114 protein-coding genes and 3 pseudogenes (2 of these 117 running past the window's edge) are annotated in these 115,343 nt (G+C 45.9%); 31 read left to right on the top strand and 86 right to left on the bottom strand.

Going from position 1 to position 115,343, the window contains the following annotated elements; genetic code table 11:
- A protein-coding gene (locus NZD81_RS16275; protein ID WP_014665193.1) for a YuzC family spore coat inner layer protein crosses the window boundary here: on the top strand, positions 1-278 show its 3' portion. Its footprint begins 91 nt before the window's first position; 278 of the gene's 369 nt are visible here — the last part of the coding sequence; its start codon lies beyond the left edge, outside the window; the stop codon is at positions 276-278.
- On the opposite strand, the gene pdeH is transcribed toward NZD81_RS16275, so the two are convergent.
- From pdeH to NZD81_RS16240, 7 genes are all read right to left on the bottom strand, one after another.
- A complete protein-coding gene (gene pdeH, locus NZD81_RS16270) occupies positions 254-1,483 on the bottom strand; it encodes a cyclic di-GMP phosphodiesterase (protein ID WP_014665194.1) in 1,230 nt (409 codons plus the stop codon). The genes NZD81_RS16275 and pdeH overlap by 25 nt on opposite strands.
- 135 nt (positions 1,484-1,618) lie before the next feature.
- Entirely contained in the window at positions 1,619-3,091 is a 1,473-nt protein-coding gene (locus tag NZD81_RS16265) for a nicotinate phosphoribosyltransferase (protein ID WP_014665195.1), read from the bottom strand.
- 15 nt (positions 3,092-3,106) lie between these two features.
- Entirely contained in the window at positions 3,107-3,658 is a 552-nt protein-coding gene (locus tag NZD81_RS16260) for a cysteine hydrolase family protein (protein WP_014665196.1), read from the bottom strand.
- Positions 3,659-3,754: 96 nt separating this feature from the next.
- A complete protein-coding gene (locus NZD81_RS16255; protein WP_071580796.1) occupies positions 3,755-4,153 on the bottom strand; it encodes a YueI family protein in 399 nt (132 codons plus the stop codon).
- Positions 4,154-4,224: 71 nt separating this feature from the next.
- A complete protein-coding gene (locus tag NZD81_RS16250; protein WP_014665198.1) occupies positions 4,225-4,473 on the bottom strand; it encodes a YueH family protein in 249 nt (82 codons plus the stop codon).
- 72 nt (positions 4,474-4,545) lie between these two features.
- On the bottom strand, positions 4,546-4,767 hold the full coding sequence (locus tag NZD81_RS16245) for a spore germination protein (RefSeq protein ID WP_014665199.1): 222 nt from the start codon (positions 4,765-4,767) through the stop codon (positions 4,546-4,548).
- A 59-nt stretch (positions 4,768-4,826) separates the two neighbouring features.
- A complete protein-coding gene (locus tag NZD81_RS16240; RefSeq protein WP_128422374.1) occupies positions 4,827-5,936 on the bottom strand; it encodes an AI-2E family transporter in 1,110 nt (369 codons plus the stop codon).
- A 114-nt stretch (positions 5,937-6,050) separates the two neighbouring features.
- Here NZD81_RS16240 and NZD81_RS16235 point away from each other — a divergent pair.
- Positions 6,051-6,442, top strand: a pseudogene (locus NZD81_RS16235) (DUF2283 domain-containing protein).
- Positions 6,443-6,482: 40 nt separating this feature from the next.
- On the opposite strand, the gene NZD81_RS16230 reads toward NZD81_RS16235, so the two are convergent.
- The 9 genes from NZD81_RS16230 to NZD81_RS16190 all read right to left on the bottom strand — a co-directional run bounded on the left by NZD81_RS16230 (position 6,483) and on the right by NZD81_RS16190 (position 18,638).
- Positions 6,483-6,719 (bottom strand): YuzF family protein, encoded by a 237-nt coding sequence (locus NZD81_RS16230; protein ID WP_003220677.1) that lies wholly within the window; start codon positions 6,717-6,719, stop codon positions 6,483-6,485.
- 177 nt (positions 6,720-6,896) lie between these two features.
- On the bottom strand, positions 6,897-7,427 hold the full coding sequence (locus NZD81_RS16225; protein WP_003244444.1) for an HD domain-containing protein: 531 nt from the start codon (positions 7,425-7,427) through the stop codon (positions 6,897-6,899).
- 197 nt (positions 7,428-7,624) lie between these two features.
- Positions 7,625-8,356, bottom strand: a complete 732-nt coding sequence (locus NZD81_RS16220; protein WP_148343132.1) for a (S)-benzoin forming benzil reductase — start codon at positions 8,354-8,356, stop codon at positions 7,625-7,627.
- 62 nt (positions 8,357-8,418) lie between these two features.
- Positions 8,419-8,874 carry a type VII secretion protein EssA gene (gene essA, locus NZD81_RS16215; protein ID WP_095432020.1) on the bottom strand — a complete coding sequence of 152 codons (456 nt, stop codon included), beginning with the start codon at positions 8,872-8,874 and terminating at the stop codon, positions 8,419-8,421.
- A 31-nt stretch (positions 8,875-8,905) separates the two neighbouring features.
- Positions 8,906-12,130, bottom strand: coding sequence for a type VII secretion protein EsaA (esaA, locus tag NZD81_RS16210; RefSeq protein WP_282373291.1), 3,225 nt, complete (start codon positions 12,128-12,130; stop codon positions 8,906-8,908).
- Positions 12,127-16,614 (bottom strand): type VII secretion protein EssC, encoded by a 4,488-nt coding sequence (gene essC / locus NZD81_RS16205; RefSeq protein WP_289860983.1) that lies wholly within the window; start codon positions 16,612-16,614, stop codon positions 12,127-12,129. Before essC ends, esaA begins: the two co-directional genes overlap by 4 nt.
- 60 nt (positions 16,615-16,674) lie before the next feature.
- On the bottom strand, positions 16,675-18,021 hold the full coding sequence (gene essB, locus NZD81_RS16200) for a type VII secretion protein EssB (protein WP_289860982.1): 1,347 nt from the start codon (positions 18,019-18,021) through the stop codon (positions 16,675-16,677).
- A 14-nt stretch (positions 18,022-18,035) separates the two neighbouring features.
- On the bottom strand, positions 18,036-18,275 hold the full coding sequence (gene yukD / locus NZD81_RS16195) for an ESX secretion system protein YukD (RefSeq protein ID WP_003228763.1): 240 nt from the start codon (positions 18,273-18,275) through the stop codon (positions 18,036-18,038).
- 69 nt (positions 18,276-18,344) lie between these two features.
- Positions 18,345-18,638, bottom strand: a complete 294-nt coding sequence (locus NZD81_RS16190) for a WXG100 family type VII secretion target (protein WP_003220661.1) — start codon at positions 18,636-18,638, stop codon at positions 18,345-18,347.
- 509 nt (positions 18,639-19,147) lie between these two features.
- Between NZD81_RS16190 and adeR the strand changes: the two are divergent.
- The 3 genes and pseudogenes from adeR to NZD81_RS16175 all read left to right on the top strand — a co-directional run bounded on the left by adeR (position 19,148) and on the right by NZD81_RS16175 (position 22,450).
- Positions 19,148-20,417, top strand: a pseudogene (gene adeR, locus NZD81_RS16185) (sporulation transcriptional activator AdeR).
- A gap of 101 nt (positions 20,418-20,518) precedes the next feature.
- Positions 20,519-21,655, top strand: a complete 1,137-nt coding sequence (gene ald / locus NZD81_RS16180; protein ID WP_014477847.1) for an alanine dehydrogenase — start codon at positions 20,519-20,521, stop codon at positions 21,653-21,655.
- Positions 21,656-21,766: 111 nt separating this feature from the next.
- A complete protein-coding gene (locus NZD81_RS16175) occupies positions 21,767-22,450 on the top strand; it encodes a YukJ family protein (protein ID WP_282373294.1) in 684 nt (227 codons plus the stop codon).
- Between the two features lie 37 nt (positions 22,451-22,487).
- Here NZD81_RS16175 and NZD81_RS16170 read toward each other — a convergent pair whose 3' ends face one another.
- The 8 genes from NZD81_RS16170 to NZD81_RS16135 all read right to left on the bottom strand — a co-directional run bounded on the left by NZD81_RS16170 (position 22,488) and on the right by NZD81_RS16135 (position 36,360).
- Entirely contained in the window at positions 22,488-22,697 is a 210-nt protein-coding gene (locus tag NZD81_RS16170) for an MbtH family protein (protein ID WP_014665214.1), read from the bottom strand.
- A gap of 14 nt (positions 22,698-22,711) precedes the next feature.
- Positions 22,712-29,848, bottom strand: a complete 7,137-nt coding sequence (dhbF, locus tag NZD81_RS16165; RefSeq protein WP_289860981.1) for a non-ribosomal peptide synthetase DhbF — start codon at positions 29,846-29,848, stop codon at positions 22,712-22,714.
- Between the two features lie 19 nt (positions 29,849-29,867).
- A complete protein-coding gene (locus NZD81_RS16160; RefSeq protein ID WP_069840253.1) occupies positions 29,868-30,806 on the bottom strand; it encodes an isochorismatase in 939 nt (312 codons plus the stop codon).
- Between the two features lie 27 nt (positions 30,807-30,833).
- On the bottom strand, positions 30,834-32,453 hold the full coding sequence (locus NZD81_RS16155) for a (2,3-dihydroxybenzoyl)adenylate synthase (protein ID WP_282373299.1): 1,620 nt from the start codon (positions 32,451-32,453) through the stop codon (positions 30,834-30,836).
- 28 nt (positions 32,454-32,481) lie between these two features.
- A complete protein-coding gene (gene dhbC, locus NZD81_RS16150) occupies positions 32,482-33,678 on the bottom strand; it encodes an isochorismate synthase DhbC (RefSeq protein WP_136653701.1) in 1,197 nt (398 codons plus the stop codon).
- Between the two features lie 25 nt (positions 33,679-33,703).
- The gene (locus NZD81_RS16145; RefSeq protein ID WP_041521529.1) at positions 33,704-34,489 is read right to left on the bottom strand and encodes a 2,3-dihydro-2,3-dihydroxybenzoate dehydrogenase; all 786 of its coding nucleotides are present in this window, start codon (positions 34,487-34,489) and stop codon (positions 33,704-33,706) included.
- A gap of 192 nt (positions 34,490-34,681) precedes the next feature.
- Positions 34,682-35,551: a ferri-bacillibactin esterase BesA gene (gene besA / locus NZD81_RS16140; RefSeq protein ID WP_282373303.1), complete on the bottom strand. Its 870-nt coding sequence runs from the start codon at positions 35,549-35,551 to the stop codon at positions 34,682-34,684.
- Positions 35,552-35,763: 212 nt separating this feature from the next.
- Positions 35,764-36,360 (bottom strand): sulfite oxidase-like oxidoreductase, encoded by a 597-nt coding sequence (locus tag NZD81_RS16135; RefSeq protein WP_282373305.1) that lies wholly within the window; start codon positions 36,358-36,360, stop codon positions 35,764-35,766.
- Positions 36,361-36,461: 101 nt separating this feature from the next.
- Here NZD81_RS16135 and NZD81_RS16130 point away from each other — a divergent pair, with 101 nt between their 5' ends.
- Positions 36,462-37,064 (top strand): biotin transporter BioY, encoded by a 603-nt coding sequence (locus NZD81_RS16130; RefSeq protein WP_040081953.1) that lies wholly within the window; start codon positions 36,462-36,464, stop codon positions 37,062-37,064.
- 71 nt (positions 37,065-37,135) lie between these two features.
- Here NZD81_RS16130 and NZD81_RS16125 read toward each other — a convergent pair whose 3' ends face one another.
- Both NZD81_RS16125 and NZD81_RS16120 read right to left on the bottom strand, forming a co-directional pair.
- On the bottom strand, positions 37,136-38,464 hold the full coding sequence (locus NZD81_RS16125; protein WP_136653705.1) for a Na+/H+ antiporter family protein: 1,329 nt from the start codon (positions 38,462-38,464) through the stop codon (positions 37,136-37,138).
- Positions 38,465-38,607: 143 nt separating this feature from the next.
- A complete protein-coding gene (locus tag NZD81_RS16120; RefSeq protein WP_136653706.1) occupies positions 38,608-40,110 on the bottom strand; it encodes a leucyl aminopeptidase in 1,503 nt (500 codons plus the stop codon).
- A 157-nt stretch (positions 40,111-40,267) separates the two neighbouring features.
- Here NZD81_RS16120 and NZD81_RS16115 point away from each other — a divergent pair, with 157 nt between their 5' ends.
- Positions 40,268-40,744, top strand: coding sequence for a divergent PAP2 family protein (locus NZD81_RS16115; protein ID WP_014665224.1), 477 nt, complete (start codon positions 40,268-40,270; stop codon positions 40,742-40,744).
- Positions 40,745-40,773: 29 nt separating this feature from the next.
- On the opposite strand, the gene spsC is transcribed toward NZD81_RS16115, so the two are convergent.
- From spsC to NZD81_RS16095, 4 genes are all read right to left on the bottom strand, one after another.
- Complete coding sequence (gene spsC, locus NZD81_RS16110) at positions 40,774-41,430, bottom strand: stationary phase survival protein SpsC (protein WP_289860980.1); 657 nt, start codon at positions 41,428-41,430, stop codon at positions 40,774-40,776.
- Between the two features lie 102 nt (positions 41,431-41,532).
- Entirely contained in the window at positions 41,533-41,853 is a 321-nt protein-coding gene (locus NZD81_RS16105; protein WP_282373312.1) for a YuiB family protein, read from the bottom strand.
- 53 nt (positions 41,854-41,906) lie between these two features.
- Positions 41,907-42,050, bottom strand: a complete 144-nt coding sequence (locus NZD81_RS16100; RefSeq protein ID WP_015714640.1) for a YuiA family protein — start codon at positions 42,048-42,050, stop codon at positions 41,907-41,909.
- A 172-nt stretch (positions 42,051-42,222) separates the two neighbouring features.
- The gene (locus tag NZD81_RS16095; RefSeq protein WP_282373313.1) at positions 42,223-43,443 is read right to left on the bottom strand and encodes an NAD(P)/FAD-dependent oxidoreductase; all 1,221 of its coding nucleotides are present in this window, start codon (positions 43,441-43,443) and stop codon (positions 42,223-42,225) included.
- A 330-nt stretch (positions 43,444-43,773) separates the two neighbouring features.
- On the opposite strand from NZD81_RS16095, the gene yumC reads away from it, so the two are divergent.
- Positions 43,774-44,772, top strand: coding sequence for a ferredoxin--NADP reductase 2 (yumC, locus tag NZD81_RS16090; RefSeq protein WP_003220618.1), 999 nt, complete (start codon positions 43,774-43,776; stop codon positions 44,770-44,772).
- A 39-nt stretch (positions 44,773-44,811) separates the two neighbouring features.
- Here the strand turns inward: yumC and NZD81_RS16085 are convergent, their stop codons facing one another.
- Positions 44,812-44,952 (bottom strand): hypothetical protein, encoded by a 141-nt coding sequence (locus tag NZD81_RS16085; protein ID WP_014665230.1) that lies wholly within the window; start codon positions 44,950-44,952, stop codon positions 44,812-44,814.
- Between the two features lie 278 nt (positions 44,953-45,230).
- On the opposite strand from NZD81_RS16085, the gene guaC reads away from it, so the two are divergent.
- Positions 45,231-46,211 (top strand): GMP reductase, encoded by a 981-nt coding sequence (guaC, locus tag NZD81_RS16080; RefSeq protein WP_069840260.1) that lies wholly within the window; start codon positions 45,231-45,233, stop codon positions 46,209-46,211.
- A 71-nt stretch (positions 46,212-46,282) separates the two neighbouring features.
- Here the strand turns inward: guaC and NZD81_RS16075 are convergent, their stop codons facing one another.
- The 6 genes from NZD81_RS16075 to NZD81_RS16050 all read right to left on the bottom strand — a co-directional run bounded on the left by NZD81_RS16075 (position 46,283) and on the right by NZD81_RS16050 (position 50,768).
- The gene (locus tag NZD81_RS16075; protein ID WP_128422384.1) at positions 46,283-46,906 is read right to left on the bottom strand and encodes an FMN-binding negative transcriptional regulator; all 624 of its coding nucleotides are present in this window, start codon (positions 46,904-46,906) and stop codon (positions 46,283-46,285) included.
- Positions 46,906-47,448: a spermidine/spermine N(1)-acetyltransferase gene (gene paiA, locus NZD81_RS16070; protein ID WP_069150236.1), complete on the bottom strand. Its 543-nt coding sequence runs from the start codon at positions 47,446-47,448 to the stop codon at positions 46,906-46,908. The genes NZD81_RS16075 and paiA overlap by 1 nt, the downstream gene beginning before the upstream one ends.
- A gap of 317 nt (positions 47,449-47,765) precedes the next feature.
- A complete protein-coding gene (locus tag NZD81_RS16065; protein ID WP_003244166.1) occupies positions 47,766-48,128 on the bottom strand; it encodes a HesB/IscA family protein in 363 nt (120 codons plus the stop codon).
- Positions 48,129-48,205: 77 nt separating this feature from the next.
- Positions 48,206-49,060 (bottom strand): diaminopimelate epimerase, encoded by an 855-nt coding sequence (gene dapF, locus NZD81_RS16060; protein ID WP_014665235.1) that lies wholly within the window; start codon positions 49,058-49,060, stop codon positions 48,206-48,208.
- Positions 49,061-49,181: 121 nt separating this feature from the next.
- Positions 49,182-50,396, bottom strand: a complete 1,215-nt coding sequence (locus NZD81_RS16055; protein ID WP_014665236.1) for a NupC/NupG family nucleoside CNT transporter — start codon at positions 50,394-50,396, stop codon at positions 49,182-49,184.
- A 135-nt stretch (positions 50,397-50,531) separates the two neighbouring features.
- Positions 50,532-50,768 carry a YuzB family protein gene (locus NZD81_RS16050; protein WP_003222913.1) on the bottom strand — a complete coding sequence of 79 codons (237 nt, stop codon included), beginning with the start codon at positions 50,766-50,768 and terminating at the stop codon, positions 50,532-50,534.
- 262 nt (positions 50,769-51,030) lie between these two features.
- Between NZD81_RS16050 and NZD81_RS16045 the strand changes: the two genes are divergently transcribed.
- On the top strand, positions 51,031-52,098 hold the full coding sequence (locus tag NZD81_RS16045; protein ID WP_014665237.1) for an NAD(P)/FAD-dependent oxidoreductase: 1,068 nt from the start codon (positions 51,031-51,033) through the stop codon (positions 52,096-52,098).
- Between the two features lie 223 nt (positions 52,099-52,321).
- Here NZD81_RS16045 and NZD81_RS16040 read toward each other — a convergent pair whose 3' ends face one another.
- Positions 52,322-52,648 (bottom strand): YuzD family protein, encoded by a 327-nt coding sequence (locus tag NZD81_RS16040; protein WP_040081940.1) that lies wholly within the window; start codon positions 52,646-52,648, stop codon positions 52,322-52,324.
- Positions 52,649-52,745: 97 nt separating this feature from the next.
- On the opposite strand from NZD81_RS16040, the gene NZD81_RS16035 reads away from it, so the two are divergent.
- Positions 52,746-53,081 (top strand): NifU family protein, encoded by a 336-nt coding sequence (locus NZD81_RS16035; protein ID WP_010886606.1) that lies wholly within the window; start codon positions 52,746-52,748, stop codon positions 53,079-53,081.
- Positions 53,082-53,122: 41 nt separating this feature from the next.
- On the opposite strand, the gene NZD81_RS16030 is transcribed toward NZD81_RS16035, so the two are convergent.
- The 5 genes from NZD81_RS16030 to cotNH all read right to left on the bottom strand — a co-directional run bounded on the left by NZD81_RS16030 (position 53,123) and on the right by cotNH (position 59,710).
- Entirely contained in the window at positions 53,123-55,096 is a 1,974-nt protein-coding gene (locus NZD81_RS16030) for a S9 family peptidase (protein WP_282373321.1), read from the bottom strand.
- A gap of 108 nt (positions 55,097-55,204) precedes the next feature.
- Entirely contained in the window at positions 55,205-56,134 is a 930-nt protein-coding gene (thrB, locus tag NZD81_RS16025; RefSeq protein WP_103030941.1) for a homoserine kinase, read from the bottom strand.
- On the bottom strand, positions 56,131-57,189 hold the full coding sequence (thrC, locus tag NZD81_RS16020) for a threonine synthase (RefSeq protein WP_040082516.1): 1,059 nt from the start codon (positions 57,187-57,189) through the stop codon (positions 56,131-56,133). Before thrC ends, thrB begins: the two co-directional genes overlap by 4 nt.
- Positions 57,189-58,490 (bottom strand): homoserine dehydrogenase, encoded by a 1,302-nt coding sequence (locus NZD81_RS16015; RefSeq protein ID WP_282373324.1) that lies wholly within the window; start codon positions 58,488-58,490, stop codon positions 57,189-57,191. The genes thrC and NZD81_RS16015 overlap by 1 nt, the downstream gene beginning before the upstream one ends.
- A 200-nt stretch (positions 58,491-58,690) precedes the next feature.
- Positions 58,691-59,710 (bottom strand): spore coat-associated protein CotNH, encoded by a 1,020-nt coding sequence (gene cotNH, locus NZD81_RS16010; protein ID WP_103030942.1) that lies wholly within the window; start codon positions 59,708-59,710, stop codon positions 58,691-58,693.
- A gap of 152 nt (positions 59,711-59,862) precedes the next feature.
- Here cotNH and NZD81_RS16005 point away from each other — a divergent pair, with 152 nt between their 5' ends.
- Positions 59,863-60,363 carry a phosphatidylglycerophosphatase A family protein gene (locus NZD81_RS16005; RefSeq protein ID WP_003243814.1) on the top strand — a complete coding sequence of 167 codons (501 nt, stop codon included), beginning with the start codon at positions 59,863-59,865 and terminating at the stop codon, positions 60,361-60,363.
- A gap of 26 nt (positions 60,364-60,389) precedes the next feature.
- Here NZD81_RS16005 and nucF read toward each other — a convergent pair whose 3' ends face one another.
- The 3 genes from nucF to NZD81_RS15990 are packed head-to-tail and all read right to left on the bottom strand — an operon-like array spanning position 60,390 to position 61,922.
- Positions 60,390-61,160 (bottom strand): 5' nucleotidase NucF, encoded by a 771-nt coding sequence (nucF, locus tag NZD81_RS16000; RefSeq protein WP_134975163.1) that lies wholly within the window; start codon positions 61,158-61,160, stop codon positions 60,390-60,392.
- 28 nt (positions 61,161-61,188) lie between these two features.
- Positions 61,189-61,623 carry a DUF86 domain-containing protein gene (locus tag NZD81_RS15995; protein ID WP_040081932.1) on the bottom strand — a complete coding sequence of 145 codons (435 nt, stop codon included), beginning with the start codon at positions 61,621-61,623 and terminating at the stop codon, positions 61,189-61,191.
- Positions 61,624-61,646: 23 nt separating this feature from the next.
- The gene (locus NZD81_RS15990) at positions 61,647-61,922 is read right to left on the bottom strand and encodes a YutD family protein (RefSeq protein ID WP_003228682.1); all 276 of its coding nucleotides are present in this window, start codon (positions 61,920-61,922) and stop codon (positions 61,647-61,649) included.
- A gap of 113 nt (positions 61,923-62,035) precedes the next feature.
- On the opposite strand from NZD81_RS15990, the gene NZD81_RS15985 reads away from it, so the two are divergent.
- Positions 62,036-62,668 carry a YhcN/YlaJ family sporulation lipoprotein gene (locus tag NZD81_RS15985; RefSeq protein ID WP_282373329.1) on the top strand — a complete coding sequence of 211 codons (633 nt, stop codon included), beginning with the start codon at positions 62,036-62,038 and terminating at the stop codon, positions 62,666-62,668.
- A 15-nt stretch (positions 62,669-62,683) separates the two neighbouring features.
- On the opposite strand, the gene lipA is transcribed toward NZD81_RS15985, so the two are convergent.
- Positions 62,684-63,580 (bottom strand): lipoyl synthase, encoded by an 897-nt coding sequence (gene lipA, locus NZD81_RS15980; RefSeq protein WP_003222888.1) that lies wholly within the window; start codon positions 63,578-63,580, stop codon positions 62,684-62,686.
- A 234-nt stretch (positions 63,581-63,814) separates the two neighbouring features.
- Between lipA and lytH the strand changes: the two genes are divergently transcribed.
- Positions 63,815-64,795: an L-Ala--D-Glu endopeptidase gene (gene lytH, locus NZD81_RS15975; protein ID WP_014665248.1), complete on the top strand. Its 981-nt coding sequence runs from the start codon at positions 63,815-63,817 to the stop codon at positions 64,793-64,795.
- Positions 64,796-64,822: 27 nt separating this feature from the next.
- On the opposite strand, the gene yunB is transcribed toward lytH, so the two are convergent.
- The 7 genes from yunB to NZD81_RS15940 form a co-directional block, all read right to left on the bottom strand.
- The gene (gene yunB, locus NZD81_RS15970) at positions 64,823-65,590 is read right to left on the bottom strand and encodes a sporulation protein YunB (RefSeq protein ID WP_040081930.1); all 768 of its coding nucleotides are present in this window, start codon (positions 65,588-65,590) and stop codon (positions 64,823-64,825) included.
- Positions 65,591-65,662: 72 nt separating this feature from the next.
- Positions 65,663-65,968, bottom strand: coding sequence for a YunC family protein (locus NZD81_RS15965; RefSeq protein WP_014665249.1), 306 nt, complete (start codon positions 65,966-65,968; stop codon positions 65,663-65,665).
- A 64-nt stretch (positions 65,969-66,032) separates the two neighbouring features.
- Positions 66,033-67,421: a bifunctional metallophosphatase/5'-nucleotidase gene (locus NZD81_RS15960; RefSeq protein ID WP_282373332.1), complete on the bottom strand. Its 1,389-nt coding sequence runs from the start codon at positions 67,419-67,421 to the stop codon at positions 66,033-66,035.
- A gap of 19 nt (positions 67,422-67,440) precedes the next feature.
- Positions 67,441-68,262 (bottom strand): sulfite exporter TauE/SafE family protein, encoded by an 822-nt coding sequence (locus NZD81_RS15955; protein WP_014665251.1) that lies wholly within the window; start codon positions 68,260-68,262, stop codon positions 67,441-67,443.
- Between the two features lie 17 nt (positions 68,263-68,279).
- On the bottom strand, positions 68,280-69,128 hold the full coding sequence (locus NZD81_RS15950) for a DUF72 domain-containing protein (protein WP_003243895.1): 849 nt from the start codon (positions 69,126-69,128) through the stop codon (positions 68,280-68,282).
- A gap of 37 nt (positions 69,129-69,165) precedes the next feature.
- A complete protein-coding gene (locus NZD81_RS15945; protein WP_040081928.1) occupies positions 69,166-69,513 on the bottom strand; it encodes a YunG family protein in 348 nt (115 codons plus the stop codon).
- Positions 69,514-69,608: 95 nt separating this feature from the next.
- The gene (locus tag NZD81_RS15940; RefSeq protein WP_282373338.1) at positions 69,609-70,949 is read right to left on the bottom strand and encodes an allantoinase; all 1,341 of its coding nucleotides are present in this window, start codon (positions 70,947-70,949) and stop codon (positions 69,609-69,611) included.
- A 174-nt stretch (positions 70,950-71,123) separates the two neighbouring features.
- On the opposite strand from NZD81_RS15940, the gene pucR reads away from it, so the two are divergent.
- The 8 genes from pucR (at position 71,124) to NZD81_RS15900 (ending at position 79,003) form a co-directional block, all read left to right on the top strand.
- On the top strand, positions 71,124-72,719 hold the full coding sequence (gene pucR / locus NZD81_RS15935; RefSeq protein WP_282373340.1) for a purine catabolism transcriptional regulator PucR: 1,596 nt from the start codon (positions 71,124-71,126) through the stop codon (positions 72,717-72,719).
- Positions 72,720-72,863: 144 nt separating this feature from the next.
- Positions 72,864-74,213 (top strand): uric acid permease PucJ, encoded by a 1,350-nt coding sequence (pucJ, locus tag NZD81_RS15930; RefSeq protein WP_282373363.1) that lies wholly within the window; start codon positions 72,864-72,866, stop codon positions 74,211-74,213.
- Between the two features lie 5 nt (positions 74,214-74,218).
- The gene (pucK, locus tag NZD81_RS15925; RefSeq protein WP_136653718.1) at positions 74,219-75,511 is read left to right on the top strand and encodes a uric acid permease PucK; all 1,293 of its coding nucleotides are present in this window, start codon (positions 74,219-74,221) and stop codon (positions 75,509-75,511) included.
- A 12-nt stretch (positions 75,512-75,523) separates the two neighbouring features.
- Positions 75,524-77,008: a factor-independent urate hydroxylase gene (pucL, locus tag NZD81_RS15920; RefSeq protein WP_282373366.1), complete on the top strand. Its 1,485-nt coding sequence runs from the start codon at positions 75,524-75,526 to the stop codon at positions 77,006-77,008.
- Entirely contained in the window at positions 77,008-77,352 is a 345-nt protein-coding gene (gene uraH / locus NZD81_RS15915) for a hydroxyisourate hydrolase (RefSeq protein ID WP_103030952.1), read from the top strand. Before pucL ends, uraH begins: the two co-directional genes overlap by 1 nt.
- Before the next feature lie 175 nt (positions 77,353-77,527).
- Entirely contained in the window at positions 77,528-78,076 is a 549-nt protein-coding gene (locus NZD81_RS15910) for an RNA polymerase sigma factor (protein ID WP_040081921.1), read from the top strand.
- Positions 78,073-78,363: a hypothetical protein gene (locus NZD81_RS15905; RefSeq protein WP_282373370.1), complete on the top strand. Its 291-nt coding sequence runs from the start codon at positions 78,073-78,075 to the stop codon at positions 78,361-78,363. The genes NZD81_RS15910 and NZD81_RS15905 overlap by 4 nt, the downstream gene beginning before the upstream one ends.
- A gap of 4 nt (positions 78,364-78,367) precedes the next feature.
- On the top strand, positions 78,368-79,003 hold the full coding sequence (locus NZD81_RS15900; protein WP_014665263.1) for a hypothetical protein: 636 nt from the start codon (positions 78,368-78,370) through the stop codon (positions 79,001-79,003).
- A 34-nt stretch (positions 79,004-79,037) separates the two neighbouring features.
- Here the strand turns inward: NZD81_RS15900 and NZD81_RS15895 are convergent, their stop codons facing one another.
- The 12 genes from NZD81_RS15895 to NZD81_RS15840 form a co-directional block, all read right to left on the bottom strand.
- Complete coding sequence (locus NZD81_RS15895) at positions 79,038-79,922, bottom strand: thiopeptide-type bacteriocin biosynthesis protein (RefSeq protein ID WP_014665264.1); 885 nt, start codon at positions 79,920-79,922, stop codon at positions 79,038-79,040.
- Complete coding sequence (locus NZD81_RS15890) at positions 79,919-82,459, bottom strand: lantibiotic dehydratase (RefSeq protein WP_136653721.1); 2,541 nt, start codon at positions 82,457-82,459, stop codon at positions 79,919-79,921. The genes NZD81_RS15895 and NZD81_RS15890 overlap by 4 nt, the downstream gene beginning before the upstream one ends.
- Positions 82,460-82,465: 6 nt before the next feature.
- Entirely contained in the window at positions 82,466-83,590 is a 1,125-nt protein-coding gene (locus NZD81_RS15885) for a PqqD family peptide modification chaperone (protein ID WP_014665266.1), read from the bottom strand.
- 114 nt (positions 83,591-83,704) lie between these two features.
- Positions 83,705-83,878, bottom strand: coding sequence for a thiocillin family RiPP (locus NZD81_RS15880; protein ID WP_014665267.1), 174 nt, complete (start codon positions 83,876-83,878; stop codon positions 83,705-83,707).
- A 37-nt stretch (positions 83,879-83,915) separates the two neighbouring features.
- The gene (locus NZD81_RS15875) at positions 83,916-84,083 is read right to left on the bottom strand and encodes a thiocillin family RiPP (protein ID WP_014665268.1); all 168 of its coding nucleotides are present in this window, start codon (positions 84,081-84,083) and stop codon (positions 83,916-83,918) included.
- A gap of 18 nt (positions 84,084-84,101) precedes the next feature.
- The gene (locus NZD81_RS15870) at positions 84,102-84,269 is read right to left on the bottom strand and encodes a thiocillin family RiPP (RefSeq protein WP_014665269.1); all 168 of its coding nucleotides are present in this window, start codon (positions 84,267-84,269) and stop codon (positions 84,102-84,104) included.
- Positions 84,270-84,285: 16 nt separating this feature from the next.
- Positions 84,286-84,444: a thiocillin family RiPP gene (locus NZD81_RS15865; RefSeq protein WP_014665270.1), complete on the bottom strand. Its 159-nt coding sequence runs from the start codon at positions 84,442-84,444 to the stop codon at positions 84,286-84,288.
- Positions 84,445-84,486: 42 nt separating this feature from the next.
- Positions 84,487-84,657, bottom strand: coding sequence for a thiocillin family RiPP (locus NZD81_RS15860; protein WP_014665271.1), 171 nt, complete (start codon positions 84,655-84,657; stop codon positions 84,487-84,489).
- A gap of 40 nt (positions 84,658-84,697) precedes the next feature.
- The gene (locus tag NZD81_RS15855; protein WP_282373375.1) at positions 84,698-85,423 is read right to left on the bottom strand and encodes a nitroreductase family protein; all 726 of its coding nucleotides are present in this window, start codon (positions 85,421-85,423) and stop codon (positions 84,698-84,700) included.
- Positions 85,424-85,428: 5 nt separating this feature from the next.
- Positions 85,429-87,153 carry a nitroreductase family protein gene (locus tag NZD81_RS15850; RefSeq protein WP_289860970.1) on the bottom strand — a complete coding sequence of 575 codons (1,725 nt, stop codon included), beginning with the start codon at positions 87,151-87,153 and terminating at the stop codon, positions 85,429-85,431.
- The gene (locus tag NZD81_RS15845; RefSeq protein WP_282373381.1) at positions 87,150-87,815 is read right to left on the bottom strand and encodes a TOMM precursor leader peptide-binding protein; all 666 of its coding nucleotides are present in this window, start codon (positions 87,813-87,815) and stop codon (positions 87,150-87,152) included. Before NZD81_RS15845 ends, NZD81_RS15850 begins: the two co-directional genes overlap by 4 nt.
- Positions 87,816-87,835: 20 nt before the next feature.
- The gene (locus tag NZD81_RS15840; RefSeq protein ID WP_014665275.1) at positions 87,836-89,146 is read right to left on the bottom strand and encodes a YcaO-like family protein; all 1,311 of its coding nucleotides are present in this window, start codon (positions 89,144-89,146) and stop codon (positions 87,836-87,838) included.
- 252 nt (positions 89,147-89,398) lie between these two features.
- On the opposite strand from NZD81_RS15840, the gene NZD81_RS15835 reads away from it, so the two are divergent.
- The 4 genes from NZD81_RS15835 (at position 89,399) to NZD81_RS15820 (ending at position 91,840) form a co-directional block, all read left to right on the top strand.
- The gene (locus NZD81_RS15835; RefSeq protein ID WP_040081914.1) at positions 89,399-89,701 is read left to right on the top strand and encodes a winged helix-turn-helix domain-containing protein; all 303 of its coding nucleotides are present in this window, start codon (positions 89,399-89,401) and stop codon (positions 89,699-89,701) included.
- Positions 89,659-90,660, top strand: a complete 1,002-nt coding sequence (locus NZD81_RS15830; protein WP_237711709.1) for an ABC transporter ATP-binding protein — start codon at positions 89,659-89,661, stop codon at positions 90,658-90,660. The genes NZD81_RS15835 and NZD81_RS15830 overlap by 43 nt, the downstream gene beginning before the upstream one ends.
- Positions 90,657-91,409 carry an ABC transporter permease gene (locus NZD81_RS15825; RefSeq protein ID WP_014665278.1) on the top strand — a complete coding sequence of 251 codons (753 nt, stop codon included), beginning with the start codon at positions 90,657-90,659 and terminating at the stop codon, positions 91,407-91,409. The genes NZD81_RS15830 and NZD81_RS15825 overlap by 4 nt, the downstream gene beginning before the upstream one ends.
- Positions 91,410-91,702: 293 nt before the next feature.
- Positions 91,703-91,840 (top strand): YjcZ family sporulation protein, encoded by a 138-nt coding sequence (locus tag NZD81_RS15820; RefSeq protein ID WP_069150253.1) that lies wholly within the window; start codon positions 91,703-91,705, stop codon positions 91,838-91,840.
- Between the two features lie 185 nt (positions 91,841-92,025).
- Here NZD81_RS15820 and pucE read toward each other — a convergent pair whose 3' ends face one another.
- The 7 genes from pucE to allC all read right to left on the bottom strand — a co-directional run bounded on the left by pucE (position 92,026) and on the right by allC (position 99,952).
- On the bottom strand, positions 92,026-92,547 hold the full coding sequence (gene pucE, locus NZD81_RS15815) for a xanthine dehydrogenase subunit E (RefSeq protein ID WP_069150254.1): 522 nt from the start codon (positions 92,545-92,547) through the stop codon (positions 92,026-92,028).
- Positions 92,538-94,781 (bottom strand): xanthine dehydrogenase subunit D, encoded by a 2,244-nt coding sequence (gene pucD / locus NZD81_RS15810; RefSeq protein WP_282373389.1) that lies wholly within the window; start codon positions 94,779-94,781, stop codon positions 92,538-92,540. The genes pucE and pucD overlap by 10 nt, the downstream gene beginning before the upstream one ends.
- Positions 94,782-95,615, bottom strand: a complete 834-nt coding sequence (pucC, locus tag NZD81_RS15805; protein WP_282373391.1) for a xanthine dehydrogenase subunit C — start codon at positions 95,613-95,615, stop codon at positions 94,782-94,784.
- Positions 95,612-96,229 carry a xanthine dehydrogenase accessory protein PucB gene (gene pucB, locus NZD81_RS15800; protein ID WP_282373393.1) on the bottom strand — a complete coding sequence of 206 codons (618 nt, stop codon included), beginning with the start codon at positions 96,227-96,229 and terminating at the stop codon, positions 95,612-95,614. The genes pucC and pucB overlap by 4 nt, the downstream gene beginning before the upstream one ends.
- Entirely contained in the window at positions 96,226-97,218 is a 993-nt protein-coding gene (locus tag NZD81_RS15795) for an XdhC family protein (protein ID WP_134975150.1), read from the bottom strand. The genes pucB and NZD81_RS15795 overlap by 4 nt, the downstream gene beginning before the upstream one ends.
- Positions 97,219-97,446: 228 nt before the next feature.
- Positions 97,447-98,697 (bottom strand): (S)-ureidoglycine--glyoxylate transaminase, encoded by a 1,251-nt coding sequence (gene pucG, locus NZD81_RS15790; RefSeq protein ID WP_134975149.1) that lies wholly within the window; start codon positions 98,695-98,697, stop codon positions 97,447-97,449.
- Positions 98,698-98,713: 16 nt separating this feature from the next.
- On the bottom strand, positions 98,714-99,952 hold the full coding sequence (gene allC, locus NZD81_RS15785) for an allantoate deiminase (RefSeq protein WP_172640855.1): 1,239 nt from the start codon (positions 99,950-99,952) through the stop codon (positions 98,714-98,716).
- 233 nt (positions 99,953-100,185) lie between these two features.
- On the opposite strand from allC, the pseudogene NZD81_RS15780 reads away from it, so the two are divergent.
- Together NZD81_RS15780 and NZD81_RS15775 are read left to right on the top strand one after the other, a co-directional pair.
- Positions 100,186-100,281: pseudogene (locus NZD81_RS15780) on the top strand (hypothetical protein); the annotation flags it as partial.
- Positions 100,282-100,362: 81 nt separating this feature from the next.
- Complete coding sequence (locus NZD81_RS15775) at positions 100,363-101,229, top strand: endonuclease I family protein (protein WP_282373403.1); 867 nt, start codon at positions 100,363-100,365, stop codon at positions 101,227-101,229.
- Between the two features lie 32 nt (positions 101,230-101,261).
- On the opposite strand, the gene NZD81_RS15770 is transcribed toward NZD81_RS15775, so the two are convergent.
- Positions 101,262-102,365, bottom strand: coding sequence for an ABC transporter ATP-binding protein (locus NZD81_RS15770; protein ID WP_282373405.1), 1,104 nt, complete (start codon positions 102,363-102,365; stop codon positions 101,262-101,264).
- 180 nt (positions 102,366-102,545) lie between these two features.
- On the opposite strand from NZD81_RS15770, the gene frlR reads away from it, so the two are divergent.
- Positions 102,546-103,274: a transcriptional regulator FrlR gene (gene frlR, locus NZD81_RS15765; protein WP_040081902.1), complete on the top strand. Its 729-nt coding sequence runs from the start codon at positions 102,546-102,548 to the stop codon at positions 103,272-103,274.
- 24 nt (positions 103,275-103,298) lie between these two features.
- Here frlR and frlD read toward each other — a convergent pair whose 3' ends face one another.
- The 7 genes from frlD to NZD81_RS15730 all read right to left on the bottom strand — a co-directional run bounded on the left by frlD (position 103,299) and on the right by NZD81_RS15730 (position 110,145).
- On the bottom strand, positions 103,299-104,153 hold the full coding sequence (gene frlD / locus NZD81_RS15760) for a fructosamine kinase FrlD (RefSeq protein WP_103030964.1): 855 nt from the start codon (positions 104,151-104,153) through the stop codon (positions 103,299-103,301).
- 13 nt (positions 104,154-104,166) lie between these two features.
- A complete protein-coding gene (locus NZD81_RS15755) occupies positions 104,167-105,069 on the bottom strand; it encodes a carbohydrate ABC transporter permease (protein ID WP_069150263.1) in 903 nt (300 codons plus the stop codon).
- Between the two features lie 3 nt (positions 105,070-105,072).
- Positions 105,073-105,951 (bottom strand): carbohydrate ABC transporter permease, encoded by an 879-nt coding sequence (locus NZD81_RS15750; protein ID WP_289860962.1) that lies wholly within the window; start codon positions 105,949-105,951, stop codon positions 105,073-105,075.
- Positions 105,952-106,008: 57 nt separating this feature from the next.
- Positions 106,009-107,277, bottom strand: coding sequence for an ABC transporter substrate-binding protein (locus NZD81_RS15745; RefSeq protein ID WP_172640856.1), 1,269 nt, complete (start codon positions 107,275-107,277; stop codon positions 106,009-106,011).
- An 80-nt stretch (positions 107,278-107,357) separates the two neighbouring features.
- Complete coding sequence (frlB, locus tag NZD81_RS15740) at positions 107,358-108,344, bottom strand: fructosamine deglycase FrlB (RefSeq protein WP_014665296.1); 987 nt, start codon at positions 108,342-108,344, stop codon at positions 107,358-107,360.
- Positions 108,345-108,549: 205 nt separating this feature from the next.
- Positions 108,550-108,924 (bottom strand): nucleotide excision repair endonuclease, encoded by a 375-nt coding sequence (locus NZD81_RS15735; RefSeq protein WP_069840299.1) that lies wholly within the window; start codon positions 108,922-108,924, stop codon positions 108,550-108,552.
- Between the two features lie 102 nt (positions 108,925-109,026).
- Complete coding sequence (locus NZD81_RS15730) at positions 109,027-110,145, bottom strand: NAD(P)/FAD-dependent oxidoreductase (RefSeq protein WP_282373409.1); 1,119 nt, start codon at positions 110,143-110,145, stop codon at positions 109,027-109,029.
- 158 nt (positions 110,146-110,303) lie between these two features.
- Between NZD81_RS15730 and sspG the strand changes: the two genes are divergently transcribed.
- Together sspG and NZD81_RS15720 are read left to right on the top strand one after the other, a co-directional pair.
- Positions 110,304-110,450: an acid-soluble spore protein SspG gene (gene sspG, locus NZD81_RS15725; protein WP_014665300.1), complete on the top strand. Its 147-nt coding sequence runs from the start codon at positions 110,304-110,306 to the stop codon at positions 110,448-110,450.
- Positions 110,450-110,725, top strand: a complete 276-nt coding sequence (locus tag NZD81_RS15720) for a hypothetical protein (protein ID WP_014665301.1) — start codon at positions 110,450-110,452, stop codon at positions 110,723-110,725. The genes sspG and NZD81_RS15720 overlap by 1 nt, the downstream gene beginning before the upstream one ends.
- Before the next feature lie 89 nt (positions 110,726-110,814).
- On the opposite strand, the gene sufB is transcribed toward NZD81_RS15720, so the two are convergent.
- The 5 genes in view from sufB to sufC are tightly spaced (at most 20 nt apart) and all read right to left on the bottom strand, a layout consistent with a single transcriptional unit that may run on beyond the window.
- The gene (gene sufB / locus NZD81_RS15715) at positions 110,815-112,212 is read right to left on the bottom strand and encodes a Fe-S cluster assembly protein SufB (RefSeq protein ID WP_003240854.1); all 1,398 of its coding nucleotides are present in this window, start codon (positions 112,210-112,212) and stop codon (positions 110,815-110,817) included.
- Positions 112,213-112,232: 20 nt separating this feature from the next.
- Positions 112,233-112,676: a Fe-S cluster assembly sulfur transfer protein SufU gene (gene sufU / locus NZD81_RS15710; RefSeq protein ID WP_003222809.1), complete on the bottom strand. Its 444-nt coding sequence runs from the start codon at positions 112,674-112,676 to the stop codon at positions 112,233-112,235.
- A complete protein-coding gene (gene sufS, locus NZD81_RS15705; RefSeq protein ID WP_282373416.1) occupies positions 112,666-113,886 on the bottom strand; it encodes a cysteine desulfurase SufS in 1,221 nt (406 codons plus the stop codon). The genes sufU and sufS overlap by 11 nt, the downstream gene beginning before the upstream one ends.
- Entirely contained in the window at positions 113,886-115,199 is a 1,314-nt protein-coding gene (gene sufD, locus NZD81_RS15700) for a Fe-S cluster assembly protein SufD (protein WP_014665303.1), read from the bottom strand. Before sufD ends, sufS begins: the two co-directional genes overlap by 1 nt.
- Positions 115,200-115,216: 17 nt before the next feature.
- Positions 115,217-115,343 carry the final stretch of a Fe-S cluster assembly ATPase SufC gene (sufC, locus tag NZD81_RS15695; RefSeq protein WP_282373421.1) on the bottom strand. It continues 659 nt past the right edge of the window, so only the last 127 of its 786 coding nucleotides appear in the window; its start codon lies off the right edge, out of view; the stop codon is at positions 115,217-115,219.

The raw sequence follows: 115,343 nt of genomic DNA, 5'->3' as shown, positions 1-115,343 counted from the left end.
CAGCGAAGCAGGCCGCAGGGATTTTTGCGGATGCTCAGCTGGTGCTCAGCCGCATTGCGGGCTCGCGGGAGCTCTCGCGCCGCATTCTGACCGCAGCCGAGCAGTCCGATAAACAAACCATAAAGCGCCTGATTAAACAAATGGGCGTCCGGCATGAAGTGGATACGGTCTTTAATCCCGACGGCATCTATATCAGCCTTATCGGCACGCAAAGCCGAATGATTCTTGCTTTGCGGTGGTCAGAGGACCGCAATCATTTTGCGTCCATAAGATTATGACACCATTCCAGAGCCTCAAGATAACATTCATACGCTTCTTCTTTGTCCAGTTGATTGCCTAATTCCGAGCAAGTGTCCCAGTTGTTGCTTTCAATTAATTTCACAAGCTCAAGCATTTGGTAGTAGTCGTTTTGATGGCCTAATAACGCTTGCCCGACTTCATCTTTCAAAGGCAATTCTTGTACAATTTCCTCTATTTCTCTATGCAGGAGCGTGTCTATGAGAGAAAACATTCCGATCAGCATATAAGAAGCAGGCTGCGGCCGGGATGCCTTCCTCGCCAGCAGCTCACAAAGCTTTGCTCTTATCAAAGAAATCTTAATGATTTCGTGCTTGCTGGAATGCCCTTTTCTGCTTAAATCCTTAAAGGAAAGAATATAGATCCACCGTTTGATTTCATTAAATCCAAGCAGCATAATGGCCTGCTGAATGCTTTCAATTTTCTGGCTCAAACGGCTGTGGGATGAGTTTAAAAATTTTAAAATTTGATAGGACAGTGATAAATCCCGCTCTATGTACTCTGTTACACGCTTTATGTTAGGCTGCTCTTTGCTCAGTTCGTTAAGCAGTTCATAGTAAGAATAAAAATGAGTCGACAGGTCATGCCCGCTGATGATGCGCGGCTCGCTGAAAAAGTAGCCTTGGAATAATTGAAAGCCATCTTGAACTGCCTGTTTATATTCTTTTCGGGTCTCTACCTTTTCTGCTAAAAAAATTAAGCCGCTGCAGCTGTAGGTTTGCAAAATTTTTCTGCGTTCCATTCGTGTTGTTTTGAGAAAATCAATTTTCAATATATCAATATAGCTCATGAGCTTTTCCAATAAGTCCTCATTTTGCGGGTTTATTGCATAAAAATCATCGAGCGCCAGCATATACCCCATTTTTTTCAATTCTTTGCATCTAGAAATGAGGGCCGGCGTGATCGGTATATCTTCAAGGATTTCAATGACAAGCTGTTTCGGATTGAAGGAGGTGGGAAGATTCGAAAACATCAGGCTTTCCGTAAAATTAACAAAACAGCGTTTTCCTTCCGTCAGCTTCTCAATTCCGATGTTTAAAAAGCTGTTGATCACCAAATCTGTTGTTGCCTGATCGCCGTCTTTAGCGCTATATACGTTCTCTTCGCTTTCTCTATACAGCAGTTCATAAGCAACAACCTGTTCTTTTCTATTAAAAATAGGCTGTCTTGCAACAAACACCCTCATTGATTAATCCCCCTTACAATACGCGCGGCTTTCACCCCTAAGTATATCAAATATTTTGACGAAAATTGTCTAAACATGAAAAATAATATATTCATAAAAAAACTGGCCCTTCGCGAACGAAAGGCCAGTTTTTATTTATTCTTCCTCAAGCTCTTCTTCAATTCTGCTTTTTACTTCGTGGATCCGCTGCATTTTATTGCTCCAGCAGTCCTCGCTTAAATCAACCGGGTATTCCTCCGGCTTGCTGATTCTTTTATATTCCTCCCAAAGCAGGCTGAGGTTATCCTGCACATACTGCTGTATGTCTGAAATCTCAGGGTTTTGGTAGCAAAGAATACCCTTTTCAAAAATCAGCTCATGAAGATCCTTCGCATAAAAATTCGTGACAAATTTGCTGATGAATGTATGAACCGGATGGAACATTCTGAGCCGCTTCTGATCATTCACCTGCTCATCATAAAGCGCGATATAATCGCCTTCAGAATGATGGTTGGACTGATTGATAATTCGGTAGACTTTCTTTCTGCCCGGTGTCGTCACTTTTTCAGGATTGGATGAAATTTTGATCGTGTCGACCATTTTCCCGTCTTCCTCAATGGCAACGAGTTTATAAACTGCGCCGAGAGCCGGCTGGTCATAGGCAGTGATCAGCTTCGTACCGACACCCCAGACATCAATGCGCGCTCCCTGAGCCTTTAAATTCATAATGGTGTGCTCATCCAAATCGCTTGAAGCAATCACCTTCGCATCTGTAAATCCTGCTTCATCAAGCATTTTACGGGCTTTTTTTGACAGGTACGCCAAATCGCCGCTGTCCAGGCGGATGCCAATGAAATTAATGCGGTCGCCAAATTCCTTGGCAACCCTAATCGCATTCGGCATGCCTGAACGAAGCGTATCATACGTGTCGACTAAAAAGACGCAATCCTTATGCGTTTCCGCGTATTTTTTGAAGGCTGTATATTCATCGCGGTAAGCCTGCACAAGCGCATGCGCATGTGTGCCGGAAACCGGGATATTAAAGCGCTTTCCGGCTCTTACATTGCTTGTCGCGCTAAAGCCGCCGATTAAGGCTGCTCTCGCTCCCCACATGGCCGCATCCATTTCATGTGCCCGCCTTGTTCCAAATTCAAGCGCAACTTCATCACCGATGACGCCTTTAATCCGGGCAGCCTTTGTTGCTATTAATGTTTGATAGTTCACAATGTTGAGCAGAGCCGTTTCAATCAGCTGCGCTTCAACCAAGGGCGCCTCCACCCTCATAATCGGCTCATTATTAAAAACAAGCTCTCCTTCTTTCATGGAGTAAAGTGAACCTGTAAAAGTCAAGCCGCGCAAATATTCGATAAAATCTTCTTGGTACCCCAGTTCATCTTGTAAATAACTCAAATCGCTATCCGTAAACTTGAAATTTTCCAGATACTCTATGGCTTTTTCCAAGCCCGCAAATACGGCATAGCCATTTTCAAACGGAAGCCTTCTGAAAAACAGCTCAAAAATCGCTTTCTTTTCATGAATGCCGTCTCTCCAGTACGTTTCCGCCATATTGATCTGATAAAGGTCTGTATGCAATGACAGGCTGTCATCTTTAAATCCGTACTCTAACACTGTTTTTCCCCTTCCTTACTCTGCCACTTGCGCTCCGATGCTATTTGCAAAATGGGAAAGAGCCCATGCGTGCCCCTCCTGATTAAAGCTGGCAACAGCCTGTTGATGCACAACAATCTGAAAACCTTTGTTGTATGCGTCAACGGCCGTATGTAACACACAAATATCTGTGCAGACACCGGCAAGATGCAGTTCGCCAATCTGCCGCTCTCTGAGTTTGAGCTCTAAATCAGTTCCCGCAAAAGCAGAATATCTCGTTTTTTCCATGTAGTAAACATTAGGTTTATGTTCATGTTTCTGATATAGAGGCAAAAGCTTTCCGTACAGATCTTTTCCTTCCGTGCCTTTTATATTATGCGGAGGAAAAAGACGGGTTTCGGGGTGATATTGATCCCCTTCATCATGAGAATCTACTGCTAATACGACATAATCACCGTTTGTGATGAATTCTTCGGTTAAATTGACGATCGCCTCTTCAATCATTCTGCCGGGCTCCCCGCAGGTCAATTTTCCGTCACTCGCCACAAAATCATTCGTATAATCAATACAAATAAGTGCTTTTTTCATAGCCGGCCTCCCCGCCATCAGTATGAGAACATTATATCTTATCTCCAGTTGTAAGTGAATTGCCATGAATAAAAAGACAAACGGCCCGTTTGTCTCTTAAGATTTCAGCACTGACCGATTATAAATGTCGTCCTGAATATATATCAATTCACGATTCACAGCGATGTCAGCCGCAATGACGAGGCCTAAAGGCGTATGAAACTGAAGATCAGATACAATCTTGAAGGGCACTCTGTATCGATTCGCCATTTGGATATAAGGAGAATAAGACTGGTACTGAAGCTCTCCATTAATCAAAAGGGTGACGTTATGGCTGTTTTTCAGCTCGTGTTCCGCTTCTTTATACGGTTTGCTTCTAAGCACTTGTCCTTTCGTCAATGCCAAAACGACTCTTTCTCTTAAAGAGCCTAAAAACAAATGGCGCTCGTCAGGCTTTGTCTCCAAAGGTCCATACATTCCTTGCTGCAAATAGAGATCCATTTTATCTTCACCCAAAAGCCTGTCCTCCCGTCTTGTTTGTTTTCATTATCACCTGATCAGGCAGGAGCTAAACTTTCAAACGCGGTTTACATTTCTGTTACCCAATGAATGATTTTTTTGGCCAGCTCACCAGCAGGGGCTTCCTCTGTATGCCGGCGCAACGAAGCTTCCAGCCGTTCAGGCAGAGTTGCTTTATCTTCTTCATAGGAAATGATCGTGCTCCACTCCAGCTGCGGGACCGCTACAAGCGTGCGCAGTTCTTTTCTGTTTTCATGCAGATACACGTCCGTGATCATTTCGGTTTGCGTATTGATATTTGCTTTTCTGATTTTCATAACATGACCTCTCTATTCAAAGACTACCCATATTATACAATAAAAAAGCAACAGCCTTTTATGAAAAGGCTGTTACCCGTTAAACGAAACTGTTTCATCAATGATATCGGCATCTTTGAAGAGAGTTTTACTCGTTTGGTTGTTAATCTTCACAAAATCACCAAGCTGAAATGCGCCTGACCCCGCCCCTGAATGAGCGACGCTTTTAGGCGAAATCGCAAATACGTCTCCAAAGCTTGCCGCAGCATTACCCGAAACTGACATGATATAAATCGGCCCCACAATCGCAGGCATTTCCCCACCTCCGCATTGATTTACAGCATCATATGCAAAGAGCCGCAAATGGTGCCCGCCTATTCAGCGGACTTTGCGTTTTCTTCGAGGCGTGACCGCTGGCGCAGTTTGATCAAGCGGACAATATTCAGGAAGAACGCCTTCACTACCGCATAAACCGGCACCGCTAAAATCATGCCGAGAATTCCGCCGAAGCTTCCCGCACCGATTAACAGCAAAATAATCGTAAGCGGATGCGTATTCAGCCGTTTTCCGATTACAAGAGGGGACAGCAGGTTTCCGTCCAGCTGCTGAACGATGACAACCACAATAATCGCAAACAGCGCTTTAGCCGGCGAGTCCATAAAACCGACAATAACAGCCGGCGCGGCACCGAGAAAAGGCCCGACATAAGGAATGATATTAGTAATCGCCATAACAATCCCAAGAATCAGGGCATACGGCAGTCCGGCAATTAAATAGCCGATAAAGCACGCTGTTCCGACAAAAAGACAGATTAACAGCTGTCCCTGGAAATAAGCCGCAAGCGTATCTGATAAATCTTTAAAAATCTTTAAGCCTTCTGTCCGATAAGAAGCCGGAAGAATTTTTACCGCCAAATGCGGAAAGCGGTGTCCGTCTTTCAGCATGTAAAAAAGGATAAATGGAACAGTAATAATAACAAGCGTGATGTTTGTCACGACGCCAAACACCGCAGATAAACTGGACGTGATATTTTGCGGCAGGTTTTGGAGAAAGCTTGTCAATGACTGTTCAATTTTTGATATTGATACATAATCCTGATTCATCATCCAGGTAAACCATTGGGAATGAGACAAGTCCTTTGTCAGCGCCTGAATCTGTTTTATGTAATCAGGAAGGTTGTTGAACAGCCCGGTCACCTGGGATGTGATGACAGGCCCGACTGACGCTGAAACGAAGGCAAGCAAACCGATAAACAGTAAATAGATCAATAGAATGGATAATGTCCGCGGAATTTTTTTCTCAAGCAGGCGGACGACCGGATTAAATATGAAATACAAAATTCCCGCAATCAGCATCGGGAAAAACAATGTCGAGATAAAAACAATGAACGGCTGAAATACAAATGAAACTTTTGTTGCTACATAAATAATCAGCAAAACAAATAAAATCTGCAATGTCCAAAAATGGACTTTTGATTTCAACAAGCTTTGTTCCTCCTAGTTTTTCTTTGTCTGTCAGATAAAAGAACTTATACCCCATCATTGTAACAAAAATGAACTCATATCAGAACTCTTAATATAATGAGAGGAGTGTTGGTGATGAAGGCCGTGACATACGATACAGATTCAGAACTGGCTTATATCTATGTTCTTCCTTTGAAAAAAGAACAGGAATGTACGGACTGCGGAGCTCAGAGTCAATGATTGTCTCCTGCTGGATATCAGCCAAGACGGCAAAATCGCCAGATTCGAATGTTTTGGTGAGGCAGCACGCCTCTGTGCCCCATTTGCCGGGAAATCCCGGCTGTATGTAAAAGATTCAGACGGTTATCAATTTCGGGTCTGCCAGCATGCTTCAGTCTGTTCCTGCTATACGGTGTACGGCGTCACTTTCTGTTTTTTAGATGGTGACTATCAGGAATTTGCCGGTTTTGACCTTGACGGAACAATGTATTCCAGTGGCGTTTTTACAGCGCTTAACTGAAAAATAGGACGTCCCGGTGTACGCCTATTTTTCATGCGCAAGCACTGTTAGACCCGCTCACTGTAATCTGGCGTGACGGAAATCATGTGCTGGATTCTGATCAAACAAACAGAATTTCGGGCTCCTTCAATTGTGATATGGTCAGGTTTTACATCGATCAGTCTGCCTCTGACCGTATCTCGTACTGTCTGTATAACGAACCTTGAGCCGATGAGCTTTTTAATGGTCTGATAGACATAAGGATCGACTAAAGAGACCAGTTGCGGACTACCTTGGTTGACCATACTTTTATCCCCTTTGTGTGTTTTATCTCAGCTTATGCCGCGCTTATGGATAATGACACAGGCTTCCCTGATAAAACAAAGGGGTGCGGAGATTTTAGGAGAATACGTTTGGAAGCGGGTGTAAAGGAAGTGTCGATGAAGCGGAGACAGCGAAGAAAGCTGGCCGCTGTTCCGTACTTATACAGGCTTTATCACGGATGCCTGGGCTTGGTCGATTAATTGGTCCAGCTTTTCTATTTTTTTTCGTGCGGTTGAAGGATCAATTTGGCGGTAATGATGGTGGCCACCCGGTTCTTCATCCAGTTCGTCCGCTTTTTTGACAATCTGCTGCAGCGTGTTTTTATCTAATTCGCCTTCAGGCAAATAGGAATCTGTATGAAGCAAAATGGCTAGGGCAATCTCTTTTGCCGCTTTCGGTTCCTCGCCAAGCCGAATCAGAAGCTTATGCGCCCGTTCTGCCCCTTTAATGGCATGGATGTCATTTCTTTTGTATTTCTCATAATCCCACTTTCCGTCTGTATACCATTCATAATGGCCGATATCATGAAGCAGTGCTGCTTTTGCTGCTAAATCAGGATTGATGTCAGCCTTCACAGACAGCCTGTATGCATGATAAGCGCAGGCAATCGCATGTGCCACGCCGGAACGCTGAAGATATTTTTGTGCAATTGGATGGGTGAAAACATCCATTAATGTAACCTTTCTCATGGAAACCCCTCCTTTAGATATTTTTAGAATCCTAACATAATTTGCAGAGAAACTCAATTCTTATGTCACATCATTTTGATCTTCTTATCATCATTGTTATACCCTAAAAGCAGCGTTTCAGTCAGTATATGCCGCTGTTCAATAAATGCTCTGGCTGCAGCCTTTTTTTATAAAAAAAAGAGCAGAAAATATCTGCTCTACAAAAACTCTTTCATATCATAAATTCTTCCGTTTTCCGTCCCTTTTTCTAATAAAGAAAGCAGCGTGCCGGCAATAAAGTCCGGACTGCGAAGGCTTCCTGTTTCATTTAATTTCCGGAACCGTTCAATGTGGTGGAAATCCTTTTTCGATGAAGAACGGATGACGGCCTGCATCTCAGTGTCCATCACACCTGGTGAAAACGAAATCATGTGCACTGGCAGCTCTTCATCCTCCTGTTCAAATCCGAATGTTCTCGTAAACATATCGAGTCCGGCTTTTGAACTGCAATACGCGCTCCATCCCTTATATGGATTTTTGGCGGCTCCTGATGTAATGTTGACAACCGTCTTTTTGCCGCTGTATGAAGCAAACCGTTTTGTAAACAGCTGACTCAAAAGCACGGGTGCAGTCAGGTTCAGCTGATAATGCCGCTGAAGCTCGTCAAGAGACGCTTCGCCGGCGCGTTTGATCGGCGTTACCATTCCAGCGTTATTGATCAGGGTAATACCAGAATAACGATCTGGATCGATGGATGAGAGCAATGTTTCAAATTGCTGTTCAGCTTCTTCAAGATTGATGAGGTCTATTTGATGCTGCGTCAGTTTTTCGTGAGACACATCCGCTTTCGTTCTGGATAAGGCATGGACTTCATGGCCCTTCTCTAAAGCATGTGATGCAATTGCTTGACCCAGCCCTTTTGACGCTCCGGTGATGATATAAAGTTCCATTGGAAACCTCCTTTTCCGTTATTATTGTACGGCACCGCTTTTACACAACACAAGCACGCGGCCTATGCTTTCTTGTTTTCCTGCGCTGTGACTTTTGGGATGAGGAACACGATACCTGCAATTCCGAGCAGGATCAGTACGACATAGATCATCGGCAGCAGCAATGATGATGTTTCTTGTTCATTCTCTGTTTCCGTTGATGACGCCTTTGTCATTGGCTTTTCAGCAAATGTAATTCCAAGCTGTTTGGACTGGGCCGCAATCGTGTTGGAATCCTGGGCATTTGTTGATGTAAACAAACCTTTTATCAGCTCGGCGTCCTTGTCCTTCGGTTTATCAAAAGAGATATCCTTCTGTTCCTCAGGCAGTTCTGTTTTCTCTTCATAGTAGGTATCTTCATGTAAATAATTCGTATCAATTTCGATGTCTTTTTTCTGATACTGGTTTGGGGCGACATCTGTATTTTCTTCGGTTTGGGCAGCGGCGGCAGAGGGTATGAAAAGGGAAAAGGAGAGCATACAAATCATGATCCCCTTTTCCATGCTGCGATTACGCTTCATACTTTTCATCGCTTTCTGCTGTGTGTTCAGCCATCAGCCGAATAATCAGCGGCAGAGCCGCGGCAATCACCGTAATGATTAGCAGAACTGTTATTCCCATTGTAAACAAGTGCCCAGTACCGTACTGGATGTCGATATATACTTTCGAAACCGGATCTTCAAATGTAAAGTTCGGCATGATCAAATCAATAAGCGGTGCAACATAGAATAGAATCATTGCCGCTGAAGCAACCCATCCAGGGATCGATCCGAATCTGAACGCCGTCCGGATGAAGGCAGAGCTTGCGACCAGCAATAGAATCGTAAACACTGACCACTTAATCGTCTGATCGTCCGGCAGTGAATAAATATTCAAACCGAACAAGCTGATCATGAGTCCGACAAGGATATTCAGAATTCCAAATAGCGCTCCTTTGACGAGAAGCGGCGCGTTTTGGTAATACGAGCTAAAATAGCCGATTAACAGACTGCTGATCATCACAATGACAAGGATGACAACCGGCGGTACCGTCTGAGTTTTCTCTTCCGGAACCTCTCCGCTGATTTTAAGCGGATTCGCCAAGTAATCATACACATAGCCATTGTTTTGCCCGTCTACTAATGTATTTCCGAGTATGCCGTATACGTCATTGCGCACGAGTTTCGTGGAGGCGACATTTTTCCCCCAGTTGTTGTTTAAGGTGTCGGCTTTTGCTTGAACATCATTGACGCTTTGCTGCATATTGGTTGTGTAATCAATGATGCCTGACTGGCGATCAGACAATGAACCCATCATGTCTGACATTTGCAGCACTTCCTGACCGACCGTATCTTGGACATTCAGTGCCATTGTGCCAGACAGTCCATCGTTGCTGAACGTCGCAGATTCCTGCGTTGCGCCCGTTACCAGCTGTTCTGTCGCTTTTGCGGCACTTTCAGAGATGTTCGTCAGTTCGTCGAGAACACCTGCTTGAGAGTCGCGGATATAGCCGCTGTAGTCGTCCGCAAATTTGGTCATTCCGTCGATGAAGCTGTTAATGTCTTCATCAGTTTGCATCGTGTTGTTTTTGAGAGCTTCCCAGCTGGCTGATTCTTCAGGTGAGAGAGCGAGTACGGAATTGACGTTGCTCTGTTGGCCGTTAATAGCGCCGGCTTTTGCAGCACTGTCTATCGTACCGGATAATACAGAATCATAAACAGACAAATATTTATAGTATCTCATTAAAGCGGAGATGCTTTCTGTATTGATTTCTCCTGAGAATTGAAGCTGATCTTTATTTTCAAGCTCACGAATCGCACTGTAAATCCCTTCAAACTCCCGTTTCCGTTTCGCTTCGAGATTTTCAAGCTTACCTTCGAGCTTTTTCACTTTGTCCTTCAGGTCATCAATTTCATCATTGAGACCGTCCATTTGCTCTTTTAGTTCCTCTAACTTCTTTTTCAGCTCTTCATTATGGGCAGTTTCTTTTTCCTTGAGCTCTTCTTCAATTTGCTTGATTCGCTCAGACGCTTTGCTGAGCTGTTCTTTTGCTTTGGCGATATCAGAAATGTCGCCGTTTCCTGGTTGATCTTGGTCCCCAGGCTCCGTCGTATCTCCGCCGCTACCGGTATCTCCTGAATCTCCGGTTCCGTCTTCATTTGCCAGCTTGATCAATTGAAGGGCTGAATCAGATGATGCAGTCTGTTCGGCAGAAGCGCCTGTTTCAGTTTTTCCGCTGTCTGATGCACCGCCGGTCTGCTCCTGACCGTCTGTTCCCTGCTGCTGCTCTTGATCCTGAGTACCGCCGTCCGTTTGTCCGTCATTACCGGCATCACTGCTGTTATTATCGTTCCCTGTGTCGCCCTGTGTATCATCAGGCTTTGTACTGCCCCCGTCATCAGGTTTTTCTGGATTATCAGTAGGCGGATCGTCTGGTTCAGTACCCGGGTCCTCCGGTGTTGGATCCTCTTTTTCAGGCTCCTTTAGGTTATCTGAAATATCCTGAATATCAGCAGCGATATTTTTCAATTCTTCACGCTGTTTTTCAAGATCGATTTTCAGTTCTTCAGGATCTTCTTCTTTCGGGTCTTTATCTTTATCATTGTTGTCAGAACCATCGTCTATGACTGGGTCGTCCCCTTTCGCAACTGTCAATGCCTGACGTGCCGGGACAAGCAATTCATAAACCTGATTTAGTGCTGCCTGTCTTGATGCGGCCTGATATTGATCGATTAAATCGCTTTGGATCTTCGCCATGCCAAGTTCCTGCTGAGGCACTTGGCCCTCCCTGATTTGCTGGGCGTTTGCCAGCACATTGCTGGTTTGTCCGAGCTGTGTCTTCGCTTGGCTGATCCCAGTTGCCAATCCGCTCATGCGTTCGCTGAACTGATTCGCCTTTTGCTGAGCTTGGATGGCGTCCAGGCCTGTCCGGATTTGCTGCTGTGTTGAATCCTGGGCTGCCAAAAGCAGCTTTTTCTGATTCTCTTGATATTCTTTGTATCTTTCAACTGTATCAATGAATTCTTTCAGCGTGTTTTTTGCTTCCTCCGCTGTAGAAGCTTTTTCTTTTGTCGTGCCTTGCGCTTCATTCATTGATTTCTTCAGCTCATCGATTAAGTCTTTTTGCTGTTTGATTTCACCTGCTAAATCATTAGAGCTTGGTTTGTAAAAGTTGTACATGACATTCTGGAATTCAGATTCTTTATTGACGATTTTGTCAAATTCTCCTCTGATGTTGTCCACTTTTTGCGACACAAAGTTCCAGTATAAGGCCGACATTTTTTTGTTCATTGTCTTTTGGGCATCCTCAAGCTCACGCTGAACTTTTTCTTTGTTGACCGCATTCAGATTATCTTGAATGCTGAATTCCAGCGTTGCTTTTTGTGGATGGTCTTTGTCATAGCTCAAAATGTTTTTTGAGAAGTCTGAGGGAATATAGACGATCGCATCGTATTTCTTTGAAGCGAGACCGGTCTCAGCCGCGCTTCGGTTTACGACCGTCCACGAATAATCAGGACGTTCCCCCAGAACAGCCGCTACTTCCTTGCCGAACTGGGCGGATTTGTCCTCTTCATCAGACTTTACCTCATCACTCAATACGCCAGTGTCTTCATTCACCACCGCGATTTGCCGGGTGGAATTGACTGCTTTTTTCGTCGGATCGTCTCCGATAAATCGGAAAAACAAAACCGGCAGCAGCAAAATGATGATGACGGCGGATATTAACTTGATCAAGCTTTTTCGTTGTTCTGTCATCTAGCACTCTCCCTTTCAGCAGAACATAAAGGAATTTGAACTTTTTGCTCCTTCCCGTTTTCCACAACATATCCGAAGCCCGGCTGAATCTCAGGCTCCTGTCTTTGGTACGGGAGAGGAATGACATTTTGCTCAGATTTTTTCATCAGCAGAATCGCGTGGCGGATTTGCTTCATCTCAGTCGTCAAGGAGTCATAGCCTTTTGAGAATTCGCTGTGGTTACCACCCGGGATAAAACTGAAGCCAAGATGAGCGTATGATTTCATGAAGTTAGCGAGACGGTCTTGTATTCTCGTATCAATCGTCTGCTGGAATCTCGTTATCCCGTCAATCATCAGCACCACTTGTGAGAATCGCAGATTGTGCGCGTCTCCTTGGCGGACGGCTTCTACATACATGGCTTCTCTTGTTTTGAAAATGTCTTCTGCTGTTTCAATCCACTGTTCAATATCTTCTTTCGTTTCCAAATATGAAACATCTGATTCCTTCGCATAATGAGATAAGCCGCGGTCAATCGAGTCAAACAGGCCGATCATTTCGGTTTCATCATCAATCAGATGTTCGAGCATGACTTTTAGGACGTTTGTTTTCCCGCGCTGAGTCTGGCCTAAAATCAGGCAGTGCTTATGCTTGCCCAAATCAAAATAGACTGGGCTGACTGTTTCTTCATGAAGCCCGATCGGTACAGATAAAGGCTTGCGTTCCAGCTTGAAGCGGAGAGAAAATTCTCTCGTCGACAAGCTCTCAGGCAGCATCGGAATCGGTGCCGGCTGCTCCATTGAAGCAAAGCGCTCTTGAAGTTTCTGAACGTCTGATTTCAGCCCATTGAACATGCCGATATCATCATCAGCGTCAACAGGCAGGAACATTTGCGCGAAATAAAGCTCTTCTTTTTGAATGATGACGCGCCCCGGGATCGGCTCAAGATTGAACTTCGGACGGCCATAAATGGAATATCCCTCAGATTGATCCATGAGATAATGGACAACCTTTGTTTTCAAGTTATTTAACAATGACTGGCGGACAGCATTAACACGCGTTGCCGTCAGCATGAAGTAGATCCCTAAGCTCTGTCCGTCTCTGGAAAGCTGGACAAATTCCGATTCAAGCTCATGCATCTCATCCTTGACGATGTCAAAGTTGTCAATGGTGATGAAAATGAATGGAAGCTCTTCTTCGCTAAGCGCATTGTACATTTTGATGTGGCTGATTTCTTTTTCCCTGAACAGACGTTTACGTCGGTCAATTTCTTCTTTGATTCGAATCATGAACTTTTCAATTTTTCTTGACTGGTCCATCAGGAAGTAATCCGCGGTATGCGGGAGCTTCGCTAATGGCAGAAGCGTTCCGTTACCGAAATCAAAGATATAGACATGAAGCTCTTCAGGTGTGTACACGTCCGCAAAGCTCATCAGGAACGTCGCGGCTGCAATTGATTTTCCGTAGCCCGAAGAGCCGAATATGCCGATATTTCCGTCTTCCATCATCTTATAAGCAATCGGCGCCTGTCTTTGCAAATCAGGTTCATCGACATATGCAAAGTGGAAATGGTCTTTTTCGTCTGAAGGGAAAAGAGTGCGCGGAATACGTTCCGCAAGCGGCGGCAGCCAAGGGCTTGGCAGCTTCTCGATTCCCATTTCATCTTGGATGCGTTCAATTTCGTCAACGACAGCTTCAATTTCAGTATGTACGTCTTTTTTCGCAATATCTTCGGTATCAACCTCAGAAAGCGGAATCAGACCCGTATCTGTGACGATCGCGATTTCATCCTCAGTACCGTAGACTTCCTCTAAGTAAGGCGCCCCGCTCCATGCAGATTGGAACAGCTCATACACTTCATTGTTTCCGACCTGCATATAGCCGCGGCCTGTTACGGTTATGTTTGCAGCATCGCTGTTTTTCAAAATTTCTTTACTGTCGGTGGCATCCTGGACCTTGAGCGCTACTTTAAAGCGCGAGTTACTCCAGATCTGGTCGTCGATGATGCCGCCTGGCTTCTGTGTCGCCAAAATCAAGTGAACGCCGAGGCTTCGCCCGATACGTGCGGCGCTGACAAGCTCCCTGATAAAATCTGGCTCCTCGCTTTTCAGCTCGGCAAACTCATCAGAGATTAAGAACAAGTGAGGCATCGCCACTTCTGCTTTCCCCTGCTTGTACAGCTTTGTATAGTCATTGATGTGATTGACTTGATACTGGTCAAACAGACGCTGCCTTTTTTTCAGCTCGCTTTTAATGGAAGCAAGCGCACGCATACTGAAGTTTTTGCTTCCTTCAATATTAGTGATCGTGCCTAGGAGGTGGGGAATGTTGCGGAACGGCTGCGCCATTCCTCCGCCCTTATAGTCAATTAATAAGAAAGCCGCTTCGTGCGGATGAAAATGCACTGCAAGTGACAGAATGTAGGTCTGGAGAAATTCACTTTTCCCAGATCCCGTTGTCCCGGCAAGCAAGCCGTGCGGACCGTGTGCTTTTTCGTGAAGGTTCAGATACACAATGTCATCTTTCCCTTTATAGCCGATCGGCACTGACAGCGACTTCGACGATTCGCTCGTCAGCCATCTTTGCTGAATGCCGATTTCTTTTACTTCCTTCGCATGAAAAAGCTCCAGGAACGATACCGTTTCCGGAATGGAATTTGTGATGCCGACCTGGTGGTTCAGCGTCCGCAGCGTGCGTGAGAACCGTTCGTTGTCCTCACGCTGATGATGATCGAGACGGAACGGGATTCTTACCGCTTTTTTCTTTTGAATTAAAATGTCGCCTTCATGCTCATTGATGTAGCGGACAAGGGTTGTAATGTTTTCCGACAGGCTCTCCTTTGTTTCCGCAGCGACAATTGTCGAGATGCCCAGATGCTCATGCTGTCCTTCTAAATATTCGAGAATGACATGCTCAGAGATCAGCTGCTGATTCGTGATAACAAATACAAAATGCGGTTTGAACTGCAGTTTTTCTTTGTCATCTTCGAGATCGCGCTCTCTGATCAATTCGTAAAGCGAAGACAGAAGCTGATCTCGCGTTTGCTCATTATAAATAAATCCTTTTGCATAAATATGGGGCATTTGAAATTGCGGAAGCCACTTCATCCACTCCCAGTCTTTATACTCTTCTTCATGAAAAATAAAAACGAAACGCAAATCGTGATAGCTGTTAAAGAACGACAGCTGTCCGATCAGCTGGTGAATCTCATTTTTCACAATTTGGGATTTACCGACAAGCCCCATCGGACCTTCCGCCAAATCGACCGTAACCGGCGCATTGCGGATGTCCTTATAGACACGCTGCATGTGCTGCGACTTCTCCATGAGGTCATCGATATCACGATTCGCCAAGTCTCCGCCGCTCATATTGATTTCATAACTCGAGGGGACTGTTCCCGTCCCAAGCCGCAGCTGAAGATAATCCTTGCTTTCAAGTGATTTTTCCCAGATTCGGTCACTGATTTCACTTGTTAAGTATTTCATTTTTTCAAATGAAGGAAAGTGAAATTCAAGAACCTGCTTTTGCTTCTCAGCAAGTGCCTGAAGCTCTTTCCGTTTATTGTCTAAGTAAAGCTTATATACACGCTCCCGTTTTTCCTCGCGTTTTTTCCGCTGATTCTTATCCCGGAAATATTGCACTGTCGAGGTAATGAGAGTCATCATAAACATCGCCAAAGAAACAAGTATAAATATGCCGCGCGGCTGGATGATGGCGACTACGCCCATCACGATCAGCATCACAAGCGGAGGCAGGATGACGAGCCACAGCCCTCTGTTGGTTTGATCGCTCTCCTGAGAGGGAAAACTAAAGGAAACGCGGTCATCCGGCAGATCGTACACCATCCGCGGTGTTCTTCTGTACTGCGGATATTTTTTCTGCATCTCTGTACTCGGTTTGACTGTTTCTGTTAACGCTGTTTCAAACTGGGCAAAATGAACGATTTCTAAAAGGTCTTGTTCTGTCACACTCATTTGCGTGAAGTTCCAGAAGATTTCATCCCCCGGCTTGAGCGGCGTATTGGCGTTGATCTTCTCTCCGTTCAAGAAGATCGTTCCGCTTTCAGGGCGAACCGACCAGTTGTCGCCGGCACGAAGCAAAGAAAACGTGCTTTGTTCTGCAAATGCAAAATCTTGCGGATTCAGATAAATATCTGCATTCGTTTTTTCTGAGGAACATACAATTTCATCCCGGTTTCCCGTAAAATAAACAGATTTCTCAGGTTCACTGCCCGTCAATATCAAGCGTATATCCTGCTGATCCGTTTGAAGAGTAAATGATGTATCCGTCTCAATCATGCCGAGACAATCATTTCCCAGGAAAACTTCGTATTGGCCGCCGGATTCCTTTCTTTGAAGAGAAATGACTCCGCTATTAAATGGAATGGCGCTGATCGTAACGGAATCTTTCACATCAGGCCCAATGGTCACCGGATGAGACGACGGGAGGTTAGACAGATTTAATTTTTGAACGTTATTTTGGTAAAAAACCCATAATAGACTCAAATGGCGAACCCCCTAACGGCCGAATAGCAACATGCGATGACCTGCGATTCATGTCTCACGTTATTTGTCATCTTTTTTCTCATCTTTCTTTTCTGTTTCTTTTTTCTCTTGTTCTTCTTTTTTCTTCTGTTCTTCTTTTTTCGCTTTTTCCTCTGCTGCGGCTTTTTCTTCCGCTTGTTGTTTTTCTTCGTCTGTTTGTGTCTGTTCTTCGCTAGTATCGACTAATGATGTATCAGAATTAGACTGTTTATTGTCTTGACGTTCTTTTTGCGCTTTTTCAAGTTCACTATTTACTGGATCAAGTTCTTTCTGTATGTCTTCATCATTTGTATCCTCAGATAAAAGCTGCTGTTTGTATTTAGCAAGGGCAAAGTAAATATAATCATTGTATTCAAGCTTACGGCCGATACTGATCGCTTCTTTGTATTCTCCTCGACCATAATCAATCCAGTACAAGAAATGCTGAGGGTCCGATTGAAGGGTGACTAAATTATTTTCTATATTTTTAGTTTTTGCACTCCCCAGATTTTCGACCTCAACATAAGACGTCGCTAGCTGATACTGCACTGATTCAGGCAGGCTTTCCGCATCGTACTTGGACAATGTGCTGATGACTTCACTGTACTGCTTGTTTAAGAAAGCGCGGTTGCTGTCCACTATTGCCTGGTGCTTTGGCTGCGCGAAAAATAAGGCGTACATCGAGTAAATAAGGGCCGGTACAAGCAAAACAATGAGCCCCAGGCCGATATATCGCTGGATGTTCCACTTCTTTCTCGGGATATGTATGTATGTTTTGGCTTTGGCTTCGAGCTCATCAATATGGGTTTGAATCAGCTCAAGCAGGCCATCATAGGATTCCGCATCCAATATCGCTTTAGCCTCTGGGGAGAACGTCATCGTTTCATTGAATTTCAGATAGTCTTCAAATGCAAAAGCGCCGTCAACCGCCAAAGCCGCTGCCGCTTTCAGCTCCCGCCACACTCTTTCCTCATCATGCTCGTAAGGAGGGATGCTTTCCTTTACTCCATAATGGAGAAAATAAGGCGTCAGCCCTTTATCGAATACAATGTTTTCCGGAGCGACAATCACATTCAGCCTCGACAAATTGTGCTGCTGCACGGCTTGAACAAGCTGATAGGCAAACTGCCATTTGCTTTTTTTATCCTTAGCTTTCATGAAGCGGAATGCTTTATAGGAGGAGGGAGGTTGGATTGTGATGATGACCTCATCATCTGTCACGTCGATCTCTTTATGAAAAAATGGATTTACATCTTTGATCACATTAGCTTCAAGACCGTCCAGAAGCTTTATTTTTTCCCGCTGAAAGGTAAATGTATAGCCGGCATCTGTTTTCTCGGCAACGGCTTCTAATTGGTTTTCTAAATACGATTTTTGTTTACCTGACATTCAACCAGATCCTTTCATAATATTTCAAGCCGGTCTCCGTTTGTAATGCCGCAATCAGACAGCTTGCATTCTCCGGAAAACACCTTATCCTTGTTAACCACTCTGATCCAGTGCCCTTCGCGCGGAGGCATAGATACGCTTTGGGCCTGCCAAGCAATATCAATTACTTTTTTCACCGGGTGGTAATCTGACAATCTGAGATCAAAGACACTGCCGTTATAATGTTTCAAATCTATAGTAATATCAATATACATTTAGGATCACCCTTACATAGAAAGAGCGCCGTCTTCTTCTGAATCAGGCGCTCCTTCCCTTTCATACTGTTATCCGCGGATTTGATTTGCGATGTCTTGGTCAGTAGACTCAAGTGTATTTGCTGTTTGATCAAGCTGCTGATTCACATCTTGAAGCAAATCTGACATTTTGATAAATGAAGGTTTGAGCTGCTCGTATTGATCTGCGAACGCTTCGCTTGAAGCACCTTCCCACATGCTTTTCAAATCAGAGATCATTCGGTTTAAACGATCAACCTGATTTAATACTTCTTGGCTTTCAACGCCGTATTGCTTCGCCATCGCTCTTAGCTCTTCGGGTGTGACACGAATTAATCCTGCCATATTCCTCATTACCTCCTGTGCCATCAGCCTAAATATGGGCTAATTCACTTATTTTTAGAACGTCATTATTATAAAAACAGTTTTTCGGCATAGTCAAACAAATATGTTTTAATTTTACAAAATGAGTCCAATGGTTTACCTCGAACCACTTAAAAATAACATATATTGTAAAGTAAATAGGTTTATTTTCTTAATCTTCTTTTCATCCTTCGAATAATCCAAAAGACCCAAATGATTCTCCAACTCCCAAAAAAAACCTTTCAGAATATTTGATGCTACAGCACCATTTCTGAAAGGTTCAGTTTTTTCTTTCCTTAATCAGTCCCGCCTCCGATGACTCTCTTAGAAGATTAATAGGATAAGCTTTCGTATCATATAAGGCATACAACTGTATTTTAAAAAGGCGATTCACCGCCACATGTATATAGAACGTTTCTCTCATGTAAGTGTTTTTCTTTGTTGTTGATTTTCACAAACAACAACAATCATAATAAAAGGAAGGGGATGAGATGTCAAAGAGAAATCAAGCACGAAAAAGTAGGGAGATTTATGACCATGCCGAATGATCCGTTTAAATATAGTTTTGACAGACTTGAAGATGTGGCTGATCATATCAGCGACGTTCTGCGGTGCCCGATCACCATAGAGGATGTTAACCACAAGCTGCTTGCCTACAGTACACACAGCGACTGCACAGACCCTGCCCGGACGTCTACCATTATTGGCAGAAGGGTACCGGAGAAGGTGATTAACAAGCTGTGGAAAGACGGAACAATTCCTGCTCTCTTAAAAACGGACCAGCCGATCAGAGTCAAGCAAATCGATGAAGTAGGGCTGAGCAATCGCGTCGCTATTTCGATTTGGAAAAACAACCAAGTGCTTGGCTTCATATGGGCGCTTGAGATCCAAAAAACATTGTCTGATGATGACCTGATGACATTGCAAATGGCGGCAAAAGCAGTGAGAAACAAACTTCTTAAACTTCAAATCAGAAAAACAAAAAATGAAGAACGCAGCCAAGAATTTTTCTGGAAAATGCTTACTGGACACATCCATCAGGAGGACGACATGGCGGATGGGTTCCATAAGCTTGGAATGGCCGCTCCTTCAGAATTTTCCGTTATGATCATCCGCATAAACGGTGAGCTGACTGAAAAAATCGAACAGCAGCTGCAATATTTACAGGAAACGACCCAGCAGGTTTACGTGTTGCTGGCGACCGTAGATTCTAATGAACTGATTATATTAACCGCACCCAAAACAGATCATCCTTTTCAAGATTTAAAACAGTTTGCTTTCAGTACGCAAAAACAGCTGAAGGAGCGGTATAAAATAGAAGACGTTTCTATCGCTTTCGGCGGAATATACAGCTCTATTTCTTTTGTCTCCCGCTCCTATCAGGAGGCATTGTCCGTCTTAAAAGCGAAGGAACGGTTCGCAGAAGAGACCAAACATCTTTTCAGCTTTTCTGAGTTAGGCATTTATCAATACTTAGATGTCTTATATGAAAAACGGAAACTGGCGGGCTATGATAATTACTCGCTTTCCAAACTGGAACAATATGACCGTGATCACCAGTCAAATCTGGTAGAGACGCTAGAGCGCTTTATTGAAGCAGACAGTAACGTGAATACGGCTTCCAAGCTGTTAAATATACACGTTAATACGCTGAATTACCGCCTCAAGCGAATCAGCCAAATCGCTGAAATTGATTTAAAAAATGTGAATCAAAAATTCACCATCTATTTAGATATTAAACTTCGGCACATGGATTTGTGAAATTTCACAAATCCATGTTTTTTTATTTTCTTAATCAAACAAAGAATTTTCCAAAATATCGAGCTACACTAAAAATATCACAGATACAGGAGGAGACAGATATGATCATAGGGGTTCCTAAAGAGATAAAAAACAATGAAAACCGTGTCGCTTTAACACCTGGAGGCGTTTCACAGCTCATTTCAAACGGCCACCGAGTGCTGGTTGAAACAGGCGCGGGCCTTGGAAGCGGATTTGAAAATGAAGCCTATGAGTCAGCAGGAGCGGAAATCATTGCTGATCCGAAACAGGTCTGGGACGCCGAAATGGTCATGAAGGTAAAAGAACCGCTGCCGGAAGAATATGTTTATTTCCGCAAAGGTCTTGTGCTGTTTACGTATCTTCATTTAGCAGCTGAGCCTGAGCTTGCACAGGCCTTGAAGGATAAAGGAGTAACTGCCATCGCATATGAAACGGTTAGTGAAGGCCGGACATTGCCTCTTCTCACGCCAATGTCCGAGGTTGCGGGCAGAATGGCAGCGCAAATCGGAGCTCAATTCTTAGAAAAACCTAAAGGCGGAAAAGGCATTTTGCTTGCCGGGGTGCCAGGCGTTTCTCGCGGAAAAGTAACGATTATCGGAGGAGGCGTGGTCGGGACAAACGCGGCGAAAATGGCTGTCGGACTCGGTGCAGATGTGACGATCATTGACTTAAACGCAGACCGCCTGCGCCAGCTTGATGACATCTTCGGCCATCAAATTAAAACGTTAATTTCTAATCCGGTCAATATTGCTGATGCTGTGGCGGAAGCGGATCTTCTCATTTGCGCAGTATTAATTCCGGGTGCTAAAGCTCCGACTCTTGTGACTGAGGAAATGGTAAAACAAATGAAACCTGGTTCAGTCATTGTTGATGTAGCAATCGACCAAGGCGGCATCGTCGAAACGGTCGACCATATCACTACACATGACCAGCCGACATATGAAAAACACGGTGTTGTGCACTATGCTGTAGCGAACATGCCGGGCGCTGTTCCTCGCACATCAACAATCGCTCTGACTAATGTTACAGTTCCATACGCGCTGCAAATCGCGAACAAAGGGGCAGCAAAAGCGCTCGCAGACAATGCGGCACTGAGAGCGGGTTTAAACACCGCAAACGGACACGTAACTTATGAAGCTGTAGCGAGGGATCTAGGCTATGAATATGTTCCTGCCGAGAAAGCTTTACAGGATGAATCATCTGTGGCGGGCGCTTAATTCACATTGAGCTTGCAGAAAGATTTCTGCAGGCTTTTTTTATCTTTTAAAAGGAAAAAGAGATCATTTCACGAATTATGATTATGAAGTTGATCATAAAGGAGGATTCATATGGCTGTTCAGCAATATGGCGTGTTAAAAGGCATTGTCTTAGACATGAAGCGGGAAACAGATGATGACAGTCCTCATTTCCAAGTCAAAGTGCTCGGTGAAGAGAATACGTATTACAGGTGCGCCATCAATGTGATGTCCAGTTCTGAGGAATCTGAAGTATTGTATTTGGCTGACGATCAGTTTGATTCGAGCTCGATTACCATCCTTCCGAACATGCCGTATGGATATACAAGGATCAATGAGGCAAACCGTGAAGTGGCGCTTGATTACGTGCGGGGCAATTTGTTTGGCCCAGGAGAAATGAAGCCTTTGCCGCATGAAATCACGGGGCCTGATAATGATTTAAATGATTTTATTGAAACGTATATGAAGAAAGCGCAAGATGAGAAAGCGCCGGTTTATATATTCGGTTCCAAATTCGGACCTGAACAGGCTGCAGATAAAATATTCGGCTTTACCCCGACCAACGGCATGCACAATATCCATATGAATCAAGGGAATGCAATGGATACCCGCTGGAAAAAAGACAACGGTTCTTGGCATGACGGGGGCATTCTGATTCAGTTTGCCGATCAGTGGGCCGCTGTGTTTTTAGCGTTTTTATCCCAATCTTGGTGTACAGATGAAAACGGAAACCCGGTCAGAGATTGTGATCATACCCAAACGTCTGCGCAAAAATAGAAAAAGAGACTGCTTGCCGCAGTCTCTTTTTATGCGATTACACATTTTCAACAGTCTTTAGGCTGTTTGGCCTCATGTCTCTCCAATGTGATTGGATATAGTCCAAACAGGCTTCACGCCCTTTTTGTTCATGAACGACTGTCCAGCCGCTCGGCACATCTATAAAACCGGGCCATAGGGAATATTGGCCTTCTTCATTGATCAGCACCAAATAGGTGCCATCCGCATTTTCAAAAGGATTTGCCATCTATTTCTCCTCCCTTATTGATGTAACTCTTTCAGTTTGACAGCGAGAACCTTGCCGATTTGAGCTAGCGGTTCCGGCTGACATAAATCTTTATGACGGCAGTTGATGTCGATTTGTTCAATCTGTCCGTTAATATAAGGCTTCCACGAATCAGGTTCAATCGGATCAAACCATTCAGGAATGATTGTTGATCTGAAAAACAAAACATTTCCACGGAAGGTTTTCGGCTTATAGGAGCCTAAAATGCCGACAGAATTGACATACGTATTTTTCAGATTTAAAATGACCGTTTCATCCAAGCTCGCAAGCGCACTGCCGTCACTGCGAAGAATCTCAATTGCTGCTTCAAAATCTAGCGGTTTGTCCCCTAAGCTGTCTGGATCGTACCCGCCTAACGCCAGAAGGGCAATAAGCGCTTCCTCATCATCCGGCGCCTCTTTTATAGGAAGGAAGTGGTTTGGATAGGCATCCAGCATCACCAATAGGGAAACTTCTTCTCCTTGATTTTGCAGCTGGGTGGCCATCGCTTGAACGACATTCCCGCCCAGGGACCAGCCCAGCAGATGGTACGGGCCTTTCGGCTGGACCGTTCGTATTTGTTCAATGTAATCGGCCGCCATGTCATCAAGTGTTTTCGGAAGCTCCTCGCGCTGCCCGATTCCCCGTGCCTGCAAGCCATAGATCGGATAATCCGTTCCTATATTCGTCATCAAACCGGCATAGCACCAGCTGAGCCCCCCTGCCGGATGCACACAGAATAAAGGAAGCTTGTCTCCGCTTGTTCGGAGCGGCAGCAGAACATCAAGAGCGCTTTGGCTTGATCCCATTTCAAGTCTTTCAGCAAGCCCGGCAACAGTCGGCGCTTCGAATAGGTTGCCGATGCTGAGTTCAACGCCGAGGGATTCGCGGATGCGGCTCATGAGCTGTACAGCAAGCAAGGAATGTCCGCCTAAATCAAAGAAACGATCATCAATGCCGACACGCGGCAAGTGAAGCACCTCCATAAACAAGTCACAGAGAATTTCTTCCTGCGGCGTTCTCGGTCCGCGTCCTGTCACTGCCCCTGCGAAATCCGGAGCGGGCAGCGCTTTACGATCTAGCTTTCCATTCGGTGTCAGCGGCAATTCTTTCATCGTCACAAAGGCAGCAGGCACCATGTAATCCGGCAATCTCTCAGCAGCATATCTGCGCAGTTCCGCCGTATCAAATGTTTCTTCCGAAGGGATGACATAAGCTGCCAACCGTTTATCTCCCGGCTGATCCTCACGAACGATCACTGCCGCATCCTCAAGCTGCGGATGCTGAATGAGCGCTGCTTCAATTTCTCCCAGTTCAATCCGGAATCCCCGAATTTTCACCTGATGATCGGCGCGGCCGACATAGTCAAGAGAACCATCAGCGCGGAGGCGGGCCACATCCCCAGTGCGGTACATCCTAGTGCCTGAAGGACCGAACGGATCAGCTATGAAGCGTTCCGCTGTTAATCCAGCCCGGCCTAGATAGCCTCGTGCTAACCCTGCTCCTGATACATACAGCTCTCCGGCAACACCCGGCGGCACCGGCTGCAGGCGCTCATCCAGCACATATACACCAAGATCGGGAATGCCGCAGCCGATCAAGCTGTTTGCCCGTAAAGCTGCCATGCTTCGGTCTAATTCGATATAGCTCACATGCACGGTTGTTTCTGTAATACCATACATATTGATAAGCTGCGGGCTATTTTCAGGGTGGCGGTTATACCAATCCTCTAAACGGCTGAGTTCAAGCGCTTCTCCGCCAAAAATGACATAGCGCAGGCTGAGCGCCTGTCCGAGATCCGGCTGTTCCCGTTCCGCCTGCATAAACTGATAGAAAGCGGACGGTGTCTGATTCAGAACGGTCACACCCTCTTTGACAAGCAGGCGCAGAAATGCTTCTGGCGATCTGCTGACGTGATGAGGAACGATCACGAGACGCCCGCCATGCAGCAGAGGACCCCAAATCTCCCACACTGAAAAGTCAAAAGCGTAGGAATGGAACATGGTCCAGATATCGTCTGAGCTGAAATGGAACCAGTGCTCGGTCGCTGCAAATAAACGCGTTACGTTTTGGTGAGGAATCATCACACCTTTTGGAACACCTGTAGAGCCGGATGTATAAATGACATACGCCGTATTCAAAGGCGTAAGCGGCTGGATCCGATCCGTATTATCCGGATTATCAGCTGGGTATGTGTTTAGTTTCTTTTCCAGTTCGAGATCATCTAGTACGATTTTCGGCACGTTGTCCGCTGGCGGAATGTGCTCTGCAGCTTTAGTATTCGTCATGATAAACGCGGGCTGTGCATCTTTTAGCATAAAAGCAATTCGATCAGCCGGATAATCCGGATCAAGAGGCAGATAAGCTGCTCCCGCTTTCAGCACCGCCAGTAGTCCGACAGCCATTTCCAATGATCGGGGCAGTGCCAATGCCACAAATTGCTCCGGCCCGACACCTTCACTAATCAGCATGCGGGCAAGCCGATTTGCTCTTTCATTCAGCTCTGCATAGCTCAGTGCCCGATCTTCATAAACAACGGCAATGGCATCAGGACGTAAAGCAGCCTGTTTCTCAAACTGCTCAGGTAAACCTGCGTGCGGAATCTTTTCAGATACACCTTGCCAATCTGTCACCATGCTGCTGCGTTCCTCTGGCGCAAGAATATCCAGATTTCCGATTTGCTCGTCAGGATCAGACTCGGCAACCTCCAACAGGCGCATCAATCGGTCAGCAAGAGCCTGAGCCGTTTCCCGCTTGAAAAGATCAGTGCTGTATTCAAGCAGTCCTTCCATTCCGTTTGGTGTCCCGTCAGCAAGGCGATCTTCACTGATTTCCAGCGTCAAATCAAACTTGGCAGAACCGACACTGTTGATTCGCAGGCTGCTCTCCATGTCAGGAAGTTGCAGTTCAGCATCCGGTGTGTTTTGGAACGCAAGCATGATTTGGAACAAAGGATGCGTCGCACGCGAACGAGCCGGATTGAGCACCTCTACAAGTCTCTCAAACGGCAGATCCTGATTGTCATAGGCTGCCAGATTCACTTCCCTCACTCTGTCAAGAAGCTCACGGAAGCTTGGGTCACCGGACGTATCGGTTCTGAGCACCAATGTATTGATAAACAGCCCTACAAGATCGCCCAGCGCATCATCATTCCGTCCCGCGATCGGACTGCCGATCGGAATGTCGGTACCCGCCCCAAGCCTTGTCAATAAAGCAGCGAGACCGGATTGAAGCACCATAAATAGGCTCACCCTATTTGCGCGAGCCAGCTCCTGCAAGCGCTTGTGAAGGTCGGGCTCAATACGAAAATGAATCGTATCCCCATCATGGCTCGGCTCAGCCGGACGTGAATAATCGGTTGGCAGTTCAAGCTGATCAGGCAGGTTCTTCAAGGTTTCTTTCCAGAAAGCAAGCTGTCCGGCAATCAAGCTATTTGGATCATTCTCGTTTCCAAGCAGTTCTTGCTGCCAAAGCGCATAGTCCGCATACTGCACAGCAAGAGGCGCCCATTCGGGAGCTTTTCCGTGGCAGCGAGCCGCATAAGCCGTCCCAAGATCTCGGGTCAGCGGTGTTAAGGACCAGCCGTCCCCGACAATATGATGGACGAGAAGAAGGAGCACGTACTCGTCAGGACCGATCACAAAAAGCTCGGCACGAAAGGCCGGTTCAGCTGCAAGATCAAAGCTGTATCGTACAGCTTCGGCAAGCCGATCAGAAAGCTCCTTCTCAGCAATTTCAGTAACATGTAACTCAGGACGGGCTTGGTCGGCATCTAAAATATGCTGATAGGATGTCCCCTGTGTTTCAGGGAAGATCGTCCGCAAGCTTTCATGACGGCAGACGAGGTCATAAAGTGCCGCTTTCAGCACTCCTTGATCAAGCTCACCCGACAAACGGACAGCAACCGGAATATTATAAGTAGGACTCGGTCCTTCCAGACAATGTAGGAACCATAGCCGGCGTTGGGCAAAAGATAGCGGGATTTTTTCAGATCGCTCAGCTCTTTGCAAAGCGGGACGTGCACTCTGCGCCTGATGAAGATGGGCAGCGAGACCGGCTACTGTCGGTTCGTCGAAGAGCTTGGCGATACCAAGTTCGGCTCCCATTACCTCGCGAATGCGGCTCATCAGTCGGGCTGCGAGAAGAGAATGACCGCCAAGCTCGAAGAAACTGTCATCGATACCGACACGTGCCAAACCGAGAACCTCTGCAAACAAGTCACACAATATCTCTTCCTGAGGAGTCCGCGGGGCCCGATCACTGACAGATGTGCTGAAATCTGGTGCCGGCAGTGCTTTCCGGTCAAGCTTGCCATTAGGTGTTAATGGCAGCTCGTCCATCTCCACAAACGCCGCCGGTACCATATAATCAGGAAGACTGGCCCCCATATAACGGCGAAGCTCGGCAATATCGATAGCAGAATCAGCGACTACATAAGCCGCCAATCGTTTGTCTCCCGGCTGATCTTCCCGTACGACCACCGCGGCCTGTTCAATGTGAGGGTGCTTGGCAAGCACGGCATCAATTTCTCCAAGTTCAATTCGGAATCCGCGAATTTTGATTTGATGATCCGCCCGCCCGATATAATCCAAAGACCCATCAGCGCGCCAGCGAGCCTGGTCTCCGGTCCGATACATCCGAGTCCCCGGCGGTCCATATGGATCTGCAACAAAACGCTCAGCCGTTAAATCAGGGCGGTGGAAATAACCTCTGGCCAAGCCGGTTCCTGCGACATAAAGCTCGCCGACAACCCCCGGCGGCACCGGCTGCAGACCGTTATCAAGCACATACACCTGCGTATTCCAAATCGGTTTGCCAATCGGCGGAACGCCCTTCAGCCCTTCATCAAGAAAAGCTGCTGCAGACCAAATCGTTGTTTCAGTCGGACCGTATAAATTCGTGACTGAACAATGAAGGTCTTGAAGCGCCTGCAAAAGACCGCTCGGCAGCGCCTCACCTCCGACAAGCACTCTAAGCCCCCGAAGTTTCTCAGGTTCACTCGTCACCAAAGCATGCCATAGTGTCGGTGTTGCCTGCATGATATTGATATCGAAATTTTCAATCATTTGAGCTAATGCCTGTGGCTCTCGGATCGTTTCTTTCTTTGCGATCACGATTTGCGCACCGCTAATCAGCGGAAGATATAACTCCAATGCTGAAATATCAAAAGCGACAGTCGTCACAGCCAACAGCCTGTCTTCTTCTCCTAGAGAAAATGCCTCCTGCATGGACAGCAGAAAATTGCTTAAGCTTTTCTGTGTCACAACGACACCCTTCGGTCTTCCGGTTGATCCTGATGTATAGATAATATACGCAGGATGGTCAAGAGAAACCGATACATTCGGATTGTCAGGCGAATAGCGTTTTAAAACCTCCTGGGTAACAGCCTGATCAAGCACTAGCTCCGGTACAGCCAGGTCATCAGGCAGACTGGCTGCTATTTCCTCAGTCGTTATGATGCATGAAGGCTTCGCATCCTCCAGCATGTAAGAAATACGGTCGGCAGGAAACTCCGGATCAAGTGGGAGATACGCCGCACCAGTCTTGAGCACAGCAAGCATTGAAGCCACCATCTCTGGAGAACGCGGCAGCGCCAAAGCGACAAATTGCTCGGGACCAAGGCCTTTTTCAATCAACAGATGCGCAAGGCGATTTGCCTCTTCATTGAGCTTTCGATAATTGAATTGAATGTCATCACACATAAGAGCGATACGTTCTGGCGTATGAACTACCTGTTTTTCGAACATGTCTTGGAGTCTGACCAGCTTCTCGGATTTTGCCGTATGGTTCCATTTATGAATGACTTGTTCTTTCTCCTCTGGCAACAGAAGCTCCATTTGCCCAATCAGCATGTCCTCCCCAGCTGAAGCCGCTTGCAGCAGCTGCAGGATACGCTGCTGATGAAGCTTAATATCAGACTCGCTGTATACCTCGGGATTCGCATCAACATCAATTCGCAGCCCGCTGCCATCTGTTCTGTCATATACATTGATTGATAGATCATCAACAAGACCGGCTGAAAGATTATGCGTTATGCCGCGGGCCCCGGCAAAGTCGAGACCATAATCAAACGGCATGAGATTGATTTGAGGGCCAAATAATCTATGATTTTCTCCTATCAATTTCAGATCACGCCGAAGCTCTTCATGGCGATACTTATGATGTCGCCGAATACTGCGGATTTCCCGGGAAATTTGCTGAATCAGTTCAGAAAAGCTCATCGAAGAGCTGACAGTCAGCCGAAGAGGGAGAAGGTTCATCACCATAGCCGGTACATTCAGTGATGCGGAACCTATCCTTCCCATCATGGGCAGGCCGAGCACAACATCCTCAGAGCCGGTCATACGGTGCACATAAACAGCTGACACCGCAATCATGACTTCATGCCAGCTTCCTGAGAAATAGCGCGCCGCTTCTTTTAACGCGTTTACATCAGACGGAGGCAGATATGCCGTATGACGAAGAAAGCTGTTAGATGTTCTTGGCGCCCGATCAGCCAAGCTCACAACTTCAGGTGCATCTGCAAAACGGTCCAGCCAGAATTGACGATCCTTCTCATACTGCTCTGATCCGCGATAATCTGTATCCTCCTCCAAAATGGCTTGGAGAGACCCAAAGGAACGATCCTTAGCTGTTTGTCCTTTTATAAGCTTGGTATATGTACTTGCCACACGCTGGGCTATCAGTGAAAAACCGAAGCCGTCGATCGCTATATGGTGAATGCGCTGATACCAAAAGAAACGATCAGGCCCGGCAATAAACAGAGCTTCATTGAACAAAGGGTCATCTCCTAAATCAACCGGCTTTGCCAAATCTGCTTTCATCCAGTTTAATGCTGTTTTTTCCGGATCTGGCTCAGAGCTGACGTCAATGACGTGCAGCTGTACATCCGGAGACGGGTTTATCATCTGCCATGGCCCGTCCATATTTTCACCGAAGCGGACATGCAGCGATTCCGCTTCCTTGATCACGTGCCGCAAAGCTTCTTCAAAAAGAGCAATATTGATGGGTCCATTGATTTCTATATATTCTGCCGTATTGTAGATTGGATTGTCCGGATCAAGCTGCTGAGCAAACCATATGCCAGTTTGCGCCCCGGTCAAAGAATATTGAAGATCTTTTGTATCAGGCATCCGTTTGTTTACCCTCCTTTTATAAATAATCCGCGTTTGGCAGCACTTGCTGGCTGCGGGTTGTGAGCAATTTCTGCCATTCTTCGATCGTTGGGCGTTCAGCCAATTCCACGAAAGTTACCTCTGCCCCTTCACGGCGCCATTGTTCCACCAATGTCATGATCCTTACCGAATCTAGACCACGATCGAGCAAATCCTCTTGATCTGTGATGTCTTCCGGTGTTTCTTGTAAAAGCTCAGCAATTTGTTTACGGATATTCTCACATGTAAACACTTCTTTTTTGCCGGTGTTTGCTGACGTTTTTTGAACGTCTGACGGCGCATTCTGCAGCTGATCAAGAAGACTATCAGTCATCACGGTAAATGCACAGCGTCCAGCCGCATAGTCCAGCGCCATTTGATGTTTTTCTAATGAAAAATCAGCAACTGCATCTCCCACAAAAAAGGCTTTTATATCCTCCATAAATGCCTCACATGCTGTAACGAGACAGCCAATATGGGCATAAATTCCGGTAATGATCAGCTGATCGCGTCCCTCTTTCCGCATAATGTCGAGCAGATTCGTTCTCTTAAACGCGCTGTATCTCCATTTTGTCAGCACAAGATCATCATTCTCCGGTGCCAGCTCGGGTATAATTTTCTCCTCATAAGGACCGCTGTTTAATCCCGGGCCCCAAAAATCTGTCAGCAGCGCCCGGTCAGCCGGATTTTGGCTTCCCGGCTGCGCGGTATAGACAACAGGAATCCCAAGCTGAACACATTGATCCTTCAGCTTTCGTATATTCGCTGAAAGCTCTGTTACCGGAGACGCTCCAGCTGTGAAAGCATCGACAAAATAGTTTTGCATATCGTGTATTAGCAAGACAGCCCGATTTGGATCAGGCACCCATGATACTTTGTTTTGGGGCATATCAGACGCTGTCGGCATTTGATACGGCTGAATGGCAGGTATAGCCATTTGAACACTTCCTCTCAAATTGTTGTTTTATTTTTTTGCCCCAGCAAGAAGCTTCTCAGCAATGGCTTCACGAAGGGCCTTTTTGCTTACCTTTCCTACCCCTGTCTGCGGGAAGGATTCGACAAATTCTATACGGTCGGGAATTTTATATGCCGCCAGTCCGCGCTCTCTCAAAAAAGCTTTGAGCTCTGCGGATTTCGGGGCTTCATCCCGGGGAATAATGAACACACACGATCTTTCGCCAAGAAATTGATCAGGCATGGAGACCATTGCCGCATCATGGACAGCCGGGTGCGCCAGCAAATGATTTTCTACCTCTTCAGCCGCAACCTTTTCTCCTCCACGGTTAATTTGGTCCTTCGCACGTCCTTCAACGACAATATAGCCGTCTGGTGTCAGCCTGACGATATCACCCGTACGGTAAAAACCGTCCTCAGTAAATGAAGCAGCATTATGCTCTTCCGCCTTATAGTAACCTCGAATTGTATACGGTCCCCGCGTTAGCAAGTGGCCTGCTTCACCAGGTTTTACATCGCGATCCTGATCATCCCAAACACGCACTTCATCATATGGGGACATCGGTTTTCCTTGGGTATTGACAATGATCTCCTCAGGGTCATCCAATCTCGTATAATTGACAAGCCCCTCTGCCATTCCGAACACCTGCTGCAGCGTGCAGCCGAAAACAGCTTTTACCCTTCGCGCGGCTTCAGCATTGAACTTGGCACCGCCGACCTGCAGCACTTGAAGGCTGGATAAATCGTCACGGCGTGAGGATGCTGCATCCATCCATACCATCGCAAGAGGCGGAACAAGAGCGGTTATCGTGACCTTCTCTCTTTCAATCAAAGGAAATGCGTCATCTGGACTTGGAGAAGGAGATAAAACCACTCTTCCTCCAGCGTATAATACGCCGAGAACCCCCGGTGAGCTCAGCGGATAATTGTGCGCCATCGGCAGAGCGGCCAGGTACACCGTGCTGTCGTCGAGCCAGCAGACCTCGACACTCCGCTTCAGACTGTAAATGTAGTCGTCATGAGTCCTCGGAATCAGTTTCGATAGCCCGGTGCTCCCGCCAGAAAGCTGGAGGAACGCCACATCTGAAGATTTGACTTCAGGCAGTTTTACAGGTTCTGTATGCAAATCGTTCAGCGGCAAAAATTCCTCTGCCTCACCTGCGACAATGACGTTTTTCAACGTCGGCAACTTGCTTTGAACCTGTCTGGCAAGTGAACGGTAGTCAAAACCAGAATAAGAATCGGGAATGATATATGCAGCCGCTTCCGCAAACTCGCAAAAGTATGTAATTTCACTGCTTCGATGAGAAGGCAGCGCAAAGACTGGAAGCGCCCCCAGGCGGAAAAGCGCGAAAATGACTTCAAAAAACTCTTTGATATTTGGCAGCTGCACCACGACACGATCCATCTGTTGAATGCCAAGCTTCTGAAATCCGGCAGCCAGACGATCAACCCTTGTGTCAAGCTCGTGATAGCTCCAATGGGTGTTCCCGCATGTAATCGCAATGCGATCGCCATATTTGGCTGCCCGGTCTCTTAACAAATCTCCAAACGTCTCGCCGGCCCAGCAACCATTCTTTCGATAGGTCTCAGCTAATTCATCAGGCCAAGGAGTAAATCCTTTCAGCATATTGTATCCCTCCAGCAATCCATTCTGTTCATATGTGATCCACGCCCATTGCCCGCAGCATTGTCCGAAACTTTGCGGATGTCTCCTGAAGCTCGTCCTCGGGCTTTGATCCGGCAACAACACCAGCTCCTGCATACAGGCGGAGTGAGCGATCTTCCGCCTCTGCACAACGGATCGTCACAATCCATTCTCCGTCACCCGCATCGTCACACCAGCCGACCATGCCGGTAAAGAAACCGCGGTCGAACGGCTCAATGCTGAGAATCGCTTCTCTTGCAAGATCAGTCGGTGTTCCGCAGACCGCCGGCGTCGGGTGAAGTGCCGCCGCCAATTCAAGTGCGGTTACAGATGGATCGGAAAGCTCTCCCTTAATCACGCTGGACAGGTGCCACATCGTTTCTGTTTTGATCAGTGAAGGCTTCTCCGGAACCTCTAGCGTCCGGCAGAAAGGCCTTAGCGCTGCCGCAACTGCGTCAGCCACAACCGCGTGCTCATGAAGATCCTTTTCGGAAGCAAGCAATTCAGCTGCCCGGCGCTGGTCTTCAACAGGATCATCACTGCGCGGCCTTGAACCGGCTAATGGATTGGAAACGACCTGAGTTCCCATCCTTGAAACGAGAAGCTCCGGACTTGCACCGAGCAATGTTCGGCGGGGAGATGTTTCCGCCTGACTGGACACGTCCGCGGCAAATGTGTAGCCATGCGTGTTATGCTGAGCCAAATGGCGAAGCAGCTCATCCGTCTGAATCGGTTCAGGCGATGTCAGCTGCAGCGACCTGGACAGAACGATTTTGCTGAGTATTCCATCGGCAATGCGTGCCAGCCCTTGTTCCACACCATTTTTATAATCCTCCGGTGCCGGAACAGGCTCTATGTGATATGTATGCTCACATTGCTGCTCCTTCTCCGCATAGTCAAATTGAAGCGGTTCTGACCAGCGAACTTCCTCAGGAACAACGAGCCGCGCTGCTTTTACTTGATCAAATGGAACGGCCCCGACAACAAGCGGACGGCTTTGCCCCGATCGCTTTGCCTGACGCAGCGTCTCAGCAATACGGACAGAAAGGGTTTCCATTTGATTTTGCCCGTCTGCCCCCGGTACGATTTCACATATGCCTTTCGCTAACAGTACGCGATGAGGTGAAGCTAAGAAAAAAGCACCCGGCTGATACTCACGAAGCAAATGCTCCGCTTTTGTTTCTGGTATTACGTTTTGTTCCAACATTCTCATGAACCTCCTTTAAATTCAGTTACACGCCTAACGTCGCGCCGCCATCTACGCATAAATTATGCATCGTAATATGCCCTGCCTGGCCAGAAACCAAAAAGAGCACTGCATCCGCAATATCCGAAGGCTGGGCTAATTTTTTGAGCGGGATCCCTGTTTTAAATGTCTCAAGTGAACCTTTTATGACTTGCTCCGCTCCATTCTCATCGGCCCATAATGACCACTGCATGTCTGTTTCCGTTGATCCGGGAGAGACAATGTTGCAGCGAATATTGTATTCTGCAAGCTCAAGGCCAAGGCATTTCGTAAACATCACAGCCGCAGCCTTTGAAGATGCATATGCCGCCATAGATGTTCTTGGCACACCCGCAGCATTTGATCCGACCGTTACGATCGAACCAGATCTCCGGTCCATCATATATTTGCTGACTGAACGCGAGGCGTTAAATACGCCAGTCGAATTCACTGAGAACGTCGCTTCCCATTCCTCATCACTAAGCGAATGGATGAGACCCGGGCGAAGGACACCCGCTACATTCACCAAAATATCAATCGGCCCCATCTCGCGTTCGATGCGCGCCGTGATCTCGTCAATCGCCGCGCTGTCTCTCACATCCGCAGGAAAAGCTTCCGCATGGTGCCCTTCCGCTTTGAGGCTGTTCACAACCTTTTCCAGCTTTTCTGGATTATAATCAACTGCCGCAATATGTGCGCCTTGACCGGCAAGCGTCCGCGCAACAGCTTCACCTATCCCTTGGGCTGCCCCTGTTATAAAAGCAATTTTGCCCTTTATATCCGTTGCATTCATATCATCAATTCCTTTCTTCACTCTAGATGCCGAACAGACATCCAGAGAAAAAGACTGTCGCACTTTGAAAAGCGCAAACAAATGATAATGATTATCATTATCAATTATAAAAATAATCATATCCAAATGTCATGTGACAGTCAAATATAATTTCAGTGACAACTATTTTTTAGAAGCAAGGCTGAGTATGTCTCAGCCCATTGAAAGATGCGGACCATCAGGATGAAGCGCAAAACGCAGCGCCCGGCTGACCAAAACAGGAAGAACCGAAATATGGCCTTCTCCTGAAAACTCGCAAAATTCTGCCCGTACACCTTGTTCAGATAAAACGGCCAGCCGCTCGTAAAGCTCCCTCGCATTGTCGTTCATCCGGCTTTTATGATGCTGCTCCAATTCCCCTGCGGCAAGCAGGATATTGATAGGCTGATTGTTTTTCTTAGTGAGGGAGGCAAAATGATCCGATTTCTCGAGAATAAACGGTTTATTCCAATGAATGGACGGACTTCCCGCAATATAAGTTTGAAACGCCTCCGGCTTTGTTAACAGCACCTGCAGCACGAAAAACCCGCCAAGCGAGTGGCCAAAGATTGTTTGTCTATTTTTATCAATCTGGTAATCTCGTTCTATCTCCGGTTTCAGATCCTCCTCAATAAACCTGATGAAGCTCTCTGCTCCGCCATGCTCCGGCCATTCTTTGCCGTCGGGCCGTTCCGGCAGCTTCGATTGGGCTGTCGGCATTGTAAAATCCCGGTGACGTGCTGAGGAAAACGGCTCCGCTGTCTCATAGCCAATGCCGACGATCACTGCAGGAATTACCCCTGTTTTTTCAGGTCGTCGCCCCTGTATTCGAACGGCTTCCGTCATCGTTCCAAAGACAGAATTGGCATCCAGCAGATAAATCACAGGATAGCCAGCGGGTGGCGGCGGCGTATTCGGTTTCGAGATAAAAATATGATAGGTACGGTTTTCAATGCGAGAAGACATCATACGCACTTCCGTACCAGGAATCGTATATGCGTTTGGTGTTCCGCCTTTCGTCCGGTCTGTTGTTTGCTCTTTCATGCAGTACGACATTCCTCTCCTTAAACTAAACACAATGTGTGATAATGATTTTCACTATCAACTAGACAACTCAAATAATAGGTTTTCTTCCAAAGAAAGTCAACTTTTTCCCGAATAAAAAAGGCACCTGTATCAAATAAGGTACCTGCAGACTATCAATATGGAAATAAAAACCTGATAAAGATGCGGATGGCCCTGTTTGAAATAGAACCTTAATCCCATGTAAATCTTTGATTTTGCCAAGGATCCCCTCTCATGTGATAGCCATTCCGCTCCCAAAAGCCCGGATGGTTTTCTTTCGTAAATTGGATGCCGCGCAGCCACTTGGCGCTTTTCCAAAAATACAGATGCGGAAATACACCCCGCAGCGGGAAGCCGTGTTCAGGCGTTAATGGCTCGCCATTATGCGCATAAGCCAGAAGGGAAGTTTCCGCTAAGAAATCATCAAGCGGCAGATTGGTCGTCCAGCCTTCTTCCGCATGTAAAATAACGTAGCCAGCTTCTTCTCTCACACCCGCTTTTTCCGCTATATCACGAGCACGCACGCCTTGCCACACATTATCAAGCCTCGACCAGCCCGTGACACAATGAATGTCATTTTTCGATTCGTACTTCGGAAAGGCTTTGACATCCTCAAAGCTCAGCAGCATCGGTTGGTCAACCAAACCGTATACTTGAAGATTCCATCTCGTCATATCTTCGTAATATGGGACACTTCCCGTATGAAGCACAGGAAATGAAGTGGTGACATTTTGATTTGGGGGCACTCTTCCAGATTGATCGGACTGTTTTGTTTTTCCAAAATACATATGGAACCCTCTCTTTTGTTAACCTTGTTTTAATTTATGTTGACAATATTTCCGTTCTTTATTACTCTATGATTGTGTATGTAAACCTAAGGGGGACAACTATGAAACAACGTAAACTTCGCGCGGCCGATATGGCGCTGATCGGCATGTTCGCCGCACTTATGGCTGTCGGGGCCAACCTTACATCAGTAGCACCCTTTTTACAAGTTGCCGGCATTCCGCTTTCGATGCAGCCGTTTTTCTGTCTCTTGGCAGCCTTGCTTCTCGGCAGCAAACGAGCAGCGATTGCCATGATTGTATATGCACTTGTCGGATTGGCCGGAGCGCCTGTGTTTGCTCAATTTTCTGCAGGCTTCGCACCGTTTGCAGGGAAAAGCGGCGGGTTTATTATCTCATACATCCCGGCAGCATTTGCAGCGGGATGGTTTTTAGAACGAAAAATTCAGCCAAGCAAAATTCGATTTCTCATTGCTTCACTTATCGGAACGGCAATCATGTATATCATCGGCACCACCTATATGTATCTTGCACTGAAGCTGTGGATTCATACGCCGGTAAGCTACGGCACAGCTTGGGGCTTTATGACTTGGTTTATGGTAAAAGACACGGCGCTGGCTGTCATACTGGCGTTTATCGCACCAGGGATCTACCGGTCTATTCATAAAGCAACCGGCTTTAACAGAAATCACATATCGTCCACGTAAAAACCGTTCTATTGGAACGGTTTTTTTATGATAACGAGAAAAGGCTCCCCAGTAAAGGGGAGCCTTTTTCCTTATAAAACAAGCGCTGCAATCCATCCAAAGATAATAAGCGGGATATTATAAAATACAAAAGTCGGCACACAAGTGTCCCAAATGTGGTGATGCTGGCCGTCCGCACTTAAACCTGAAGTCGGTCCAAGCGTACTGTCGCTGGCAGGTGAACCGGCATCGCCAAGCGCAGCAGCTGCCCCGATTATCGCAACCGTTGCCATCGGGCTGAATCCAAGCTGCAGGCAAAGAGGCACAAAGATCGTTGTGATAACAGGAATCGTCGCAAAAGAAGATCCGATTCCCATTGTAATGAACAAGCCGACAATGAGCATCAGCAATGCACCCACTAACTGACTGTGCCCCATGATGCCAGCTGCTGTTTTAACCAGTGACTCGACATCTCCGGTTTTCGTTAATACGTTTGAAAACCCGGCTGCAACAAGCATGACAAAGCCGATAAAGGCCATTAAGACCATTCCGTCAGTAATCAGCGAGTCCGCTTCATCACGCTTCATCACACCGCTGACAAACAGAATAATCAGGCCTGCCAGCGCCCCCATAATCATCCCTTCTACTCCCAAAGTCTGAGATAAGTAAAGCTGGACGCCGAGTGACACAACGATGGCAAGCACCGCGATAGCCAGACTTTTTTTCGTATATGGAGAAGAGCTCGCACCAGATATTTCTTTTGTTTCATATGTTTTCGGTTTACGGAATACGATGATTGATAAAATCAGACCTACAACCATACCTGCAACCGGAATCATTAACGCATAAGGAATATCACCGAGAGATACGTTTAATCCGGCATCTGCCATATTATCCTTGAGCATTCCCTGGAAGATTTGCCCGAAACCAACCGGCAGCACAATATAAGGCGCCGTTAAACCAAAAGTGATCACACACGCAATCAGACGGCGGTCCATTTCAAGTTCATTAAAGATTTTCAAAAGCGGCGGAATCAGCACCGGGATAAACGCGATGTGAACCGGAACGACGTTTTGAGAAAAACAAGATACAATTAAAATAATCAGCACAATCAGCACCTTAGACAGCGCTTTTTTGCGAGAATCTTCTTTATTTCCGATTAATTTAACGGAGGCTTCCACCATTGCGTCCGGAAGACCCGTTTTCGTCAAAGCGGCGGCAAACGCGCCAAGCATGGCGTAGCTGACTGCAACGGTGGCATTTCCGCCGAGACCGTCTGTGAAAGCTTTAACCGTTTCGCCAAGACCGAGCCCGCCTGTTAACCCGCCGGCTAAGGCGCCTATAATTAATGCGATAACAATATTGACACGCAGCAGGCTTAATACAAGCATAAGCAGGACTGCGATGACGACTGCATTCATGATACCCCTCCAAAAATCCTTTAGTTTGCTAATGTAGTAGATAAATAAAGTACGAACGTATCGTATCATAACCGATCCACTTTAGTCAACTAAAGATTTTGGAAGAAAAAATCCCCGCCGCAAGATGCAGCAGGGATTCAACATTATTCGCTTTTCTCTTCTTCCAATGCAAATCGCTCCGCAAGTGTAGCCAATGTTCTTGCCATAACACCGGTTGCACCGGATGGTCCAAAGCAGGTCGCTTTATTGGCAGTCGCTGTGCCCGCAATATCAAGATGAACCCAAGGTGTTGACTCAGCAAATTCTCCAAGAAACGTTCCTGCCATAATCGCATGTCCTTCACGCCCCGGCGAGTTACTGAGATCCGCCATTTGGCTGCTTTTTACGCGCTTTTTATCCTTCTCTGTTATCGGCAGCTGCCAGATCGCCTCGCCGCACTCTTGTGCGGCATCAGCTACCTGCTGGTAAAAGCTTTGATCATTTGTCATTGCGCCGGTTGTTTCTGTTCCTAATGCCACAACGACGCCGCCGGTAAGCGTAGCCACATCAACAAGAACTGATGCACCATGCTGTTTCGCATATGTAATGCCATCTGCAAGCACGAGCCTTCCTTCAGCATCTGTATTGAGGATTTCAATTGTTTTTCCGCTTAAAGATACGATCACGTCATCAGGCTTCATCGCCCCGCCAGAGATCATATTATCGGTTGACGGAATAACGGCCAGCACGTTTTGCTCGGGACGAAGCTCTCCGATCGTTTCCATAGCGCCGAGAACCGCAGCAGCTCCCCCCATATCTGATTTCATGCCGACAATTCCAGATTTCGTTTTAATGGAGTAGCCGCCTGTGTCAAATGTAATCCCTTTCCCGACAAGTCCGACGACATCTTCCCATTCCTTTTTGCCCTGATATTTCAGCACAATCATTTTCGGCGGTTCGGCAGAGCCTTGGTTTACCGCAAGTATTCCGCCCATACCGAGCTCTTCCATCTCTGATTTCTCCAATATCTCACACTCAAAATCATATTTTGCCGCAAGCTCTTCTGCATATGAAGCGAGGTCAGTCGCGGTCAGCATGTTTCCTGGCATATTCACAAGCGTTCTAGCCGAATTTGTCCCTTGTCCGTATGCCTGGCCGACGCGAAGCCCCGCCTGCACTTCCTGTGTATCTTCATCTGTGACAGCATATACGGTTTCAATTTGTTTGTCAGGCTCATTTGATTTGTGCTTATAATCCTGCACCTCATAGGAAGCAAGCAGGCAGCTCTCAGCTAATGCATGAGCGGCATCGGCTGGAGGCACATCTTCCGAAATAAACGTATCAAGCAGGACAGCTGCTTCTTGTTTTCGGTCTTTATGAATAGCCTGAAAAACATGAGCAAAACGCTCCTTCGCCTGTTCAAATGTAAAATTTGCTTTTCTTCCCAGACCAACGAAATAAATTCGTTTCATACCCGCAGAAGCTGGGGGGAATACTTTTGATACTTGATTCGGTTTCGCAGAGACATCACCATCTTTTAAAAGCTGTGTCAGATGGCCTTCGAGCATTTCATCAATTTCCAACGCTTTTCCTGTCAGCTGGCTTTTTTGAAAAAGCCCGACCACAAGGGTTTCTGTATGCTCTAATTGCTGAACCGCATAAAACATGAGGCTTACACTCCTAACGTAATGGGTATTTGTAATGAACAATGGTATAATAGGAAAAACATTCTTTCCACTACACTTATTTTATCAAACAACAGTCTAAGACTTGCTTTTTTCTTTTGAAACACGAAGGATTTTTCAAATAGAAAGGATGTCGCCGATGGAACTTTTAACGAATTTTCCTTTATTATCAAGCCTGGCCGCAATTATTTTTGCTCAGGTCATCAAAGTGCCCATACAGTATATCGTGTCCAGAAAACTGGACTGGTCGCTGGTCACAAGCACAGGCGGCATGCCGAGCTCTCACTCCGCAGCGGTCACTGCGCTTTCTACAGGCGTAGCCTTGGAGCATGGATTAGGCTCCTCACTCTTTGCGGTTTCTGCCATTTTCGCCGTCATAACCATGTTTGACGCAACTGGCGTCAGACGTCACGCCGGTGAGCAGGCAACAGTCATTAATAAGCTTGTCATTGATTTTAACCGTTTTGTTAATGAAGCAAAGGACTTCCCTAAAGCTGAAGAAAAAGAAAAACAAAAAAAGCTGAAAGAGCTTCTCGGACATCAGCCGATCGAAGTCTTTTTCGGAGGCCTAACAGGTATTTTACTGACATTGGCACTCGCTTACTTTTTCATGTAAAAAACGCTCCTGCTTTCGCTGGAGCGTTTTTATTCTTTCACCGTTTTATATTGATTTCTGAACACTTGCAAAGATTTTGTTTCATTGAGCTTCTCAAGCTCATCCTCGGTAATCTTTCCCGTTCCCTTTTTAATCACATACACATCAAGGGTTTTTTTGCCCCATTCATTGTATACATCTTTGACGGTTTCAAAGTACAAATCAAGGCGGTTTCCCTTAATAGCCGATCCGGTGTCAGCTACAACTCCGAGACCGTAATTCGGAATGAATAAAATCGTGCCGATCGGGAAAACCGACGGGTCGGCAGCAACCGTGGAATACAGATCCCGTTTCACTTTCACGCCTGAATATGTAAGCCCGTATAATGGATCACCGGGATTTTTTCCCGTCGACTCAGCTCCTGCAGTGTAGCCAGTTGCTGTTACTCTTTGGACCGGATACTCATCCCAGTCAAATGCTTCTTCTAACGGCTTTGTTTTATCCTTAGCCGCGGACGTCGTTTGTGTTTGTTTCTGCTGCAATGCTTTTAATGTCAGTCCTGCATGCTTCAAGTGCTTTTCTTGATGTTCCTGCACCCATTTTGACAAGTCCTTCGCTTCGATTCCTGACACTGATAAAAATGTCGTGCCAAATGCAAGCAGAAATAAACAGGTCATCAGCAAACGTCTGATTATATTCAACATCATTCACCTCTCCTCCGAATCATTGTTCCCAAGCGGAGAGAGCATTATTCAAAATGATGAATGAGCGAACATACAAAAAAAGCTTTCTATAGAAGAAAGCGGCAGTTAAAACATTTGATATCCTCTTTTTCTGAGCATATTGATCGCTATCCCTGACACAATGGCGCCGGCCAAACCGCTAGTTAAAATCAGCACATCGGCAGCCGCTAATGATAAGACACGATGAAACAGGCTGGCAAAGGATTCTCCTGGCGACTGGACATAGCTGACCAGCTTTTCTTTGCTGATAATGAAAAGGCATACAACCGGATAAATCATAGCCATAATCCAAGACATTCTCAGCAGCATGTTTAATAAGAAACCGATTCCAAAAAACAAAACAAAAAACAAAACAATTGAGATGATTACGACTGGCAGACTAATCAACCTATTCCACCCCCCTGCGTTGCTTTTAGTGTAACGCGGGGGTGGAAATAAAGTCAACGTCTGGAAAATGAATGACTGTCTTTTCCTGTCCCCTGGCAAGAAGGACAAGTCTCTGAACCGCCGAGAATCAATTGAAAATATCCTTTTCCTGAGCAAAATGGGCATGCATGTGAAGCGGTTGTCGTTGCAGTTTTCATCTGATCATCACCCTTTTTCTTAATTTTCTGATAATATAACATATCAGGCTGTCAACAATAAAGTCAGATCATGTAACAAATCTTTTCATGTAAGCGGAAACATACTTATTTTCCTCTCGTTCTCTTTTTATTTTGGCGTTTTTTAATAAAGAAAACCCGCTTCCGCGGGTTTTTAGAAAAACTTGAACTTGCCTTTTTTCAGTGTCAGTCCGAGTCCGCCAATCATAAACAACGATCGGTTATCAATGACTTTTTTCATAAAAGAAGCCGGCATGCCTTTTAGCTTTCTGCCATAAACAACCCCAACCGCGTTATGCTCGCCAAGAGAAGCCACTGTTCCCTTAATGTCCGGCTTGAATTCCTCAAGCTCTCCGCCTTTAATAAGCCTGCCAAGGTTTTTAGCGACCGTTACGCCCTGCTGCATGGCAATTTGCGCAGTTGGCGGATACGGACGCTCTGTATCTTCATTCATAAACAGCGAGCTGTCACCGAGAATAAAGACATTGTCATGTCCCGGGGCGCGAAGATCAGGGTTGACTTTCACCCGGCCGCGCATATTTTCAAAACCAGCTTCCTCCACAATCGGATGGCCGCGGACACCTGCCGCCCATACAACGGTTTGCGATTTGATCTGCTCTGGTTCCTCATCTTTTTTGCCGACTCTGACTCCTTCTGGTGTACATTCTTGTACAGCCGTGCCGATCTTGAACTCAATTCCGTTTTCCTCAAGATAATGTACGGCATAGTCAACAAGTTCCGGATCAAAGCCCGGCAAAACGGTCGGCGCTGCTTCCACACAAACGATGCGGACAAGGCTTCTGTCAACGTCATACTCCTTACAGAGCTCCGGCACGCGAGCCGCCAGCTCGCCAAGGAATTCAATGCCCGTAAATCCGGCGCCGCCAACAACGATCGTTAACCTGTCCGGTCTTTTTTCCGCTTCCGTATTGTAAGTCGCAAACTGCAGCTCAATATGTTCCCGCAGCAGGCGCGACGTGTTGATGTTGGCGATCGGAAACGCATATTCTTTTAAACCTTTAATGCCGAATGTTTCAGGCACGGCGCCGAGCCCGATGACTAAATAATCGTACTGCAGTTCTCCATTCGCAAGCACAACTTTTTTCTCATCTATTTTGATTGCCTTTACGGTATCCTGTACAAAATTGACCCGCGACTGGTTGATTACATCTTTTATCTGATAACGGCAGCGGTCATGGTGGAGCGTACCCGCGCTCGCTTCATGCATCCATGTCGTTTCATAATGATAATTGTGTTTATTTACAAGCGTAATGTCAGCATCATTCGGCCCGACATACTTCGTCAGCCTTGTCACCGTCATCAATCCGCCATATCCTGCACCTAAAATCACGATTTTGGGCTTATTCAATGCCATCACATCCACCTTCTCTTTTTTTGCTTTTGTTAGACCCATAATAAAATCATCATTTGTGTTAGCTTCAGCTTATTGGCGGGATTTTATGAAATATATTGAAAAGTTTTTTGTGAAGTCCTCACCCATAGCACTACTACCATGTTTATCCGGCTGGCTCAAGAAACATTCAGAAAAAGATCATTTCATTTGGTTATTATCGTAGCGGCCGGCGGAAATATTTTCAAGAATGGATGGGCGCGTTGTATCCTTACGATTTTTTCTCTGACTCGTCAATTCGAACGGCAATATGGTATAATTAATAACAATTTTCATTTAGGAGGCAATTTTCGTATGCGAGAGGATACAAAGGTTTATGATATTACAATTATAGGCGGGGGACCGGTCGGCTTATTCACCGCTTTTTACGGCGGGATGAGACAGGCAAGCGTCAAAATTATCGAAAGCCTGCCTCAGCTTGGCGGACAGCTTAGCGCCCTATACCCTGAAAAGTATATATATGATGTAGCGGGATTCCCGAAAATCCGCGCGCAAGAGCTTATCAATAACCTAAAAGAGCAAATGGCAAAATTCGACCAAACCATTTGTCTGGAGCAAGCGGTTGAATCAGTTGAAAAACAAGCAGATGGCGTGTTTAAGCTTGTAACAAATGAAGAAACCCACTACTCTAAAACAGTCATCATTACTGCAGGAAACGGCGCATTCAAACCGAGAAAGCTGGAACTTGAAAATGCCGAGCAGTATGAAGGCAAGAACCTCCATTACTTCGTTGACGATCTGCAAAAATTCGCCGGCAGACGCGTTGCGATCCTTGGCGGTGGAGATTCCGCGGTTGACTGGGCGCTTATGCTTGAGCCGATCGCAAAAGAAGTATCGATCATTCACCGCCGCGACAAGTTCCGTGCGCACGAGCACAGTGTGGAAAACCTTCATGCGTCGAAGGTTAATGTCCTGACACCATTCGTCCCTGCGGAGCTGATCGGCGAAGACAAAATTGAACAGCTTGTGCTTGAAGAAGTGAAAGGCGACCGCAAAGAGATTTTAGAAATTGATGACTTAATCGTCAACTACGGTTTCGTTTCATCTCTTGGACCGATCAAAAACTGGGGTCTGGACATCGAGAAAAATTCCATTGTCGTGAAATCAACAATGGAAACAAATATCGAAGGCTTCTTTGCAGCAGGTGACATTTGTACATACGAAGGAAAAGTCAACCTGATTGCCAGCGGCTTCGGTGAGGCACCGACAGCAGTGAACAACGCCAAGGCTTACATGGACCCGAAAGCCCGCGTACAGCCTCTTCACTCAACAAGTCTTTTTGAAAATAAATAATAAAAAAAGGAGTTTGTGTCAGGTGACACAGCTCCTTTTTTATTTGAAGATATTTATATAATTCAGTGCGGTTCCAACAACCAGCGCAATCACAAGTGCTGCGACTACCCAGATCATTGTCATAATAATGCGGTCTTGAATCTTTTGGGACTTCGGTGTTTTTTCTTCGTTTTGGGCCATCTTTTTTGCTCCTTTCACATGTTCATGCCATAAAGAAAGCCTGGTGCTGAACAACCAAGCTTTGCTGAACGTATATCATTCGCGTTTTGATCCGCTCTCTAAGACCATTCGTTAAAACTATGATACCTAAACTCACTCTCTATGACAAGCTTAGGCACTCGCACCACACCTGCCAGAAAATAATATTGTTTGACATCCTAAATAAAACAGAGTACATTATAGAAGGCGAACATTTCATATAATATACTTTTAAATATTCGTTTTTAGGAGTGAAAACCATGGAAAACGTATTTGATTACGAAGATATTCAGCTAATTCCTGCAAAATGCATTGTAAATAGCCGTTCAGAATGTGATACATCCGTACGTTTAGGCGGACGTACCTTTAAATTACCCGTCGTCCCTGCCAATATGCAGACGATTATAGATGAAAAGCTGGCGATTCAACTAGCCGAAAATGGCTACTTTTATGTCATGCACCGATTTGAGCCTGAAACACGAATTGATTTTATTAAAGATATGAACGCACGCGGATTATTCTCTTCTATCAGCGTGGGCGTTAAAGAGGAGGAGTATGAATTTGTCCGCCAGCTGGCAGAAGAAAATTTGGCTCCGGAATATGTGACAATTGACATTGCTCACGGTCACTCAAATGCTGTCATTGAAATGATTCAGCACCTCAAAAAACATTTGCCGGACAGCTTTGTTATTGCTGGCAATGTCGGAACGCCGGAAGCGGTCAGAGAGCTTGAAAATGCGGGAGCGGATGCCACTAAAGTCGGCATCGGACCGGGAAAAGTATGTATTACGAAAATCAAAACCGGCTTTGGCACAGGCGGCTGGCAATTAGCGGCGCTGCGCTGGTGCGCCAAGGCTGCGAGCAAACCGATTATCGCCGATGGCGGCATCCGCACCCATGGCGACATCGCAAAATCAATCCGATTCGGCGCAACGATGGTCATGATCGGTTCACTATTTGCCGGACACGAAGAATCGCCAGGCCAAACGATCGAAAAAGACGGAAAGCTTTACAAAGAGTACTTCGGCTCAGCCTCTGAATTCCAAAAAGGCGAAAAGAAAAATGTCGAAGGCAAAAAAATGCACGTGGCGCATAAAGGCTCAATTAAGGATACACTGATTGAAATGGAGCAGGATCTTCAATCTTCTATTTCTTATGCAGGCGGAACAAAGCTTGACGCCATCCGCAATGTGGATTATGTAATTGTGAAGAATTCGATTTTTAATGGGGATAAATATTAATCATAAAAAAACGCCAAGTCAGCGGCGATGCTTGACTTGGCGTTTTCTGCTACTTCTTCAGCAAAGTATGTTTATATTCGCTTTTTGAATGTATCTTTCATCAGTTCTGCCATTTGTTTTGCATTTGGATTTTCTTCATGTTGCAACTGATCAATGATGTTCATATAATCTGTTTCATTTCGGTTCTGGCTTAATTTATATGCCGCTTGAATGTCTTCCACCTTAATCTTAAATCCAACGATACCTTTCAATTCACTTTCTAAGAGTTTTGGAGAAAGTTTATCCCATAAAACAGGATTTTCACGATGTTTTTCGTATTTCTCCAGCATCATTGTTAATTCTTCTACTAATTCATCTTTCTCTAACATACTTGCTTTTCCATACATGTGGACAGCCTGATAATTCCACGTCGGAACATTTTCGCGTGAATACCAGGAAGAAGAAATATAAGCGTGCGGTCCCTGAAACATCACAAGCACATCTTCACAGGCTTCAAACGTTCTCCACTGAGGATTTCCATAAGCGAAATGCCCCGTAATATAGTAATGATCGCCTTTTTTATGAAATCCTAACGGCAAATGAGTGGCAATTGGTTTTCCTTGTTCTGTTGTGACAATCGTACCAAAGGCGTTTTCTTGTACAAAATTCCAAATGTCTTCAGCATTTGTGACCTTAAAATATTTTGGAATATACATCAATATCCACCCTTTGAAAAATATGATGTGAGCGTTTTAGTCATGATTAAGTCTGTTTGTTCTTCATCCCCCATATAAAATGAGTGGGCGCCAGTCTGAACAAACCCCATTTTCTTATAAAAGGCAATGGCATTTTCGTTTTTTTCCCATACACCTAGCCAAATGTTCTTTTTATTACGTTCCAGCGCAATTTCTATCGCTTTATTCAGCAGATGTTTGCCAAGCCCATGCTTTTGAAAGTTGTTCTTTATATAAATTCTCTCGATTTCAAGTGATTCAGCGCCCATTTCTTCAGACTGCGCATCATCGATGTTGACCTTTACATATCCAGCGACTTCATGATCAAAGTAAACAAAAAAGAATTCTGAAGACATATTGGATAATTCCTTTTCCAACTGCTTCGTGTTAAATGCTCTTTCTAAATAGGCTTTCATATTTTCAGGTGAATTCTGATCTTTAAAAGTGTCGTTGAATGTTTCGATACTCAATTGTTGGAGTATTTGTAAATCTTCCCGGCTGCATTTTTTAATGTTTACACTCATGTTCGGACTTAGCTCCTTTATATAAAATCACGGAACAGATACTGACCTTGTTACCATTCCACCAAAAATCTTCTCCATCATCAACTCCTCAATGTTATTTTTGTTGCAATTGCAATAAAATACTATGTATTAAATATAGCGTAACTTCGCTGTATTTACAACAAAATACAAAATAACGACAATACAGCATTTCTCTGTCCGAAACACTCGGACCTCTGCTTCATTTTTAAAATGCAGAGCATAATAAAAACGCCTCCCTTAACGATAATTTATCGCTAAGAAAAGCGTCAGTAATAATCGCTATCCGTTTTTAGTGCTTAGCACTCTTCAGGCTTGCCTGCATTCGTTGCTGTTCTGAACGAAGAACCGCAGCCGCATGAAGCGATGGCGTTTGGATTGTCGATGGTGAAGCCGCCGCCGAGCATGGATTGCTTATAATCAATCACGGTGCCGTTCATGATGTCGAGGCTTTCTTTGTCAACTAGAACAGTAATGCCGTGCTGGTCAAACACACTGTCTGATTCACTCTTTTCATGCTCAAAGCCCATGCCGTAAGAAAGCCCGCTGCAGCCGCCGCCTTTGACGCCTACGCGCAGAAACGCGTTTTCTTCCTCATGCTCTTTCATCATATCTTTTATATGCAAAGCTGCTGCTTCTGTAATTGTTACCGGGTTGCTCATCATTGTGAACCTCCTTTTAAAAACCGTTGCTGTCTTTTATTATAAACATGATCGTCCCAATTCTCAAACAAGGTGTTTTACAAGAAATAGACACCCTCACAAACGGTTTCGGCAGGCCCTGTCATCATCACATGGCCGTTATCTTTCCAGTTTATCACCAAATCACCGCCTGCTAAATGCACCGTGATGTCTTGATTTCGTTTTGATACGCCGTTCAACACAGATGCGACAGCCGCTGCACATGCCCCTGTCCCGCATGCCTGTGTAATGCCTGATCCCCGTTCCCAGACGCGGAAATGCAGTTCTTGTTCATTCACGGTTTCGACGAATTCCACATTGACGCCTTCCGGAAATCTCGGGTCTTTCTCAATCACCGGTCCCAGTGTCGTTAAAGGTGCCTGTTCGATGTCAGCGATTGGAAAAACGATATGCGGATTTCCCATTGAAACGGCAGTGCCTGTTAGCTCAACTTCACCAAATGCCATGGTTTCATTGATTGTGTGCTCTTCCCCGCCGTCAAGCATCGGGAGTTCAGATTTTGATAAGCGCGGTTCGCCCATATCGACAGTGACCACATTCACTTTTCCATTTTCAACTTGAACCTCCGCTTTCACAAGCCCGGAGAGGGTTTCAATCAGAAAAGATGTTTCCTCAACCAGCTTATGCTCATATGCGTATTTTGCGACGCAGCGCAGGCCGTTGCCGCAGTTTTTCCCTTCAGACCCGTCATTATTAAAAATCCGCATTTTAACAGGCGCTTGATCTGATGGGCATATCAGGATCATTCCGTCAGAACCGATCCCTGTATAAACAGAAGAAACCTGAATTGCAATCTCTGACAGTTTTTCTTCAGGAAGCTGTTCTTCAAATTGATTCACATAAATATAATTGTTTCCCAGGCCGTGCATTTTGGTAAATCGAAATGAGTTCATAGGTGCCTCCAACTTTTTTCTTTTTCTTAGTATAAAAGCTATTATAAACGGACACAATACAATTATCCCCCGTTTTTCATACATAAAAGCTCCTTGCACTAACGCAAGGAGCTTTTATTGTTTATATAAACATGCCGGCAATAGCTGCGCTGAGCAGATTGGCTAATGTTCCCGCAAGAACAGCCTTCAAGCCGAGACGTGCGATATCCGAACGGCGGCTGGGCGCTAATCCGCCAAGCGTACCAAGCATAATCGCAATTGAGGAAAAATTGGCGAATCCGCATAACGCAAAACTGATAATGGTAGCCGTTTTCTTAGAAAACTCGCCGATGTGCGGACCGAAATTAGAATAAGCGACAAACTCATTCAGCACCAATTTCTGGCCGATATAGCTTCCAGCCTGCAATGCTTCATGCCAAGGCACGCCAATCAAAAAGGCGATAGGAGAAAACACATAGCCGAGAATGGATTCTAATGTGACGCCTTTTAAGCCGAACAAGCCGAAAGCCCCGCCGAGAATACCATTTACTACGGCGATTAACGCAACGAACGCTAGCAGCATCGCCCCAACGTTTAACGCAATTTGGAGTCCTGTTGACGCTCCCTTTGCAGCTGCGTCAATGACATTGGCTGCGCCTTCGCCTTCATCCATTTTAAAATCGCTATTTACGGTTTGCGTTTTTTCCGTTTCGGGTATAATCAATTTACCAAAGACAAGTCCAGCTGGAGCAGCCATAAAGCTGGCCGCCAGCAAGTATTCAATCGGAATACCAAGAAGCGCGTACCCAAACAAGGTAGATCCCGCAACAGCCGATAGTCCGCTCGTCATAATCGTAAACAACTCAGAGCGCGTCAGCCCGGCAATCAGAGGCTTGATCACTAACGGAGATTCTGATTGTCCTACAAAAATATTGGCAGCCGCTGCCAGAGATTCCGTTTTGCTTGTTCCAAGGAGCTTCGACAATCCGCCGCCAATGACACGGAAAACGAGCTGCATGATTTTCAAATGATATAAAACTGCAATCAGTGCTGAGAAGAAAATGATAACGGGCAGTACACTTAATGCAAATGCCGGACTGTCGCCGACCTTTAAAAGCGGTCCAAAAATAAAACTGATGCCTTCATTCGCATAGTCAATCAGAAGCTGTACACGGCTTGAAAACCATAAAAAAACAGCGCGTCCCGCTTCCCATTTCAACACGATGTATCCAAACGCCACCTGTGTGCATAAACCAACAATGACGGTTCTTATCTTAATATTGCTTTTCTTTTCTGAAAATAAAAACGCGATAGCAATGATCGCAACTGCGCCCAGCAGTCCCCACAGAACATTCATGAATACTCGTACACCTCTTAAATTTTATTTAAAAAAATATCTTTTATACGATAACAATAATATTTTTTGATGTCTACACATTTTTTAGTTCTTTTGTACGACAAAATAAAAAAGGGCCTGTCCAGGCCCTTTTCTTTAAAACATTGGATTTTCTTCAATAAAGGTATATATATTCTCAACAAGCTCAGCAGGCGTTTCACCCATGACGACTTCTCCGTTTACCAGAGCGAAAAGCGATTCCATACATGTCCCGCAGTAGCTTAAGCAGCCGTATTCAAGGACATCCAGGTTGGGATCCTTCTCTAAAATCGCCCTAGCTTCCTGAGAGCCGTGAGCCAGATTGCTGACACAAAATTCAATCATTGGATTCATGCGGTTTCACCTCACATACATCCATTATCGCGAATTTTTTACGATTCGTCAAAGACAACGGACTGTTCAAGATTTATTATCGTAACATATCATTTCTTGTATAACGTTTTACTAATTTGCGCTTTCAGGCTAAATTGTAGGTTATTTTGAAACTATTATTGTGATTTTAGATCAAATTCGATATAATTCTAGATGTTATTTTACATAGTTCGTATTTTCTTCAATGTGTCTATCATACTCTTCGGATTAAAGGGGAATTCAAATGAAAAAATTGGTCTTGATCGGCGGAGGTTACGGGAACATGCGTGTTCTTCATCGCTTATTGCCAAACCAGCTGCCTGATGATGTTTCAATCACGTTAATTGACAGAAATCCTTATCACTGCTTGAAAACAGAATATTATGCCCTTGCCGCAGGCACAATTTCTGACCACCATATCAGAGTGTCATTCCCAGAGCACCCTCGCCTGGATGTCCAATACGGTGATATCACATCAATTGATATTGCACAAAAACAAGTGCTGTTCCAAGATCGTGAACCGATTTCTTACGATGACGCCGTCATCGGGCTCGGCTGTGAGGATAAATATCACAACGTGCCGGGAGCGCCTGAATTCACCTACAGCATTCAAACCATCGATCAGTCCCGTGAAACCTACCAAAAGCTGAATAACCTGAGCGCTAATGCCACCGTCGCCATTGTCGGAGCGGGCTTAAGCGGTGTTGAGCTTGCAAGTGAATTGAGAGAAAGCCGTGATGACCTGAACATTATTTTGTTCGACCGCGGTAATCTCATTTTATCAAGCTTTCCCGAGCGTTTGAGCAAATATGTGCAAAAATGGTTCGAAGAGCACGGTGTCCGCATTATTAACAGGGCAAATATCACAAAAGTAGAAGAAGGCGTTGTGTATAACCACGATGATCCGATTTCTGCAGACGCCATCGTGTGGACTGCCGGCATACAGCCAAACAAAGTTGTCAGAGACTTAGATGTGGAGAAGGACGCACAAGGGCGTATTGTATTAACGCCTCATCACAATCTTCCAGGTGATGAACATCTGTATGTTGTCGGCGATTGCGCCAGCCTTCCTCATGCACCGAGCGCCCAGCTGGCAGAGGCTCAAGCAGAGCAGATTGTCCAAATCTTGCAAAAACGCTGGAATGGAGAAGCCCTGCCTGAATCAATGCCGCAGTTTAAGCTGAAAGGCGTCCTCGGTTCACTTGGAAAAAAAGCCGGCTTCGGGCTTGTTGCTGACCGTCCGCTGATCGGCCGTGTTCCGCGTATGCTAAAATCCGGCTTGCTGTGGATGTACAAACACCATAACGGTTAATGATAGAGAAGAACCGCTGATTAGGTCAGCGGTTTAAAAGATTACAAACGGCTAAAACGGTTTTAGTTTTAGCCGTTTTCATCTTTTCAGCGTGTTTGAAAACCCTTGAAGTTTAGGAAAGGCGAACATTGGGGCGGAGCGAATGTTTTCATTCGTGAGCACCAACGCACAGGCTTGACAACGAATGCAAGGGTTTGTCCACACGCTGGAACCGCTGATCAAGTCAGCGGTTTTCTATATACCCATGCTTCTCCATTTCCTCATAAACGTCTTTTAATTTTGGATTGCCTTCACCGACAATTTTGTCTTCTACGAGTACAAGCGGATAAAAATACTCGTCATTTCTGATTTTTTCCGCAAGCTCTTTCGCCTGTTCATTGTCAGGCGGCTCATGAATATCGATGTATTGCATCTCAAAAGGCTGATTCGGATATTTTCTTTTCAGCGCAGCCTCAAGCCACTCGTATGTATCCTTGGCTGTCGGCATATTGACACAGCTCGCACAAACGGTTTCTGCCCCGTACACGCTGAGCATGATTGGTTTCATCACTGCAAATGCCCCCTTCTCCTAGGTAAGTCCTTTCTTTAAGTATACAGAGCCAAAGGGCGTTTTTATAGAAAAAAACCGTTTTTGTGTTGAAGTCTGAATGTGCTATAATAGGGAAAGCAACTTTGCAAACCAAACAATAGATTTTTATTGTTACACTGAATATAATGGTTTTATGACGACGAAAGGAGCGAATGTCATGACTGAAGTTGAAATGAAAGAACAGGTGCAGGAAGTACTGGACAAACTTCGTCCGTTTTTACTTCGTGACGGCGGTGACTGTGAGCTTGTAGACGTAGATGAAGGTATTGTTAAGCTTCGTCTTCTAGGCGCATGCGGCAGCTGCCCAAGTTCAACAATTACGCTGAAAGCCGGAATTGAGCGCGCTCTTCTAGAAGAAGTGCCGGGTGTCGTTGAAGTAGAACAAGTCTTTTAATCAAGCAGCCAGGCTGACATTTAATCAGCCTGGCTTTTTTATTAGAGATATTGGTCAAACCATGAGCTGATATAATTCAGGCGCTTGATCCGCTGTCTTGGGTGTCCGGTGCGTGACAAATTGTGCGACGCTTTCGGAAAACGGACAAACATCGTTTCCTTGCCCATTTTTTTCAGAGCGATAAACAGCTGCTCCGCCTGCTCGATCGGGCATCGGTCATCCCGCTCGCTATGCAGAATCAAAAGCGGTGTCTTAACGTTTGCTGCGTATTTTAAAGGAGACCGGTCCCAAAGCTTTTCTGTATCCTCAAACATGTCATGCTCAAGCTGCCAGTCTGTGAAGAAATAACCGATATCACTGACGCCGTGAAAGCTGATCCAATTTGAAATCGAGCGCTGGGTGACGGCAGCTTTAAAGCGGTTCGTCTGCCCGACGATCCAGTTGGTCATGAAACCTCCGTAGCTTCCGCCCGTGACGCCGAGCCGCTTAGGATCAATATGCGGATCTCGTTTGATAGCTTCATCCACAGCCTGCATCACATCGTCATAATCCTTTCCCCCATAATCTCCTCTGACTGCATTCACAAATTCCTGCCCGTAGCCGTGGCTTCCCCTCGGATTGATATAGACGACCGCGTATCCCTTCGCCGCCAGCACTTGAAACTCATGAAAATATGTATGCCCGTACATCATATGGGGACCGCCGTGTATGTTGAGAATAAGTGGATATGCTGTTTCACCTTCCATTTGTGCAGACTTCATCAGCCAGCCGTTCACCGTCACGCCGTCTTCTGTGACATATTGAATCTCTTCAGGCATTGAAATCGCATGCTCACTGACAAACTTGTCATTCACGCCAGTCAGCTGTTTTTCTTCCTGTCCAAGCGGGATACTGTAAAGCTCACTCGGTCTATCCGGCTTTGTCACACTGGCCATAAAGTGCTGTTCATCAGGTGAAAGAGAGAAGCTATTGATGTACTCCTTTTCCAGACGAATCGGATACACAAGGCCTTCAATCGAAATATAATAGATTCCCGTGCTTCCTTGATCTGTGCCGATAACATAAAACCCTTGGCAGTCTTTCGTCCAAATCGGGCGCTGTTCGGCACCTCCGATCAATGAATCTCCAATCAGCGCATCCGCTAAATGAACGTCCAGCATCTCAGTCAGACATGTGAGGCGGCCTTGTTCGATATCATAGAGCCACGCCTTTGAGAGCGTTGCATTCTTATATTCCTTTTCATTGCCAAGCAAAGCAAGATACCTTCCGTCTGGTGAAAATGAACTCGATCCGAATGAGCCGCGATGAGGAGTAACCTGCTTAAGATCACCAGACGCCAGTGACATCATGTAAACATCATGTGGCTTGCTGGCATCATCCGTTTCAGTTAAATTAGCTGAGAAAACAAGCCATTTGCCGTCAGGAGAAAAAGCAGGATCGCCATGATCGGCTTTGTGATTTGTCAGCTCCTTCATCTCGCCAGACTTGACGCTGACAAGCACAAGCTGGGCATACGCACCTCTCGTCAGCCCTTTGCCGTCCCGTTTATAGGAGAGACCATGAACTTCAACAGGTTCAAAGCTGTCCTGCTCCATTTTTTCTTGATCATTAACACTTTCCCCCTCTCCCAAATTGACAGTGACAAGAATCGATTCACCGTCTGGGGACCATAGCGGCTTTGACACGCCATATGGGATATCAGTCAATTTTCTTGCTTCTCCGCCTTCAGTGCTCATGATATACAGCTGTGCTGCATCCCCATCACGATCAGAAATAAAAGCAAGCGTGCGCCCGTCCGGAGACCATCTTGGGTCGGTGCTTCGCTTTTCTCCATGTGTCCAAGGAACAGACCCGCCTGTTTTTGTTTCATAGACCCATATATTTGATGTATACGAATCTTTCTCTTGGTTTACTTGTGACTTCACAAATGCGGCACGGGTGCCGTCTGGGGCGTATTGAGGATCGGTCACAGAGACAATCTCTGTGATGTCTTCTGCGGTTATCAGCTTTTTCATATTCATATCTCCTCCTTTTTACATGTATTTCGTTTTCCTAAATAAAAACTCCTTTATCTCCAGCAAAAAAAGCGCCCTCAGCTGAGGCTGAGGGACGCTTGGCATGATTTATACACTTTTTACTTGATATAAAGGGTTTCGCTCTATTATACTTCCCTCTTTCGGAACGGTCAAAGCGTCAACTTCACAATGAGGGAAATGAAGCGCGAGCTGTTCCTTCAGCTCTTCTCCCTTTCCTTTTTCGGTCATGACGAGAATCGTCGGGCCTGCCCCGCTGAGAGCCGTTCCATATGCGCCCTTCATCTCGGCGACGTGTTCTACTTTAGACAGCTCAGGCACTAGCATCGCCCGGTACGGCTGGTGAAATATATCCTTTTTCATCATTTTCCCGACGAGCGGCCAATCCTTGGACATGATCGCAGCAATGAGCATATTGCTGACAGCACTTGCTTTTACGGCATCGGCATATGGAAACTCCTTCGGAAGCACGTCTCTTGCGTCTCTTGTCAGCACTTCGTAAAAAGGAATGACAACGACAACGTCAATGTCGGCATCCGGGACGCGGATCATTTGGGTCTCGTCATCCTCATGCAGGCCGATCACAAGTCCGCCAACGAGAGACGCGCCAGCATTGTCCGGATGTCCTTCTTCTAAACTGGCTACATGCAGCTTGTCCGCTTCAGACAGCTTTAGGCCGCATAATTCATCAGCCAGTTCAATGGCCGCTACAATCGCCGCGGCGCTGCTGCCAAGGCCGCGTGCAAGAGGGATGTCGCTCCACACCTTCACATGGACAGGGGGCATTTCTTTCCCGTACAAATCTGCGGTCCGTTTAGCCACTTGATAGATCAGGTTATCTGTACCCGCCGGAATTCCGGCGACTGTTTCTGTTTCAGCTTCAAATGTCCATTTGTCGCTTTCGAAGACGGTCAGCTTTAAATATCTGCTGAGCGCCATTCCGACTGAATCAAAGCCGGGGCCCAGGTTAGCCGTGCTTCCGGGAACAGTGACAGAGAACAGCATGTCGGCTTCGTTCATACACGGGCCGCTCCTTTTATATATTCAAGGATGCTTTCTTCATCAGTCGGCAATGTGACGGGCTTGATTTCGGAAATGTCGACCGCTGTGTTCGGATCTTTCAGTCCGTTTCCTGTTAACACAGCCACGACCTTGCTACCTTTCGGAATTTCTCCGGATTTCACCTGTTTCAGCACTCCTGCGATAGACGCGCAAGAACCTGGTTCTGCAAACACGCCTTCTTCACGGGCAATCAGCTGATAGGCGTGAAGGATTTCATCATCAGTGACTTCGTCAATTTTCCCATCGGATTCCTCGGCTGCCTTTACCGCTTTGTCCCAGCTTGCCGGGTTTCCAATCCGAATGGCCGTCGCTATTGTTTCCGGATTTTCAATCACTTCATTGCGCACAATTGCCGCAGCGCCCTCCGCTTCAAAGCCGCGCATTTTTGGAAGGCCTGTGCCGTTTTTCTCATGATATTCCTTGAAGCCTTTCCAGTACGCAGTGATATTTCCCGCGTTTCCAACTGGGATCGCTAACACATCCGGCGCTTCCCCCAGCTGTTCGCACACTTCGAAGGCAGCAGTTTTTTGGCCTTCAATGCGGTAAGGGTTGACTGAGTTGACAAGGGCAATCGGTGATTTCTCACAGATGGAACGGACAATTTTAAGCGCGTCGTCAAAGTTTCCGTCAATTGCGATAATCTCGGCTCCGTACATGACTGCTTGAGCGAGCTTTCCAAACGCAATTTTTCCGTTCGGGATAATGACGATGCATTTCATGTTAGCGCGGGCTGCATAGGCTGCCGCAGCAGCGGAAGTGTTACCTGTTGACGCGCACATAATCGTGTCATTGCCTTCTTCTTTTGCCTTCGCCACAGCCATAACCATTCCGCGATCTTTAAATGATCCAGTAGGATTGACGCCCTCCGTTTTGACATGAAGCTCAATTCCGAGCTGCTCAGACAGCTTCGGCAGGTGAATAAGAGGCGTGTTTCCTTCATGTAAAGTAAGCGCCGGTGTTTGATCTGTTACAGGTAAAAATTCTTTATATTGATGGATAAGTCCTTTCCACATTAGCTCCAACCGTTCCCTTCTACACGATATGTGCTTTTGACTTCTTGAACGACTTCCAAATCATTTAGGTTTTGCAGGATATCACTGAAATCAGCTTCTGATGTATGGTGTGTGACAATTACGATTTCTGCTAACTCATCATGGCCTTTAATTGGCAGTTGAAGAATTTTCTCAAAGCTCACGCCCCGTTCTGAGAACACAGACGTAATTTTCGAGAATGAACCAACCTCATCTTTTACATGAATTCTTAAAAACTGCTGTGCGTAAATGTCAGACGGCGATTTCATGTTTTTCTCATATTGCGGCCCGACAAAGCTGTTGCCGGTTACGCCGAGGCGCATATTTTTCATGACAGCGACAAGGTCAGAAACAACGGATGTCGCTGTCGGCATGCTTCCGGCTCCCGGCCCGTAGAACATCGTCTCACCGACAGCCTCGCCGTATACATAAACGGCGTTAAACTCATTATGAACAGCAGAAAGCGGATGGTGGTCAGGAAGCAGTGTCGGCTGTACGCTGACTTCGATTTTGTTGCCGTCACGCTGGGCAATCCCGATCAGCTTCATTGTATAGCCGAGACGTTTGCTGAAGCTGATGTCCTCGTCTGTAATTTGGGAGATCCCCTTTACCTTAACGTCTTCCAGATCCACGTTCATCGAAAAGCCGAGGCGCGCCAATATCGCCATTTTCCGTGCGGCGTCAAGCCCTTCCACGTCTGAAGTCGGATCAGCTTCGGCAAAACCGAGATCCTGCGCTTCCTTGAGCACTTCCTCGTAAGGGCTTTTTTCTTTGATCATTTTTGTTAAGATAAAGTTCGTTGTGCCGTTCACAATTCCCATCATTTTTGTAATCCGGTCTGATGAGAGGCCTTCCTCTAACGTGCGCAGAATCGGAATCCCGCCGGCAACACTGGCTTCAAAGTAGATATCGCACCCATTTTCCTTCGCTTCAGCCAGCAGCTCGGAGCCGTACACAGCCATTAAGTCCTTGTTTGCTGTGACAACATGCTTTTTCGATCTCAGCGCGTCGACCAAATATTGTTTTGTCTGCTCAACTCCGCCGATCACCTCGATAACAACATCAACATCCGGGTCATCAATGACATCATATACTTCTGTCGTAAGCACTTCTTTCGGCAAATCTACTTCTCTCTTTTTCTCTACATCTTTTACAAGCACTTTTTTTATCGTAACCGGACAGCCGACCTGATGCATAAGCTTATCCTGATGATCTTGAATAATTTTAACGACACCGCTTCCCACGGTACCTAAACCTAAAAGCCCTACACGAATCGCTTTCAAAAAAACTCCACCTTTCTTTTGATTGTCCTCTTGAAAAAGACAATTGTTAACTCAACACAGACATATAAGTTACAAACATTATATAAGCCCGCTTCTGTTTTGACAAGACAGCGATAGGCTGAATTTTTCGAATGTAAACGCTTAACACATTGATATGACAAGATTCTTTATTTTCTAATTATTTTTGTCAGATTTTCTCCTCACCCTGAGCTGCCTTTGCCGAGCCAGCTGACGCGGGGAACAAACAGCTTCTGCGCCCGCATATTCATGAATTCCTGCGCTGTATTGAGAAATTGTTCATAACGCTCACAGTCATTAAGAATAAAGTCAAGCTGTTCTTCAAAATAATGCTTTTCTGATTCTGAAGACATGTAATAGCTTTCCACAATTTCAAAATAATGAAGCGGAAAAAGCAGACGGCTGTATAAAAGGCGTTTCGAAAACGAAGACAGCGGTGTGACTTGCTCGTATTCCTGCAAAAAGAGAAAGCCCTGCTGTTGAAAATCTTGTCTGTGATGCAAAAACGTATGTCTCATATATTCAGCCATATCACGGGAAGCGTGGTCAAACACCCAATCCGCCGGAATCCTGATCAGTGATTCGGGTGACCATGTATGCCTTTCCATCCGCTGATGGCATATCGTTCCTGAATCAGCGGCTTGGGGCTTGTCATCCAGCTCCGTGTCCACTAAATATTGGATCGCGTTTTCTGACAGTCCTAAATAATATGGAAATGACTCGATCATTTTTTTATCGAATGGCTCGTGAGGAGGGCTATGAACCTTTCGCTGCCAAAACACCTCCAGCTGATCAATGCGTTTTCCCCACAGATCCTTCCACTGGCCGATTCTTCCGGCTGCCTTCACCTCATACGGATACCCTCTGCCTTTTCGGTGAAATTCCGCCAGCTCCGCTCCAATGGAGAACGCCCTGTTTGAATAAGGGGGGGCCGCCTTCAGCAGAGCGTACGTTTTTTCTTCATGTTCAAATGTCAGCTCGCCTTCTTTTGTAAAGATAAAAACCGAAACGTATGGGTCACTTTGTTCTTGTAAATACTGACTCATGTAATAAAGCTCCGCCAGCTCTGTATCTGAGAATTGGGAAACGGGGACTATCAGAAAGAATGAATTAGGCGTCTGAAAGCATTGATATGTGTGCTGGTACATGGAGAGCTGCCTGATGTGAATGCCGTATTTTTCTTTTATTGTACCTTTCACCATGATCACCTGCCTGTTGAATTAGGGCTCATCACATCGTAGTCATACAGAGCCGGAATTATGAATACATATTTAAATCCGAACAAGGCGCAAGAAAAAGTTGTAAACTTCTCAAACATTTTGTATAAACTAGTAAAAAAGATTGGGTGAAGCTGATGTCAGAAAACGAACAATTCAGTCAGATGGAAGCTAAAGCAAGAGCACGGATGAAGGAGCGCGGCGTAGAGGTATCAGATATTGCCGAGCTTGTCTTTTTTCTGCAGAAAAAATATCATCCGGATTTGACCATTGATGAATGCACGCTGAACGTCAATCGCGTTCTCGCAAAACGCGAGGTGCAAAACGCGATTTTAACGGGCATTGAATTGGATGTTCTTGCTGAGCAGAAAAAACTGTCTGAACCGCTGCAAACGATGCTGGAAATAGATGAAAGCCTATATGGGGTAGATGAAGTTCTGGCATTTTCCATTGTAAACATTTACGGATCGATCGGGTTTACGAACTACGGTTACATCGACAAAGAAAAACCCGGAATCCTTAAACGATTAAATGATAAATCAACCGGCGAATGCCACACCTTTCTGGATGACATCGTCGGGGCGATTTCCGCCGCGGCCTCAAGCAGGCTCGCACACCGCGCGCGGCACACAGAATAAGGGCACCCTTTTGGGGCGCCCTTTTTTCAAATGTATGGAATCCATTCAGTCAGAGAGTCAATGGCGTGAGTCGGTTTTTCCATCTCGTCTGTCATATGCTCTCTTTTCGTTACACCCGTGTGAACGAGCAGCGTATCCATACCCGCGTTAATGCCGGCCATAATATCAGTCGCGTAGTTGTCGCCGACCATGAGTGTTTCAGACACTTCTGTGCCGAGAACGCGCATCGCCTGCTCCATAATGATTGATTCCGGCTTGCCGATAAATACAGGCTGTACACCTGTAGATACGGTTAACACAGATGTCAGTGAGCCGTTTCCAGGCAGAAGCCCTCTTTCAGTCGGGATCGCAATATCTCCGTTAGTGGAAATAAAGCGGGCGCCATTTCTGATTGCCAGGCAGCCGACAGCAAATTTTTCGTATGTAATGGAACGGTCGATACCAACAACGACAAAGTCCGCGTATTCTCCGCCAAATGTCAGGCCGTTTTCTTCAATCGCCTGGCGGATTCCTTCCTCCCCAATCACATATACAGACGCGTCTTTTTTCTGCTGGGCAATATGCTGGGCAGTAGCCATGCTTGTCGTGAAGACCTGCTCTTCTGTTGCCGGAATATCAAAAGACATGAGCTTGTCTGCCACCTGCTTCGGTGTGCGCGAAGAGTTGTTTGTCACGAAAAGATAAGGAACGCCGCGATCTTTCAGCGTTCTGACAAATTCACACGCTTCCTCGATTTTTTCCGTGCCATTGTACATCGTTCCGTCTAAATCAATTAAATACCCTTTATATGTTTTCATTTCCAACACTCCTGTGGCTTTCCAGTTGTTATTTAAACGCGGAAACAGGTCCTAGCTCTGTTTCCAAATAGCTTCTGATCCGTTTCGGGAAGTCTTGAAGGGCTGTTTGATGCGCCTTGATCAGCCTGTAAAGCTCGCCGCTGTCAGCGAGCAGGTACTGTTGAACCAATGTTTTGCGGTAGGCGATCAATTTCTTGAGCTCAGTTCCCTCTTTTTCCGTGACAACTTTTTCATCAACAAGTATGTCCATAATGTCATCATAGCTGCCCGGGTCCCGCATAATAAAACCGTCAATCATGTCATTGCCTGTATCAAGAATGCATTCGATTAACAGATGGCCTATACGCTGAAGCGCCAGTCCCCCAAATTCAGTCTGCCAGTCTGTTTGTGAGTTAAATAGCGCCAGCTGGTGCTCGAAGAACCCCAGTGTTTTCTCTATTTTGTTTCTGTCAACAAAATACATGACAGCATCCCCTTTGTGTATATTTATTTTCTGATCCGTTTCAAGACAAAATACGCACAGCCGAAATTGCAGTATTCGTAAATATATTCATCTAATGTGCTGATTTTCGTTTCGAAGGTTGCCTTTTGATTCTGGTCGTCAAAGAAGCCCTTGAGCCTAAGCTGACCGTATCCCCAGTCTCCCACAATATAATCGTATTTATTTAATATATCGGAGTAGCGGGCTTTAAAAGCCTCTTCGTTGAAGCCGTCTTTGAAATTGTGCACCAATTCAAATTCGGCATTTTGAATAAGAATCATGATTTCACCTCTTTTTCACTCATTCCTATCATAATTCATTGCCCCGTCCCCATCAATTGCTAAAGAATAAATCATGCGATTTGGCTACCCTACACATGAGGAGGGATTGATAAATGAAACGAACTGCCATCAGCCTCTGCCTCCTGACCGGACTTTTATCCGGATGCGGAGGCGCAGGATTGGATAATGCCGAGAATGTCCGCAATCAGACACAGAATCAAACCAAACCCATTCATGTGTCGGATCGCAACGAGGCTTTTAACAGGCATGATGAGAACGAACAATTTGGCTATGTCCGCTATCAAAAAGAACAATTTGACGGCGAACAGCAGAAAACGCCGGTGATGAACCGGGAAGAAACCGCTCACATGATATCAAGTTTAACGGTTCAGCTCCCCCATATTCAAGATGCTGCGACATTGGTGACTGACCGAGAAGCGCTTGTCGTATACAAAACCGATTCTAAAAACCGGGAGCTGACCGCCGATCAGGTCAAAAAAACAGCGGCTTCTGTCATACCGCGATACTATCATGTGTATATTTCCGATAATCCAAACCATATGCAGTCCATCGAAAATTACAGCAATCTTGGCTCTGGTTCCAGAGATATCAGAGAGATCTTGTCGGGGACGATTCAAGAAATGAAAACCTCCCCGCAAGGAAGCCCCGTCTCAGAGAATGAAAATGCCAACGGAGAAACACACCAGGACATGAAAATCGATAGGAATGACAAAAACGCCAGATGATCTGGCGTTTTGGCATTACGCTTGTGCTTGACGCTTTTTAGATGCTTCGTTTACCTGTTCATCCGCATGGTAAGAAGAGCGGACAAGCGGACCGGCTTCGCAATGGCTGAAGCCTTTTTGCATCGCGATTTCCTTTAATTCTGCAAATTCATCAGGGTGATAGTATTTTTGGACTTTCAAGTGTTTTTTCGTCGGCTGCAGATATTGGCCGATTGCCATAATATCCACGTTGTTCGCCAAGAGGTCGTCCATTACTTCAATAATCTCTTCTTTGGTTTCGCCGAGTCCGATCATAATACTTGATTTCGTCGGAATGTCAGGCTGCATTTCCTTCGCACGGCGCAAAAATTCCAATGAACGATCGTACGTCGCACGCGCGCGGACTCTTGGCGTCAGGCGGCGAACCGTTTCGATATTGTGATTCAGGATGTCTGGGCGTGTATCCATCAAGGTTTTTAGGTTATCGTAGTTTCCGCCCATATCAGACGGCAGCACCTCAATTGTTGTGAACGGGCTTTTTCTGCGGATTGCACGGACGGTTTCCGCGAAAATGCCTGCCCCGCCGTCTTTCTGATCGTCACGCGCCACAGCCGTAATGACCGCGTGCTTCAGATTCATAAGCGCGACTGAATCCGCTACGCGTTCCGGCTCTTGCAGGTCAAGCTCAGTTGGAAGTCCTGTTTTGACAGCGCAGAAACGGCATGCTCTTGTGCAAACAGAACCTAAAATCATAAATGTCGCTGTACGTCTGACCGCCCAGCATTCATGAATATTCGGGCATTTTGCTTCTTCGCATACGGTATGCAGGTTGTTTTCCCGCATGAGTTTTTTGAGCCCTGTATAGTTTTCATTTGTATTTAATTTGATTTTGAGCCATTCGGGCTTTCTGAGGTGTTCGTCTTTCTTTGCCAATTCCCATCATCTCCAATATCCAATATACTCAATTTCTGACACGAAACATTCTGAAAACGAGAAAGGTGCAGGTTTTATTTCTGCAACAAAAATAATGTTTTTCTAACTAAAGAAAGTCTTTTCTTTAGACACTTTAACATAGGAAAAATTTCTCGACAAGGGAAGATGATTACTGACATTTTTAAGCCGGGTTGCTGCAAACTATGTGTATTCAATATGAAAGGAGATTATTTTGTGAAAGTTTTGTTATCCGCTCTTCTTCTCCTTTTGTTTGCCTTTGAGCCTTCTGCGTCTGGAAAAAAGCTTTCAGATCCAGTGCTGTCGAAACGGATGGAATTATATCATAAAATCGAGGCTGTGACGCAGATCCCTTGGTATGCGCTCGCCGCTGTTGATCAATACGAGGAAAATGTGCGGAGCAACCGGAAAGATCTGCCCGACAAGGCGGGAATCATCAGCATCCATATACCCGATGACATCTGGAGCGGGCCTGAAAACCCAAATCCGAAAGACGATGCGCCGTTAAGCATTAAAGTGTTTGACGGAATCGGAATGGATGGCGATGGAGACGGGAAAGCAGAGGTCAGCAACGATGAAGATATTTTGTATACGTTCAGCCAATACTTGCTGTCGTACGGCACAGATGAGGACAACATCCGCATTGGGCTTTGGCATTATTACCGGCGCGATCAGACAGTGGGGATCATATCTGAATTCATGAAGCTGTTTAAAGCCTACGGCCATATTGACCTGGGCGAGCATGCATTCCCGCTTCCGATCAGAACCGATTACAGCTATCGAAGCACGTGGGGAGATGCCCGCGGCTTCGGAGGAAGACGGATTCATGAAGGTACGGATATCTTTGCCCATTACGGCCTTCCTGTCAAATCCACATGTTACGGCGTTGTCGAAATGAAGGGCTGGAACCGCTTCGGAGGATGGAGAATCGGCATCAGGGACATTAACAATACGTATCATTATTTTGCCCACCTCAATGGGTTTGCCAAAGGGATTAAAACTGGACAAATCGTTGAGCCCGGCCAAGTGATCGGATCAGTCGGAAGCTCCGGATACGGCCCTCCGGGAACCGCCGGGAAGTTCCCGCCTCATCTGCACTACGGCATGTACAAAGACAATGGAAGAACCGAATGGTCATTTGATCCATACCCGCATTTGAGGGCGTGGGAACGATATGAATACAAAAAAAAGAAGTAACAAAAAGCCGCCTCTTCGACAGGCGGCTTATTTGCTGCTTTTTTCTTTTTTTGAATCGGCACCGTCTTCTTCTTTGCTGCTCGGAAGTTGGACAGAAGGCGTGACACCCGAGCCGCCGCTTCCATTATAAAATTGCGGCACCTCGCCCTGCACTGCTTTAATCGATACAGGAACATTATTTGTGACGACAGCGGTTTTGCTGGCAAATGGAATGATGACCTTCACTTTAATTTCGACAAAGATGCTGATATCAATAAGTGCGTTATTTATGCCATACGGCTTGATTTTGGTTTTAACATCTGTAAAAGCGTCACCGATTAAATTGAACCGGACCGGGATTTTCGGCCCGAGGTTTCCAAGAAGACTGTTGCCGGTTACCTGTCCCAGCGGAATGTTGATCATAATGTTTTCACTGGCGCCGCTGTGTCCGGTATGGGTTTCCATCTCTTTCAGATGAGCCTGAAGCTGCTTTGTCACTTTTGTTTTTACACTGTTTACAACCTGTGTATTAAAATCGATTGTCGTTAAATTTCCGTTTTCATCAGAATTCATTTGAAACATATCTTTCACATTTTCACTGTCAGACATATAGTCCTCAATCGAATCCTGGATCACCTCTGTCGCGATACGCTTCGTTTCCATCTCGCCGATGTCCATTAAAACAGGTTTGATCGAGCCATTGATCATCCAAAGGCTGACCGTTGTTGACAGGATAAAAAAGACAACTGACAGGAGCATCACGTAACGGAAAGGCAAAGGTCCTCTCTTGCGAAAAGGGCCGCGATATCTTGGCAAGAAAATCCCCCCTTACATATCACAATGTATGCTTGTAAGAGGGGACATAGTAATAGCCGGGGCCAATTTATTTTATTTCACCATTTTTAAAAGCGCTTCTCTGCCGCTCATGCCGACTTGAATGCCAAGATCTTCCGCGGCGTACGTGACGGATTCTAAAGGTGCATCTAACAGCTGGTCAATGGTGCGGACACCAACTGCGCGCCCCGCCACGATGCCGCGCTCCTTTAATTTCTCATTCAGCAGCGCCACATCAAGCGCGCCGCACATAATGTATCCGTGATCATTGGTGACGGCCATAAAATTCGTTTTGGGAAGCTTTACTGTCACAGCTGTAAAAGGCTGTCCTTCTATCATGATCGGTGTCAGATTTACCACGTCAACCACTCCCTTCATTCATCACTTTATGATGAAGGGCACAGCTTGTTGTGGGCTGACAGCCTTATTGCGCGAGCTTCCAAGCGAGCAGATCCCGCAAAAATTCCGGCATAAAGTATTCTTTTTCTGCCGCGTCGCGAATCAACGGAAACAGTTTGCCGAGCGTAAACATATCAAGCACCGCAACGGAGTATTGTTTATGTTTTTCAATATCTTCCCCGTTCAGCGTGATGCGGGTGACATGCGTGATCCCGTCATCGAGCCGTTTCGTTTCTACCTCAACGCCGGCATACACCATTTTCCCCATCACTTCTCCGCGGAAGCCGAGCCCTTTGATCCGCAGCTGTTCCATCTGTTCGGAAGCGGCATGGACAATGGTTTCCTTCAGTTCTTCTCCCGTCAGGCGGACAGCCACCGGGTTGATCGGATGCGGACAGATGCGGTGCAGGTCCAGTTTCGTCACAGGGCCTGCTTTCAGCGGACCGAGAATGACACCTGAATTTACCATACTGATGTCCGTCTCGCACCATTCTTTTAACGCGTACGCCAAAAGCAAAGGCAGCTCTGATTCTTCAAACCACTTCACCTCAGCATCTTGGGCAAGCTCCGCAACGGCATCGGAGAGCTTCTCCTCAGCTTCACGTTCTTTTTCATTAAGAAACGCTTTTGTTTCTGCGGATTCTCCTAACCATTCCGCCATGTTCTGCACAGACGCTGTTTTGCTGATGATGCTTCGCTGTACACTGTCCACCGTGATTTCTACACAGCCGACATAATGCCCGTATTTCTCAGCACTGGCAAGCAATACCCCGTTCACCACTTGTCCGTCTTCAAGCAAATGGTGGGTGTGCGATTCGAGAATGACATCAATCTCAGGTACCGCTTCAGCCACTGCCTGATCATCAAGAATGCCTAAATGCGACAGCAGGACGATGATATCCGCCTGCCCTTTCACTTCCTGAATGGTTTCCTTTACGCTATCAAGGGCATCTGTTACTGTCCATCCCAGCTTGTCGTAAACGGGATAATACGGCACAGTTACGCCTAAGAAAGCAATGGTCATACCGTTTTTCAATGGTTTGATATGGTAAGGCACTGCCCATGACGGACGGTTTCCGTTTTTATCAAACAGGTTGGAGACGATAACAGGAAATTCAGCATGATCATATAAAGCAGCAAGCTCTTCATGCGGAAGCGTAATCCCTTCGTTATTGCCGATCGCCGCTCCATCAATGTGAAGGCGGTTTAAGAGATCGACATTGGCTTTTCCGAATGTCGCCTCTGTCACGAATTGAAAACGATCAAGATGATCGCCAATATCAAATACGAGCGTCTCTTCGCTGTCTGATTGATGCTCTTTTCTTTTCTGCTCGATATAATCTACAATTTTCGGCCAGTTTTCAAAATGGCTGTGCAAATCATTTGTATGATATAAGCGGAGCTTCTCCTTCATAATATCTCTCCCTAATCGTTCAGCTGAAAATGCCTTCATAAATGAGCTGGCAGCCGATCAAAATCAATACGATCCGCATGATCATAACGATCGTTTTCGTCTGCATTTTTCTGTTGATGGCGGCGCCAAGCTTTCCGCCGAACCAAGCGCCGGGCACAAGCGCGAGGGCGTACAGCCAATTGACGTGCCCGGAAATAATATGTGAAACAGACCCTGTCATAGAAGACAGGAAAATAATAAACATGGATGTTGCGACCGCAACCTTCGGCGGAAACAAAAATAACAGCATCATCGCCGGAACCATCAGTGATCCGCCGCCTATTCCGAAAAGCCCGCCTAAAAAACCGACAACAAAGGCAATGGCAATACCGACAGGGGCCTGATATGAGTACGTATAAGGCTCACCGGCATCATCCTGAAATGTCCGGATAATCCCTTTGTGCGCTTTGTTAATGGGCCGGGCTTTCGCTTTCAGCATTAAGGATAATGAAATCAGAATCATAAAAATGCCAAACCAAACGGAAAATGAGTTTGAATTGAACAGCTTTGACACATAAGCCCCGATTATGCTGCCGGGACCTGAACCGATAAAGAAAATGAGCCCGCTCTTATAATCAACGATTTTATATTTAATATAAGCCAAAGTTGAAGAAAGACCCGTAAAAATAATGACCAAAAGCGAAGTTCCAATCGCAACCTGCGGCGTCACATCCTGAAACAGCGGCGTCACTGTGCTTAAAAACATCAAAGACGGCACAATGACAATTCCGCCGCCAAGCCCGATCAGACTTCCTACCGTACCTGCGATTAATCCCAGGACGACCAAAATCACAAACGACATCAGTAAAAACCTCTTTTCTAAAATAAATCGAGCTGTCTCGGAGCAAGTCCGCTGTACTCGATATCAAGCAGTTCAAGCATCTGCTTGCCGTTATCCGCCGCGTCACCGCCGGAATTATTGTTGAACAGGACAAAAACATCCTTACATTGCTGCTGCAATTCATTCAGGTGCTTTTTCCAATCCTCCAGCTCCTGTTGGTTGTAGCGGTATAGGTACCTGACCTCGCGCCAGTTTTTCCCGCCGTCAGGCTTCATCCAGCCCTGCTTGTTGCGTCCGTGAAACCTGACGAGCGTTTTGTTTTCATCGGTCGCGCGCAGCACAGTCGGAACGCTGCCTTCTCCGATTTGCGGTTCATCACAAACACTGTGAATCCAGCCTTCCGCTTTCATAAATGAAAGCGTCTGCTCATAAAACGGCGGCGAGAACCAGGAACGGTTTCTGAATTCAAGCGCACAAGGAATATCCCCCATTTGGTGCTTGCACCATCTCAAATAGGCGACATTCTCCTTCTTGCAGTCAAACCACGGCGGAAATTGAAACAGCACCATGGCGAGCTTGTTGCTATGTAAATATGGCGTTAAAGACACCTTAAACGCATCAAACATCTCCTCTTTTGAGTCAAAGGGAATTTCACCGCGCTGATGCCCTGTCATGCCCTGATATGCTTTCACGATAAATTGGAAGGTTTCGGGCGTTTCCTTGACCCACTTTTCATTATTGCGAGCCGGCTGAATCGCGTAAAAGCTCGCGTCTAATTCCACGATCGGAAAATGGGAGGAATAGGCCTGCAATTTTTTCTGGCTGGCCGTCTTCGGCGGATAGATGCTGTCATGATCCCCCCATCCCGTCAGTCCAATATAAATCACACTCATTCACCTCTCTTTCAGTTTATCACACGTGTTTTCAGGTTTCCTCGGAAATGCTGTTCATATGGCGGGAAAAAGCAGAACTCAAATGCTGATATTGTTCCTCATTCGTATCTAAAAACGCCTCTTCTCTTGTGGAAGGAATATGCTGATATTCAATAGGCGCCTGAAACTGCTCACTCGTAAAATCGTACACCACACCATTGAAGCTGTTATAAAAATGCCAGCTCTCACCGACTCTTGTTTTCAGAATGGCGCCGCCGAATTGATCCTGAATCACCAGTGCCGTCACACCGCATTGGCCGCATGACGGGCATTCTTCCGTCCATTTAGAGCTCGTATGGCGAGACCAAGATTGCTTAAGTATGTATTTGACATGCTCCACGCCTCCGCCTCCTTTTAAAAAAGATACCACGTTGATGAAATTTTAAAAACAAGAACGGCAGAAATCAAAAAACCCGGCGGTAAAATCCGCCGGGCTTACGAAGGAACGACCAGCGCTCCGTCAATTCCACTGACCTTTTCCCCATCACTGTACACACATCGGCCTTTGCTGTAAGTGGCCGAAATACGGCAGGGAAATGAATGTCCTTCGTAAATGCTTTTTTTATGCTTTGCAAACATCGATTCTCTTGTGACAGTGTACGGCTCCATACTGACGAGCACGAAATCCGCATCACACCCCGCCTCGAGCCGCCCTTTTTTCTGAAGGCCAAATCGTTTTGCAGGGGCCGCCGCTGTCCATTCTGCGATGGTTTCAAACGGAATCTGATGTTCAAGCGCCAGTTCCAGCATGCCTAATAAAGTGAACTGCCCGCCGCTGATTCCGCCCCATGATAAAAACAGATTGTCCTCCCGCTTTAAGGATGGACGGCAAGGGGAATGGTCTGAGGAAACCATGTCAATGTCCCCGGCAATGAGCGCCTCGATCAGCGCTTCCTTCGATTGCGGTGACCGGAGCGGCGGCGCGCATTTCGCGACAGAGCCCTTTTCTCGTAAATCGTCATGGCTGAACAAGACATAATGCGGGCATGTCTCGACCGAAACATCAAGCCCTTCCTGTTTCGCCTCTCTGATCAGCTGAACCGCTTTCGCCGTACTGATATGAACAAAATGAACCGGACAGCCTGTCACCCTCGCATACTGAATCGTGCGATACACCGTTTCAGCTTCTGCTTCCTCCGGGCGGGAGGCGGCGTACGCATCCGCATCCACCTTTCCTTTATTGGCCAAAACCATCTGCAAATAGCTTGTGATCGCATCGCTTTCTGCGTGAAGAGCGAGGATTTTTCCTGCAGCCGCAATTTCCGCCATACCTTTAAGCAATGTCCGTTCATCAACAGAGCGGAACTCATCAGTGCCTGACTTTGATAAAAACGCTTTAAACCCGATCGCTCCCGCTTCAGCCATCGGACGGATGTCCTCGATATGGCCTGGCACAAGCCCGCCCCATAGCGCAAAATCCACGGCAGATTTTTGCCTGCCCAGCTCAGCTTTTGCGAGAAGATGCTCTGCCGTCACGGTTGATGGAATGCAGTTGAGCGGCATATCAAAAAAGGTGGTGCAGCCGCCTGCGGCCATCATTTGAGAACCTGTTTCAAATCCCTCCCAATCTTCCCTGCCCGGTTCATTAAAATGAACATGGCAGTCTATCGTACCAGGAAACACGTATGTCCCGTCTGCCTGGATGATTTCCGTCCCGCTTGCTTCGATGTCAGAACCTATCTCGGCAATGACACCGTTTTGAACTGCAATATCAGCTTCTGTAACGCCATCTGGCGTAACTGCCTTTGCACCTTTTATGACCATATCGTAAGCCATATTAATCCCCCCATGTAAGGATGACGATTTTTCATGTCAGTTTATGTCACACAACCAGTTCTATTTTCAACAGTTTACTGCTACTATGATCGTATTACATCAGCAAAACCGCTAGAATTCCTATTGAAAATTATTCATCTTAACCAATGTTTTTATAGAAAAGGAGAATGCGCTATGAATATTTTTGATGTGATGAAAATACCGGCTTTTGAAAACGCCAATTTAATCGCTGGAAAAGCAGGAGGGGAAAGGGAGGTTCAGCATGTCAACATGATGGACGCTCCGGATATCGCAGACTTTTTGCATAAGAATGAATTGCTCGTCACCACCGCCTATCACCTGAAGGATCACCCGCATCAATTATCTGAACTGATTCGGCAAATGGCAAAACGCGGCTGCGCGGGCCTCGGCATTAAAACAAAGCGCTATCTGGAAGATATCCCGAAGGAAATCGTCGAACTGGCCGATTCATATGCGTTCCCGATCATTGAGCTTCCGGAACACATCCGCCTCGGCGATATTGTGAATGCCACTCTCAGCCATATTCTCGATATGCGTTCTAACGAGCTGCAGCAAGCCATTTACGCGCACAAAAAATTCACAAACCACATTATGAGCGGCAAGGGGCTGCAATCTCTGCTCAAAAAGGTGTCAGACCTCCTTCAGCTTCCCGTGCTGCTTCTAGACCAGCATGCTAAAATGCTGTCAGCGTCTCATCAAATTTCAGTTGAAACCGAAAAACTGAAAGGCACCCTGAATACCGTATCCGGGCCATTTTTCACTTGTTTCTCTACAATCTCAGATCAGAAAACATATTCTGTCCTGCCTATTTATAATCACGAAAAAAATTGCGGATATCTGCTGATACCGGACATGGTGCAGGCCGGCGACAAAGGATTGATCCTCACGATTGAACAAGCGGCCAACGTCATTTCCTTTGAACTGCTGAAGGAAAATGCGCTGAAGCAGTTCAGCCGGCGGGCCCGCAATGAGTTTTTTAACAATTTTATTGAGCGGTCCTTTTCTTCAGATGACGAAATCAAAAACCGGGCGAAAGAATTCAAGCTGCGCTGGGATCAAAAATACATGTGCATTGCCGGCAAACTCGATCGCAATGACGAATCAATCAGCTTTACAGAAAATCAGCTCGCTTCCGACAGCGTATTCGAATTTCTTGAAGGTGAGTTATCGGTCTTCCCGTTTCCGCCTCACTTCTTTATGAAAGGAAACGTCGGCATTATTCTCATCGAGGCGACAGACAGCTGGAGTGAAATGCACGCCTCGGTGATCAGCTTTTTAGAACAGTTCCAAACACAGGTCAGCACTCAATTTAAACGAACCGTGTCCTTTGGCATCAGCAACATATGCCAAAAGCTCATTGATGTTCCCGACGCGTTCACAGAAGCTTCTGATGCTCTGCAATCGGGGCATTTGTCTAGAAGCACCGCATTTATCCAGGTGTATCACGCCAAAGATGTGCCTGAGCTTCTGCGCTTGCTCCCGGTTGAGGATTTGAAGAAATTTTACAACTCCACGCTTCAGAGCCTTGCTGAAAAACAGCAGGAGGATCAAAGCCTTCTTCATACGCTTTCCGTCTATTTAGAGACACACTGCCAAATTTCAGAGACGGCCAAGCGTCTGTACGTTCATCGCAATACGGTCATTTACCGGCTTGAAAAATGCGAAGAGTTGCTGGGGAAAAGCTTAAAAGATCCAGAAACAACGATGCGTTTGCGGCTTGCCTTACGTATGCAGCGGCTGATCAGCTAACGTTTGTCACATTCTCTTACAAAATCAATCATTTTTCGTCACTTTCAGCAATCACACCTGTCTTTTTCGGCTACTGTATCCAATGACACTCCTCAATCGGCACGATATCATGTTACTAAAGTTCACATACGAGGAGGGACTATGGTGAAAAAAAGATCGTTTGCGGTGTTTACGCTTGGCCTGCAGCATGTGCTGGCCATGTATGCAGGTGCGATTTTGGTGCCCCTGCTTGTCGGCAGGGCGCTGAATGTAACAACTGAACAGCTGTCCTACCTATTGGCGATTGACCTGTTAACGTGCGGCGTCGCGACGCTTTTGCAAACCTTACGCGGAGCATACATCGGCATCGGGCTCCCCGTCATGCTTGGCAGCTCATTTGTGGCCGTCACCCCGATGATTGCAATCGGCGCCAATTACGGCATTCACGCGATTTACGGTTCTATCATCGCGGCCGGTGTGTTTATCTTTTTGTTTGCGCGTTTTTTCGGCAAACTGACTGTGTTATTTCCTCCTGTCGTAACAGGTACGGTTGTGACATTGATCGGCCTTTCACTAGTTCCGACAGGTGTGAAAAATATGGCTGGCGGCGAGAAAATAAACGGCAACGCCAATCCCGAATACGGTTCGTTCGAAAACCTTCTTCTCTCTGTCGGTGTCCTTGTTCTGATCTTAGTCCTCAACCGCTTTCTCAAAGGATTTGCCCGAACACTGTCCGTTCTGATCGGCATCGTCGCCGGTACAGCGGCGGCAGCGATCATGGGCAAAGTCAGCTTTTCTTCTGTTACAGAAGCACCATTCTTCCAAATCCCGAAGCCTTTTTATTTCGGAGCTCCTGCGTTTGAAATTGGCCCGATCTTAACGATGCTGATCGTCGGAATCGTCATTATTGTAGAATCAACCGGCGTTTTCTACGCAATCGGAAAGATATGCGGCAGACCTTTAACTGAAAATGACCTCGTCAAAGGGTATCGCGCGGAGGGAATCGCCATTCTCATCGGCGGGCTGTTCAATGCCTTTCCTTATAATACCTTTGCGCAAAACGCCGGCTTATTGCAGCTGACGAAAGTAAAAACGAGAAACGTCGTGATTACCGCAGGCTTTATCCTTGTCTGTCTCGGACTGATTCCGAAGATTGCTGCCCTTGCTTCTGCCGTTCCTGCTGCTGTGCTTGGCGGCGCAACCGTCGTCATGTTCGGCATGGTGATTGCCTCCGGCGTCAAAATGCTCAGCACAGCGGATCTCACAAATCAATACCACCTCCTGACCATCGCATGCTCAATCGCACTCGGCATCGGCGCCAGCACCGTCCCCGGGATTTTTGCTGAATTCCCCGCTCCGATCAGGATTCTGGTCAGTGACGGCACCATCACTGGCAGCCTGACCGCTATCTTTTTGAATCTATTTTTCAGCTTACGCGGCAAAAAAGACAAAACAGCTCAGAAAACTGAACTTACGGTATTAGAACATACACTTGCATTAGAAAAAGAGGTGTAAAAAAGATGAAGAAACAGCATAATGCCTTTCAGCTGATGATGCTGGGGCTTCAGCACATGCTCGCCATGTATGCGGGAGCCATTCTCGTTCCGCTGATCGTCGGAGCGGCGATCGGACTGGATGCAGGGCAGCTGACGTATTTAATTGCAATCGATTTGTTCATGTGCGGGGCGGCGACTCTTTTGCAGCTCTGGAGAAACCGGTATTTCGGCATCGGCCTCCCCGTTGTGCTCGGATGCACGTTTACCGCAGTCGGCCCGATGATTTCTATCGGCAGCACTTACGGTATCCCAGCGATATATGGTGCCATTATCGCCGCAGGGCTGATTGTCGTCTTAGCCGCAGGCTTCTTCGGAAAGCTTGTCCGTTTTTTTCCGCCTGCCGTAACCGGATCAGTCGTCATGATCATCGGTATCAGCCTGATCCCGACGGCAATGAATAACCTGGCCGGAGGTGAAGGAAGCAAAGAATTCGGCTCACTGGACAACGTCCTCCTCGGGTTTGGCGTCACAGCTTTTATCTTATTGCTGTTTTATTTCTTTAAAGGTTTTATCCGTTCCATAGCGATTTTGCTCGGTATGATCGCAGGAACAGCGGCTGCATACTTCATGGGAAAGGTCAATTTCTCTGAGGTCTTGGAGGCATCTTGGCTTCATGTTCCATCTCTGTTTTATTTCGGACCGCCTGCCTTCGAATGGCCGGCTATTGTCACGATGCTTCTCGTTGCGCTTGTCAGTCTCGTCGAATCGACGGGTGTTTACTTTGCGCTTGCCGATATCACAAACAGCAGACTGTCGGAGAAGGATCTGGAAAAGGGCTACCGGGCGGAAGGCCTTGCGATTATGCTAGGCGGCTTATTTAACGCGTTTCCCTATACAGCCTTCTCGCAAAATGTCGGCATCGTACAGCTTTCAAAGATAAAAAGTGTCCACGTCGTCGCCACCACAGGAATTATGCTGATGGCGATCGGGCTTGTTCCAAAAGCCGCGGCACTGACTACAGTGATCCCCAACCCAGTTCTCGGCGGCGCAATGATCGTCATGTTCGGCATGGTCATTTCGTACGGGATCAAAATGCTCTCCAGCGTCGACTTCGATTCACAAGGCAACCTGCTGATTATCGCCTCCTCCGTCAGCTTGGGGCTTGGCGCTACAACAGTTCCCGCGCTGTTTTCATCACTTCCGGGTGCCGCCTCAGTCTTGGCGGGAAGCGGAATCGTGATCGGCAGCTTAACAGCCATAGCACTGCACGCTTTTTTTCAAGCCAAACAGCCGAATGGCTCAGACATAAAAACGTAAAGGAAGATGCCAATGTTCACAATGGATGACTTGAACCAAATGAACACACAAACACTGACAAGCACACTTGGCTCTATTTTTGAACACTCTTCATGGATTGCGGAGAGATCCGCGGCATTACGGCCGTTTTCGTCCCTTTGTGATCTTCACCGCAAAATGACCGGTATTGTAAAAGCCGCGGATCGCGAGACACAGCTTGATGTAATCAATAAACACCCCCGGCTCGGAACAAAGAAAACAATGAGCAGTGAGTCGATAAAAGAGCAACAGAACGCAGGGCTCAGCAAACTGGAACAGCAGGAATACGAGGAGTTTCTCAAGCTGAACGAACACTATTATGATCGCTTCGGCTTTCCTTTTATTTTAGCGGTAAAGGGAAAGACGAAACAGGACATTCACCAAGCCCTGCTGGAAAGGCTTGAGAACGAACGGGAATCGGAGTTCCAGCAGGCTCTGATAGAAATTTACCGAATCGCCCGCTTTCGCCTGGCTGACATCATCACTGAAAAAGGAGAGACGCAAATGAAAAGAACCATGTCTTATGGTAAAGGAAATGTATTTGCATACCGAACGTTTTTAAAACCGCTCACTGGAGTGAAGCAAATCCCCGAATCATCTTTTACCGGGAGAGACAATACCGTTGTCGGCGTTGATGTGACTTGCGAAATTGGCGGAGACGCCTTCCTGCCATCATTTACAGACGGAGACAACACTCTCGTCGTGGCGACGGATTCAATGAAAAACTTTATCCAGCGCCATCTCGCATCCTATGAAGGAACGACAACCGAGGGATTCCTACACTATGTAGCTCACCGATTTTTAGATACCTATTCTCATATGGACACGATTGCTCTGACTGGCGAAGATATCCCGTTTGAAGCAATGCCTGCATACGAGGAGAAAGAGCTCACCGCAAGCCGCCTTGTCTTCAGAAGATCACGCAATGAACGAAGCCGCTCTGTGCTGAAAGCCGAACGCAGCGGGAATACCATCACGATTACAGAACAATACAGCGAAATCATGGATCTTCAGCTCGTTAAGGTGAGCGGCAACTCCTTCGCCGGCTTCATCCGGGACGAATATACGACTCTTCCCGAAGACGGCAACCGCCCCCTGTTTGTCTATTTAAACATCAGCTGGCAGTATGAAAACACCAATGACGCATATGCTTCTGACCCAGCCCGCTACGTCGCGGCTGAACAAGTCCGCGACTTGGCGAGCACCGTTTTTCACGAGCTCGAAACCCCTTCAATCCAACACTTAATCTATCACATCGGCTGCAGAATATTAGCGAGGTTCCCGCAGCTCACTGATGTCAGCTTCCAATCTCAAAATCACACATGGGATACAGTTGTCGAAGAAATCCCGGGTTCAAAAGGAAAAGTCTACACCGAACCGCGCCCGCCATTCGGCTTCCAGCGCTTTACCGTGACAAGAGAAGACGCCGAGAAAGAAAAACAGAAAACTGCTGAAACCGCAGGGAGCCTGAAAGTCTGATGGGAAAGCTGACCACCCATATTTTAGATTTAACCTGCGGCAAACCGGCGGCGAACGTCAAAATTGAATTGAAGCGGCTGGGCGAAAGTATAATGAAAGAGATATACACTAACAAGGACGGAAAAGTCGATATCCCTCTGCTGGCTGCTGAAGAGCTGGTGTCCGGAGAATATGTGATGGAATTTCATGCAGGAGACTATTTTGCGAGTAAAAACACGAACGCAGCCGATCAGCCGTTTTTAACCATCGTCACCGTCCGTTTTCACATTGCAGATCCAGATGCGCATTACCATATCCCGCTTTTGCTGTCGCCGTTTGGTTATCAGGTGTATAGGGGGAGTTAACATGTCAAGCCCGGTCTTCACGACCGGGCACTTTCATTTTTTTCCTGTTATAATCATGAAGACAGTATTCTTCTCACATCTATTGCCATCACTTATCTTCTTTATTTTTTCATTTTTTGAACTCTTTTCAGCCAGCAGCCGTATATAGTAACGAAACCAAGTTTCGAGGTGGGGTATGGACATTCTTTCTGACGAAGAATTGATGGAAAAAGTAAAACAAAAGGATATGGAGGCCTACAACAGTTTATATGCCCGTCACGCTCCAAAAACATATCAATTTATATTTCTGTACATCCGTCAAAAACAGGCAGCTGAAGATCTTCTGCAGGAAACTTTTATCCGGGTATATGTAAAATGCCGCAGCTATAAAAGCGAAAAAGCGAGCTTTCGTACCTGGCTCCATCAAATCGCTCACAGACTATGTATTGATTATTACCGAAAGCATTCTAAATTCAAATGGCAGCAGATGGAATTGGACGATTATTCGGAAAAGCACCAGAGCACCATTGAGCAAAATATACAAAATAAAATATTGATTCAACAGTATTTGGGACAGCTGCCTGACAAAGAGCGATCAATTCTGATTCTCGCCTACTATCAAGGGTTTACAGGCAAAGAAATTTCTCACATTCTCAACATACCGGAAGGAACAGTCAAATCCAAGCTTCATTATTCTCTAAAGAAGCTGAACAAATCCATTGAAAAGGAGCTGAAGGACTCATGAATGAGCAAGATGAAGTGAAAAGCATGATTGAAGGATTACAAGAACACATGCCCAAGCTGAACGAATTCCTGGATATGAACCGCCTGTCTCTTCCAGAATATATGTTAAAACCACCTTCTCCACCGATTACTTGGTTTGACCGTTTGAGCCATTGGCTAGCTTATCCTAGCTGGCAGCTTCCAGACCTTTTCTCATTCCGTTCTGTTGCTCAAGTGGTGACGATTTTGCCGATTTTATCCGGGAGCATAGCAGCACAAATACTTTTTTTCTTATTCTTAGGAAGGTGATCATATGACAAGCGGTACGGTGATAGGACTAATAAGCGGCGCGGCAGCTCTTACTGTCGGTACACTAGGTGGAGTCATGGGGTCTGCATTTAATCGGCAGATTTTAAACTCAATTGGCGTACATTCACTTCCACAGAACCCTAAACGGAAATATTCGCTGATTGCAAAACATTGCAGATTTTTAGGCGAATGGAATCGTTTTGACAGCTATAATGTGTTTGTCTTTTTTTTAGGGATTCTATTTCTAATTGGTGCAGGCGTATTATTGATTGTGAGATTCGAAACGGGCGGCACCCCTTTCCAAGACACACTTCAGCTCGCTTTTTTGGTTAACTCTCTCACCTGGATCTCCGTGTCCTCGATTTTATTGTTAGGACGGCTTGTACAATTGATCCACATCTATAAATACGGTATTCAACATATCAGTAAGGAGGAAACAGCCATTACCAAGACCCAAGAACAGCAAAATAAAAACAAATTCTCTTTATATTGGATCATTATTTTAGCAGCAACGATCCTGTTTATTGGTGGAGGTCTTCTGCTGCTTCAATACCCTGTTGGTTTTTTAAGTCTGGCAGGCGCCTACTTTTTGTTTATGTTTACTTTTAACTCGGTTTATCATAAAAACAAGCGGAAATAAAGAACTTCAGCCCAACAGCTGAAGTTCTTTTTTATTATTTTATATCAGTTGTGTTTTTAGATATTTGCGCGAGCAAAGCTCCGAGATAAGCCTCTTCTATCGGCCACACCCCTAAACGGTTATTCATCATATGAATATAGTGAAAGGCTAGATGGGAAGCAGACGTTCTAATCTTATCGGACTCTTGTATCTGTGAAAAAGCACTCTCCAGCAGTTTTTGGTACCCATTCGTTGACTTGGTGACAAAAGGGTTAGAGTGCATTTTTTCTATGACAACATTTATTACATCAATCCGTTTTTCCGCAGCCTCCTTCAGCTTCGTTTTATAGGTTATTCCATCAGTATAATCAGCTCCGCTCCAATAATGCAGCATGCTTTCCCAAAGATCCTGTGTTTGGTCTGCTGATAAAGAAGCTTGTTCCGCTGTTTTTTTCATAAGAAAGAGAGCGAAATCAAAACGGTCATGATCTTTAAATCCAGGATCATTCAATAATGAAAGAACCAATTCACTCGAAGACTGAAAGATGTCTTCAGCTATATTAACGCCTTGGATGCCGCCGTATTTTTCATACTCCGGCTCATATTCCTCTTGTTGGAATCCGGATTCAAAATTTCTAGTATCGGTTTTGACAGGCAGCAGCCGGCTCATTTCTGAAAGAGGTTCAGCCAGGACTTTAGATAGACTGCTGTTCAAATGCTCTTCCGTAATCTCTTCAACGATATCAATGTCGTCTTCATTTACTAAAAAACGCAAACGGATATGAGGCCCTTGCATATCAATGTATCTGATAAAAAACCACTTATGTACTTGAACACTGTCTTTTACCTGCTTAACAATCGGCGTTACAATGTTAATGATAATATTTTCTAAATACTCAGCCCTCGGCACATAAATGCTGTAAAACACCCATTCCTTCATATAAAAACCCCTTTCTCATTAGCTATAGCCGATTCTTGCTTTTTCTCAACAGGCCATTGGAATAAAGACATATACTCAGAAGCAATTACGCGCCCTTCAGCATTTTCCAGCCAATGCTGGTGGCGATTAGGAAGTCCTTCAGTGAATGTTACAGACAAAAGATCATCTTCAACAATCGTGTTTACAGCAGCTGCGATAGAATGGTAGCTATTGAAATTCAGATACATTGGTTTTCTTTGTTTTGGATTCAGCATCACACTTGTTCTCTCTCCAGAAAGAAAACCCTCATCCGGAAGGCTGTACTTCTTTTGAAATGCTTTCATTCGTATAAAGTATGCATAGTCACTCTCTCGATTCTCTTTTAAAGGGAATAAGAATACCGGGATCCGCCAGCGGGCACGCCTTTGTACAATCCTCCCCTCCTGCATACGAGGATGAAATTCTACTTTTTCCGGCGGAGGTGATTTAGGAAATAGTGGTGATGTCACCCAATTGGTTTGGTAAGCATTAATCCATGGGTTCATAATGGTAAATAAATATGAGACAGGCCCATGCATCATGTGCTGTGGCACAGCACCAAAATACATAGGAGCAACAGGGCGCCCCTCTTTGTTTACAAATGCCAGCGTACCGCGCGGATCATGCACCAATAACAGATCCTTTAACAAAAGATCATTTTGATCTGCTGTTGGATTTTCACCAAGCCACCTTAAGGACTGTGCTGTAATACCTGGATCAGTTTGCAAATTGCTGAAATCTGAGATCATCGGAAAATGAACGATATCTGAGTGAGGGTTCATCACATGAATCCATCGCTTTGTAAGACTGTTTAAATTTCTCTGATCCTCATTAAACATTGATTGAAAGCGGAGTACCAGCCCCAGACCGGAACTGAGCTGGTTGATAACAAGCTGGTAGTCACCATTGGAAATGTCTTTACTGCCATTATTTGCTGCTAATTGATAAAACACAACCGCACTTGGGGGAACTGAGCTGCCGCTGCACGGGGCAAACACTCTGGACTCCTCCAGATTTACAGCTGTCTTTTTATCTTTCCGCAAGGCATTTTTAATCAGCCGGGGCCTATCTTTCCTCATTTCAAACTGATACAAAAACTCCTGAATGTCATGGCATATGCCTCCTTCCCCATACATCTCTATGAAGTGCTCACACAACAAATCATAGAGATGGGTCCGGAATTGATGCTTTCTCAACTGTCCAGAAAGCTGTTCTAAATCACGTTTGACCTGCTGGCCTAACGGCGGGTGATCTTCTATCCATTTCACATTTTCGTAAACAAGCTTTTCAGTTACTACACTTTTCGGTATTTTATCCGTAAGCTCACTGAATGCACGTTTTGACAGTCTGTAAATGAACTGATGATAGCGCAGTCTTTGCTTGGGCCCGCTTTTCGCAAGCTCCTCTACACAATGGTTCATCCATTTCACAATTCTTGCTATCCTTCTTGCTTTTTGGGTTTGTATCGGCTGTAAGAAATGATATAAACTGAGCAAAGGCTTTTCTGTTTTTCTTGAAAAAGGAAGTACCGGCTTGATCCATTGTTCAGCTGACAAGTCAGGTATTGTAAAAGAAGTATTTTTCAGCAATTCCTGTATCTCCGCATAACTCCCTGAACGGAGAGATTTGATCACCTTCAATTGTTCTTCTGACGAAATTTCTTCTGACACCATATTATCTTCACGCCATGCAAACCCGTTTAAAATGGTGTAAGAGCTTTTCAGCAGCCGCATATTGTTCTTTTTATCAGTGTGGAGGGTTTGATTTTTTTCGTAGTACAAGTACTGGGATAATTCGTTATGCTGCGCCATCTCAAAAATAAGTTCACTGCATATTGACTTAGAAATGCTGCAAAAGTTCGTTTTTTGATTATTTGTATCAGGAGGCGTGTTATCAGCTGAAAAAGAGGTCAAGCCAATCTTGGTAAACGTACTGAATGGGCTTGTTTTCATCGTTATTCTTCCTAAATAAGACATACTGGTGCGTGCGTATTGTTTGTGGGGCCTCCATAGTTTAGCCTTTTTCTTGTTATAAGCGGATAGATATTTCGGATTTGCCAGCGCCAATCCTTTTTGCCATTCTTCATTTTCCATTTCATTCGCTAAATGTTGGCCAGCCTCTTCAATCTCTTTCTCAAAAATTAGTTTGGTATCTTCCATATACCTTTGTCTGTCGTGAACGGCCATATACCAGCGGTTAAATAATTTATAATCAGAAACAGTCAATCGTTTCTGCAGTTCACTTCTATTTTTATCATCAATTTGAAAAGGACGGCTGTTAAAGATATCTCGTTTTACTTTTAAAAGAAAACGAAGAAAGTTCGTTTCATCATCGTTGAGACAGGAAATCAGATGAAAGAAAATGTCGCTTAGAGGCTCCTTCATTACTTCAATTTCTGTTTCCAAATTCAAAATCTTTTCTATATTTTCAGATGTCTGTTTTACATTAACACATGCCAAGCTATCGATACTGCCCCCGGCAGCCCTCAGCATAACAAAAGGCGCTACATGCCCTTTCATGATACATCACCCCATATATCCAAATGCATTTCGTAAAAGAAAGAAAAATGCCGATAGCAAACAGAAAAGATAAGTAAGTGAGACTAAACTGTAGGTAACGTAAATGATTTTTCTATTTTTCGCCACATGCTGTAAGTAAGCAGGAGGCTTTCTAAACGTGCTTACATGCAGCAAATATGTTAAGGCTCTTTTTCTCAGTGATAACTCCCCTGCAGCAGCCTCTACCGCGTGATATCCATCAGTAGGAAGCAGTAAATTCAAATTGCTAAGAACAAAAAGGATTTGCAAAAATGAAATAAGGTGCGCTGTCTCGCTTATAGTGCCTTGAGGAGCCAACATTGAGACGGCTGCCCACAAACCGCAAGCTAACAAATCTGAATACGGCCCGGCTAGCGCGATATGAATTCTGCTTTTCTTGCTTTTGAGCCGGTAGGTGTCTGTCCGGTCAACGTACGCAACTGGAATAAAATAATAGAGCAGAGCGACACCCGCTTCCCGTATGGTGATACCGTAAGCTTTCGTTACTAAGGCGTGAGCCATTTCATGAATAATCAAATGAAAAGCAATGACACAAACCAAAAAAATCCAATGAATGGAAGACCATTCGATCTGCCATCCTCCTGTCACATTGAGCAGAATAAAGGAAGAAATGGCACAAAAAAACAGAACATAAAAGGTTATTTTTTGAAGCATATTGGGAATAGAATGGTAAAGATGAAGCAGTGTTTCTGTTGATTTATTGAGAGACTTCGCCAATGGTAATCGAAGCATCGGTTTATCAGCTGCGCGGCGAATTGCCTGCTTCACCTGATGTTCAGGCAGCGGTTTTATATTTAAGACATTGGCTTTTCTTAAAGATGAAAAAAACATATAGACAATTTCAGGAAAGTTACCGTAATTTGCATAATTTTTTTCTAGTTGATTCACTATATCCTGGCCCGTGTTTGAACCATCCATTAAGTGAAAAATCTCCAAGCCAACTTTTGAAAGCCTGATATATTTCCCATTCTGTTTGTCAAACAACATGGGTTCTTCATTGGCGCCTATTAACAACTCGACTCCTTCACCTAAATAGAGGGGATTGACCAATAGTTCTTCATCGTACTGGTATTGAACTTGACCGTTGTTCATGGCATCATTAAACTCCTTTTATTAACATACAAATACGGTATAATAGATAAAGGAAAGTAAGACATGCGCCTGCTCGCAACAGGCACTTGCCTTACTTGTCTAAATAAGGGCTGATCACCCGTAGCTGCTTGCTGTGCCAGCAGTTGACGCTGTAGTTGCCGGACATGAAGCTGTTGTAAAAGAGGAAGCAGTGCTAGCTGTTCCTGCAACAGTCGCCAAATCCACTTGGGCCGGCAGCTCTTCAGCGTATAATTCCAATGTTTTAATAGTAGTATCCTTTTCAGACATAATGTCACCGCCTCATGTTTTTTAGGTTGATAACATCCTAATTTACCGTTGAAATGGTAGCTATTGTGGAGACAAACGTCGTCCACGATGCATAGGAAGCTCCTGTCGACATCGTCGAGACAATAGACGACATGTCTACTTGGGCCGGCAGCTCCTCTGCAAAGAGTTCCAGTTTTTCTGTTTGCTCGCAGTTAACCTTCAACATACACATCTCCTATTTGAATCATCCGTAGCAGCTGATCGTGCCGGCTGAAGCTGCTGTTGTTCCCGGACATGAAGCCGTACTGACTGATGACGTAGAACTGAAAGATGCCGCAATCGTTGCTAAATCAACTTGCTCCGGCAGTTCTTCTGCAAAAAGCTCCAATTCAAGAGTTTTATCCTTTTCCATTTTTCATTCCCCCTTATTATCCGCCGTATGATGAGATCGTGCCGGCCGTAGAAGCCGATGAACCCGCACATCCAACTGTACCGAATGTTGCAGATGTAGTGAAACCAGATAATGATTGAATTTCTGTCATTTCTTCAGCATAGAGTTCCAGTTCACACTCTTTTTTCTCTTTCATTAGTAAACCTCCTTTTATTGGATTTAAATAATGAATGTATTATTATCCAGAAAGTGATGATGCCGTTGATGCCGTCCCCGCTGTGCTTCCAGGGCACGAAGCTGAGCCAACAGTTGTGGCTGAAGCCCAAGTCGACAATGGCCCCATTGTAAAATCCATTTGCGTTTCAAGCTCTTCTGCAAATAATTCCAATTCAACTTTTTTCTCTTCCATCTTTATCACCTCCTTTCAAGTTATGTGCTTTGAAGAAGGTTTATTTTTCAGAAAAAGATAGCGGTTTTCCAAATGAGAACGCGCACAGTTGAGTCCGATGCCGGCCGTCAATAGGCGTGTATTCCCTTAGCGGTCTAGGAAGGGCGCCAGCAAAAATCGTTCCCTGAAGTCCAAGTGTTAACGCAGAAAGCCAAGCATTTTGAGCCGCTGCGCCGCCGCGCACCATCAAATGCCTGTAGCCGTGTCCGCCGTACTGCTTTACCGCCTGATTCATTGTCCCATTAATGATGATAATGGCAGGCGCATACACAAATTCTTTTTGGAGAAACCAGTCATCCGCTTTTTCTTGTTCCGGTATCTCGCCCATAGGCTTTAAAGAATGCGTTTCAGCGCAATAATCATAGAAGAATGGACACCGCAGATTTTGGACACGCCACGTGATAACAGATACCGTAATATCAATTCCCTGGCCGATCTGGCGCGCCCAATTTCTGTTATCTTCTTCTTTGACCGTCGCTAAAATCGTCCCCAAATCACTCAAATCAATTGCATGCTGATCATAAAATCGAGTGGCGGTACGCTCTTTCAATATGTGAAAAAGTTCTTTGCCTTCAAATTGTTTTTCCGGCAGCAGACATGATTCCCTTGTATTCAAGTTCTCTTGTTGCTGTCCCTCTACGGCACGATCGATTTCGCAGTCAAAATGAAAGGTTTTCGTTTCTTCGATTAATTTGTCTATCAGCTGAAATGGTTCAAAAGAAGCCATTGTCATCACCATCCGTCATCTAATCCGGCTAAAGCTATTACCGGTTCTTTTTTAGGATCGATTCCAAAACAGGATAAAAGCGCTTGCTCATTCCACTGATCAATCATATTTACTTTTATCCCGAGACCTGCAGATACAGCTTGCATTTGTGATAGAGCGACCCCTCCATCTAAATGAATGACTTTATAAGCAAAACCATTGTATTTGCTGGCAACTCTTTCATAAGCCCCTGTCAAGAGAACAAACGCCTTTGGAAGATTGTCTTCTTTTAGTCCTGTTATATCAGTTATTTTCTTCTTGATTTCTCCTATTGTTAATGATGGACCGACTTTTGCCAATGAGTGATCCAAGTACTGGTAAAAGTAGCAGTTAGGAGCTAGTCCGTTTACTGACAGGGCAAGAATGTAAATCTGGCAAGATCCCAAGTTGCCCCCGGTTGGCGCCCACCTCTGCACTTTTCCAGTTGCCTGGCCGCTGTCTGCGTCTCTTAACCCACCGCTAGTCAAACATAAGCGAGTTAACGCTTCCAGATTCAATTCCTCTCTTCCAGACATAGGCTGTATTCTGTTTTTCAGGAAACCGCCTTTTGGCTGCGGCAAAAGCTCTTCGGTCGGCAGCTCATATAAGGCAGCACTCGGATAGCTTTTTGCTTCATTTGTTAGTAACAAGTTTTTTGGGTTGTAATGGACTTGATGACTTTTAGGGTTAATCAAATGTTTTGATGGAAAGGCGATTGCATTTTCAAACTGCAATACAGGATGAAGCTCATTCTCGGAGTCGCCGGTGCAGCAACTGCCGTCCGGTCTTGGATGGACCTTTTTGCTGGTGCACGTCCAATTATCGAATCGGAATGTGAGATACTCTGTTCCGGTTGCAGAAGGAGCAAGCCTCGTAATGAAATAAACAATTTCAACCGCAGAATAATATTCCCACATTTCAATATGTTCAAGGCTTGGTTTGCCTTGGCCATCTTCTGATTCAACTGTTATTTGATAGTCTCGATAAGTGGCTGTTTCATTTTTTTCAAAATATGGCCCCAGAACACCGACATTTCCTGCTGCTCGTGTGAGTATCCATGGAATATTCTTTTCATGGCAGATATGATCCAATGACCTTAATTGTTTGTGGTTCAAAGGATTGGTGCAGAAGACAATCACAAGGTCGGCATGATCGATGTTCACTTCATCTGAGAGCCGTGCTGTTACAACATTTTCTCCTCCCATATATACAAGTTCCTCATGAAGGATCTTGCCATGCTCTGAATCAGTCAATAGCAGAATCTCAGCAGTTTTCAATTTATGTAATCCTTCTGCCGCACTTCTGTTTACTCTTGTCGAATCAGTACTTCGCTGAAAAAATTGGTAAACATCAGGCTCAAAACAGCTTGTATCTATCCCTTCATCACCTTCCGCATCATCAAGCAAACCGCGCATGAACAATAAAGAAAGAATGTTGCTGATGTCTCTTGGAGAATATTGGTCAAACTCCGCCATAATATCTTTAATGGTATACGAACCATTGAGAAATGGTATTAGATTTGGCAAAAAGCGCGTAACAGCATTTCCTTTCAGCACCTGCAAATGTTCTGTTCCATGAAATAACATAGAATCTTGATCCGGAATCATTTGAAGACTTGCGATTAAGCGCGGCTTTTTAGGCAATCGAAAATTCGGGTCAAAGTAAGCCGCATGGCCAACTTGCTCAGCTGACATGACTGATGCAGGTTTCATTTCGTAAGCACTTCCCCTCTTCTATGACTTAACAATGATTGAAGGTCTTCAGATAACTGTGCCACGCTGCGGTTTTCTTCAGAGCGTTTTAATCCACATCTCGGGCAGCCATGCACTGACATGGTTTGTGAACAGAAGGATTCTCTTGTCAGCATGTTTAATTGCCAAACTCGCCCAGATTGTGATTGCTCATTCTCGTCAATTGATTTTATAATTGTCGAAGCGAAAACGGCTGACCAGCCGGCAAAGCTGCGTAAAAATCCCTTTGGTCCCGCGTCTGGATGGCTATGATAATATGCATCTATTTTTTTGACATACTGAGGAACCGGTGAATGCTGTAAATAACGAGATTCAAAACAATGGTAGCATGTCCCTTCACCAGGTATAACAAGCGGGCCTATTCTGATATACGGATGATCCATAGTAATGGGAAGCCACGGTTCATTCCATTTAAAACAAAGCTGGTCGAGCTGTTTTGAAATAAAAGAAGATGATTTCCAAGAGGCAAAGATATGCAATCGAGCAGATGGAAAACGGTCTGACGGCAATAAGTAGAGCGGCTCGTTTAATGGCGTAATCACAATATGATCGATTTTTTTAGAAAGCTGCTGTGCGACTTCCCTGCCAAAGTCTCCTGTTGTCATGATATGAATGGGTTTCATTTATAAAATCTCCTTCCTTATTAAGCAAACGGCTGAGGCCAAGCATTAATTTCGCTCTCCGTTTTCACCGGATAACCCATCGCTTTTGTTGCTTCATAAAGACGCTGGTGCCCTAAAAAACGGCAGCGGTAACTGAAGGACAAAGGCTGAAGGCCGGGTATAATGACACGAACCACGCGCATATCAGCATGAATGGCTTCATCGGTTGTCAGATCAACTGCAAATGCCTCAAGTCCCTTTTCCTCAAGACGATTTAAAAGAAATTTTAAATTTTCTCCCGCATTTTCTTGCTCAAGGTTTGGTAATTCTGAAAGATTGGATTGATTCGGCGAATGTACTAGAAAATCATAGGCATGCAGCCTTTCAGCTTTCCCCATATAGGTCGCGCCGTGGAACACATTGTAGAAATCATCTATATCTTGCGGCGCAGGGCGCTCTGCCATCATGGCGATGCGTGAAGAAGCGGCTTCCCTCATAACTTTGTTTATTGCTTTATGAGGATTTAAATCAGTCGCACACATAATCAAGGCAGCCAGTTTTTTATTATCGGGTGTCAGCTGCAAGGAATAAATGGTTGGAATGCCTAAGTCCGTTGTACCATCGAACAGATATTGCTTGATATTTCCATTCTCGAATGTTTTATTTAAAAATTCAGTCATTTCTTGATCTGGCTTTTTATCAAAGATGATGTGAGGAAGAGGAAGTTCTTGATACCAAGTTAAAGAGATCGCGTCCCTTTCAATGACTTCACATATCGCATTTACAAGAGCTTGTTCATAAGAGGTATGTGCAGCACAGCCGGTCGAAATCGGAAGCCAAAAGCGCTCACCTTGGCTCATAGCCGGCAAATGCAAATAGGTCATGATGGCTGGAATCCATGTCTCTTCTTGTGTGTGAAGAGACATGCCCTTTACCCACCTCAACGGAGAATCTAATAATGGTTTATTTACCGGGCAGCGGGGATGAGATCGTTCAGTTTCTGAGCAGATGGGAATTTTTTTTAAATCTAAAGCTTTCGACCCTAATTCCTCAGCTGTTGCCCAAATAAACTGTTCCTCACTATACACACAGCTGGAATATCGTTCTAATGCTTCAGCAATCGCTTTAATTCGACTATCTTTTTCGTGAAGTGATCCTCCTGCACCATCCATATCTCCCGTCAACGACTTCCCCGGATTTAAGCTTGATATATGGGACAGAGACTGAGAAATATCTCCCGTAGATGCAACTTGAATTGGGAAATCAGGTTCACCAGGATAGGTCGGGAGGGAAGATACTCTGTTTATAAATCCTCCTAAAGGCTGTACTAGTTTTTCCAACGAATGAGCCATTCACGCACCTCCATTTTTTCAAAAAAACGTAAATTCTATGCTATGAATTTATTATATTAGATATATCAATCTGGATCTATGTCGAAAACCTTAATATACGTTAAGATTAATAATACTTTTTTCCTAATTTTATAAGTTTTGTCATTTTCATCTGAACTGAATTGTCTTTGCTCCCGTATATGCTAATGAAATCATACGTCTCAGTTGTCTTATCTAAAGGAGGAGATTCAGATTAATTACACAAAAAGAGAAATGCTTCTAATTGGCGATTGGTTATTAGACTCTGAACGTGAAATGCTGGTGAATGAAAATTCCACTATTCCCCTTTCCAGAATTCAATTTCGTTTGCTTCATTGTTTAGCTGTCAATAACGGCAGACCAGTATCCAAAGCCAAACTCATAAAATATGCGTGGGGAGAGGAAGGGTTCGCTACAAAGAATGCATTGTATGTATATATTAATCGGCTGAGACGACTAATCGAGAAAGATGTAAAACGTCCCAGGCATATCTTATGCCTGAGAAAAGAAGGCTACATTCTCTATCCAAAACATTAAAGGAGTGTGACAGTTACATGAAGTCCAGCTTACCTATCACCGTGCAAAATCTAAATAAGTCTTACGAGGATCATCAAGTCATAAAGGGAATTTCTTTTGATTTGAGAAAAGGGGAAGTTTTTGGGCTTTTAGGTCCGAACGGAGCGGGGAAAACAACAATCTTAGAATCTATCATCGGATTGCGCAAACCAAGCGGCGGCGAAGTTTCAGTGATGGGTTACAACCCATTGAAACAGCCTGAAAAAATCCGTCCATTTATTGGGGTTCAGCCTCAAGAAACCACTCTATTTCCTTATTTGAAAGTAGGAGAAACTTTGAAATTATTTTCTTCCTTATATAATAAATCAAGATCTCCTGAAGAAATATTAAAGCTGGTAGGTTTAGAAGACATGATGAACAAACCCACTCGCAAACTATCAGGGGGGCAAAGGAAAAGGCTGCTGATCAGCATTGCACTTATATCTGATCCTGATATTTTGTTTTTAGATGAACCGACCGCCTCTTTAGATCCTCATTCACGCCGGCAAATCTGGGATATTATCCAATCCCTTAAGGAAAATGGGAAAAGTGTTTTCTTAACAACACACTCAATGGAAGAGGCCTATACACAATGCGACCGTACTGCTATTTTAAATAACGGGAAGTTTGCCGCCCTCGGAACGCCGGTAGATTTAATACAAACCCATTGTCCTCAGCAGCGCTTGTTCCTAAAGTACACCGATCAGAAAAAAGTGGCTCAATTGAAAAATATTCCCGAAATAAAAAAATCTTCAATAAAAACACTGCCTATTGGCTACGAGCTTGAAATCGTGGCCGAACCCATTACCAAAAATGTAATTTCTTCGATTATCAAACAGATTGACGCAGAGTGGTCCAGCATCCGCATTGAACAGGGAACCTTGGAAGATGTTTTTCTTAAGCTTACGGGAAAGAAAATACGAGAGGGTGTTTTGGTATGATGAATAAACGTGCTTTTTCTGCGCTTCTATTCATGAATATAAAAGAACTGATTCGAAATCCTTTAACCTTTTTTATGGTTCTCGCCTTTCCGTTTCTATTCCTGATTATGTTTGGTGTTCTCTCCAGCTCTACGGGAGTCGGTACAGATTTATTTGAGTTTATCATTCCTGGCATTATTGTGATGGCATTCTTTACGCTTGCTATAAACGGAACTTCCACTCCTATCATACAAATGAGGGACCAGGGAACTTTGCGATTAATTGGTTTAACTGAAGCATCAAAGCTGACCTTTGTGCTTTCTCAAATATGCGCTCGTTTTGTTTTAGCAGCTTTTCAACTTGTTGCGCTGCTTAGTATCGCTTATTTCAATGGAATGTTACAAGCACAGAATATCCCTCAAATCATGCTTGTTTCACTTATCGGGCTTCTCATGCTGTTTGCACTTGGTTATACTGTGGGAAGCATGCGTCTCTCTATTGAAGCTGTAAATGGGCTTTCAGGTGGCATGCTGGCCCCTCTGCTAATCGTGTGCGGATTAATTATGCCGATGAACCTGCTTCCCTCTTGGCTTGAAACAGTATCGAAATTTATCCCTCTCACCTACTTTGGAGAACTTCTGCGTTATTATTTAAATGGAGACAATCCATCTCTTGGCGTGTTATTCAGCTATCTTATTTTAATCGCTTCAACTGCACTTCTGGCTTTTGCAGCTGTCCGTTTGTTTCGTTGGGATAATATCCGCGGATAACATCATACAAAAACAGACCATCTCTTGTCACATTCCCGCAGCCTAATCCCGCCATACTCAGGCCAACAGGGACAAATCCCCTGTTGGTCCTTCTTTATGATTTACTTTTTTTCCAAACAGAACGCAAACATCATCCCCCTGATATGCAGCATCATTTGAGTCTGTTTTAATAGTGTTTAATCTCTCTTACACCTTTAGACAAAATATTCATTTTTTCTTTTTTAGACTCAAATCTATGTCGAAAATGATCGTTTGGCATATCTTATTCTATCTCCACTAAAGGAGGTGACATTATGGGATTCTACAATTCTGGTGGATATTCTGGCGGAAACTCTGGTTATTCAAGCGGTCTCGGCAGCTCCTTCGCTTTAATCGTAGTGCTATTCATTTTGTTAATCATTGTTGGAGCTTCTTTCTTTAGCGGTTATTAAGTTTGACTTTGCCAATCCTCTGCGGTATCAGCACCTCCCTGTCCGGCAGACGCCATAAGAGTTTTTATGGCGTCTTTGCTATGTGAAGCTGGAGCTATCAATTCTACGAAATGTACCGTATGTTTTCCCACACGCTGTCTGACCGCTTTTTCATAGTAAAATGTCAGGCTAAAAAAATCCGGCTTTTAAAAGCCGGACTCCCGTCTATCTCCGTTCAACTCTTCTCTAATCCTGCAAGCAGACCGCATAATCCCGCCATACCCGGTACACCGGCACAAATTCCCCGCCAGCCCCTCTTCTATGTCTTCGTCAGCCGGATGAGGGTTTTCCTCAAACAGCGCTTTAAGGGCAATCGTCATTCCCGGCGTACAGTATCCGCATTGGAAGCCGCCTTCCTCTAAGAAAGCGGTTTGGCAGATATCCAGCTCTTCTTTTTGAAGCCCTTCGATGGTTGTTATGGAGTGTCCGTCTGCTTGATAGGCCATCGTCATGCACGCATTGGCCAGCCTTCCGTCGATAAGGATAGAGCACGCTCCGCAGCGGCCGATTCCGCAGGACACCTTTGTCCCTGTCAGCTGAAATTCCTTTCTAAGCAGGTCACTTAGACGAGCCGTGGGAATGGCCGCTACCTCACGCTCCTGCGCATTTACGGTCATTCGGTACAGTCCCTTTTTTACAGGAAGTGATCCAGCTTCTTTTACGTCCATTGCTTCAGCCCCTTTCTGTCTATCGCTTCCAGCAGCTCTTCTCTTGAAATGGGCAGCTTATTCATCCAGCAGCCGACCGCATCATGTATGGCCTTTACAATTGCCGGAGTGATGGCGATCGTTCCGATTTCGCCGACGCCGCGCGGACCGTGGGAATCGCCTTCCATCAGCTCTTCTATCGCGGTCAGCTTCATATCTGGAACATCCTTCACACCGGGAATGATATACTGGTCCAGATTCTCCGCCGCATAACGGCCGTCCGTCATTTTGGCTTCCTCCATTAGTGTGTAGCCGAGCGCCATTGCAGCGCCGCCTTCAATTTGACCTCGATAACCCTGCGGACTGACAACCGGACCTGCTGCAATAGCATGCTCACAATCTATCACTTTGACATCGCCTGTTAACAGATCTACCTCCACCTCAACGGCAGCTGCACCGAAAGAATACAAGAAATGACTGCCTGGTGCTACGACAGGATCAGGCGTTGTTGGAAAGTCAAATGCCGTTTCCTCTGTCAAAGGGCCTTTTTCAGCCAGCTCCTTATACGTCACCACGAGCGCCTTTGTGTTTTTGTCACGCAATCCTGCAGCGCCGGGAATAAGGTTTTCCGCTGAACAGCCGCTCCATTCTGCCGCCCGTTTTTTCAACTGAGCTAGAAACGGCTTCTTCAAACGCTGGATCGCGTGCCACACCATGCTTGTGCCGCGGGATGCTGTGGAGGAGCCTGACTTCGGTACTTTTGCGGTATCCCCAATAACAATGGAAATATCCTCCGCGGCACAACCTAACTCCTCCGTGACAATATGTTCAATCGCTGCTAGAATCCCCTGTCCGCATTCTTCAAATCCAAACGAAGCAGTGATTTTGCCTTCACTAGAAAGAGACAAACGGCCTCCCGCCGCATCCATTCGGCCATACCCCAGCCCTCCGCCGTGCATTGTGATTGCCGCTCCCGTGCCTCTTTGCAGATACCCGCATTTCCGGCTTGTTCTTGTAAGAATGGGAGATTTAGAAATGGTGTCCAACACTTGCGCCGCTCCGTCAGTTGGTGCAATCCGATGCTCAAGCGGCCCCAAGTCATGCGGATTTCTGATATTTTTCCCTCTCAGCTCCAGCGGATCAATGCCGAGCATGCTGCTGAGACGATCTAGATGGGTTTCGAGTGCAAATGTGATTTGGTTGCCGCCAAAGCCCCGAAATTCTCCAGCCACCCCGTTGTTCGTAAATACAGATATTCCTTCAGTCCGGATATTCGGAATACGGTACGGCCCCGCGGCGTGCTCGACAGAAAAGTCAAGAACTGCCGGTCCAAGCGTAGCATAAGCGCCTGTGTCCGCCACAATTTTCACGTCATGCGCCAATAGATTTCCTGCATGATCCGCACCCGTTTTTATCGTAATCTTCATCGGATGGCGCTTAATGCCAGAACGTACAGATTCCTTTCGTGTTTGATGAACTTTGACCGGGCGTCTGCTTTTCAAGGCCAAAAGTGCTGCATACGGCTGGATATTCAGTTCATCCTTCCCTCCGAATGAGCCGCCCATCGGACTTGACACAACCCTGATCTTCTCTTCAGGAATGTCAAAAATACGGGCAAGCTGGAACCGGTCTTTATAGCCGTGCTGCGTGCCTGCATACATCGTAAAGCCGCCATCATCCTCCGGAACGGCTACGCCTCCCTCCGTTTCCATATACGTATGCATCTGCCGCGGCAGCTCATAGGTTTCTTCAAGGACTGTGTCAGATGCTCGAAAACCCTGTTCCACATCACCGTTTGAAAAAAACGCGCGGTGCAGGATATTCCCGTCCTCGTGCAGTCTATGCGCGCCCGGCTGAAGCGCTTTTTTAGGTGAATCAATGACCTCCAGTTCTTTATACTCAACGCAAATCAGCTCCAGCGCAGCCTCCGCGATTTCCTCCGTTTCCGCAGCAACTGCGGCGATCGCATCTCCGACATGCCGCACCCTGTCCTCGCATAAAACCGGCTGATCAGGGATGACAAGGCCAAATCGGTTTAAGCCGGGAACGTCTTTATGCGTGACGACGGCCCGCACGCCTTCCACTTTCTCAGCTTTCATGGTGCAAATCGACACAATCTCTGCATGAGGATAAGCACTTCTCAGCACTTTGCCATACAGCATTCCTGGAAAGCTGAGATCGGTCATATATTTCAGTTCCCCTGTGACCTTTTCCCTTCCATCCGGCCTGACTCTTGATGGTTTGTTGATGATCATTTATTCCCCTCCCTCAGCCATCAGCTCTGCCATGATGACGTTGGCAGCGGCTTTTTTTCTGTATGCCGCTGACATAAAATCATCTGCGGAAAACGGCAGCTCATGGATAAGTGTTTTGTACAGCTCATGCGGGTCCCACCCTGATGCCTTCCATTTCGCTTCGCTGTCCAATAATCTTTCAGGCGTGATATCGGCATGGCCAGCGGCGAGACGAATGCCGCCGTCTTTCAAAAAACGTCCGGCTGCAACAGCAACCGCTCCTGTAAAAGCCTGACGCCTCCCAAGCTTGCGGTAAAATACACGCTCTCCCTCCGCCCGCGGGACGATGACACGCGTGACGATAGCCGTTTCAAAGTCTCCATCCACAAGCCAAGCGCCTAACGGCAGCCTGATCTGTTCCTTTTGATACACGATAAGCTCAGCATCAAGCACAAGCAAAAGCGGAATCAAATCACCGATTTTACTCGCTATGTTTCCGCCAATTGTCGCCTGGCTGCGGATTGCAGGTGCGGCGACAGCGGAAGCAGCCTCACTGAAGCAGCTAATTGCGCTCTTGATTAAAGGGTTCTTTCTGCATTCACTCAGTGTGGTCAGCGCCCCGATCGACACGTGGGTGTCACTGACGCTTATCCCTCGCATCTCGTCAATCCCTTCAAGGCTGACAAGGTGCTGTTTCGGCAAAATTCCTTTGTCCCACTGAAGCTGAAGCAGCGTGCTTCCCGATGTGGCACATACATCCGGAGCAAGCTGCTGCAAAAGCGAATAGGCCTCATCAAGCGCTGACGGCCTCCACAATTGAATATTCATCCTTTCTTTGGTCACTTGGCCGTTCAAGCCATCACCCTCCTTACCATGTCATATTCCTCGGATGTATCAATATCCTCCAACTCACCGCTTCTCTTTGCCTCCAAAACCGCACCTGCTCCAAGCTTTCCGCTTTTCAGGAGCCTGCGAGCCCCTTCATCTCCCTTTAGCCCCTTTATATAAGGAAAACAAGCCGATGAGAAGTAGATTGGCGGGGTGAACGCCCCTAAAAATGATGACACGGCAAATGACTCAGGAGCCAGTGCCACAAGGGCATTGAGATGATCAACGGAAAGAAAAGGCTGGTCGGCTAACAAAATGACAACGCCGTCCGCCCCCATGCTTTCTGCTTTTCGCACCCCGCTGCTGATTGAATGCCCCTGACCCTTTTCCGCATCTGGACAAACATGCAGACTCCAGCGTTTTTGAAAAGGCGGTGCTTGATATGGCGATCCTATCCACTCAAGGGAGGCATGCTTTGTCCGCACGACGACCAGCACATGATCAAGGCGGGACGACAGAGCAGTTTTCAAAGAAAGTGAGCCGATGGTTTCTTCTTTTAGCGGCAAAGCCAGCTTGTTTTGGCCCATTCTTTTGCTATTGCCGGCAGCGAGAAATACCCCAACCAGATAGGGGCTACTCATACAACCGCCACCCGTTTTCTTGTTTGAATGATTTCTGCCACTACACTTACCGCAATTTCCTCGGGACCTTCTGCACCGATGTCCAGCCCGACCGGACTGTAAAAATGAGACGGAGGCTGTTTTCCGTTCAGCAGCCGTTTTGTACGATTTGCCGAACCCAACAGTCCAATATAATGGAGATTTTGAGAAAATAAGAAGTTGATGATCATTTGATCGTGCTGATAATGATGGGTTGCCACAACTGCTGCATCATGCGAAGAAAATTGGAATTCGCTGAGCATTTGTTCAGGAAAAGCGGTGATCAGCTGATCCGCTTTTGGAAAAAGAGAGGATGTGCAATAAGCGGGCCGCCAATCCGTCACGATAACAGAAAACCCTGTATCAGCCGCCAAATTGGCCAGCGGTACAGTATCCGGTCCCGCCCCGAACAGAATGAGACGCGGTTTCGGTTCAATTCGCTGAATAAACATGTTAGTTGGCGGATCGAAATGCGGTAAATGAAGCGTTGAAACAGTACGTTGAATATTTTGCAGAGGCGCGTCCGGCCAGTTCCCAAAATGCCCATTCTCCGTCAGAAATAAATAATGGGAGGATTCAATCTTTACAATAGAAGTGACAGCTTTGCCTGAATGAAGGCATTCCCTCACTTTTTCATAGTGGCGCCTTTTTCCCTGAGTGATTCGCTCCGCATGAACATGAATCATGCCGTTACACCCGGCTCCCATGCCCCAGGACAGATCATCCTCCGCCCGCATGTCGTAGGGAAGCAGCGCTGACGTGAGCTGATCGCCCAGCGCACTGATTCGTTGGCATAAATCTTCTTCCACGCACCCGCCGCTCAGCAAGCCAATCCGCTGGCCGTTTTTCTTAAAGAGCATAGAAGCGCCTGCTTTTCGATAAGCGGAGCCTTCAACCTGAACAATGGTCGCCAGCACAGCCTCCTCCTGGTCTTCCAGGAGCGCGTCTAACACCGTGTGGAAATTTCCCAATGCTGCATCCTCCTCTCAAAAATTGCTGTGAGAAACAACGAGTTCCGCGTGATTGTATGGGTAACTTGTATAAAGAATAGATGATGGAAGAGAAAATGACTCATGATTTGTCAGAAAATGAAACACATAGAAAGAGGATTTGTAAAAAGAGTCAAACGAAGAAAATCAAATTGGAGAAAACACGAAATGATAACTTAAAAAAGCTTGCGGAGGTCCGCAAGCTTTTCTTTACACCGCTGCCTGTCGGCCAGCGTTTTCATATACATCAAGCGCCGCTTGGAGCGCCTTTCCTGCTTCGATACCTGCATTATGTCTGAGAAGCACAGCCTCTAAACCGGCAAGCACGAATAACACATTTTCTTTTCTGCAGCTGTAGCCCATCGTGCCGATTCTCCAGATCTTCCCTGCGAGCGGGCCGAATGAGCTGGCGATTTCGATGCCGAATTGTTCGATCAGCACTCGACGGACAGACTCGCCATCGATGCCGCCGGGAATTTCAACACAGGTGACAACAGGCATTTTGCAGCTTTCATCTCCAAACAATCTTAGCCCCATTGCCTTTATTCCTGCCGCTAATGCGGTTTCATGATATTGATGCCGCTCAAAACGGGCCTCAAGGCCTTCTTCAAGCACCAGCCTGATACCCTCACGCAAGGCGTACAGCATCGTTGTCGCTTCTGTATGATGATTGAGCCGTCTTTCGCTCCAATAATCCTCAAGCTGGCTCAAATCAAAGTAGTTGCTTGTAATTGGCCGATTTTCCGAAAGTGCTGCCCTGTCAGCTTGTGTCGCAATCCCGCGCTCCACCTTTTTGCGGGCTGCAATCACGTCCGCCACCCGCTCATTATATGTAATCGGCGCCATTCCTGATGGCACAGACAAACATTTTTGCGTCCCGCCGATGGCAGCGTCAATCTTCCATTCATCGACTTTGACCTCACAGCCCCCGATCGTTGCGACTGCATCGACGATAAACAATGCATCCTCAGTGCGGCAGGCTTCACCGATCGCTTTCAGCGGGTGAATCCGTCCTGTCGATGTTTCTCCATGCACCATCGCCACAATTTTCGGCTTCACTTTTTTTATCTCCCGTATGATGTCCTCCGGGTCAAAAACCGTTCCCCATTCGCACTCAAGCGTATGAACATTAGCCCCATACCGCTCGGCGATTTCAGTCAGCAAGTAACCGAAACGGCCGTAAATGGGAATGAGCACATCATCTTCCGGCTCTATTACGCTAGCCAGCACTGCTTCAATACCCGCCCGTGAAGTGCCGTCAATCGGGTATGCCCAGCGGTTTTTCGTTTGGAACAGCTCCCGAAGCATCTCCATCGTTTCATTCATAATACCTGTAAACGCCGGATCAAATTGGCCGACAACCGGGGTGCTCATTACTCTTAATACACGCGGATCAACCTCAACGGGTCCCGGCGTCATAATCGTTCTTAACGGGGTGCATAATTCTCTTCTGCCTGACACAGCCATTCCTCCTTTATCAGTAAGCCAGTTTGTGTAATAAATAAGTCAGTGCGCGGACGCCGATCTCAAGCTGTCTGGCTGGGGTATATTCCTTTGGCGAGTGGCTGATGCCGCCCCGGCTTGGCACAAACAGCATACAAGCAGGATAACGCCTTCCAATCATTTGCGCGTCATGCCCAGCTCCGCTCACCATTTCCTCACAGCTGATGCCGTTTTCTAATGCTGTTTCAAAAGCCGCAGCCTTCAGCCTTTCATCCATCGGCACAGGCTCTATCTGCATATATTCATCAATCACGGCACGAATTCCTTTTTGATGGCAAATACCATTGATCAAAGCAACCATGTCTTTATGAAACTGCTTCAGCACGTGCTGATGCTGATGGCGAATATCGATTGAAAACTGGACGCGGCCCGGTATGACATTGGCTACATTGGGCTCTGCCGTTATTTTTCCGCATGTCAGACGGAGCTCCTCCGGCTGCTCCTCCGACCGCAGCAGCAGCTCATGAATGATACGGCTGCTGGCTGCGAGCGGGTCCTTGCGCCATTTCATGGAGGTGGTTCCCGCGTGATTGCATTCCCCTTCCAGCGTGACGAGATATCGCCTCTGCCCCGCAATACTTGTCACAATGCCGAGATCCCGGCCTGACATTTCCAACGTCTGCCCCTGTTCAATATGAAGCTCAACAAAAGCGCTGATATCTGTCCGATATGCCGGCTGAAACACACCTTTGCCAAAACCGCACTCATGCATCGCAGTTTGCAGCGAGACTCCTGATTCGTCTCTTGGCTCTGCTCCATCCTGTAATGAAAAAACACCCGTCATATTCCCTGATCCCCAATAGGTCATTGGAAAACGGCTGCCTTCCTCCTCACATAAGGACACCGCTTCGAGTGTTTTTTTCGGCGCTCCATAGGCCTCTTTGAGCTGCTTTATCGCAAGCATTGCCGCCAAAATACCATAGGCACCGTCGTATTTCCCCCCGTTGATAACAGTATCGATATGTGAACCGGTTACAATGACTTCATCCGGAGACTGGGTGCCCGAAAGCCTTCCAAACACATTCCCGACATCGTCGAATCTTGTTTCAAGCCCGAAAGAAGACATTTCTGTTTTCAGTGCAAGCTGTGCGTCCATCCACTCTTTTGTGTATAAAAGCCTCGTTACGCCGCCGTCCGCGGACGCACCGTATTGGGCGAGCCATTCAATATAATCTGTGATGCTGTTTTTTACTGAAAGCTTCTGCTTTTCCATGTACTCCCCCCTCTGGCCGTTATAGTGACTTCATTATAGAAGGAGGAACATGATAGTTCATTGGCAGATTAACCAAAAAAACGTTTATTTTTTGGTCACAGTATCTAGCAATCAGGTTCACCCTACCTGTCAGAAGTCAAAAGAAAACACGGTAAAGAAGAGAGCCAGCAAGAGCGAAAGAGAGGGTCAAACTGCCTTTCATATGTACGAGCTAGGTTTGCGGGAGAGGCGGTAAAAACAGAAATGGCGGCAGCTCGCAAAAACAGGACCTAAAGATATGGGAACAGGTCATTTCCGCCTCCCCCAAAGGAACTAATTTACAATTTTAATGAAAAATATACAAAATGACACTTCTATCCTTTATGTCAATTTTAGATAATAGACATGATCTCATAAAAGGAGGGCAAGTGATGACAAAAAAAGCATGGTTTCTGCCGCTCGTCTGTGTTTTCTTGATTTCCGGATGGTTTGCGCCGGCAGCTTCAGCAAGCGGGCAAACCGCATTAAACCTTAATGACCGATTGGCGTCTTCCCCTTCAGGAACAGGGAGTCTTCTCTCATTAGCCGCCCCCGCTGCACCCTATGCTGACACAGATACCTATTATGAAGTGGCTGAAGGCAAAACAGGAGACTCGCTAAAAAGCGCCCTGCACCGCATTATCAGCGGACACACGATGCTGTCCTACAGCGAGGTGTGGAACGCGCTGAAAGAAACCGATGAAGATCCGGCTAATCCGAATAACGTCATCCTGCTCTATACGAATGAATCGCGGTCCAAAAACCTGAACGGCGGCAATGTCGGCGATTGGAACCGCGAGCACGTCTGGGCGAAATCCCATGGCGATTTTGGTACGAGCAAGGGGCCTGGCACTGATATTCACCATTTGCGCCCGGCTGATGTCCAAGTTAACAGCGCCAGAGGAAACATGGATTTTGACAATGGCGGCACTGAATATGCAAAGGCACCCGGAAATTATTATGACGGCGATTCATGGGAGCCCCGTGATAATGTGAAAGGCGATGTTGCCCGCATGCTGTTTTACATGGCTGTCCGTTACGAGGGTGATGACGGCTACCCTGACCTTGAGCTTAATGATAAGACAGGCAATGGCTCAGCTCCTTATCATGGCAAACAATCTGTCCTGCTCGAGTGGAATAAGCAGGATCCGGTTGACGACCGTGAGCGGAAAAGAAATGAAATCATTTATGAGAAATATCAACACAACCGCAACCCATTTATCGATCACCCTGAATGGGCGGATGAGATTTGGCCGTAAGAAAAAGGTGCTCCTAAAAAGGAGCACCTTTCCTAATACACAGCCTCTTCTGTTTCCGCATCGAAAAAGACGACGTGATCCATTTTCACTGTGAGCTGGATTGAATCGCCTGCTGCGATTCGCGTGTTTCCATCCAGGCGAACCGTCAGCCGCTCGCCCCCAGCCATGACATGCACAATGATCTCTGAGCCCAGATTTTCATTCACTTCTACCTTTGCTTTAAACACTGAATCAAACACCTGTTTATTTCCTGTCATTTGTGTGATGTGCTCCGGCCGGACTCCGGCAATCATTTGCTCTCCGGCATATCCGTTTTCCTTCAGCCGCTTTGCTTTTTCTTCAGGAATATGAAGACGGATCGAGGGGTTTGTGAAAAACAGCTCGCCATGCTGCTGTTCTATAACGCCTTTTAAAAAGTTCATTCCGGGAGAGCCGATGAAGCCTGCGACAAACAGATTTGCCGGGTAATGATAAATGTCATGAGGTTTCGCCACTTGCTGGATTTCCCCTTCATTCATGACGACAATCCGATCTCCCATTGTCATTGCTTCGGTCTGGTCATGCGTGACATAAATAATCGTTGCCTCTAATCGCTGGTGCAGCTTGCTGATTTCTGTCCGCATCGTCACTCTCAGTTTTGCATCCAGATTAGAAAGCGGCTCGTCCATTAAAAAGACCTTCGGCTCCCTTACAATCGACCTGCCAAGCGCCACCCTTTGCCGCTGTCCGCCGGAGAGCGCCTTTGGTTTTCTCTTCAGCAAATGTTCAATTTCTAAAATTCTGGCTGCCGCATGAACCCGCTCGGCAATTTCCTGCTTCGCCATCTTTCTGAGCTTTAATCCAAACGCCATATTATCAAAAACCGTCATATGCGGATAAAGCGCATAGTTTTGAAATACCATCGCAATATCACGTTCTTTTGGGGGAAGATCATTGACCCGCTTCCCATCAATGAGAAGATTTCCTTCAGAAATGCTTTCTAATCCAGCCACCATCCGCAGCGTTGTTGATTTTCCGCATCCTGACGGCCCCACCAGCACCAACAGCTCCTTATCCTTTACATCTAAATCAAAGTTCTTCACGGTTAATTGTGAGTGATATGATTTTTTGACGTGTTCGAATGTTAATGAAGCCATCAGAACATTCCCCCTATCTTTTGATCGTTATTTCGTCACTGGAAACAACTTGGTCTTTCTGTTATTTTTAGAGTAATCGATTCCCATTTTTGCTATATTTCTAAAATAAAAAATGTAAATTTGTATTATAACGTCATAATACATTATAATATAAATAATAGGTTAAAAGGAGGCTACCCTTTGTTAAACAACGGAAGTTCTACACCTTTATACATTCAGCTAAAACAAATCATCACTGATGACATCAAAAAGGGCGTGTATTCCCCAACCGCCAAGCTGCCTACCGAAAATGAGCTTTGCAGCAAGTATAACGTCAGCCGCATCACCGTCAGGAAAGCCATTCTCGATTTAGTCGAAGAAGGCTATCTCATCAGGCAGCAGGGAAAGGGAACGTTCGTTAAAAGCCCTAAATTAAAACGAGAGCTAATCGCTGTAAACGGCTACTCGGAATTTATGGAATCAACCGGCAAAAAACCGAAGCACCAAGTGCTGTCCCATGACATCATTCCAGCGCCAAAGCCCATCGCCGAAAAGCTTCAAATCCATCCCGAGAGCCCTGTCGTTGAATTAAAACGCATTCTGTATAACGATGACCAGCCTCTCACCTTTGAAGTGACGCATTATCCGCTTGATTTGTTTCCCGGCATTGATACCTTTATTGCTGACGGTGTATCTATGCATGATATTTTGAAACAGCAATACAAAGTTGTACCCACGCACAATACGAAACTATTAAACGTTGTATATGCCCAGCAGGAGGAAAGCAAATACCTGGATTGTGATATCGGGGATGCGCTGTTTGAAATTGATAAAACCGCTTTTACATCAAACGACCAGCCAATCTATTGCTCACTGTTTTTGATGCACACAAACCGTGTCACTTTTACCATCAACAGCCCCTACACATAACAGGCATAAAAAACGAGACACTGCTTATAGTATTCTCGTTTTTTCACTGCTTCCCCCGTCCTCCAAGCGATAAGGATAGCCATAGCCGAAAGCCCCGTACACACCGCATGTTTTCGCAGCCGTTTCGGCGGCCTGGCGCAAAGCGTACATTATATCCTGCTTCACGCAAAAGGCAGTCAAAAAGCCTGCTATAAAAGAATCTCCCGCTCCAAGTGTATCTATTATATCAGTTTCCACAATCGGCTGATGATAGATTCGATCACCCGCAGACAGGATTGCACCTTGCCCCCCTCGAGTCATACAAACCATTTTGGCTCCGTACCCATGAGCTGTTTTGGCAAGCTCGCCGCATTCCGACTCACTCAAATCGCTTCCTGAAAAAAACGCATATGTCACATAAGGACAGACCCTCCTCAAATAATCATCCTCCCGATTGGTTGAAAAATCAAATGAGACAGGGACAAGCCCGCACAGCTGCGGAAGATCGTTCTCAAGCCTGCTGTACACGCTCGTATGCAGCAGATCATGCCTGCTGATAAAAGATACATCTTTCTCCTGAAACGCGAGGCGAAGCCGAGACTGAATGCCGCCTTTATTTGATCGGACAAAAATACGGTCCCCCTGTTCATCAAGAGTGACAATCGCCATCCCGTTTTCTCCGTGCGCCTGGCGGATATAATCTGCATTGACCTGCTCCTGCTTGAGAACGTTCAACAGATGTGCCGCGGCTTCGTCATTGCCGACGATTCCGATATAAGAAGACTCATGCCCGAGCCGCTTGGCAAGCACAGCAACGTTTAAGGCATTTCCTCCCGGGTAAAATGTTTCTTGATCCTGGTAGTAATCGACAACATTATCTCCAACCGCAATCAATTTCATTTCTCTTCCTCCTTCATCCTTTTACACTTCCGCTTGCAATCCCGCGGACAAAATACTTCTGCATCAATAAAAATAAAATAATAATCGGCGCGGCTGAAATCGTTAACCCGGCCAGCAGAACGCCCCAATCCGTCTGCAGCGCGTCTCTGAACTGCATCAGCCCAGCTGGAATGGTCCGCAAATTCTCATCATCTATGAAAATAATCGCAAACATAAACTCATTCCACGTATGGTAAGCCGTCAAAATGCCGGATGTCACTAAAATCGGCACACTCATTGGTAAGAAAATTCTGAAAAATACTCCGAAACTTGTACATCCATCTAAATAAGCCGCCTCCTCTAATTCTTTTGAAATAGAAAGAAAATAAGAGCGGATCAATATGATGGTGAATGGGATCCGGTAAGCCGCGTACGGCAGGATTAATGCCCAATACGTATTGTACAGGCCCAGCGACTGAATAATAGAATAAAGCGGCACAAGACTGACCTGCGGCGTCAGCATCAAACCGCCAAGACAAAGCACCAAAAAGAATCCTTTTCCTTTGAATTCAAACCGGGAAAGGCCGTACGCCGCCCATGCACTGATAAAGACAGTGATCACACACGTCAGCACCGTAACGATGACGCTGTTCATAAAATAAGAAGAAATCCCCTGGTTCCAGGCGGACACAAAGTTTTCCGGATGCCACGAAGACGGCAGCGACCAGCTGTGCTCAAAAATATCGTCAGAGTTTTTAAAGGCGCTCATCACCATCCATAGAAGCGGATAGGCAATCGCAATCAAATAAAGAAACAGAAAAACCCACACAGACGTTTCTCCGATGTACCATTTTCGCCTAGGCTTTCTTTTGACCTCAATGTGCTGGTCAGGCACAGGCTCCAATCTGAACGAATCTGTCTTCTTCTGAGGCAGCATCTGTTACTCCTCCTTTCCGGTTTTAAAGAACTTCATTTGCATGAGCGACAATGCGAGCGTAATGATTAACACGACAGTGGCAATCGCTGAGGCGTAGCCCATCATATCCTTTGTAAAGGCACTTTTATATAAAAACGTGCTCAGGACTTCTGACGCGTTTCCCGGCCCGCCGCCTGTCAATATGTACGGCTCATTAAATACCGTAAAGGCCCCAGTCAGCGTCATGACCACCGCCACAAAAGACATCTCTTTCGTCTGTGGAATAGTAATATGAAAAAACTGCTGAATTTTACCCGCGCCGTCAAGCCGGGCCGCTTCATACAGTTCATCCGGTATTTTTTGGATCGACACGATGTACAGCATCGCAATATAACCGACAGATTGCCACTGGGACACAAAAATGACAGAAAGCATAGCTGTGCTGTCATCCCCGAGCCAGGCCCTCGTCAGCTGATCAAGACCGATGGCCTGAAGCAGCTGATTCAAAAGCCCTGTCTCCGGATTGTAAATAAAATCAAACAAAAGCGCGATCACCGTCATGGAGATGACAACCGGCAAAAAGAAAACGGTACGAAAAAACGGCGACCATTTTCTGACCAGCTTATTCTCAAGCACCGCCGCCAAAATCAAACCGCCAAATACCTGGCATACAATTGAGATCACTGCGTAAAGCACATTATTGGTAAGCGCCTGATAAAAGACAGGATCATGAAACAATTCAACATAGTTTTTCAAGCCGATAAACGTTTTTTCCGGAGAAAAAGAACTCCACTGAAACAGGCTGAGGAAGACATTCTCAAAAATCGGGATATAAACGAAAAGTAAAAAAACGAGAGCGGGCACCAAAAACAAATAGGGGATTATTTTATTTTGATTGACCAAGGGTATCTCATCTCCTTTATAAAAAGAAAAGGTGCGAAGCTTCACCTTTTCTTTGATTTATTCAGCTGACGCCCTCGCCTGCTTTGCTGCTTTTTGAACGGCTTTCATCACCTGCTGCGGTGTCATGTCGCCGCCAAGCATCTGCTGGACGCTCGTTAGGTACGCATCTGCGACTTCAACATCGACATCCATATCAAACCATGGCACCATTGATTTAGCGTCAACAATATGCTGAACGGCTTCACGCTGAATGGCTGTTGAATTTTCTTCAGTAGCCGTACCTTGCACCGAACTGTATTTTCCAACATCTTTCACGAGCTTTTCGCCCATTTTTTTCGACGTCAGAAACTGCAAAAACTCCATCGCTTCCTTCGGATGTTTTGTTCTTGAGGAAATCATGAATCCTTCCGGCGCTCCCGTTAATGCTTCTGAAGATCCTTTTTGCCCGCTGATTTCAGGAAATGGGAACATCCCGAGGTTAACCGGTTCAACCAGCTTGATTTCCGCTGTTTCCGCATATATCATCGCCGACTTTCCGCTCTTAAATTGCTGTCTCACATATTCATGGTCGACGGAGTTTACATGTTTATTAAAGTAAGGCGTCAGCTCTTGAAGCTTTTCAAGGGCTTTTACGTAGCCTTCATCAGTAAATTCACCCGTTTTGGCGTTATAGTCCTTTTCCCTTGTTTTTTCATCGACCATCCGCTGATTAAGCGTGCCGATATAGTGCGAGATTGTCCAAGTCGCCTTTGTTCCGAAGCTGATCGGTGTGTAGCCATGTTCTTTCAGCTTTTTTGACACATCGATTAATTCATCCCACGTCTCCGGGGGATCAAGATTCAGCTTTTGGAAAATGTCTTTATTATAGAAGAATGATTTAGCGTCCATTTGCCACGGCACGCCGTATTGCTTGTTTTCATAAGTAAATGGTGTAATTTGCGATTGAACGAGCTGTGATGACCAATCGGTGTCATTTTTGTAGTAGGACGAGAGATCAAGTGCTTTATTGCCTCTGATAAATTTAAAAGCAAACTCATCGCTCCAAGAGAAGTAAATGTCAGGAGGGCTGGTGGTTCCCAGCATGACCTTAATTTTATCTTTATAGGAGTCATTTAAAACGGCTTCAATTTGAATGTCGATATCCGGATGTTCTTTTTCAAATTCCTTAACAACCTCTTCAAAATAACTTTTTTCCGGCTCCTTTGGCCATCTGTGGAAAAATTTCAATGTCACCTTTCCGTCCGCTGAACTGCTTTGGCTCGAACAGCCCGCAATGGTGAACATACTGACAGCTGCAATGATCAAGAACAACAATATTTTCTTCAAAGGGTTGGCCTCCTCTGGACATTAGACTATAATGTTATATAACATTATAGTCTAATGCATAATGGTTCCTCATTTTCAGATCAATACTCAACTTTCCACATGTATCTTCTATGAGATAAAGGATGATTTCTCGCCTCTGCCAGCTCGTCTGCATAGCTTCTCAGCACACGGTTGAGAACGAGCGGAGCAAGGTAGCCTTTAACTGAATCGTCAATTGCAGTGAAGTCGTAAGATGCAGCATCAAGCACAGTGAGCTTTTTGCCATACTTTTTCGAGAAGGTAAGCGCCCGCTCTTCAAGAGGCCTTGTTTCATCTAAACCGAGCAGGATGATAAACGGCACGGATTCATCAATAATTTCAAACGGTCCGTGAAAATATTCTCCGGCATGAATGGCGTGGGAATGGATCCATTGCATTTCCATGAGAATGCAGATGCTGTAGGAGTAAGCGACACCGTAGTTTGCACCGCTTGCCATTGTATAAATAATGCTTTCTTTTTCATGAGCTTTTGCAAACTGCTTTGCGTTGTCAGCTTCCTGCTTAAGGGCTTCTTCATACACAGCCTGTAATTGGTCTAAGCCTTCAATTGCCTGTTGAAATTTCGTATTGTTTTCTAAAACTTGCAGGGTTCCGAAAACGATTTGATACAGAACGCCATAGTTCGTATTGATCGCAAGCGCCTCATCACCCCAATCGTACTGGGCAACATATTGCGCTTCCTGCGCTAAAGGAGACTCCGGCTTATACGTCATCGCAATCGTAAGTGCGCCTTTGCCTCTCGCAAACGCAGCAGCTTTGACTGTTTCCGGGGTATTTCCCGAATGCGAGCACAAAATAACAAGAGACTTTTCGCCAAGCTGAACAGGGTTGCGCTGAATAAATTCATTAGAACTGTAAAGGTCGGAGTTGATTGATTTTGACTCTCTGTCAAACACATATTTACTCGGGTACATAATGGCCGAAGATCCTCCGCATGCGACAAAGAATACATGGTCAATGGTTTTCCCTTTCAAATCCTGCAAGAAAGCTTGAACCTCACGATTTACTTTTGCTGTGGCCTGACTCAAATCCTTCACTCCCCATTTTTATTATATAACGTTATATAACATTATATATTGTTATATTAAAGTCCACAGCCAGGATTGTCAATATTATTTTCTGAAATTTCTCAATAATTGTAGACTAGACCTATAAGTGAAAACATGCCCAAATGAAAAGCCAGAACTTCATTTAAGCTCTGGCTTCGCTGTTCAATCCGCAGACTGACGTCTCTTATTTAAAAAATACCTTGTCCACATTGTACTTCGATTGTTGTGTATTGATGATATAGGTTTCGTAAATGTCTCTTTCCATTGGATCATCGACTACACATACTTCAATTTTATATACTTCGTCTCTGTGATGTTTGATCGGTGAGACATTGTCTTCAAAATGCTTCTTAATTCTCTGTCTTAACTTTCTGGCTTTACCGACAAACAGCAGCTCGTCATGAATGTTATAAAACATAAAGATGCCGCCTTTATCCCGTGGGATCTGGTGAAAGTCGATGAAGCCGTATATCGCCTTTATTTTCGGCTCGTTATCATTAGCTGACTGCTGTCGTTCAGTGATGGTGACATTCGGTGCGGGGATATCAATTTTTATCAAAATCAGTTCACGTCCTCTTTTTCATTAAAGATAAATGCTAACACATACAGAAAAGAAAAGCCAGAACAGCTTTATACTATTTGTTTGTCATGCTCTTACTTATTATGCAAGTGCTCCGGCTGGATCATAAGGGCTAAGGTCTAATTCTGTCTGCTTTCCGAGAACTAGCTTTGCGAGCTCTGCACCCAAGAACGGCCCCATCGTCAGGCCAGAAGCACCCAAACCATTAGCAGCGTACAGGCCTTGAACATTCGGCACGGCCCCTATGACCGGCAGAAATCCCGGTGTAAACGGCCTGAAGCCCACTCTTGTTTCAATGGCAGCGGCATCAGTAAGGCCCGGTGCAACGCCTAACGCTTTGCTCAATACTTCGTGCTGGCCTCCGGCTGTCACACGCAGATCATCAAGACCGGCATCGTTTTCGTGTGTGGCGCCGGCTACAATTCTGCCGTTATCAAACGAAAGAATGTACTGATCACTCGGCGGCATCACAACCGGCCAGAATCCTGTATCTGCATCTGTCATTTCAAAATGCATAATCTGCGCTTTCTGAAAAGACACTTGAAAATGAATGCCAAGAGGCTTCATGATTTCATTGGCCCATGCCCCCGCCGCCACAATCACCGCGTCTGCCGCAAACTGCTTTGTATCTGTTCGCACGCCGGTGACTGTTCCGTTTTCAAAAAGCAGGGATGCATTTCCTTTGATGATCTCTGCGCCGCGTTTCTCCGCAGCGCTTAAAAGCGACCGGCACAGCGCTCTTCCATTCACGCGGGCGGCCCCGCTGATATGAACCGATTCATAGCCATCAGCCAAAATCGGAAACAGTTTTTTCGTCTCGCTCGCGGATAAGCGGGTAATCTCACCGATCTCTGGCGCATCCTCCCGCCTCTTATACGCCCGCTCCTCCATCTTATCGAGCTTCGCCGGATCAGTATGAATGCTGATCGCACCGACACGCTTGTATCCCGTATCTGTTTCTCCGTCCTCTTCCAATTGATGGATTAAATCCGTATAGTACCGTGCTCCTCCCTTTGCAAGCTGGTACCAATCCTGATTACGGCGCTGTGAGAGCCAAGGACAGACGATCCCCGCCGCCGCATCAGTCGCTTGTCCCGGGTCTTTCCGGTCAATGACAGTAACACGAGCGCCTGATTTTGCGAGATGATAAGCAGTCGACGCGCCGAGAATTCCTGCGCCGACGATGATGTAGGATTTCATATGCAAACACCTTTTCTATTATGATATCTATTCATTTTACCAAATCAAATGCTTTCCTTCGACCTTTTGCCCTAATGTGGAAAAACCGCGAAGTTCGTCCAATCTCTTTACTCTCCTATCGAATATTCTGTCACTATCAATAGAGAAAGGATGATACCATGAGCGAAAATCGTCATGAAAATGAAGAAAACAGACGCGATGCGGCAGTCGCAAAAGTCCAAAACAGCGGTAATGCAAGAGTCGTGGTCAGCGTAAACACAGACCAGGATCAGGCACAGGCTCAGACACAAGACGGAGAAGACTAATGAACGAAAATATCATTCCTATCAACAGACATGCACAAGAGATACCCACTACTGAATCTGCTATCAAAAACAGCGGCAACTCAGAGGTTCATATCGACATTCACATTGATACAATGCCAATTGCTTTTGCTATATTATGCTCCGCATTAGCCGCAAAGCAGATGACAAAAGAGGAATTCGATATGGCTTATACTCAATTGCGAGAGATGAACAGAGAAAATAACAGCAGATCATCTGTAAAGCAAATTATCAACCAGGAAATAGAAGAGGAGTAAAAAACCGCGGGTCCTGCGGCCAGCGGTTTTTCTTCTTCATACAAAAAGGACGCGACTGAAAACCAGTCACGTCCTTTTTTGTGAAACAATTAACCGATTGACCCTTCCATTTCGAACTTAATCAAACGGTTCATTTCTACTGCGTATTCCATTGGAAGCTCTTTTGTGAATGGCTCGATGAAGCCCATTACGATCATTTCTGTCGCTTCTTCTTCAGAAATACCGCGGCTCATCAAGTAGAAGAGCTGCTCTTCAGATACTTTAGACACTTTCGCTTCGTGCTCCAATGAAATGTTATCATTTAAGATTTCATTGTAAGGAATTGTGTCTGACGTTGATTTGTTATCCATAATAAGCGTATCGCACTCGATGTTAGAGCGGGCGCCTTCCGCTTTGCGTCCGAAGTGGACGATTCCGCGGTACGTTACTTTTCCGCCCTGTTTTGAAATCGATTTTGATACGATTGTGGATGATGTGTTTGGCGCAAGGTGAATCATTTTCGCACCTGCATCCTGATGCTGGCCTTTACCCGCAAGAGCGATAGAAAGCGTCATGCCGCGCGCGCCTTCGCCTTTTAAGATACAAGCCGGATATTTCATTGTCAGCTTAGAACCGATGTTGCCGTCGATCCATTCCATTGTTGCGTTTTCTTCACAGATCGTACGCTTCGTTACAAGGTTGTAAACGTTGTTTGCCCAGTTTTGGATCGTTGTATAACGGCAGTAGCCGCCTTTTTTGACGATGATCTCAACAACCGCACTGTGAAGTGAGTTTGTTGTGTAAACAGGCGCAGTACAGCCTTCAACGTAATGAACGCTTGCTTCTTCGTCAACAATAATCAGTGTACGTTCGAACTGGCCCATGTTTTCAGAGTTGATACGGAAGTAAGCTTGAAGCGGCGTTTCCACCTTCACGCCTTTAGGCACGTAGATGAAAGATCCGCCGGACCAAACAGCTGAGTTAAGCGCCGCAAACTTGTTATCAGTCGGCGGGATTACTTTTGCCCAGTGCTCACGGAAAATATCTTCATTTTCTTTCAGCGCGCTGTCCGTGTCTTTAAAGACGATGCCTTGCGCTTCAAGATCTTCTTTCATGTTGTGGTATACAACCTCAGATTCGTACTGAGCAGAAACACCCGCAAGGTATTTTTGTTCAGCTTCAGGAATACCGAGCTTGTCGAATGTTTGCTTAATTTCGTCAGGAACTTCATCCCAAGAACGCTCTGAACGCTCAGACGGTTTTACGTAGTACGTAATTTCGTCAAAGTTCAGTGAGTTTAAATCTCCGCCCCATTGAGGCATCGGCATGTTGTAGAAATGCTCAAGTGATTTCAAGCGGAAATCAAGCATCCATTGAGGCTCTTCTTTCATGCGAGAAATTTCTTCTACAATTTCTTTTGTCAATCCGCGCTCTGAACGGAAAATGGAAACGTCCTTGTCGTGAAAACCATACTTGTATTCACCAATATCAGGCATTTTTTTAGCCATCCATTTTCACTCCAATCCTTTTAATTGCCGCCTTCTTCTTTTGCGACTCCTTTTTCAAGTGCTTTCCATGACAGGGTTGCACATTTGATACGGGCAGGGAATTTTGAAACGCCTTGAAGGGCTTCAATATCCCCGAGATCTATAGAATCATCATACTCTTTCCCTTGCATCATATCCGAGAAAATCTTAGACATGGAAAGGGCAGTTTCAATATCTTTCCCTTTAATCGCTTGAGTCATCATCGAAGCGGATGCCATTGAAATGGAACAGCCTTCCCCTTCAAATTTCGCATCTTCCACGATGTCTCCGTCAAGCTTCATTGTCAGTCTGATTCGGTCGCCGCATGTCGGGTTGTTCATATCCACGACAATGCTGTCATTTAAAACCCCTTTATTGCGCGGGTTTTTGTAATGATCCATAATCACCTGTCTGTACAATGTATCTAAGTTCGCATTAAAAGACATTTGTAAAATACTCCTTTGTCTTTTGAAGAGCTTCCACAAGCTTATCAATCTCTTCCTCTGTATTATACAGGTAAAAGCTTGCTCTTGCAGTAGCAGTTACATCCAGCCATTTCATCAGCGGCTGCGCGCAATGGTGGCCGGCTCTGACTGCGATTCCCTCCGCATCAAGCACGGTCGCCACATCGTGCGGGTGAACATCATCAAGGTTAAATGTAACAAGCCCGGCACGCTCTTTTGGCCCGTAAACCGTTACGCCGTCAAGCTGGCTGAAGCGTTCAAGCGCATAAGCTGCAAGCTTGTGCTCATGGCGGGAAATCTCATCAAGACCGATTTCTTCGAGAAAATCAATGGCGGCACCGAGACCGATTGCTCCTGCAATAATCGGCGTGCCCGCTTCGAATTTCCAAGGAAGCTCTTTCCAAGTTGATTCATAAAGCCCGACAAAGTCGATCATTTCACCGCCGAATTCGGCAGGCTCCATGTTTTCCAGCAGGGCTTTCTTTCCGTACAGCACACCAATACCGGTGGGTCCGCACATTTTGTGGGAAGAAAGCGCAAAGAAGTCGCAATCGAGATCCTGCACGTCAATTTTCATGTGAGGCGAGCTTTGTGCACCGTCCACCACAATGACAGCCCCGTTGTCATGAGCGATTTTCGCCATTTCTTTAATCGGGTTGACCGTGCCGAGAACGTTAGATACATGAGACACTGCAACAATTTTTGTGTTGCTTGTGACCGTTTCTCTGACATCTTCTAAAGAAATCGTTCCGTCTTCTTGCAGCGGAATATATTTTAATGTGGCGCCAGTCGCTTTGACAGCTTGCTGCCACGGAATGATATTCGCATGATGCTCCATGTAGGTGATGACCACTTCATCACCAGGTTTCAGGTTGGCGCGCGCATAGCTTAACGCCACCATATTCAGTGATGTGGTCGTGCCTTTTGTGAAAATAATCTCAGCCATTGACTTCGCGTTAATAAACTTGCGGACTTTTTCACGCGCTCCTTCATAACCGTCTGTCGCTCTGGTTCCAAGTGTATGGACGCCCCGGTGAACATTGGAATTGTATTGGTTATAATACTTATCCAGTGTTTCAATGACAGCACGCGGCTTCTGGGAAGTCGCCGCGCTGTCGAGATAAACGAGATCATGTCCGTTCACTTGCTGATGAAGGATCGGGAACTGTTCACGAATATCTGTGATATTCATTACTTCACTTTCCTTTCGATAACAGAAACCAATTGTTTCTTAACGCCTTCAATCGGAAGTTCATTTACTACCGGTGCAAGGAATCCGTAAATGACTAAGCGTTCTGCTTCTTCTTTTGGAATACCGCGGCTCATCAGGTAGTAAAGCTGAATAGGGTCCACACGGCCGACAGATGCCGCATGTCCTGCAGTTACATCGTCTTCGTCAATTAAAAGAATAGGGTTAGCGTCTCCGCGCGCTTTTTCGCTGAGCATCAGCACACGCGATTCCTGCTCCGCATTCGCTTTAGAAGCGCCATGTTCGATTTTGCCGATTCCGTTAAAGATAGAAGAAGCAGAATCTTTCATTACACCGTGCTTCAAGATATAGCCTTCAGAAGCTTTACCGAAATGGATGATTTGTGTTGTAAAGTTTTCTGTTTGCTCTCCTCTTCCGACAACAACCGTTTTCGTATCGCCGTATGTGCCGTCACCGTAAAGGTTTGTTGTGTTTTCGGAAATCGTGTCGCCGTCGTTCATCAGGCCGAGAGCCCATTCGATTTTGCTGTCGCGTCCGCGAGCAGCGCCGCGGCGGTTCACATAAGTTGTCACACCGCTTGACAGATTATCCACCGCACCGTATGTCACGCTGGCATTATCACCTGTGATGACCTCACTGATAATATTGAAGACAGCGTCTTTCGGGTTTACAGTGCTGATGTAGTTTTCTACATATGTGACAGAGCTGTGGTCTTCAGCCACAATCAGCACGTGGTTGAATAGAGCTGTATCATTGCTTTCGTGGACATAAACAGCCTGAACCGGCGTCTCCACCTCAACATTTTTCGGAACATAAAGGAATGCTCCTCCGTTAACAAGAGCCGCGTGAAGTGCAGTTAACTTATGCTCATCAACCTTCACGCCGTCCTTCATAAAGTATTTCTCCACCAAGTCGCTGTGCTCGCGAGCAGCAGTCAGAATATCAGTGAAGATAACGCCTTTGTCTTTCAATTCTTGAGAAAGTGAAAGGTATGCCGGCGTCTGGTCACGCTGTACGTATAATGTTTTATCTTCGTTTTCAACGTCGATCAGCGCTTTTGCTTCATCAGTCAAATCTTCTAATGAAGAAAGCGGTTCGTTATCAACTGTATGCTTCGCAAAATTCGTGAAGTTCCAATTTGTGATTTTAGTTTTGTCGGGCTTCGGCATCGGCAGATCCTCAGCTTGTTCAAGAGCCTGTAAGCGCAGGTTTTTCAGCCAGGCAGGTTCTTGATGCTTTTCGGAAAAGCTTTTGAGATACTCCTGATCTACGGATAGTTTTGTATCTAGTGTCATATTAATCCCCCTAACGCTTACGCTTCTTGGCCAACAGTTTCGTCTTCAATGCCAAGTTCTTTTTTGATCCAGTCATAACCTTCTGCTTCAAGACGCTGTGCAAGCTCTGCACCGCCGGATTTGACAACGCGGCCTTGCATCATA

The organism is Bacillus sp. B.PNR1, from assembly GCF_030386235.1.
Taxonomy (GTDB): domain Bacteria; phylum Bacillota; class Bacilli; order Bacillales; family Bacillaceae; genus Bacillus; species Bacillus stercoris.
The sequence above is the reverse complement of the archived record's forward strand: the minus strand, read 5'-3'. Positions and strand labels throughout refer to the sequence as shown.

What these genes read in the sequence shown, in the direction of transcription:
- pdeH (WP_014665194.1), bottom strand. Translation starts at nt 1,483, where the DNA reads ATGAGGGTGTTTGTTGCAAGACAGCCTATTTTTAATAGAAAAGAACAG.
- NZD81_RS16260 (WP_014665196.1), bottom strand. Translation starts at nt 3,658, where the DNA reads ATGAAAAAAGCACTTATTTGTATTGATTATACGAATGATTTTGTGGCG.
- NZD81_RS16250 (WP_014665198.1), bottom strand. Translation starts at nt 4,473, where the DNA reads ATGAAAATCAGAAAAGCAAATATCAATACGCAAACCGAAATGATCACG.
- NZD81_RS16245 (WP_014665199.1), bottom strand. Translation starts at nt 4,767, where the DNA reads ATGCCTGCGATTGTGGGGCCGATTTATATCATGTCAGTTTCGGGTAAT.
- NZD81_RS16230 (WP_003220677.1), bottom strand. Translation starts at nt 6,719, where the DNA reads ATGGTCAACCAAGGTAGTCCGCAACTGGTCTCTTTAGTCGATCCTTAT.
- NZD81_RS16225 (WP_003244444.1), bottom strand. Translation starts at nt 7,427, where the DNA reads ATGAGAAAGGTTACATTAATGGATGTTTTCACCCATCCAATTGCACAA.
- NZD81_RS16220 (WP_148343132.1), bottom strand. Translation starts at nt 8,356, where the DNA reads ATGGAACTTTATATCATCACCGGAGCGTCAAAAGGGCTGGGTCAAGCA.
- essA (WP_095432020.1), bottom strand. Translation starts at nt 8,874, where the DNA reads ATGCTCTCCTTTTCCCTTTTCATACCCTCTGCCGCCGCTGCCCAAACC.
- esaA (WP_282373291.1), bottom strand. Translation starts at nt 12,130, where the DNA reads ATGACAGAACAACGAAAAAGCTTGATCAAGTTAATATCCGCCGTCATC.
- essB (WP_289860982.1), bottom strand. Translation starts at nt 18,021, where the DNA reads ATGTCAGGTAAACAAAAATCGTATTTAGAAAACCAATTAGAAGCCGTT.
- yukD (WP_003228763.1), bottom strand. Translation starts at nt 18,275, where the DNA reads ATGTATATTGATATTACTATAGATTTGAAACATTATAACGGCAGTGTC.
- NZD81_RS16190 (WP_003220661.1), bottom strand. Translation starts at nt 18,638, where the DNA reads ATGGCAGGATTAATTCGTGTCACACCCGAAGAGCTAAGAGCGATGGCG.
- ald (WP_014477847.1), top strand. Translation starts at nt 20,519, where the DNA reads ATGATCATAGGGGTTCCTAAAGAGATAAAAAACAATGAAAACCGTGTC.
- NZD81_RS16175 (WP_282373294.1), top strand. Translation starts at nt 21,767, where the DNA reads ATGGCTGTTCAGCAATATGGCGTGTTAAAAGGCATTGTCTTAGACATG.
- NZD81_RS16170 (WP_014665214.1), bottom strand. Translation starts at nt 22,697, where the DNA reads ATGGCAAATCCTTTTGAAAATGCGGATGGCACCTATTTGGTGCTGATC.
- dhbF (WP_289860981.1), bottom strand. Translation starts at nt 29,848, where the DNA reads ATGCCTGATACAAAAGATCTTCAATATTCTTTGACCGGGGCGCAAACT.
- NZD81_RS16160 (WP_069840253.1), bottom strand. Translation starts at nt 30,806, where the DNA reads ATGGCTATACCTGCCATTCAGCCGTATCAAATGCCGACAGCGTCTGAT.
- NZD81_RS16155 (WP_282373299.1), bottom strand. Translation starts at nt 32,453, where the DNA reads ATGCTGAAAGGATTTACTCCTTGGCCTGATGAATTAGCTGAGACCTAT.
- dhbC (WP_136653701.1), bottom strand. Translation starts at nt 33,678, where the DNA reads ATGTTGGAACAAAACGTAATACCAGAAACAAAAGCGGAGCATTTGCTT.
- NZD81_RS16145 (WP_041521529.1), bottom strand. Translation starts at nt 34,489, where the DNA reads ATGAATGCAACGGATATAAAGGGCAAAATTGCTTTTATAACAGGGGCA.
- besA (WP_282373303.1), bottom strand. Translation starts at nt 35,551, where the DNA reads ATGAAAGAGCAAACAACAGACCGGACGAAAGGCGGAACACCAAACGCA.
- NZD81_RS16135 (WP_282373305.1), bottom strand. Translation starts at nt 36,360, where the DNA reads ATGTATTTTGGAAAAACAAAACAGTCCGATCAATCTGGAAGAGTGCCC.
- NZD81_RS16130 (WP_040081953.1), top strand. Translation starts at nt 36,462, where the DNA reads ATGAAACAACGTAAACTTCGCGCGGCCGATATGGCGCTGATCGGCATG.
- NZD81_RS16125 (WP_136653705.1), bottom strand. Translation starts at nt 38,464, where the DNA reads ATGAATGCAGTCGTCATCGCAGTCCTGCTTATGCTTGTATTAAGCCTG.
- NZD81_RS16120 (WP_136653706.1), bottom strand. Translation starts at nt 40,110, where the DNA reads ATGTTTTATGCGGTTCAGCAATTAGAGCATACAGAAACCCTTGTGGTC.
- NZD81_RS16115 (WP_014665224.1), top strand. Translation starts at nt 40,268, where the DNA reads ATGGAACTTTTAACGAATTTTCCTTTATTATCAAGCCTGGCCGCAATT.
- spsC (WP_289860980.1), bottom strand. Translation starts at nt 41,430, where the DNA reads ATGATGTTGAATATAATCAGACGTTTGCTGATGACCTGTTTATTTCTG.
- NZD81_RS16100 (WP_015714640.1), bottom strand. Translation starts at nt 42,050, where the DNA reads ATGAAAACTGCAACGACAACCGCTTCACATGCATGCCCATTTTGCTCA.
- NZD81_RS16095 (WP_282373313.1), bottom strand. Translation starts at nt 43,443, where the DNA reads ATGGCATTGAATAAGCCCAAAATCGTGATTTTAGGTGCAGGATATGGC.
- yumC (WP_003220618.1), top strand. Translation starts at nt 43,774, where the DNA reads ATGCGAGAGGATACAAAGGTTTATGATATTACAATTATAGGCGGGGGA.
- NZD81_RS16085 (WP_014665230.1), bottom strand. Translation starts at nt 44,952, where the DNA reads ATGGCCCAAAACGAAGAAAAAACACCGAAGTCCCAAAAGATTCAAGAC.
- guaC (WP_069840260.1), top strand. Translation starts at nt 45,231, where the DNA reads ATGGAAAACGTATTTGATTACGAAGATATTCAGCTAATTCCTGCAAAA.
- NZD81_RS16075 (WP_128422384.1), bottom strand. Translation starts at nt 46,906, where the DNA reads ATGTATATTCCAAAATATTTTAAGGTCACAAATGCTGAAGACATTTGG.
- paiA (WP_069150236.1), bottom strand. Translation starts at nt 47,448, where the DNA reads ATGAGTGTAAACATTAAAAAATGCAGCCGGGAAGATTTACAAATACTC.
- NZD81_RS16065 (WP_003244166.1), bottom strand. Translation starts at nt 48,128, where the DNA reads ATGAGCAACCCGGTAACAATTACAGAAGCAGCAGCTTTGCATATAAAA.
- dapF (WP_014665235.1), bottom strand. Translation starts at nt 49,060, where the DNA reads ATGAACTCATTTCGATTTACCAAAATGCACGGCCTGGGAAACAATTAT.
- NZD81_RS16055 (WP_014665236.1), bottom strand. Translation starts at nt 50,396, where the DNA reads ATGAATGTTCTGTGGGGACTGCTGGGCGCAGTTGCGATCATTGCTATC.
- NZD81_RS16050 (WP_003222913.1), bottom strand. Translation starts at nt 50,768, where the DNA reads ATGAATCCAATGATTGAATTTTGTGTCAGCAATCTGGCTCACGGCTCT.
- NZD81_RS16045 (WP_014665237.1), top strand. Translation starts at nt 51,031, where the DNA reads ATGAAAAAATTGGTCTTGATCGGCGGAGGTTACGGGAACATGCGTGTT.
- NZD81_RS16035 (WP_010886606.1), top strand. Translation starts at nt 52,746, where the DNA reads ATGTGCTATAATAGGGAAAGCAACTTTGCAAACCAAACAATAGATTTT.
- NZD81_RS16030 (WP_282373321.1), bottom strand. Translation starts at nt 55,096, where the DNA reads ATGAAAAAGCTGATAACCGCAGAAGACATCACAGAGATTGTCTCTGTG.
- thrB (WP_103030941.1), bottom strand. Translation starts at nt 56,134, where the DNA reads ATGAACGAAGCCGACATGCTGTTCTCTGTCACTGTTCCCGGAAGCACG.
- thrC (WP_040082516.1), bottom strand. Translation starts at nt 57,189, where the DNA reads ATGTGGAAAGGACTTATCCATCAATATAAAGAATTTTTACCTGTAACA.
- cotNH (WP_103030942.1), bottom strand. Translation starts at nt 59,710, where the DNA reads ATGGTGAAAGGTACAATAAAAGAAAAATACGGCATTCACATCAGGCAG.
- NZD81_RS16005 (WP_003243814.1), top strand. Translation starts at nt 59,863, where the DNA reads ATGTCAGAAAACGAACAATTCAGTCAGATGGAAGCTAAAGCAAGAGCA.
- nucF (WP_134975163.1), bottom strand. Translation starts at nt 61,160, where the DNA reads ATGAAAACATATAAAGGGTATTTAATTGATTTAGACGGAACGATGTAC.
- NZD81_RS15995 (WP_040081932.1), bottom strand. Translation starts at nt 61,623, where the DNA reads ATGTATTTTGTTGACAGAAACAAAATAGAGAAAACACTGGGGTTCTTC.
- NZD81_RS15990 (WP_003228682.1), bottom strand. Translation starts at nt 61,922, where the DNA reads ATGATTCTTATTCAAAATGCCGAATTTGAATTGGTGCACAATTTCAAA.
- NZD81_RS15985 (WP_282373329.1), top strand. Translation starts at nt 62,036, where the DNA reads ATGAAACGAACTGCCATCAGCCTCTGCCTCCTGACCGGACTTTTATCC.
- NZD81_RS15960 (WP_282373332.1), bottom strand. Translation starts at nt 67,421, where the DNA reads ATGAAGGAGAAGCTCCGCTTATATCATACAAATGATTTGCACAGCCAT.
- NZD81_RS15955 (WP_014665251.1), bottom strand. Translation starts at nt 68,262, where the DNA reads ATGTCGTTTGTGATTTTGGTCGTCCTGGGATTAATCGCAGGTACGGTA.
- NZD81_RS15940 (WP_282373338.1), bottom strand. Translation starts at nt 70,949, where the DNA reads ATGGCTTACGATATGGTCATAAAAGGTGCAAAGGCAGTTACGCCAGAT.
- pucR (WP_282373340.1), top strand. Translation starts at nt 71,124, where the DNA reads ATGAATATTTTTGATGTGATGAAAATACCGGCTTTTGAAAACGCCAAT.
- pucK (WP_136653718.1), top strand. Translation starts at nt 74,219, where the DNA reads ATGAAGAAACAGCATAATGCCTTTCAGCTGATGATGCTGGGGCTTCAG.
- pucL (WP_282373366.1), top strand. Translation starts at nt 75,524, where the DNA reads ATGTTCACAATGGATGACTTGAACCAAATGAACACACAAACACTGACA.
- uraH (WP_103030952.1), top strand. Translation starts at nt 77,008, where the DNA reads ATGGGAAAGCTGACCACCCATATTTTAGATTTAACCTGCGGCAAACCG.
- NZD81_RS15910 (WP_040081921.1), top strand. Translation starts at nt 77,528, where the DNA reads ATGGACATTCTTTCTGACGAAGAATTGATGGAAAAAGTAAAACAAAAG.
- NZD81_RS15905 (WP_282373370.1), top strand. Translation starts at nt 78,073, where the DNA reads ATGAATGAGCAAGATGAAGTGAAAAGCATGATTGAAGGATTACAAGAA.
- NZD81_RS15900 (WP_014665263.1), top strand. Translation starts at nt 78,368, where the DNA reads ATGACAAGCGGTACGGTGATAGGACTAATAAGCGGCGCGGCAGCTCTT.
- NZD81_RS15895 (WP_014665264.1), bottom strand. Translation starts at nt 79,922, where the DNA reads ATGAAGGAATGGGTGTTTTACAGCATTTATGTGCCGAGGGCTGAGTAT.
- NZD81_RS15890 (WP_136653721.1), bottom strand. Translation starts at nt 82,459, where the DNA reads ATGAAAGGGCATGTAGCGCCTTTTGTTATGCTGAGGGCTGCCGGGGGC.
- NZD81_RS15885 (WP_014665266.1), bottom strand. Translation starts at nt 83,590, where the DNA reads ATGAACAACGGTCAAGTTCAATACCAGTACGATGAAGAACTATTGGTC.
- NZD81_RS15880 (WP_014665267.1), bottom strand. Translation starts at nt 83,878, where the DNA reads ATGTCTGAAAAGGATACTACTATTAAAACATTGGAATTATACGCTGAA.
- NZD81_RS15875 (WP_014665268.1), bottom strand. Translation starts at nt 84,083, where the DNA reads ATGTTGAAGGTTAACTGCGAGCAAACAGAAAAACTGGAACTCTTTGCA.
- NZD81_RS15870 (WP_014665269.1), bottom strand. Translation starts at nt 84,269, where the DNA reads ATGGAAAAGGATAAAACTCTTGAATTGGAGCTTTTTGCAGAAGAACTG.
- NZD81_RS15865 (WP_014665270.1), bottom strand. Translation starts at nt 84,444, where the DNA reads ATGAAAGAGAAAAAAGAGTGTGAACTGGAACTCTATGCTGAAGAAATG.
- NZD81_RS15860 (WP_014665271.1), bottom strand. Translation starts at nt 84,657, where the DNA reads ATGGAAGAGAAAAAAGTTGAATTGGAATTATTTGCAGAAGAGCTTGAA.
- NZD81_RS15855 (WP_282373375.1), bottom strand. Translation starts at nt 85,423, where the DNA reads ATGGCTTCTTTTGAACCATTTCAGCTGATAGACAAATTAATCGAAGAA.
- NZD81_RS15850 (WP_289860970.1), bottom strand. Translation starts at nt 87,153, where the DNA reads ATGAAACCTGCATCAGTCATGTCAGCTGAGCAAGTTGGCCATGCGGCT.
- NZD81_RS15845 (WP_282373381.1), bottom strand. Translation starts at nt 87,815, where the DNA reads ATGAAACCCATTCATATCATGACAACAGGAGACTTTGGCAGGGAAGTC.
- NZD81_RS15840 (WP_014665275.1), bottom strand. Translation starts at nt 89,146, where the DNA reads ATGGCTCATTCGTTGGAAAAACTAGTACAGCCTTTAGGAGGATTTATA.
- NZD81_RS15835 (WP_040081914.1), top strand. Translation starts at nt 89,399, where the DNA reads ATGCTTCTAATTGGCGATTGGTTATTAGACTCTGAACGTGAAATGCTG.
- NZD81_RS15830 (WP_237711709.1), top strand. Translation starts at nt 89,659, where the DNA reads ATGCCTGAGAAAAGAAGGCTACATTCTCTATCCAAAACATTAAAGGAG.
- NZD81_RS15825 (WP_014665278.1), top strand. Translation starts at nt 90,657, where the DNA reads ATGATGAATAAACGTGCTTTTTCTGCGCTTCTATTCATGAATATAAAA.
- NZD81_RS15820 (WP_069150253.1), top strand. Translation starts at nt 91,703, where the DNA reads ATGGGATTCTACAATTCTGGTGGATATTCTGGCGGAAACTCTGGTTAT.
- pucE (WP_069150254.1), bottom strand. Translation starts at nt 92,547, where the DNA reads ATGGACGTAAAAGAAGCTGGATCACTTCCTGTAAAAAAGGGACTGTAC.
- pucD (WP_282373389.1), bottom strand. Translation starts at nt 94,781, where the DNA reads ATGATCATCAACAAACCATCAAGAGTCAGGCCGGATGGAAGGGAAAAG.
- pucB (WP_282373393.1), bottom strand. Translation starts at nt 96,229, where the DNA reads ATGAGTAGCCCCTATCTGGTTGGGGTATTTCTCGCTGCCGGCAATAGC.
- allC (WP_172640855.1), bottom strand. Translation starts at nt 99,952, where the DNA reads ATGGAAAAGCAGAAGCTTTCAGTAAAAAACAGCATCACAGATTATATT.
- NZD81_RS15775 (WP_282373403.1), top strand. Translation starts at nt 100,363, where the DNA reads ATGACAAAAAAAGCATGGTTTCTGCCGCTCGTCTGTGTTTTCTTGATT.
- NZD81_RS15770 (WP_282373405.1), bottom strand. Translation starts at nt 102,365, where the DNA reads ATGGCTTCATTAACATTCGAACACGTCAAAAAATCATATCACTCACAA.
- frlD (WP_103030964.1), bottom strand. Translation starts at nt 104,153, where the DNA reads ATGAAATTGATTGCGGTTGGAGATAATGTTGTCGATTACTACCAGGAT.
- NZD81_RS15755 (WP_069150263.1), bottom strand. Translation starts at nt 105,069, where the DNA reads ATGCTGCCTCAGAAGAAGACAGATTCGTTCAGATTGGAGCCTGTGCCT.
- NZD81_RS15730 (WP_282373409.1), bottom strand. Translation starts at nt 110,145, where the DNA reads ATGAAATCCTACATCATCGTCGGCGCAGGAATTCTCGGCGCGTCGACT.
- sspG (WP_014665300.1), top strand. Translation starts at nt 110,304, where the DNA reads ATGAGCGAAAATCGTCATGAAAATGAAGAAAACAGACGCGATGCGGCA.
- NZD81_RS15720 (WP_014665301.1), top strand. Translation starts at nt 110,450, where the DNA reads ATGAACGAAAATATCATTCCTATCAACAGACATGCACAAGAGATACCC.
- sufB (WP_003240854.1), bottom strand. Translation starts at nt 112,212, where the DNA reads ATGGCTAAAAAAATGCCTGATATTGGTGAATACAAGTATGGTTTTCAC.
- sufU (WP_003222809.1), bottom strand. Translation starts at nt 112,676, where the DNA reads ATGTCTTTTAATGCGAACTTAGATACATTGTACAGACAGGTGATTATG.
- sufS (WP_282373416.1), bottom strand. Translation starts at nt 113,886, where the DNA reads ATGAATATCACAGATATTCGTGAACAGTTCCCGATCCTTCATCAGCAA.
- sufD (WP_014665303.1), bottom strand. Translation starts at nt 115,199, where the DNA reads ATGACACTAGATACAAAACTATCCGTAGATCAGGAGTATCTCAAAAGC.